Annotated in this window: 106 protein-coding genes, 6 tRNA genes and 4 rRNA genes (1 of these 116 running past the window's edge); 27 read left to right on the forward strand and 89 right to left on the reverse strand. The window is 33.7% G+C overall.

Annotated features, from left to right (window positions below; genetic code table 11):
- Positions 1-229: 229 nt before the first annotated feature.
- The 26 genes from nifJ to CIGNP85_RS03690 all read right to left on the reverse strand — a co-directional run bounded on the left by nifJ (position 230) and on the right by CIGNP85_RS03690 (position 27033).
- Positions 230-3781: a pyruvate:ferredoxin (flavodoxin) oxidoreductase gene (gene nifJ, locus CIGNP85_RS03565; RefSeq protein WP_086287029.1), complete on the reverse strand. Its 3552-nt coding sequence runs from the start codon at positions 3779-3781 to the stop codon at positions 230-232.
- A 273-nt stretch (positions 3782-4054) separates the two neighbouring features.
- Positions 4055-4720 (reverse strand): HAD family hydrolase, encoded by a 666-nt coding sequence (locus CIGNP85_RS03570; protein WP_236845590.1) that lies wholly within the window; start codon positions 4718-4720, stop codon positions 4055-4057.
- Positions 4692-5531: a mechanosensitive ion channel family protein gene (locus CIGNP85_RS03575; RefSeq protein WP_086229852.1), complete on the reverse strand. Its 840-nt coding sequence runs from the start codon at positions 5529-5531 to the stop codon at positions 4692-4694. The genes CIGNP85_RS03570 and CIGNP85_RS03575 overlap by 29 nt, the downstream gene beginning before the upstream one ends.
- Positions 5532-5533: 2 nt before the next feature.
- The gene (locus CIGNP85_RS03580) at positions 5534-6544 is read right to left on the reverse strand and encodes an OmpA family protein (protein ID WP_086287030.1); all 1011 of its coding nucleotides are present in this window, start codon (positions 6542-6544) and stop codon (positions 5534-5536) included.
- Between the two features lie 414 nt (positions 6545-6958).
- Entirely contained in the window at positions 6959-7348 is a 390-nt protein-coding gene (rpsI, locus tag CIGNP85_RS03585) for a 30S ribosomal protein S9 (RefSeq protein WP_086225465.1), read from the reverse strand.
- 2 nt (positions 7349-7350) lie between these two features.
- Entirely contained in the window at positions 7351-7776 is a 426-nt protein-coding gene (gene rplM, locus CIGNP85_RS03590) for a 50S ribosomal protein L13 (RefSeq protein ID WP_063998780.1), read from the reverse strand.
- 85 nt (positions 7777-7861) lie between these two features.
- Positions 7862-10621: a RecB-like helicase gene (locus CIGNP85_RS03595; RefSeq protein ID WP_179187363.1), complete on the reverse strand. Its 2760-nt coding sequence runs from the start codon at positions 10619-10621 to the stop codon at positions 7862-7864.
- Positions 10618-12972, reverse strand: a complete 2355-nt coding sequence (locus CIGNP85_RS03600) for a PD-(D/E)XK nuclease family protein (RefSeq protein WP_086287034.1) — start codon at positions 12970-12972, stop codon at positions 10618-10620. Before CIGNP85_RS03600 ends, CIGNP85_RS03595 begins: the two co-directional genes overlap by 4 nt.
- The gene (locus CIGNP85_RS03605) at positions 12962-13495 is read right to left on the reverse strand and encodes a hypothetical protein (RefSeq protein WP_086227306.1); all 534 of its coding nucleotides are present in this window, start codon (positions 13493-13495) and stop codon (positions 12962-12964) included. Before CIGNP85_RS03605 ends, CIGNP85_RS03600 begins: the two co-directional genes overlap by 11 nt.
- A gap of 2 nt (positions 13496-13497) precedes the next feature.
- Positions 13498-14100 (reverse strand): hypothetical protein, encoded by a 603-nt coding sequence (locus CIGNP85_RS03610; protein ID WP_179187007.1) that lies wholly within the window; start codon positions 14098-14100, stop codon positions 13498-13500.
- Positions 14097-14198: a hypothetical protein gene (locus tag CIGNP85_RS03615; RefSeq protein WP_086227307.1), complete on the reverse strand. Its 102-nt coding sequence runs from the start codon at positions 14196-14198 to the stop codon at positions 14097-14099. Before CIGNP85_RS03615 ends, CIGNP85_RS03610 begins: the two co-directional genes overlap by 4 nt.
- A gap of 2 nt (positions 14199-14200) precedes the next feature.
- Positions 14201-14419 carry a DUF4006 family protein gene (locus CIGNP85_RS03620; protein WP_086228781.1) on the reverse strand — a complete coding sequence of 73 codons (219 nt, stop codon included), beginning with the start codon at positions 14417-14419 and terminating at the stop codon, positions 14201-14203.
- 1 nt (position 14420) lies between these two features.
- Positions 14421-15293, reverse strand: a complete 873-nt coding sequence (locus CIGNP85_RS03625; RefSeq protein WP_086227308.1) for a cbb3-type cytochrome c oxidase N-terminal domain-containing protein — start codon at positions 15291-15293, stop codon at positions 14421-14423.
- Positions 15290-15520, reverse strand: coding sequence for a cytochrome c oxidase, cbb3-type, CcoQ subunit (locus CIGNP85_RS03630; RefSeq protein WP_086225472.1), 231 nt, complete (start codon positions 15518-15520; stop codon positions 15290-15292). Before CIGNP85_RS03630 ends, CIGNP85_RS03625 begins: the two co-directional genes overlap by 4 nt.
- Positions 15521-15528: 8 nt before the next feature.
- The gene (gene ccoO / locus CIGNP85_RS03635; protein WP_086235015.1) at positions 15529-16194 is read right to left on the reverse strand and encodes a cytochrome-c oxidase, cbb3-type subunit II; all 666 of its coding nucleotides are present in this window, start codon (positions 16192-16194) and stop codon (positions 15529-15531) included.
- A gap of 10 nt (positions 16195-16204) precedes the next feature.
- Positions 16205-17671, reverse strand: a complete 1467-nt coding sequence (gene ccoN / locus CIGNP85_RS03640) for a cytochrome-c oxidase, cbb3-type subunit I (RefSeq protein WP_086287037.1) — start codon at positions 17669-17671, stop codon at positions 16205-16207.
- Between the two features lie 201 nt (positions 17672-17872).
- Complete coding sequence (locus tag CIGNP85_RS03645; protein WP_086240840.1) at positions 17873-18559, reverse strand: response regulator transcription factor; 687 nt, start codon at positions 18557-18559, stop codon at positions 17873-17875.
- Complete coding sequence (locus CIGNP85_RS03650) at positions 18552-19748, reverse strand: PAS domain-containing sensor histidine kinase (RefSeq protein ID WP_236845591.1); 1197 nt, start codon at positions 19746-19748, stop codon at positions 18552-18554. Before CIGNP85_RS03650 ends, CIGNP85_RS03645 begins: the two co-directional genes overlap by 8 nt.
- On the reverse strand, positions 19745-20410 hold the full coding sequence (locus CIGNP85_RS03655; RefSeq protein ID WP_086225477.1) for a sulfite exporter TauE/SafE family protein: 666 nt from the start codon (positions 20408-20410) through the stop codon (positions 19745-19747). The genes CIGNP85_RS03650 and CIGNP85_RS03655 overlap by 4 nt, the downstream gene beginning before the upstream one ends.
- On the reverse strand, positions 20410-21528 hold the full coding sequence (carA, locus tag CIGNP85_RS03660) for a glutamine-hydrolyzing carbamoyl-phosphate synthase small subunit (protein WP_086287041.1): 1119 nt from the start codon (positions 21526-21528) through the stop codon (positions 20410-20412). The genes CIGNP85_RS03655 and carA overlap by 1 nt, the downstream gene beginning before the upstream one ends.
- On the reverse strand, positions 21528-22079 hold the full coding sequence (locus CIGNP85_RS03665; protein WP_086225479.1) for a DUF507 family protein: 552 nt from the start codon (positions 22077-22079) through the stop codon (positions 21528-21530). The genes carA and CIGNP85_RS03665 overlap by 1 nt, the downstream gene beginning before the upstream one ends.
- A gap of 81 nt (positions 22080-22160) precedes the next feature.
- A complete protein-coding gene (locus CIGNP85_RS03670) occupies positions 22161-22688 on the reverse strand; it encodes a MotE family protein (protein WP_086227314.1) in 528 nt (175 codons plus the stop codon).
- Positions 22685-23113, reverse strand: a complete 429-nt coding sequence (locus CIGNP85_RS03675) for a flagellar FliJ family protein (protein ID WP_086227315.1) — start codon at positions 23111-23113, stop codon at positions 22685-22687. The genes CIGNP85_RS03670 and CIGNP85_RS03675 overlap by 4 nt, the downstream gene beginning before the upstream one ends.
- Complete coding sequence (locus CIGNP85_RS03680) at positions 23110-24360, reverse strand: adenylosuccinate synthase (RefSeq protein ID WP_086287043.1); 1251 nt, start codon at positions 24358-24360, stop codon at positions 23110-23112. The genes CIGNP85_RS03675 and CIGNP85_RS03680 overlap by 4 nt, the downstream gene beginning before the upstream one ends.
- Before the next feature lie 9 nt (positions 24361-24369).
- A complete protein-coding gene (locus CIGNP85_RS03685) occupies positions 24370-25218 on the reverse strand; it encodes an ATP phosphoribosyltransferase regulatory subunit (RefSeq protein ID WP_434780852.1) in 849 nt (282 codons plus the stop codon).
- Positions 25219-25233: 15 nt separating this feature from the next.
- Positions 25234-27033: a PAS domain-containing protein gene (locus CIGNP85_RS03690; protein ID WP_180383729.1), complete on the reverse strand. Its 1800-nt coding sequence runs from the start codon at positions 27031-27033 to the stop codon at positions 25234-25236.
- Positions 27034-27169: 136 nt separating this feature from the next.
- Between CIGNP85_RS03690 and CIGNP85_RS03695 the strand changes: the two genes are divergently transcribed.
- Together CIGNP85_RS03695 and CIGNP85_RS03700 are read left to right on the forward strand one after the other, a co-directional pair.
- Positions 27170-27745: a BON domain-containing protein gene (locus CIGNP85_RS03695; protein WP_086228770.1), complete on the forward strand. Its 576-nt coding sequence runs from the start codon at positions 27170-27172 to the stop codon at positions 27743-27745.
- A 167-nt stretch (positions 27746-27912) separates the two neighbouring features.
- Positions 27913-28395, forward strand: a complete 483-nt coding sequence (locus CIGNP85_RS03700) for a DUF4405 domain-containing protein (RefSeq protein ID WP_086239140.1) — start codon at positions 27913-27915, stop codon at positions 28393-28395.
- Positions 28396-28416: 21 nt separating this feature from the next.
- Here CIGNP85_RS03700 and CIGNP85_RS03705 read toward each other — a convergent pair whose 3' ends face one another.
- Genes CIGNP85_RS03705 through CIGNP85_RS03715 form a run of 3 tightly spaced genes read right to left on the reverse strand, consistent with a single transcriptional unit; the run spans position 28417 to position 32162 of the window.
- Positions 28417-30831, reverse strand: coding sequence for an efflux RND transporter permease subunit (locus CIGNP85_RS03705; RefSeq protein ID WP_086287045.1), 2415 nt, complete (start codon positions 30829-30831; stop codon positions 28417-28419).
- The gene (locus CIGNP85_RS03710; protein WP_086225488.1) at positions 30828-31421 is read right to left on the reverse strand and encodes an MlaC/ttg2D family ABC transporter substrate-binding protein; all 594 of its coding nucleotides are present in this window, start codon (positions 31419-31421) and stop codon (positions 30828-30830) included. Before CIGNP85_RS03710 ends, CIGNP85_RS03705 begins: the two co-directional genes overlap by 4 nt.
- Positions 31422-31445: 24 nt before the next feature.
- Complete coding sequence (locus CIGNP85_RS03715) at positions 31446-32162, reverse strand: MlaA family lipoprotein (RefSeq protein ID WP_086287047.1); 717 nt, start codon at positions 32160-32162, stop codon at positions 31446-31448.
- Between the two features lie 177 nt (positions 32163-32339).
- Here CIGNP85_RS03715 and CIGNP85_RS03720 point away from each other — a divergent pair, with 177 nt between their 5' ends.
- The 5 genes from CIGNP85_RS03720 (at position 32340) to CIGNP85_RS03740 (ending at position 36074) form a co-directional block, all read left to right on the forward strand.
- Positions 32340-33128, forward strand: a complete 789-nt coding sequence (locus CIGNP85_RS03720) for a TOBE domain-containing protein (protein WP_086287049.1) — start codon at positions 32340-32342, stop codon at positions 33126-33128.
- A gap of 144 nt (positions 33129-33272) precedes the next feature.
- Positions 33273-34004 carry a molybdate ABC transporter substrate-binding protein gene (gene modA / locus CIGNP85_RS03725; protein WP_086287052.1) on the forward strand — a complete coding sequence of 244 codons (732 nt, stop codon included), beginning with the start codon at positions 33273-33275 and terminating at the stop codon, positions 34002-34004.
- Between the two features lie 8 nt (positions 34005-34012).
- Positions 34013-34837 carry a sulfate/molybdate ABC transporter ATP-binding protein gene (locus CIGNP85_RS03730; protein ID WP_086240850.1) on the forward strand — a complete coding sequence of 275 codons (825 nt, stop codon included), beginning with the start codon at positions 34013-34015 and terminating at the stop codon, positions 34835-34837.
- Entirely contained in the window at positions 34834-35499 is a 666-nt protein-coding gene (modB, locus tag CIGNP85_RS03735) for a molybdate ABC transporter permease subunit (protein WP_086287054.1), read from the forward strand. The genes CIGNP85_RS03730 and modB overlap by 4 nt, the downstream gene beginning before the upstream one ends.
- A gap of 32 nt (positions 35500-35531) precedes the next feature.
- Positions 35532-36074, forward strand: a complete 543-nt coding sequence (locus tag CIGNP85_RS03740; protein ID WP_086287056.1) for a hypothetical protein — start codon at positions 35532-35534, stop codon at positions 36072-36074.
- 24 nt (positions 36075-36098) lie between these two features.
- Here the strand turns inward: CIGNP85_RS03740 and CIGNP85_RS03745 are convergent, their stop codons facing one another.
- Complete coding sequence (locus tag CIGNP85_RS03745; RefSeq protein WP_236845592.1) at positions 36099-36881, reverse strand: sulfite exporter TauE/SafE family protein; 783 nt, start codon at positions 36879-36881, stop codon at positions 36099-36101.
- Positions 36882-37013: 132 nt separating this feature from the next.
- Here CIGNP85_RS03745 and CIGNP85_RS03750 point away from each other — a divergent pair, with 132 nt between their 5' ends.
- From CIGNP85_RS03750 to thiS, 13 genes are all read left to right on the forward strand, one after another.
- Positions 37014-38273 (forward strand): anthranilate synthase component I family protein, encoded by a 1260-nt coding sequence (locus CIGNP85_RS03750; protein WP_086287221.1) that lies wholly within the window; start codon positions 37014-37016, stop codon positions 38271-38273.
- Complete coding sequence (gene trpD, locus CIGNP85_RS03755; protein WP_086287059.1) at positions 38273-39874, forward strand: anthranilate phosphoribosyltransferase; 1602 nt, start codon at positions 38273-38275, stop codon at positions 39872-39874. Before CIGNP85_RS03750 ends, trpD begins: the two co-directional genes overlap by 1 nt.
- Positions 39871-40965 (forward strand): DNA adenine methylase, encoded by a 1095-nt coding sequence (locus CIGNP85_RS03760; RefSeq protein ID WP_086287062.1) that lies wholly within the window; start codon positions 39871-39873, stop codon positions 40963-40965. Before trpD ends, CIGNP85_RS03760 begins: the two co-directional genes overlap by 4 nt.
- A gap of 3 nt (positions 40966-40968) precedes the next feature.
- Positions 40969-41694, forward strand: a complete 726-nt coding sequence (locus tag CIGNP85_RS03765; RefSeq protein WP_086287064.1) for an EcoRI family type II restriction endonuclease — start codon at positions 40969-40971, stop codon at positions 41692-41694.
- 8 nt (positions 41695-41702) lie between these two features.
- The gene (locus tag CIGNP85_RS03770) at positions 41703-42314 is read left to right on the forward strand and encodes a phosphoribosylanthranilate isomerase (RefSeq protein ID WP_086287066.1); all 612 of its coding nucleotides are present in this window, start codon (positions 41703-41705) and stop codon (positions 42312-42314) included.
- On the forward strand, positions 42311-43492 hold the full coding sequence (gene trpB / locus CIGNP85_RS03775) for a tryptophan synthase subunit beta (protein WP_086240856.1): 1182 nt from the start codon (positions 42311-42313) through the stop codon (positions 43490-43492). The genes CIGNP85_RS03770 and trpB overlap by 4 nt, the downstream gene beginning before the upstream one ends.
- On the forward strand, positions 43485-44231 hold the full coding sequence (gene trpA / locus CIGNP85_RS03780; RefSeq protein WP_086234011.1) for a tryptophan synthase subunit alpha: 747 nt from the start codon (positions 43485-43487) through the stop codon (positions 44229-44231). Before trpB ends, trpA begins: the two co-directional genes overlap by 8 nt.
- Positions 44232-44339: 108 nt before the next feature.
- The gene (locus tag CIGNP85_RS03785; RefSeq protein ID WP_086225500.1) at positions 44340-44759 is read left to right on the forward strand and encodes a restriction endonuclease; all 420 of its coding nucleotides are present in this window, start codon (positions 44340-44342) and stop codon (positions 44757-44759) included.
- Positions 44756-45061, forward strand: coding sequence for a flagellar motor switch protein FliN (fliN, locus tag CIGNP85_RS03790; RefSeq protein WP_086244477.1), 306 nt, complete (start codon positions 44756-44758; stop codon positions 45059-45061). The genes CIGNP85_RS03785 and fliN overlap by 4 nt, the downstream gene beginning before the upstream one ends.
- A complete protein-coding gene (locus CIGNP85_RS03795) occupies positions 45058-46203 on the forward strand; it encodes a hypothetical protein (protein ID WP_086252720.1) in 1146 nt (381 codons plus the stop codon). The genes fliN and CIGNP85_RS03795 overlap by 4 nt, the downstream gene beginning before the upstream one ends.
- An 18-nt stretch (positions 46204-46221) precedes the next feature.
- Positions 46222-47409 (forward strand): tetrahydrodipicolinate N-succinyltransferase N-terminal domain-containing protein, encoded by a 1188-nt coding sequence (locus CIGNP85_RS03800; protein WP_086252721.1) that lies wholly within the window; start codon positions 46222-46224, stop codon positions 47407-47409.
- 9 nt (positions 47410-47418) lie between these two features.
- Entirely contained in the window at positions 47419-49011 is a 1593-nt protein-coding gene (locus CIGNP85_RS03805; RefSeq protein ID WP_086235035.1) for an ABC-F family ATP-binding cassette domain-containing protein, read from the forward strand.
- Positions 49011-49211, forward strand: coding sequence for a sulfur carrier protein ThiS (thiS, locus tag CIGNP85_RS03810; RefSeq protein ID WP_086225505.1), 201 nt, complete (start codon positions 49011-49013; stop codon positions 49209-49211). The genes CIGNP85_RS03805 and thiS overlap by 1 nt, the downstream gene beginning before the upstream one ends.
- Before the next feature lie 152 nt (positions 49212-49363).
- Here thiS and flhB read toward each other — a convergent pair whose 3' ends face one another.
- Genes flhB through lpxB form a run of 15 tightly spaced genes read right to left on the reverse strand, consistent with a single transcriptional unit; the run spans position 49364 to position 63365 of the window.
- Positions 49364-50440 carry a flagellar biosynthesis protein FlhB gene (flhB, locus tag CIGNP85_RS03815; protein ID WP_086228752.1) on the reverse strand — a complete coding sequence of 359 codons (1077 nt, stop codon included), beginning with the start codon at positions 50438-50440 and terminating at the stop codon, positions 49364-49366.
- A 9-nt stretch (positions 50441-50449) separates the two neighbouring features.
- The gene (gene nspC, locus CIGNP85_RS03820) at positions 50450-51583 is read right to left on the reverse strand and encodes a carboxynorspermidine decarboxylase (protein ID WP_086268849.1); all 1134 of its coding nucleotides are present in this window, start codon (positions 51581-51583) and stop codon (positions 50450-50452) included.
- 53 nt (positions 51584-51636) lie between these two features.
- Positions 51637-52182, reverse strand: a complete 546-nt coding sequence (gene pth / locus CIGNP85_RS03825) for an aminoacyl-tRNA hydrolase (protein WP_086268848.1) — start codon at positions 52180-52182, stop codon at positions 51637-51639.
- Positions 52182-52718: a 50S ribosomal protein L25/general stress protein Ctc gene (locus CIGNP85_RS03830; protein WP_086268847.1), complete on the reverse strand. Its 537-nt coding sequence runs from the start codon at positions 52716-52718 to the stop codon at positions 52182-52184. The genes pth and CIGNP85_RS03830 overlap by 1 nt, the downstream gene beginning before the upstream one ends.
- 57 nt (positions 52719-52775) lie before the next feature.
- Positions 52776-53756 carry a transaldolase gene (locus tag CIGNP85_RS03835; RefSeq protein WP_086268846.1) on the reverse strand — a complete coding sequence of 327 codons (981 nt, stop codon included), beginning with the start codon at positions 53754-53756 and terminating at the stop codon, positions 52776-52778.
- A gap of 10 nt (positions 53757-53766) precedes the next feature.
- On the reverse strand, positions 53767-54390 hold the full coding sequence (gene serB / locus CIGNP85_RS03840) for a phosphoserine phosphatase SerB (RefSeq protein WP_086268845.1): 624 nt from the start codon (positions 54388-54390) through the stop codon (positions 53767-53769).
- 9 nt (positions 54391-54399) lie between these two features.
- On the reverse strand, positions 54400-54900 hold the full coding sequence (locus CIGNP85_RS03845) for a chemotaxis protein CheW (RefSeq protein WP_086232868.1): 501 nt from the start codon (positions 54898-54900) through the stop codon (positions 54400-54402).
- A gap of 9 nt (positions 54901-54909) precedes the next feature.
- Entirely contained in the window at positions 54910-57270 is a 2361-nt protein-coding gene (locus CIGNP85_RS03850) for a hybrid sensor histidine kinase/response regulator (protein ID WP_086241737.1), read from the reverse strand.
- 10 nt (positions 57271-57280) lie between these two features.
- Complete coding sequence (locus tag CIGNP85_RS03855; RefSeq protein ID WP_086225514.1) at positions 57281-58237, reverse strand: chemotaxis protein; 957 nt, start codon at positions 58235-58237, stop codon at positions 57281-57283.
- Entirely contained in the window at positions 58230-58946 is a 717-nt protein-coding gene (locus tag CIGNP85_RS03860) for a UDP-2,3-diacylglucosamine diphosphatase (protein WP_086268844.1), read from the reverse strand. The genes CIGNP85_RS03855 and CIGNP85_RS03860 overlap by 8 nt, the downstream gene beginning before the upstream one ends.
- Entirely contained in the window at positions 58943-59962 is a 1020-nt protein-coding gene (gene argC, locus CIGNP85_RS03865; protein ID WP_086241739.1) for an N-acetyl-gamma-glutamyl-phosphate reductase, read from the reverse strand. Before argC ends, CIGNP85_RS03860 begins: the two co-directional genes overlap by 4 nt.
- Position 59963: 1 nt before the next feature.
- Positions 59964-60716 carry a restriction endonuclease gene (locus CIGNP85_RS03870; protein ID WP_086241740.1) on the reverse strand — a complete coding sequence of 251 codons (753 nt, stop codon included), beginning with the start codon at positions 60714-60716 and terminating at the stop codon, positions 59964-59966.
- Complete coding sequence (locus CIGNP85_RS03875) at positions 60709-61812, reverse strand: DNA cytosine methyltransferase (RefSeq protein ID WP_086287223.1); 1104 nt, start codon at positions 61810-61812, stop codon at positions 60709-60711. Before CIGNP85_RS03875 ends, CIGNP85_RS03870 begins: the two co-directional genes overlap by 8 nt.
- 1 nt (position 61813) lies before the next feature.
- Positions 61814-62299, reverse strand: coding sequence for a transcription elongation factor GreA (greA, locus tag CIGNP85_RS03880; RefSeq protein ID WP_086241741.1), 486 nt, complete (start codon positions 62297-62299; stop codon positions 61814-61816).
- A gap of 40 nt (positions 62300-62339) precedes the next feature.
- Positions 62340-63365, reverse strand: a complete 1026-nt coding sequence (gene lpxB / locus CIGNP85_RS03885; protein ID WP_086287069.1) for a lipid-A-disaccharide synthase — start codon at positions 63363-63365, stop codon at positions 62340-62342.
- A 78-nt stretch (positions 63366-63443) separates the two neighbouring features.
- Between lpxB and surE the strand changes: the two genes are divergently transcribed.
- The 3 genes from surE to CIGNP85_RS03900 are packed head-to-tail and all read left to right on the forward strand — an operon-like array spanning position 63444 to position 65732.
- Positions 63444-64214, forward strand: coding sequence for a 5'/3'-nucleotidase SurE (gene surE / locus CIGNP85_RS03890; protein WP_086287071.1), 771 nt, complete (start codon positions 63444-63446; stop codon positions 64212-64214).
- A 1-nt stretch (position 64215) separates the two neighbouring features.
- Positions 64216-64854, forward strand: a complete 639-nt coding sequence (locus CIGNP85_RS03895) for a ThiF family adenylyltransferase (protein WP_086287072.1) — start codon at positions 64216-64218, stop codon at positions 64852-64854.
- Entirely contained in the window at positions 64851-65732 is an 882-nt protein-coding gene (locus CIGNP85_RS03900) for a nuclease-related domain-containing protein (protein WP_179187365.1), read from the forward strand. The genes CIGNP85_RS03895 and CIGNP85_RS03900 overlap by 4 nt, the downstream gene beginning before the upstream one ends.
- Here the strand turns inward: CIGNP85_RS03900 and CIGNP85_RS03905 are convergent.
- The 21 genes from CIGNP85_RS03905 to CIGNP85_RS04010 all read right to left on the reverse strand — a co-directional run bounded on the left by CIGNP85_RS03905 (position 65725) and on the right by CIGNP85_RS04010 (position 88454).
- Positions 65725-66147 (reverse strand): Sua5/YciO/YrdC/YwlC family protein, encoded by a 423-nt coding sequence (locus CIGNP85_RS03905; RefSeq protein WP_086268839.1) that lies wholly within the window; start codon positions 66145-66147, stop codon positions 65725-65727. The two genes, CIGNP85_RS03900 and CIGNP85_RS03905, sit on opposite strands and share 8 nt — an antisense overlap.
- A 191-nt stretch (positions 66148-66338) precedes the next feature.
- Positions 66339-66566, reverse strand: a complete 228-nt coding sequence (locus tag CIGNP85_RS03910; protein WP_086233995.1) for an acyl carrier protein — start codon at positions 66564-66566, stop codon at positions 66339-66341.
- A gap of 3 nt (positions 66567-66569) precedes the next feature.
- Positions 66570-67670, reverse strand: coding sequence for a diaminopimelate decarboxylase family protein (locus CIGNP85_RS03915; protein WP_086287075.1), 1101 nt, complete (start codon positions 67668-67670; stop codon positions 66570-66572).
- The gene (locus tag CIGNP85_RS03920; protein WP_086287076.1) at positions 67667-69133 is read right to left on the reverse strand and encodes an AMP-binding protein; all 1467 of its coding nucleotides are present in this window, start codon (positions 69131-69133) and stop codon (positions 67667-67669) included. The genes CIGNP85_RS03915 and CIGNP85_RS03920 overlap by 4 nt, the downstream gene beginning before the upstream one ends.
- On the reverse strand, positions 69130-70017 hold the full coding sequence (locus CIGNP85_RS03925) for a hypothetical protein (RefSeq protein ID WP_086251624.1): 888 nt from the start codon (positions 70015-70017) through the stop codon (positions 69130-69132). Before CIGNP85_RS03925 ends, CIGNP85_RS03920 begins: the two co-directional genes overlap by 4 nt.
- 7 nt (positions 70018-70024) lie before the next feature.
- Positions 70025-71005 (reverse strand): hypothetical protein, encoded by a 981-nt coding sequence (locus CIGNP85_RS03930; RefSeq protein WP_086287080.1) that lies wholly within the window; start codon positions 71003-71005, stop codon positions 70025-70027.
- Between the two features lie 315 nt (positions 71006-71320).
- A complete protein-coding gene (gene carB / locus CIGNP85_RS03935; protein WP_086287082.1) occupies positions 71321-74575 on the reverse strand; it encodes a carbamoyl-phosphate synthase large subunit in 3255 nt (1084 codons plus the stop codon).
- 169 nt (positions 74576-74744) lie between these two features.
- Positions 74745-75491: a rod shape-determining protein MreC gene (gene mreC / locus CIGNP85_RS03940; RefSeq protein WP_086241748.1), complete on the reverse strand. Its 747-nt coding sequence runs from the start codon at positions 75489-75491 to the stop codon at positions 74745-74747.
- Entirely contained in the window at positions 75484-76518 is a 1035-nt protein-coding gene (locus tag CIGNP85_RS03945; protein WP_086225528.1) for a rod shape-determining protein, read from the reverse strand. The genes mreC and CIGNP85_RS03945 overlap by 8 nt, the downstream gene beginning before the upstream one ends.
- A 10-nt stretch (positions 76519-76528) precedes the next feature.
- Positions 76529-77743, reverse strand: a complete 1215-nt coding sequence (clpX, locus tag CIGNP85_RS03950; RefSeq protein ID WP_086225529.1) for an ATP-dependent Clp protease ATP-binding subunit ClpX — start codon at positions 77741-77743, stop codon at positions 76529-76531.
- The gene (lpxA, locus tag CIGNP85_RS03955) at positions 77743-78528 is read right to left on the reverse strand and encodes an acyl-ACP--UDP-N-acetylglucosamine O-acyltransferase (protein WP_086245315.1); all 786 of its coding nucleotides are present in this window, start codon (positions 78526-78528) and stop codon (positions 77743-77745) included. The genes clpX and lpxA overlap by 1 nt, the downstream gene beginning before the upstream one ends.
- 12 nt (positions 78529-78540) lie before the next feature.
- The gene (gene fabZ / locus CIGNP85_RS03960) at positions 78541-78987 is read right to left on the reverse strand and encodes a 3-hydroxyacyl-ACP dehydratase FabZ (protein WP_086228739.1); all 447 of its coding nucleotides are present in this window, start codon (positions 78985-78987) and stop codon (positions 78541-78543) included.
- A 107-nt stretch (positions 78988-79094) separates the two neighbouring features.
- A complete protein-coding gene (locus CIGNP85_RS03965) occupies positions 79095-80168 on the reverse strand; it encodes an epoxyqueuosine reductase QueH (RefSeq protein ID WP_086287084.1) in 1074 nt (357 codons plus the stop codon).
- Positions 80169-80173: 5 nt separating this feature from the next.
- A complete protein-coding gene (gene bcp / locus CIGNP85_RS03970; protein WP_086225533.1) occupies positions 80174-80692 on the reverse strand; it encodes a thioredoxin-dependent thiol peroxidase in 519 nt (172 codons plus the stop codon).
- Complete coding sequence (locus CIGNP85_RS03975; RefSeq protein WP_086225534.1) at positions 80692-80892, reverse strand: tautomerase family protein; 201 nt, start codon at positions 80890-80892, stop codon at positions 80692-80694. The genes bcp and CIGNP85_RS03975 overlap by 1 nt, the downstream gene beginning before the upstream one ends.
- A 345-nt stretch (positions 80893-81237) precedes the next feature.
- Complete coding sequence (locus CIGNP85_RS03980) at positions 81238-81399, reverse strand: DNA-processing protein DprA (RefSeq protein WP_086243637.1); 162 nt, start codon at positions 81397-81399, stop codon at positions 81238-81240.
- A 1037-nt stretch (positions 81400-82436) separates the two neighbouring features.
- Positions 82437-82556: ribosomal RNA gene (gene rrf, locus CIGNP85_RS03985) — 5S ribosomal RNA — on the reverse strand.
- Between the two features lie 448 nt (positions 82557-83004).
- A 5S ribosomal RNA gene (rrf, locus tag CIGNP85_RS03995) occupies positions 83005-83124 on the reverse strand.
- A gap of 150 nt (positions 83125-83274) precedes the next feature.
- Positions 83275-86305, reverse strand: a 23S ribosomal RNA gene (locus CIGNP85_RS04000).
- Between the two features lie 480 nt (positions 86306-86785).
- A tRNA-Ala gene (locus tag CIGNP85_RS04005) sits at positions 86786-86861 on the reverse strand.
- Positions 86862-86942: 81 nt separating this feature from the next.
- Positions 86943-88454 (reverse strand): 16S ribosomal RNA (locus CIGNP85_RS04010).
- The 16S, 23S and 5S rRNA genes sit together here with 1 tRNA gene alongside, the layout of an rRNA operon.
- A 368-nt stretch (positions 88455-88822) precedes the next feature.
- On the opposite strand from CIGNP85_RS04010, the gene CIGNP85_RS04015 reads away from it, so the two are divergent.
- The gene (locus CIGNP85_RS04015; protein WP_086234849.1) at positions 88823-89299 is read left to right on the forward strand and encodes a cysteine permease; all 477 of its coding nucleotides are present in this window, start codon (positions 88823-88825) and stop codon (positions 89297-89299) included.
- Between the two features lie 82 nt (positions 89300-89381).
- Here the strand turns inward: CIGNP85_RS04015 and CIGNP85_RS08515 are convergent, their stop codons facing one another.
- From CIGNP85_RS08515 to tig, 20 genes are all read right to left on the reverse strand, one after another.
- Positions 89382-90572, reverse strand: coding sequence for a hypothetical protein (locus tag CIGNP85_RS08515; RefSeq protein WP_086287088.1), 1191 nt, complete (start codon positions 90570-90572; stop codon positions 89382-89384).
- Between the two features lie 439 nt (positions 90573-91011).
- Positions 91012-91557: a superoxide dismutase family protein gene (locus CIGNP85_RS04025; protein ID WP_086234847.1), complete on the reverse strand. Its 546-nt coding sequence runs from the start codon at positions 91555-91557 to the stop codon at positions 91012-91014.
- A 170-nt stretch (positions 91558-91727) separates the two neighbouring features.
- The gene (locus tag CIGNP85_RS04030; protein WP_086287091.1) at positions 91728-94751 is read right to left on the reverse strand and encodes a type I restriction endonuclease subunit R; all 3024 of its coding nucleotides are present in this window, start codon (positions 94749-94751) and stop codon (positions 91728-91730) included.
- A 163-nt stretch (positions 94752-94914) separates the two neighbouring features.
- Complete coding sequence (locus tag CIGNP85_RS04035; protein ID WP_086287092.1) at positions 94915-96048, reverse strand: Fic family protein; 1134 nt, start codon at positions 96046-96048, stop codon at positions 94915-94917.
- A 16-nt stretch (positions 96049-96064) separates the two neighbouring features.
- A complete protein-coding gene (locus CIGNP85_RS04040; protein WP_086287095.1) occupies positions 96065-97306 on the reverse strand; it encodes a restriction endonuclease subunit S in 1242 nt (413 codons plus the stop codon).
- A 3-nt stretch (positions 97307-97309) separates the two neighbouring features.
- Positions 97310-98905, reverse strand: a complete 1596-nt coding sequence (locus CIGNP85_RS04045; protein WP_086287097.1) for a type I restriction-modification system subunit M — start codon at positions 98903-98905, stop codon at positions 97310-97312.
- A 359-nt stretch (positions 98906-99264) separates the two neighbouring features.
- Positions 99265-100008 (reverse strand): carbonic anhydrase, encoded by a 744-nt coding sequence (locus CIGNP85_RS04050; RefSeq protein WP_086287099.1) that lies wholly within the window; start codon positions 100006-100008, stop codon positions 99265-99267.
- Positions 100009-100632: 624 nt separating this feature from the next.
- A tRNA-Leu gene (locus CIGNP85_RS04055) sits at positions 100633-100717 on the reverse strand.
- A 38-nt stretch (positions 100718-100755) separates the two neighbouring features.
- Positions 100756-100832 (reverse strand) — tRNA-Arg (locus tag CIGNP85_RS04060).
- Between the two features lie 30 nt (positions 100833-100862).
- A tRNA-Arg gene (locus tag CIGNP85_RS04065) sits at positions 100863-100939 on the reverse strand.
- 16 nt (positions 100940-100955) lie between these two features.
- Positions 100956-101032: transfer RNA gene (locus CIGNP85_RS04070), tRNA-His, on the reverse strand.
- A 4-nt stretch (positions 101033-101036) separates the two neighbouring features.
- Positions 101037-101114: transfer RNA gene (locus tag CIGNP85_RS04075), tRNA-Pro, on the reverse strand.
- A gap of 100 nt (positions 101115-101214) precedes the next feature.
- Positions 101215-101940 (reverse strand): TerC family protein, encoded by a 726-nt coding sequence (locus CIGNP85_RS04080; RefSeq protein ID WP_086234841.1) that lies wholly within the window; start codon positions 101938-101940, stop codon positions 101215-101217.
- On the reverse strand, positions 101933-102517 hold the full coding sequence (purN, locus tag CIGNP85_RS04085) for a phosphoribosylglycinamide formyltransferase (protein ID WP_086287101.1): 585 nt from the start codon (positions 102515-102517) through the stop codon (positions 101933-101935). Before purN ends, CIGNP85_RS04080 begins: the two co-directional genes overlap by 8 nt.
- Complete coding sequence (locus CIGNP85_RS04090) at positions 102508-103920, reverse strand: NAD(P)H-hydrate dehydratase (RefSeq protein WP_086287103.1); 1413 nt, start codon at positions 103918-103920, stop codon at positions 102508-102510. Before CIGNP85_RS04090 ends, purN begins: the two co-directional genes overlap by 10 nt.
- A complete protein-coding gene (locus tag CIGNP85_RS04095; protein WP_086287105.1) occupies positions 103917-105431 on the reverse strand; it encodes a YifB family Mg chelatase-like AAA ATPase in 1515 nt (504 codons plus the stop codon). Before CIGNP85_RS04095 ends, CIGNP85_RS04090 begins: the two co-directional genes overlap by 4 nt.
- Positions 105428-105946, reverse strand: coding sequence for a peptide deformylase (gene def / locus CIGNP85_RS04100; protein ID WP_086287108.1), 519 nt, complete (start codon positions 105944-105946; stop codon positions 105428-105430). The genes CIGNP85_RS04095 and def overlap by 4 nt, the downstream gene beginning before the upstream one ends.
- A 1-nt stretch (position 105947) precedes the next feature.
- Positions 105948-106994, reverse strand: a complete 1047-nt coding sequence (locus tag CIGNP85_RS04105) for a GGDEF domain-containing protein (protein WP_086225189.1) — start codon at positions 106992-106994, stop codon at positions 105948-105950.
- 16 nt (positions 106995-107010) lie between these two features.
- Complete coding sequence (gene clpP, locus CIGNP85_RS04110; RefSeq protein WP_179186976.1) at positions 107011-107595, reverse strand: ATP-dependent Clp endopeptidase proteolytic subunit ClpP; 585 nt, start codon at positions 107593-107595, stop codon at positions 107011-107013.
- Positions 107592-108890, reverse strand: coding sequence for a trigger factor (tig, locus tag CIGNP85_RS04115; protein ID WP_086232589.1), 1299 nt, complete (start codon positions 108888-108890; stop codon positions 107592-107594). The genes clpP and tig overlap by 4 nt, the downstream gene beginning before the upstream one ends.
- Before the next feature lie 131 nt (positions 108891-109021).
- Between tig and folE the strand changes: the two genes are divergently transcribed.
- A complete protein-coding gene (gene folE, locus CIGNP85_RS04120; RefSeq protein ID WP_086225192.1) occupies positions 109022-109609 on the forward strand; it encodes a GTP cyclohydrolase I FolE in 588 nt (195 codons plus the stop codon).
- On the forward strand, positions 109606-110916 hold the full coding sequence (fliI, locus tag CIGNP85_RS04125) for a flagellar protein export ATPase FliI (RefSeq protein ID WP_086277300.1): 1311 nt from the start codon (positions 109606-109608) through the stop codon (positions 110914-110916). The genes folE and fliI overlap by 4 nt, the downstream gene beginning before the upstream one ends.
- Before the next feature lie 254 nt (positions 110917-111170).
- On the opposite strand, the gene CIGNP85_RS04130 is transcribed toward fliI, so the two are convergent.
- Genes CIGNP85_RS04130 through leuC form a run of 3 tightly spaced genes read right to left on the reverse strand, consistent with a single transcriptional unit; the run spans position 111171 to position 114020 of the window.
- Positions 111171-112235, reverse strand: coding sequence for a phospholipase A (locus CIGNP85_RS04130; RefSeq protein WP_086238434.1), 1065 nt, complete (start codon positions 112233-112235; stop codon positions 111171-111173).
- Positions 112216-112755 (reverse strand): molybdenum cofactor guanylyltransferase, encoded by a 540-nt coding sequence (locus CIGNP85_RS04135; RefSeq protein WP_086287110.1) that lies wholly within the window; start codon positions 112753-112755, stop codon positions 112216-112218. The genes CIGNP85_RS04130 and CIGNP85_RS04135 overlap by 20 nt, the downstream gene beginning before the upstream one ends.
- Positions 112755-114020 carry a 3-isopropylmalate dehydratase large subunit gene (gene leuC, locus CIGNP85_RS04140; protein ID WP_086225196.1) on the reverse strand — a complete coding sequence of 422 codons (1266 nt, stop codon included), beginning with the start codon at positions 114018-114020 and terminating at the stop codon, positions 112755-112757. The genes CIGNP85_RS04135 and leuC overlap by 1 nt, the downstream gene beginning before the upstream one ends.
- Positions 114021-114082: 62 nt before the next feature.
- Between leuC and CIGNP85_RS04145 the strand changes: the two genes are divergently transcribed.
- On the forward strand, positions 114083-115343 hold the 5' portion of the coding sequence (locus tag CIGNP85_RS04145; protein WP_086287227.1) for an NFACT RNA binding domain-containing protein. Its footprint extends 50 nt past the window's final position; only the first 1261 of its 1311 coding nucleotides appear in the window; the start codon lies at positions 114083-114085; its stop codon lies beyond the right edge, outside the window.

The following is a 115343-nucleotide window of genomic DNA, read 5'->3' on the forward strand; positions in this document are numbered from 1 at the left end:
TAAGTGATTTTATAATTTTTAGAGTGGATTTAGATTGGATTGGATGAGATATTAAAATATTATGGGGGTGTGATTAAATTTGTGGGTTTTGGGGAGGTTAATGAGTTGGCTATGGGATAAGAGTGAATTTGATAGTTTTTGGTTTATAGATAATGTTAAAAAATAATTAAAAAATAAATTTGCCTACTCATAAAAATTATGAGTAGGCCTTAGTGATTAAATTATAAATTTAATTTAACTCATCGCTATAATCAGCTGCGGCTAAGCGTTTTAATTGTCTATATCGTCGCTTAGCGTCGTTTAGGTTTTTAGCAAATAGCTCATCTGCATGACTAGGATTGATCTTTTTAAGCGAGTTATAACGAACTTCGTTTAATAAAAACTCTTCATATCTATCCCAATTAGGCTCTTTGGATGTGATTTTAAGCGGATTTTTGCCTTGAGCTAATAGACTTGGATCATAGATATATGTAGGCCAATATCCACAAGCTGTGGCTAACTCCGCTTGCTCTCCTGACATAGTAAGGCCACCTTTGATACCATGAGCTATACATGGAGAATAGGCTATTATAAGGCTTGGGCCATCATATTCTTCGGCTGCGGTGATAGCTTTTATCACATTTGCTTGACTAGCATTTAGATTAATTTGGGCTACAAAGATATTGCCATAAGTCATTGAAATTTGGCCTAGATCTTTCTTTTGGACTGCTTTACCGCTAGCGCTAAATTGTGCTACTGAGCCACTTCGGCTAGATTTTGAGCTTTGGCCGCCTGTGTTTGAATAAACCTCTGTATCAAGGACTAAAACATTGACATTTTCACCACTTGCTAATACATGATCCAAACCGCCATATCCGATATCATAAGCCCAGCCATCGCCTCCAATAATCCATTGTGATTTTTTGGCTATGTATTGTTTAAGGCTTAAAAGCTCTTTTGCCCCTTCGAAATTTGAATTTGCTTCAAGTAGTGGGACTAAGGTATCTCTAATATTTTGGGTAGCTATTCTATCATTTTTATTAGCTAACCAGTCATTATATAGCGCTGCTATAGCATTTGGGGCTTTGTCTTTGGTATTTAGCATTATGCTCTCTACTCTATTGCGGATAGTTTGCATAGCTATCTCCATACCCATACCAAATTCAGCATTATCTTCAAATAGCGAATTCGCCCATGCTACGCCGTTGCCTGTTTTATTAGATTTTCTATATGGTGATGATGGTGCTGACCCACCATAAATAGAGCTACAACCAGTCGCATTAGCTATCATTAATTGCTCGCCAAATAGCCTTGTAACTAGAGTGATATATGGTGTTTCACCGCATCCTGGACATGCGCCGTGAAATTCAAATAAAGGTTGAGCAAAGCCAGAGCCTTTGACGCTTTGTTTGTTCATTAAATCATCTTTATAGACAACTTTTTTAAATAGATAATCTGCGTTTTCTTGTTCGCCTTTTTCTATTTCGCCATTTAGTGGCACCATTACTAGGGATTTTTCTTTGCTTGGACACTCATGAGCGCATAATTCACAACCGGTGCAATCTAATGGGCTTACTTGAATTTTATATTTTAATCCTGTTAGCTCTTTGCCTTTGGCGTTGATCGCTCTATCTTTGACACCTTGTGGGGCATTTGCCATCTCATTTTCATCTATCAAAAACGGCCTAATAACAGCATGCGGGCATACAAAAGCACATTGATTACACTGGATACAATTCTCCTCTATCCATTTTGGTACCATCACGCCTACGCCACGCTTTTCAAATTCAGTAGTCCCCGACTCAAAAGAGCCATCTTCATAACCTACAAAGGCTGAAACAGGCAAATAATCCCCACGAGCAGCATTCATAGGTTTAGCGATATTTTCTACAAAATCACTACCTTTATATTTATCCTCTTTTATATCATCGCTTAAATTTACCCAGCTTGGATCAATATCTATTTTGACTAACTCACTAGCACCCTCATCGATGGCTCTGTAGTTCATCTCTACAATTTTATCGCCTTTTTTGTGATAAGTTTTGTAGGCGTATTCTTTCATATATTTTCGTGCTTCTTCATAGTCAATGATACCTGAAAGCTTGAAAAATGCCGATTGCATAATGGTATTTGTGCGATTTCCTAGACCTATTTCATAGGCTAATTTTGTAGCATTTAGTATATAGAAATTCGCATTTTTTTGCGCTAAAATGCGTTTAACTCTATTTGGGATTTTCTCTATTGTTTTTTGAGCATCCCAAATGGAATTTAACAAAAATGTCCCCCCATCTCTTAAGCCATCTACAACATCATAAATATCCAAATACGCCGCCACAGAACAGGCTATAAAATGCGGATTTGATACTAGATATGTAGAGCGGATAGGATTTTTGCCAAATCTTAGATGGCTTCTAGTATAGCCGCCTGATTTTTTGCTATCGTAAGCAAAATATGCTTGAGCATATAGATCTGTTTTATCGCCGATAATTTTGATTGAGTTTTTGTTTGCTCCAACCGTACCATCAGCTCCAAGCCCATAAAATAAACACTCTATACAATCTTCATCACTTAGTGAAATTTTATCTCCTACTGCTAGTGAAGTAAATGAGACATCATCTACTATACCAACTGTAAATCCATCTTTAGGTGTAGGTGAATTTAAATTTTCATATACTGCTAACATTTGAGCTGGATCGACATCTTTTGAGCTTAGGCCATATCTTCCACCTACTATAATCGGGGCATTCTCTTTGCCATAATATGCGGATTTGATATCTAAATATAGCGGCTCACCAAGGCTTCCTGGCTCTTTAGTGCGGTCTAAAACGGCTATTTTTTCTACCGATTTAGGCATCACATCAAACATATATTTAATACTAAATGGTCTATATAGATGGACTTTTAGCACGCCTACTTTTTCGCCTTTGGAATTTAGATAATCTACAACCTCTTCAAGCGTTTGAGTAACTGAACCCATCGCTACAATCACTCTAGTGGCATCTTTGGCGCCATAATATACAAATGGTGCGTAATTTCTGCCTGTAACCTTAGATATCTCACTCATATAATCAGCCACAATATCAGGGATAGCATCGTAGAATTTGTTGGTTAGCTCCCTAGTTTGAAAATATATATCATCATTTTGAGCCGTTCCTCTGATTTTTGGATTTTCAGGATTCATAGATGTTCGTCTAAACTCTTCAACTGCCTCTTTATCAAGTAATCTATCAAATACACTATAATCCATCACTTCGATTTTTTGAATTTCATGGCTAGTTCTAAATCCATCAAAAAAGTGTAAAAACGGCACCCTACCTTTAATCGCACTAAGGTGAGCTACCCCGGCTAGATCCATAACTTCTTGGACTGATCCAGTAGCAAGCATAGCAAATCCAGTCTGCCTACAAGCGTATATATCTTGATGATCGCCAAAAATTGATAAGGCTTGAGCCGCCAAAGATCTAGCTGCGACATGGATCACGCCTGGTAGCATTTGGCCTGCGATTTTATACATATTTGGAATTTTAAGCAATAGCCCTTGAGCTGCTGTAAATGTAGTAGTTAATGCTCCAGCTTGAAGGCTACCATGTACTGTACCGGCCGCACCGGCTTCGCTTTGCATCTCGACTACTTTAACAGGCATTCCAAAGAGATTTTTCTTGCCTTCACTTGCCCATATATCCACATAGTCTGCCATAGGTGAACTAGGCGTAATAGGATATATCCCAGCAACTTCTGTAAAAGCATAAGAGGCGTAAGCTGCTGCTTCATTGCCATCCATGGTTTTCATAATTTTACTCATTTGATTCCTTTCTAAGCTAAATTTTTATATTTAAGGAATAAAAATTTAAGACTTATATTAGTTTAATTATTTTTAACTTAAAGTTAGCAATTATATTATAAAAACTTAAAAAATAAGTTAACTATAAATTTATTTTTATATAAATTATCAGTTATATAAATAATACATAGCTCAAAATATGATTTTTCCATAAAATTAATATATAATTAATTATAAAAAATTAGCCAAATTTTTTTAGCTAATTTATAAGTTTAAACAAAAAATCAATAAATTTTATGAATTAGATATCTTGATATACTCTACAGCGCTTAAAGTATCTAAGCAGACATAATCACAGATTGACTCTAAATTCTCCCTACTCTCATATCCGCAAGTTACGCCAATACTGAAAATACCAGCACTCTTAGCTGCTTTAGCATCCATTGGGGTATCGCCTATCATATAGCTTTTTGGGCTCTTGCCAATCACTTCTAAAGCCTTTAGAATCGGCTCGGGATTTGGCTTTGGATGGGTTACATCATCTCGCCCTATAACAACGCTAAAATATTTTAAAATTCCTAAATTCTCAAGCAAATTTTTAGAATACAAAGAGGTTTTTGTGGTTACTACTCCTAAATTCGCAAATTCACTAGCCCTGCTCACTGCTTCAAATCCACCGGGTAAAAGAGTGGTTTGTGATAGGTAGTTTTGTCTATAATCATCTTTGTAAATAGCGATAAAATCAGCTATCAAATGCTCTTTAACTCCAAGTGAGCCAAACATATACTCCAAAGGATGTCCCACTAATGAGCAAATTTGAGCCTTTGTAGGCTCGGTGAGATTATGACTTCTAAAAGCCTTATAAAATCCATTTACGATAGCTTCAGTAGAGTCAATAAGCGTCCCATCAAGATCAAATAAAATAGTAGGCTTATTCATCATCTTCGCTCTCTTTCTCATATATATGATGCGTTACAAGTTGCGGATATGGGATACTAATCCCAGCTTCATCAAATGCCATTTTAACGCCTTCTAGCATAGCTGACTGCGTAGTGCTATAATTTTCATTAAGCACCCAAAATCTAGCTAATATATCAATGCTGTGAGCCCCAAGAGCGCTTACTAATACGCTAGGTGCAGGCTCTTTTAGAATTAACTCATTTTGATTTGCAATATTTAAGATTATATCCTTAGCTAATCTTAAATCATCTTTATAATCCACGCTAAAAAGTAGCTCAACTCGCCTTGTTGGTGTTAGTGAGAAATTTATAATTTTGCTATTTATGACCTGTTTATTTGGGATAATGACGCTTTTGCCATCGCCAGTTATTAGACATATACTAAACAAATTTAACTCACTCGCTACGCCGTTATATCCGCCAATATCGATATTATCCCCTATTCTAAATGGCCTAAAAAATAGAATCAAAATCCCAGCTCCGATATTGCCAAATGAATCTTTAAAGGCCATACCGATACCAAGCCCTATGGCGCCAAGCATCGCTACAAATGAGGTCGTATCGATACCAAGATTTGCTAATGCTGCTACAATGACAATTATCAAAAATATTGTTTTGGATGAATTTATAATAAAACTGGCTATTAATTTATCTATTTTGGCTTTTTGTATGACTCTTTCTATAATAAGGCAAATTCGCCAAACAATCCACTTGCCAATAAAAAATATAAGTAGTGAAAATATAACTCTAAGGCTATATTTAGCACAAAGTGCCAATATAGCCGTATAATCAAAATCGGTGATTATCTGCATAATTAATTACTAAATTTAGCATCAACACGGCGATTTTGTGCTCTACCATCTTTGGTTTTGTTTGTAGCGATTGGAGATAACTCACCATAGCCTATTGTTTGGATTCTATCTTTGCTTACACCCATATTTATAAGCACATCTGCTACTGCTTTGGCTCTTTTTTCTGATAAAATTTGGTTATATTTTTCTGAACCTGTAGAATCTGTGTGGCCTTCTAATACAACTTTATACTCACTATTCATATTTAAAACTTTAGCAACTTCTTCTATTTTAGCTACAAATTTTGGGCTTAAAGTTGCGCTATCACTTGCGAAATTAGCATGTAAATTTAATCTAATTAATTTTTGACAGCCATTTTCATCCACCACGGCACCTGCTGGGGTATTAGGGCATCTATCTTTGCTATTTAACACTCCATCATTATCATCATCGCCATCTACTACTTGTGAAGCGATAGGGGCTTCTTGGGTTATGGTAGGCTCGGATTTTTTGGTAGCACCAAAGCTACTAGCAAAACCTAAAGTATATAAAAATGTGCTATCTCCTTCTTTGAAGTTAATAGCATCTCTTGCTTCTAATTTGATAGCAAAATTATCCACTACTTTAAATTTAACCCCCAAACCAGCTTGACCAAATCCATCATCATTAGCATCATTTGCCTCTTTACTTAGATCTTGATATCCAGCACCGGCCAAGGCATAAACAGAAAATCTATCAGTTAAAGCAAAATCTTTTACTAAATTTAAATAGTATCTAGCAATTCTTGTATCATAGCCAATTTCTTTGCCATTTTTGTCTTCAAATGTAGCCTTAGGAGTGTAATCAAAGCCAAGCTCAATTTGACTAAGCCAAGATAGATCTAAATTTCTACCCAATCTTAGACCAATTAGCTTTTGGTCATCAATACCTTGAGTGCCTTCTGGGTGAGCATATCCACCAACTATAGTTAATTCATATCTATCGCTTGCAAATATCGCTGACGCCGCACATAATGCTAAAATGATTTTTTTCATTTTAATTCCTTAAAAAGTGTGATTAAATGTAATGATTAATTTAGGAATAATACATTAAATCGCTTTAAAACAATATAAATTTTGTGATTTTGAATGTTTGAGATTTATAAAGATTTGATTACTCTTTTGGGTGAAAATAACCAAAATTAAATTATCAGAAAACTTAATTTATTTTATAATGCGATTTATGGCTTTTTCGTGATTTATGAAAGTTTAAGAAAAGTAATAAAATGTGGTATCGGAGTTGGATTGCAACTCCGAAACTATTACAAAAAGGAGGTTTATCTGTTGGACATCGGAATTATATGTAATCAATCTTAACTTAATAAAAATTTATTATAAATTTTTGCTAAATAAACAAAATTAAATTTAAAAAAGCTCCAAAAGCCAAAAGGCCTTTGGAAATATGAGATATTATCTTTTTGAGAATTGCGGACTTCTTCTTGCTTTTCTGCGGCCATATTTTTTACGCTCTACAACACGGCTATCACGAGTTAGAAGGCCTTGTGGTTTAAGAGCTGCTCTAAATGTTGCATCAATAGAAGCCAAAGCTCTTGAAATTCCGTGTCTTAAAGCCTCTGCTTGAGCCGAATACCCACCACCTAAAGTCGTGGCTGTGATATCCATAGAAGTTTCTTGTTTTGTTACTAATAATGGTTGAACTACTTTAAGCTTTATAGCTTCGTGTCCGCCAAGCCAAGTATTTAAATCCATACCATTTACTGTGATTTTGCCGCTACCTGGTTTTACCCAAACTTTAGCAACTGCTGTTTTTCTCTTACCTGTTGCGTATGTTGTTGCCATTATTATTTTCCTTCTTTAGCTATTTGTGCAGTGTGCGGATGCTCACTACCAGCATAGATTTTTAATTTTTTAAGCATCTCTTTGCCTAATTTTGTCTTAGGTAACATACCACGGACTGCTAATTTATAAAGTTTTTCAGGTTTATTAGCTAGTAAATCACCAAATTTTTCGCTTTTTACGCTACCAAAATAGCCTGAATGTCTGTGATAAAGTTTCTCTTCAGCTTTATTCGCACCTGTGAATTCTGCCTTACTAGCATTGATGATGATTACATAATCTCCGCAATCAACATTTGGGCTAAATCCTGGCTTATGTTTGCCACGAAGTAGTGTAGCAGCTTCAGTTAGCAATCTACCAAATCTCTTTCCAGAAGCATCAAGAACGATCCAATCACGCTTTACTTCATTTGGCTTTGTTATCTTTGTCATAATCTTGCCTTTTATATAATTAATTTAGGAGTGAAATTATAGCGAGACTAGTTTAAAAATAGCTGAATTTAAGAAAATTTTTATATTAGAGCTTTGAAATTCGAATTTCATCATTTAATATATAAATAATACTCGCTTTTACGCTTTTTTGTGGATAAATTTGAGATAAAATATCTAGATATTCTCTGACTTGCTCTTTATGCTCATCGCTATTTTTAAGAGAGGTTTTGTAGTCTATTATCTCGATTTCATCGCTATTTACGCATAATAAATCGATGCGTTTTAACGCCCCATTAAATCCGATATCTTGCTCTTGATATAATCTTTTATCTTTTATAATTTCTAAAAATTGCGGGTTATTTAAAAGCCTATCAACTCTAGCTTTAATATCCTTTAGGCCATCTTGGTCGATAAATGCTCCAAATTTATTATACAAGCAATTTTGAGCGATTTTAAGTGAGTTAAAATCAGCAAAATCAATGCTCTCAAGATAATAATGCAGCGCCTTGCCAAAGTAAATAGAATCTAAATTTAAGCTCTCTTTTGGCTTATCACTGGTTAAAATCTCTTGTGGCGCAACCTTTTCAAATGGTTTAAGATCGGTTATTTGCAGCTTGGACTCTTGCTTTTTGTCGCTATTTGGTTTGATAATTCCTGATTTGTATTCTTTTAAATTTAGATATTCTACCGTTTTGCCATTTGATTCATACTCAGTAAAATATGAGATATTGTTGCCATTTGGATTATCTTTGGCTAAGATTATTAAGCTATGTTTAGCCCTGGTTAATGCTACATAAGTTTTATTTATAACCTCTTTTCTATCAAGCTCTTTTTGTCTATCTTGAAGCTGGATATAATTCTCATCGCCCAAATACTCAAACACCTTATTAGCTAACCTTATATCCCAGCTATCTGTCTTTAGATTATACTCCATTAAAAATTTATCTTTTTGGCTATTTTCTTTGCCTATATAATCAAGCACGATGACATGCTCAAACTGTAGCCCTTTGCTCTTATGAACGGTCATTATCGTTATGCCTTTTTGGCTATTTTTAGCGCTAGTTGTCTGGTCGTTATCGATATTGAAAGTAAAGTCATATATATCGCTATATCTGCTACTAATCTCATATAGTTTCAATAAATCAACATCGCAAGGCTCAAGCTCAAGGTATTTAGCGATGAATTTTAGAGTTTGAGCTACACTAGCATCGCTTTTTAACTCTAGTTTGGCTTTTTTGGTTTTGGTTATCTCATATTGGGCGTTTAGATATATCTCATCACCAAAAATAGAGTATTTCAAAAATGCCACCACCGCCGCTACATTGGCACTTTTGATAAGATTATTTGTAGTTTGGGTAGATACTTCTAAGCCCTTTTTTTCTAAAAAATCTTTGATATTATAAATATCGCTATTTTTCCAGCATAGTATCGCCATATCTTTATGTTCTATGCGGTTATCTTCGAGTTTTTTTATGCTATCATAAATCGCCTCTAAATACTTTTCTCTATCAAATTTAACAACCCTCACATAGCCATCATCTTTACTATTTGGAATTTGATCTATGTAGTGTGGATATTTCTTTTGAAATATCTCATTTACATATTTTACTATCTCTGTATCACTGCGATAATTTTTATCTAGGCTTTGAGCTTTTATCTGTGAAAAATCCTCTTTGAGCTTATTAAACAGCTCACTTTGACCCCCACGAAATCTATAAATACTCTGCTTTATATCACCAACATAAAAAAAGCTCCCAACGCCACTTTGACCTTCGCCAGAGAGACTTTCATCTATGAGTGGTTTTAATATCTCATATTGCTTGATATCAGTATCTTGAAACTCATCGATCAAAATATGCCTAATCTTAGCATCAAGGCGAAAATATAGCATATCGATATTTTGATTGTTTTTGTTAGTTAGAAGCTCATTAACCCAATTTGTGATATCGGCAAAACTTAGGCTATTTTCACGGCGATTTACATTAGCAATTGCCTTTTTATAGAGATCCACAAAATATGAAATTTGAGATATTTCATACTTCTCAAGAGCTAGGTAATACTCTTTTAGAGCACTTATAAACTCATCTCTAGCGGCGTTAAATTCGGCGTTGTCTCTTACTTTATCAAAATATTTTTTATCTATATCTTTTACAACCGCTTTTTCAACTATCTCGTTTAAGCTTAAATTTTTATTAAAATTCTTCACATAATTACCATCGCTACTCAATTTCAATGCCACATCACATAACTCATTATATCTATCCATTGCGTTTTTAGTGCTTGAGAGTGGGGCGTCGAATTTATCAAATTTATTTTGTGAGAGTAGAGCAAGCTTTTCAAAAAGGGCATTTTCTTTGCTATTTGTATAATATAGATATTTTGCTACTTTGCTTATCATTGAATTTGAGTTTAAGAGCCTTTTAAACTCATTTTTAACATCAATGCTATTATCATTAAGAGAGTTAAAATCTGGCATAAGACCTAAATTTAAGCTAAACTGCCTAAGAATCGTAGCAAAAAAGGAGTCAAATGTAGATATCTTTAACTCACTTGATAAAAAATCAGCCATAAATTTATCTCTAAGCGCCAAAACTTCTTCTTCTGATTTACCCAAAAGCTCGCAAATAGCATTTCGCTCGCCATCATACTTGCTTGAATCTAGATTACAAAATGTATCTGTGATCCTGTGCTTCATCTCGTTTGCGGCTTTGTTTGTGAATGTTAGGGCTAGAATTTTTCTTGGATGATTGCCTTTTAATAATAGAGCGATATAGCGAACTGATAGAGCAAATGTCTTGCCACTTCCCGCACTCGCTTCTAAGCATAAATAATTTTCAAATTTCATCTTAATCCCCTTAAACATAGAGATTTATACGGGCATATATCGCAATGTTTTGTATCTTGATAAAATTCAATTTGGGTATTATTTTCCTTTTTTAACTCATCTAAAACTTCGATTAATTTATCAATGTCGGCTTTGCTATTGGTAAATTTATTATCATCAAATGAGTAGAAATACCCCTTGGCGGTTTTATTAAATTTCGCTTGATATAAAAGCTCATAAAATGCTAGCTGTAAGGACTTTTCATCTGCTTTTCCGCTCTTATAATCAATAAGCCAAATCTTTTCGCCATTGATATCTACTCTATCAATCTTGCCTTTGATAGGAATACCATCAAACTCAGCTTCAATTTCCATCTCACATTTGCTAACGCTAAATCCATCTTTGAAATGGCTATTTTGACTAGATGCGAACTCATCAAGTTTTAGCTTAAAAATCTCGCTTTTTAGCGTGCTCTCTTTTTGATATTTGTTATATATCTGTAAAAACTCGCTTTTATCAAATTTATATTTCGATTGGGTGAAATACTCTTCTAAGGCTTCATGTATCAAATTACCAAAATCTAGCGCATCCCTATCATCAAATCTAGATTCTTCAATATTTTTGATATATTTATAATAATACCGCCTTTTACATTTAAGATAGGTATCTAAGCGAGTAAATGAGAGAGGCCAAGCAAAAAAATCGTGAGTTTCTACAATATCCCTAGGCGTCAAATCAATAGCGATTCCGCCTTGACGCAAGGCGTTTTCATATGAAATTTGCGAAATTTCAATCTTTTTAACGCCCTCAAAATCCTTAATAAATCTAGATATGATATTCTCATCATTTTCAACATAGCTGATAGATACCCTTTTGGCTCTATTTATCAAGCTTTCGTAGTAAAATCTCTGTAAATTCTCCCTATCGCTATGGCTGATTAGACCGGCATTTTTTCTCACTACTGAGCTTAGAAACATCTCTTTTTGGCTTCTTTTTGGAACAAATGAGTCATTAAAATCCACTATCACAACACCATCATAAACTCTAGAACGACTCTCTAAAACACCCATTACAGTAACTAATCCACCACCAGTCATACTCTCTTTTTTATTGGCAAAATTTAACAAAAATAGCTCAAGAAGTTCACTAAATTTAAGTTCAATCTCTCTTAAAAGATTTTTAATATTAAAAAGCTCAGTTTCTATAAACTCAGCAATTTCAGTGCTTTTTTTGATATCACTTAGTAGCAACTTCATAACGCTCTCAAAGCTTTCAAAACTCACTTTTGAATAAAATATTTCTTTAATATGATTATAAATTTGGGTTGATAAATTAAAACTATTTAGCGTAGCAAGTATTTGATTTAGACTTGGTGTCTCTTTTATATAATTTGGGTTAAATTTATAATCAAGCTCTTGAATAATAGCTTCTTTTAAAGAGTGTAAAAATATACAAATTGGATCATTGCGTAGGCTTTTACCCATAGCATAATTTAGCATATTATTTTCATCTAGATTTTGCAATACCTCTGCAAAGCTCTCATCAGGTAGTATAACAGCGATATTTTGCGGTTTTATCCCATCTCTTATCATATTTGATATCTCATCAAAAACAAAAGCCGCTTGTAAGCTACGAAGAGAAAATCCCATAATATTTATATTTGGGTTTTGGTTTAGTCTAGTCTTGCTTTCTATGGATTTATCGCTTAAATTTAGCTTATAGTTATGGCTGGTTTTGAAATTTAAATTTGTAAAATTTTTTATCTTTTCTATCGTTTTTTGGTTAAATTTACTACAATCTACACTTAAAATCAACTGAGTTTGCTTAGCGATTTTGGTTAAAATCTCCCACTCTAATGAGGTTAAAATCCCATCAAGCCTAAACTCAATCCTATCAAAATTGCTAATAAAATTTGAGTTTATTTCATAACATTCACTAAGTGTAATATCATCGTATATATTTGATGAATTTAGACTATCTTTATAAATTTTCCCTAAATTATCTAAAATTGTTAAATGTTCATCATAGCTAGCATAAGTATCAGCACTACTTAAATTAGTTACGGTACACTTTTCTCGGCTAAGCTCCTTAAAAAATGAGAATAAATAGTGCGAATTTTTAAGAAAAATTAGAAATTCATTTTTTATATTTAAAATTTTGGAGATATTCTCTACTCTAGCTACAGCATTACGCATATGCAGCAAGCACTCAGTATCACTAGCACGGCGTTTATTTGGCACATATGTAACCTCTTCAAAAAACTCAGCCGTACTAATAGCCTTTGGTAGAAGCGAATTTAAACTTAGCTTACTAGCATAAAAATCCCGCACATTCCTAGAAGTACTAAAGACAAAAAGCGATCTATTTTGCATATAACTCTACTTGATAAAATCCAGTTTTATTATCATCAACTATAATCTTGGCCTTAATCTGCCATCTACCTGCTTTGGTTAAATTTAGATCATTTATAGCCAACTTGCCATTAATATTTTGCCCATTTAGCTCTCTATCAAATTCACTGCTATCTGGACGAGTTAGCAATATCTTAGAGCTATATTTAGTAGCATTTGTATCAAATTTGATATTAAAGTTTTGATTTAATGGGACTATTGTAGCAGTTTTACCTTTGCGAAGTTTTTGAATTTCATTTGGCAATATCTTGGTGTTTAGCTCAATTTGCGGAGTTGTATCAAAGGCAAATTCACGATTAAAATTTGCTTGAGCCGCTTGAATTTCATTAAAATTATTATCAACTTTTTGATATTTATCAAAGTAATAATCATCCATATGCACAGGATAATCAAGCGAATAATATATAGTGTAAGCACATGAACATACTATGGCAAATATAGAGATTACAATTCCGTATGGCCAAAATGTTTTACGATTTTGCATTATTAACCCTTATTAAATTTACGAAAAATTAAAACAATAATCACAAGAATAATTGAACCATATATTAAGTATCTAAAGATATTTATAGTATCTCTATTTTGTGAGCCTATTGAATTTTCTAAAATAATATTTTTGCTAGCTGCTATTTGATCGGCTATATCAGCATAACCATTTAGCATAGAGGAATTATAGATATCTTTACCTTTATTTTGTGTTAATAGTGGAATTATTGAACCAGTTTGTGGAAATGGGCTTAATACTGCCTCTTTATCAAAAAGCATTAAAGCATCATTTGAAGCAAATATATCAAGCTGACCAGCCTTGCTAGAAAAATCCTTAGGAATAATAGCTAAAACAACATATGGTGCTTGAAGTGTTTTAATATGAGAACTAGCTATATCTTTTAAATTTATCCCTTTTATATTCTCCGCAGTCAATAGATCTAGACTAACTCCAGTTTTGCTCTTAAGTTCTTTACCGATTGAATTTAGCTTAATCTCCACAGCCTCACTGATAATATTAGCATTATCAATTACAGCTCCATACGCACATATATTAAGCAAAGCGGCAATAAAGCCGCTTTTAAGAATATTAAATACTCTCATCCGATGAAAAGACTATTTGGTGTAAGCACTGACCAAGCAGTTATAGCCGCAGCAATCACAAGTCCAATTACAATCAATGATTCTAATAGATTAGACATATTTACTCCTTAATTACCATAACTTCAGCAGCTTTTTCAACACTACTTTTCATCTCTACAGATGTAGGATTTACTAGTTTATATGGCTTTTGCATTACATCTTGCTGAGCCACTATACCTAGATATGTAAGCACAACTAATATAGATAGCAAAAGAGCAGTAGCAATCAGCATACCAGTAACTCCGCTTAATGAAAATACAGATCTATTTGTGTTTTCCATATTATTCTCCTTTTGAAAGCGAAATTATATATTCGCCAACAGCTTTTTCTTGAGTAGGATTAATAAGTCCTGTGCCAGTAAATTTAGGCATATGGCCAATATCCCCTGTTTTGCCACGAGCTAAAACCTCTACTACAAAATCACTTGAGCCATATTTAGTAAGATCTGGAGCCATTCCATCCATACCTTTGCCATCTTCACCATGGCAAGCCGCACAAGTAGCCCACGCTGCACGACCAGCTTCTACTAAGTCTTCATTTACTGTGGATTTAATAGCTGATATCTCTTTAGCAGTAAATGCTGCTAGTGCCTTAGCAGTAGCTTCATCAATACCATTATCAGCTGCACTTAACATATCGCCAAGCGGGTATCCTAAGCCTTTTGAACCTTTGATGATAACATCATAAATTCCTTTTTCGCTACCCCACTCTATTAGGTTAGCTGCTTTACCATTAATACCATCACCTGTGATTCCATGACATGAGGCACATTGAACCAAAAATACTTGCTCGCCAATTGCTTTTAACTCATCTTGAGTAGCATTTTGGAATTTAGCTTGGAAGCTTGCGTTATATTTTTTGACCTCTTCATTATACTCACCAATTTGTGAATATGAATTTAAAGGATATCCAGCTAGAAAATACCAAATTGCCCATACTATAGTAAGAACAAATACAACAGCCCAACCAAATGGAAGCGGATTTTTATATTCACCAATTCCATCCCAGTTATGCTCACTTAGCTCACCGCCCTCTTTTTTCACTTTCATCAGTTTAAATAGCCTACCTACGACAACTAATGTCAACAATACGATGGCTATAGCACCAAGAATAGAAAGCGAATTTACACTGTCTTCTAGATTAAACCATTTCATTTTTTAACGCTCCTATTAGTATCTTTGCTAGAAGTAGAGACACTCTCAAGAATTTCATCTTGCAAATCATCATTCAAGGCTAAATTTGAGTATTTTTCATAATCTCTTCTACCAGTTTTTTCTGATTTTTTTAGATGAAACCAATAGCTATATAGTATAACTACCATAGCTATTAACATTATATAAAAGCCATAAGCTTGAATCTCTCTCATAGTCTCTACACTCATAACAAACCTTATTTTAAGCTATTTAAATATGCAATCAATGCAACTATTTGGCGGATTTCGCCTCTAGCAAATGCATCTTTTACATCTTGATCTTTCATCTGGCTTACGATAGCCTCCGCTTCTGCTCTTACCTCTGCTTGAGCCTCTTCCCAGCTACCTAGCTTTGGCATTCCTTCTACATCATAAGGAACATTAAATACTTTTTTAACTGTAACAGCTTCAGCATAAGCAGTCTCTATGTCTGCATTTTTATTAAACATATGAGCATAAGCAGGCATAATAGATCCTGGAACTACGCTTACTGGATCTTTCATATGATTTTCATGCCAGTCAACACTTCTATAATTACCAATTCTAGCTAGATCTGGACCGGTTCTTTTTGATCCCCATAAAAATGGTCTATCATAAGCAAATTCACCACTTACTGAATACATACCATATCTATCTGTTTCAGATTTAAATGGTCGAATTAGCTGAGAGTGGCACGCATTACAGCTATCAGATATATATACATGGCGACCAGCTAATTGTAATACTGTATATGGTTTTTTGTGCTCTACAGGTCTAGCACGATCAGCAAAATCTGGCAAAATTTCAACAATACCAGCATATGCTATAAAGATAAACACAAATACCGCAAAAAAGAATGGATTTTTCTCTAACCAACTAAACATACATCCCTCCTTACGCAGCCATTGGTGAAGCACTTACTGGCTCACGATCTATAGGCTTACTTGATGAGATAGATTTCATAATATTGTAAGCAAACATAAAGAAACCGATTAGATATAATAAACCACCGATAGCTCTAATCCAATAATAAGGCACTAAAACAGTAACTGTATCTATAAATGAATAAGCAAGGTTACCATATTCATCTGTAGCTCTCCACATCATACCTTGTGTGATACCAGCGATCCACATAGATGCAAAGTATAGTACGATACCTGTAGTTTGGATCCAAAATTGTGCTTCCATTAGAGATTTGCTATATAATTCACGCTTAAAGACCCGTGGAGTCATATGGTATAGTGCAGCCATAGTCATAAATCCAACCCAGCCTAAAGTACCATCATGGACATGTCCAGGAATCCAATCTGTAAAGTGCGCTAGAGCATTTACTGATTTTATTGAAAGAATTGGTCCTTCTAAAGTAGAGAACATATAGAATGTAGAGGCTAAAACCATAAATTTAATTAGTGGATTATCTCTTAATTGTCCCCATTCGCCTTTCATTGTTAAAAGCATATTGATAGCAGAACCCCAACTAGGCAAGATAAGAACTATAGAGAATATAGATCCCATAGTCTGCATCCAATCTGGAACAGTAGAGTAAATAAGGTGGTGACCACCAGCCCAAAGATATACAAACATTAAACCCCAAAATGAGAATAGAGATAACTTATATGAAAAGATTGGCTGACCACTCTCTTTTGGTAAGAAGTAATAAATTTGAGCAATAATTGCAACTGTAAATACAAACGCAACCGCATTGTGTCCAAACCACCATTGAACTAGCGCATCATTTGTACCTGCATACATAGATACAGAGTGGATCCAACTACCCATACCAGATACTAGACGAGTAGGTACTTCCATATTATTAAATAGATATAGCATAGCCACGCCAAGGAATGTAGCTATATAGTACCATAATGAGATATATAGAGTTTTTTCACGGCGGATTCCAATTAATCCAAATATACTAACACCCCATAAAACCCACACAACAACAACTATAATATCAATTGGCCACTCAAGCTCTGCGTACTCTTTAGATGTAGAAACACCAGCAAAAAGAGTTACAACAGCTAAAGCTATAACCAATACATATAGCCAGAAGTGAAGCTTACCTATGAACATTAGAAATTTAGATTCGCTCATAGATACTTTAAGCACTCTTTGTCCAATATAATACCAGGTAGCAAAAATACCTGACAACATAAATCCGTAAATCACACCGTTTGTGTGAAGTGGTCTAAGACGGCTAAATGTTCCATATTCACCAGCTAGATAGTTAAGGTCTGGGTAAGCCATTTGAAAGGCTATCAAAGTACCAATACCCATACCAACTATACCAAAAATAATAGTGGTAAACATGAAGTACTTAGCGACTGTATAGTCGTAGTTCAATGCATTACTTGGCTGCATTAAAAGTCCTCCTGTAAAGTTTGTTATCTTTTTGAAAAAAATACTTTTAATTATATGGTAAATAAAATATAAATTAACTTAAAATAATGAAAAAATATCAAAAATTAATTTAAAAGATTTTAAAAAGAGTATAAAAGTATGGAGTTACCATACTTTAAAGCAACTCCGATAATTTGAAAATTTTAGAGTAATTTTACAAATTTACTCATCTTTGGTAGTGATTTTATAGCCAAGACCTGGGATATTCTTAATTAAATTCGCTCCAACTTTATCACGAATTCTTTTTATAAAGGTTCTAATAGCTGCATCACTTACCTTCTCTCCTGTCCAGACGCTTTGTTTAATCTCTTCATGTAAGACTAATGTATCAATCCTTTGAGCTAAAATCGCTACAAATGCTAGCTCTTTTTTAGTCAGCCCAATCTCCTCACCAGCACTATTTATTAGAACTCTTTTGGTTTTATTAAATTTAAATCCATTTCCAATCTCTATTTCAGATGCTACACCAATTTTCTCTTTAGCAAGCTTACAAATAGCATCAAATAACTCTTCGATATCAATTGGTTTAATTAAATATTTATCAATTCCTACATCAATCGCACTTAGCAATCTCTCCTTTTGGCTAAAGGCACTTAGCACCATAACAGGTGTAAATCTAGATATGCACTTAATCTCTTTAGCCATCTCTAAACCATCCATTATAGGCATTACTATATCTGTAAGTACTAAATCTGGGTTGTATTTTTTAAATTTTTTTAGCCCTTCATCGCCATTTCCAGCTACAATTACCTTTTTAAAAACATCCTCCATGATATTAGCTATTGAAGTTCTTATTTTCTCCTCATCTTCGACAAACAAAACAGTTAGGTTTTTTAGTATATCATTCATCATTATCTCCGTTTAATGGTATTTTAATTTCAAAGCAAGCGCCATTTTCAAGGTTGCTTACACTAATTTGACCTTGTAATTTGCTCACAATTCTCCTAACAATATATAACCCCAAACCTGTTCCTACATTTGGATGCTTGGTAGTAAAATATGGATCAAATAACTTATCACTCACACTATCTTCTATCCCACCAGCATTATCAAAAATCGTGATTATAGCATATTTGATCTGTTGATTTGTATCATTTTGAATATATGCTCTTACATTTACTCTCTTATCTTTTATATTATGCTGAAAAAAAGCATCTTTTGAATTTAAAAATAGATTTATAAATATCTGAGCCATCTCATTTTGACGCCCTACTATATAGATGTTATCATCTATATCTATCTCGAGTTTTATAGATGCATTTTTAAAAGTATTCTCTAGCATTAAAATCGCATCTTGAGCAGCATCTTTAAGAGAAAATCTTTCATCATCACCATTATTAGTAAAAAAATTTCTAAAGTTATCAATAATACTACTCATTCCTTTAATCACAGCCTTTGAATGCTCATAAATCTCAATAAATTGTGAGCTTGGCTCTTTAGTGCTTTGTTTGAGTTTATATAAATTTATACTTAATTCATTTAAAGGTTGACGCCACTGATGTGAAATATTAGCCAGCATTTCACCCATATTAGCTAGGCGGCTTTGCTGAAACATTAACTTACTTTGTTCTTCATTTTTAGCCACCTCAATTGCTACACGCTCTTCTAGTTCTCTATTTAGTTCAACTAATTTTTTAGTCTTACGCAAATTATTTTGCGCCCTCATAAGCCTTTCATTTAACTCAATCATCTCAGTAATATCATAACAAATCGCCACAAATTCCTCAATTTCATTATTATCATCTAAAATCGGGATAATCGTAGTATTTAGATAAACAGCTTTGCCATCTTTAGTTCTATTTTTAATCAATCCTTTGTGAATTTTTTTATTTAAAATCGTCTCCCAAAGACGTTTAAAATACTCAGCTGGCACATCTGGATGACGAACGATATTATGCGATTGTCCGATTAACTCATCTCTTAAATAGCCACTAATCTTACAAAACTCATCATTAACAAACGTTATAATCCCATTTATATCAGTTTTTGATACGATATTGCTCTCATCAATGGCTCTTTGATATTGTTGTAATCTCATTTTAACACCATGAATCCTAAATATAAAAGATAAATTCCATACCCAAGCATAATCAAAAATGAAGCTAAATTTATATAATTTTTAAATTTATTACTCAAAGTTGACAAAATCCATCCCGATCCCATCATTACCGGAATTGTACTAAGACCAAAAATAGCCATAATAATCGCCCCATTTACCAAAGACCCACTTCCAAGAGACATAGCTAAAAAATAATATACGACCCCACAAGGTAAAAGTCCATTTAAAAATCCTAAGATTAAAAATGAGATAGTACTATTTTTTTGTCTAAATTTACCAAGTAATGGTATAATCAATGAACTTAATTTTTGATTTTCAATACAAGAAAGGAGTTTACCTCTTTTAAAAATGCCAAAAGCCAAAATAATTAAAACTACTCCAGCAAAAAATATAAGTAAACCCTTGCTAACACCGCTAAAGATAACTGCTGAGCCAAAAAGTCCAAACAAAAGACCCAAAATTACATAAGCTAAAACCCTACTAAGATGATAACCTAAAGATAAAATTAGTCTAGTTGTTCTATCTTTTTGACTAAGCTTTACAGCACAAGCTACTACAAACCCGCCACACATACCAATGCAGTGCGAAAGGCTAAAACCAACCGCAAGTGTAATAGTAGCAAGGATGGTAGTAAGCTCCATTATAGAATTTCTATAAATTTCTTAAATATATATTTGCTCTCATTTGGGCCGCTGCTTGCTTCTGGGTGATGCTGAACTGAAAATACTTTTCCACTATTATAACATACCCCTTCAATAGTATTATCAAAAAGATTTCTATGGGTAATTGTGGCTACTTCGCAGATATTCTCTGGAACATTATAGTTATGATTTTGCGCTGTAATCTCTATACTTTTTGTCTCTAAATTTTGAACTGGATGATTGGCTCCATGCTGACCAAATTTAAGTTTATAAGTCTCATAACCATAAGCATTTGAAAGCAACTGATGACCAAGACAGATACCAAACATCGGAATATTAGCTGCTATTAGTTTTTTAATCTGAGCAATCTCATTAACTAGCATTCTAGGCTCACCAGGACCATTACTTAGAAATACTCCATGAATTTGACCTTTATTAAATTTGTCAATTAAAACTTCACCTTGTACATCATGCGGATATACTTCAAGTTCAAGACCAACACTACAAAGCTCATTTAATATATTTCTTTTAACACCATAATCAATAACGGCAACTCTTTTACCAATTGAATTTACACTACCATAAGCTTGGTTTTTATGCTCCCATCTTGAAACAGTGTGAATATATGGCTCTTTTGTGCTTACGATACTTACATAATTTATCTCATCGATTCTAGCACTACTTTCTAAAGCTTTTTTAAGCTCATCTTTATCACTAATCTCAGTTGAGACATATACTCTTAAATTTCCACTATCTCTTAACATCTTAGTTAAATATCTTGTATCTATATCATACACACCAAATTTGCCTTGGTCGTAAAAAAACTTTTCAATATTTTGTGTTGATCTAAAATTACTTGGATTGGCATTAAAATTACGCATAAATACGCCACTTGCGTGAATTTTGTTACTTTCTGTATCATCATCATTTATACCTACAATCCCAATTTCAGGCATAGTAAATACAATAAACTGTCCAGCATAACTAGGATCTGTAATAATCTCTTCATAGCCAGTCAAAGATGTATTAAACACAAGCTCGCCAAAAGCACTTCCACCCTTACCAAAAGCCTTAGCTTCTAAATAAACACCATTTTCTAAATAAATATATGCCTTCATTATATCATTCCTCTTTTGCTAAGCTCTTCTTCATAGAGTCTTTCAAATATCAAATCATACTCCTCAGTGCCTGGTATTAGCTTTTTCTTATAGTTTTCTAATCTATCTGCTACGCTATCTTCGATAGCTTCATACTGTTTTAAATAGCTTTCTATTGCGCCATAGATCAAATTTTTAACCCTATTTTCTGAAACGCTATAATCGATTAAATTTTCTCTCCATAATCTTTGTAAAATCTCATGCGATAGACTACTATAACGGTCATCATATGAGAGCATTACTCCAAACTCTTTGGCCAATTTTTTCTTAATCAACCAAAACATATTCTTGCGATCAATTTGCATAAAATCGATCTCATTCTCATTTTGTTCCAAAAGCTCTTTTACACGCTCTTCTAGGGCTCTTTCTTTATTTATATCAACACAAAGAATCTCTCGAGCAACGGCAGTTATAGGCTCTGTACCGCTTTTAAATTTAACAAAACCAGAGCCTAAGAGATCAGTTGTAATCTTTCTTGCTATATATGGAGCATGTGGAAGTTTAATACGCATTTAAATGACCTTTATAAATTTTTGACTAATTTTATCAAAAAAATATATAAAATCAGCTAAAAATAGCAAGATAAATTAAATTTATTTAGTTGAATTTAAATCCTTAAAAAGCTCATCATTTTTCAAAATTTGCGTAAGTTCAGCTGCTATTTGCGGATCCATCTTAGCAAATATTGTCGATATCTTCTTTGGATCTAGCGCATGCAAAACCTTTGCTGCCTCATCACGTGGAAGCTGAGCAATTATGGTGGCTGCAGCTCCGTCTTTCATCTTAGCATAAACGGCTAAAATCTTATCATTTGTAATGCTCTTGATCTCAGATAAAATTTTCTCATTTTTATCAAGCATTTTTTTAATATTTTCTTCTTTTTGAGAAATCTGCGCTAAGGTTTTATTTAGATCTCTTTCTTTAGCTAAAATCTGTTCTTCACGTTGATTAAATAGCGTATTTGTTGCAGCTCTATAAGCCTCTAGCTCTTGGCGCGAGCTATCTATTAATTCTAAATTTTTAGCAATCTTTGCCTCTCTATCGGCTAAAATCTCATCATTATTCTCACTTGTAGCATACAACAAACTAGCCAAAAATATAATAAAATATATAAATTTCAATACCTATCCTTATTTAAAAATGAGTGCCTCATAGTTCCCATATCATCTAGATTTTTAGCCTCTTTTTTTCTAAGATTTTTTAACTCTTTTTGAGTCTCTTCTTTCTCCATATATTTAAATTTTTCAAGTTCAATATAGGCCTTTTTATACTGAAATTCAAAATGCACAATCTCTTTTTGAGTAAGCAAAATCTTCTCTTTAATCTTATCTTTTTGCATTCTTAAAAGCTTTTGCTGCTCGATTGTGGCTTGAATTTTCATTGATGAGCCTCTTTTGGGAAATTTGCCCATATTAAGCTCGGCATTGATTGCATCTATAGAGCGAGTAAGCTCACGAAATGTAGCCTTGGCTCGTGCTAGGCTCATTTCAAGCTTATTTAACTCCTCTTCTTTGACTTTGACTATTTGGGTAAATTGATTACTCATCTTAGTATTGTATCACTCCTTTCAGGACTTGTTGAGATGATACTGACTCTAACTCCAGTTAACTCCTCAATACGATTAATATATCTCTTAGCATTTAGTGGCAAGTCATCATAATGCTTAATTCCACTAATGCTATCCCAACCCTCAAGCTCTTCATAAATAGGCGTAACCTCATCTAAATTTGCAGGCATATAATCAATTATCTCTCCTTGATATTCATAAGCTTTACAAATTTTAATGGTTTTAAATCCATCTAGCACATCAAGCTTCATTAGTGCATAGCTATCAACGCCATTTAGCATTGAGGCATATCTAACAGCTACAGCATCTAACCATCCACATCTGCGTCTTCTACCGGTAGTTGTGCCGTACTCTTTACCCACTTCGCACATAGTTTGTCCATCTACGCCGTGATCTTCTGTTGGGAATGCTCCATTGCCAACTCTAGTTGTATAAGCTTTTAAAATTCCAATCACATCGCCAATACTTTTTGGACTAAGTCCAAGCCCAGTACAAGCTCCAGCTGCAATAGTATTTGAGCTAGTTACATATGGATATGTTCCGTGATCGATATCTAGAAGCGTTCCTTGAGCGCCTTCAAGGAGAATTTTTTTATTCTCACTCATTGCTCTCCATAAAATTTGAGTAGTATCAGCAATATAAGGCGCTAAAGCCTCTTTAAAACCTTTAAGTTCTTGATAGATCTCATCTTTGCTAGGAATTTGCACACCAAGAGCATCTAAATAAACCCTGTTAGTTTCAAAATCATTCATTAAATTTGTACTTAATAGCTCAGGATTTAAAAGCTCGCCAACCCTATGCCCTGTGCGACTAATCTTATCAGCATATGCTGGGCCAATACCTTTACCAGTTGTACCTATAGCCTTATCGCCTTTTAATCTCTCTTTGGCTTGGTCAATTAGCGAGTGGTAGGCTAAATTTAAATGAGCTCTATCACTAATGTAAAATCTTCCTTCTAGATTCTTAAATTGTGACATTTCTTTGATTAAAACATCAGGATTTACCACTACTCCATTGCCAATTATATTTATAATATTTGGGTGTAAAATACCACTTGGAACTAAATGAAGCGCATATTTTACGCCATCTACCCATATAGTATGACCAGCATTATGTCCGCCACCACTTCTACATACTAAATCATAATTTTGCGAGAGCATATCTACGATTTTACCTTTACCTTCATCACCCCACTGAATTCCAACAATTAAATCTGCTTTTGTCATATCAATCCTTTATTTACTTCTTAAATTCTCTATCACAGCATCGCTAAATATAGCAAACCCAGCTGAGATGTTTCCATCAATTTCATAGCTTCCACCACTACTTAAAATGCTATTATCGCATAAAAACCTAAAAAATAGCTTATCATAATATCTCATTTTAGAATAATATAGCGGTGCATATATTCGTTTATCATAGTTACTAGCTAATCCTTTTATCGAGTTTAATGGCTCTTTTAGCTCACTTGGCGCAATGGCAATAACCGCATCTATATCAGCATCGCTTTTTATATTTGCTAGGCGGTTTAACCATGGTAAATTTAGTCCCAAAATTACTTCTAATCTACCATTTTCAAATACGCTAATTGGTAAATTTAGTAGCTGGCAAATAATTTTTGGAATTTGAATATTGCTAATTTGCAAATGCGCACTAATACCAAATTCTCTAAAAATCTCACTAACTATATCTATGCACGGCATAATACTGCTATCGCCTAAAATCTCAGCACCGATTTGATAAATTTCACTAGTTGGATGTTTAAATACCGGCTGAATGTAAAACCACCTTTTAGTATCACTATCTTTTAATCTTTTTGTAGTAATCCTAACTACATCTATTGTGCTATCGCTACGAAGAGCAATCTCTAAATTTTGCTTATCACCAAAACGAATTAAATTCTCAGGCTTTACGCTTTGACGCTGATGATGGCTAAAATATGGAGTGATAATCTCACTAAATTCATTCTTTTCTAAAATTTCAGCTGCTTTAGCTTCAATCTCTCTTTTAAGCTTAGCGCTAGCGCCAAAATATAGCTTTGACCCATCTGGGATATCGTGTTCATAGATCTTTTGTGTATCCAAATTCAAATTCTCTCCTTACTCCATTATTTTATAAAATTGTGCCACATATCGCTGAATTATCTCATGTTCATCTTTAATAGCTGTGATTACTAGATGCTCTTGATAAATTTCACCGGAACGATTTTTATTATAGATTCTTCCACTCCAACTACCAAAATGCTTAATATCAGACCACATTTTAGCATAAAATACATTATCATGTTTACCTGAATGCAGGATTTGCGGTTTTTTACCAATAACTTCTTTTTTGCTATATCCAGTAATTTTTGTAAAGCTTTCATTGACATCTAATATATTTCCAGTTGCATCACAAATTAATATTCCATTAATAGAACTAAGCATAATCGCCTTAGATATAGCGTTTTGAACTACAAAATTATGATGATCACTAATATCTGTAGCAGTACCAATAATCTCATCAGAGTCATTTAGTGTATCTAGGGCTTTGGCTTTAATTCGAACATAAATTCGACTTCCATCTTTTTTAATTAGCCTTATATCACACTCAATTAACCGTGAACTGCCATCTATATACCTATCTAACTCATCAATTAAAATATCAATATCATCTCTATAAACAATTTTATATATATCCTCAATAGAACTAACTCCCATATCAATACTATTTTTATATCCTAAAAACTCAACAAAATCAATACTAAATTTAAAAATACCACTTTGAGCGAAATACTCAAAGCCTAACAAATTACTGCTTAAAATTCTACTTTCATAGCGTTTTAATTTACTAGATAAAATCTCTTTTAAAATCTCTTGTTCAGTGCTATCAACTAAAAACATAGTAACTTCTGTTTTGTTATCTTTATTTTTCATACTTGAAACAAAAAGTCTAAACCACCCATACTCGCCACTATTTAACCTAAATCTATAAGCTCTATCAAGCTCTTTTTTCATATCATATATGCTATTTTCTAATTTTATCTTTCTTTCTAACTCCAAGCTTAATGGAGTGATATCATCACTATGACATAAAGTTTTTATATCAATTTGTTTAACATCATTTGGAATTAATAAATTTGCATTTGAACTAAGCTGAGTGCTCATCCAGCTCTCATCATAGATAAATTTAATAACAATTGCAGGATTATGCTCAATCATTCCAATCTCACTATTTAGACTCTCTATTTTTTCTTGTGCTTTTGAAGCATCTAAAATAATCATAAAATATGAATCATTAAAATATAAGCTTACTGGAGTGCTAATCACCTCAACAAATTTAATCTCACCACTAGCTAATTTATGCTTATGATAGTTAGTTTTTGCTCCATCATTTACACGAATATCAAATATACTCATTGTTAATAGCTCGCCCTTAGAGTAGCCATAAAATTCCACCGCACAACGGCTAGCATCCATTATAGAGCCATCTTTAGCATCGATAAATAAAATCTTTATATCACTTCTATCAAATAATAAACTATAATATTCCATATAGTATTTTAGGCTATTTTGTGAGCATACCCACGATGTAAATAAATCATAAATATTTTTATTTATATGATAAAAATCAAAATTTGAAACTGGATCGATAATCTCTTTGCGAGCCAGCTTATCAATAAACATTTTAGTATTAGCAATTGGTATAATAAGATTATTTTTAATAAATAAAAATATCTCCAAAAGTAGTACTAAAAGCATAATCGCAAGCGTTGAAAAGCCTAAATATACGACATTGCTTATATTATCATTAGTAAATATAAAATGCAAGCTAAAACCACTCATAGCAAGAAATATCGCTAAAATAATTATAGCTCTTCTCAATAGTCCAGAAGCAAGAAAAACTTTGCCGTATCGCATATACCTAACCTTTGGCATCACTAAATTTACATAATGCAAGACTAAATTTTATCGAAATTTTAATAAATTCAAGCTAAATATATATTTTTAAAAGTTTTTAAGAGATATTTTGTTGAAATTTAGATAAAATTATCCAATGAAATTTATATTTTATATGATTTTTGCTAGCATTATTCTAAGTGGCTGCACTTTTAAATCGCCACTATTTAATTTAACTTCAATATATGATGCTTATACTATCAATAAAGATGAACGAGGAATCTACACAATAATAAAAGATAATGTAATACAAAAAAAACTTCAAGCAAAAATCCTAGCTAGTGCAAATTTAAGCAATTTTCATCTAGATATAGTCTCTCAATGGGGCGAAGTATTGCTAATTGGAGAGGTTGCTACAATGGATGATAAAATAGAACTGATCAATTTAGCTCGTGATACAATGGGTATAAATCATATTAAAACATATATAAATTTCAAAACGCCAAACGCATGTCACTTCTTTGATGAATTAGCATTGCTAACTAAAATTAAAACTGATCTAATAGCTGATCCGCTCATTGATAGCACAAATATCAACATTCATATCGTACAGTGTGATGTAGTTTTTAGCGGTGCGGTCAATAGCATTGAACAAGAAAAACGAGCCTTGTGGTACGCCTTGCATACTGACGGAGTTAGTAAAGCGTACTCATTTTTACATGTTTTAAGATAAATTCACTCCTTTGTTATTATAAAATACGACAATAATAACTCTAAATTTATCTAATAAAATTGCTATAACAAATATATCTTTTTGTAAAATAACTTTATTTTGTTAATTCACATATTTTTAACATATTCTTGAAATAATTTTGCCAAATTTAACTCAAAGGATAGATAATGAAAGTCTCCAAACCAATAGCTACTACAGCGACTATCGCTACATTTGCCATTGTTGGTGTTACTGGTGTTTTTATGTTTTTTGATCTTAAAAACTATGGTATCAAGATAGCCCACGAATATATCGGCATAGTAATGGTACTTGCATGTGTGCTTCATATATTTGCTAATCTTGCGCCATTTAAGAAATATTTTACTGGCAAAAAACTTGGCTTTATAAGTGCTACCATAATAGCTGCTATAATATTTGTGGTTTTTGCTTCAAATTCAAACAAGTCAAAACTACCACAAAAAGAGCTATACTCTAGCTTTATGAGTGCAAATTTAAGTAGTGCGATGATGGCTTTAAATAGTGATAAAACTGCGGTTAAAAAATACTTAAATAGTAAAAATATTGAATTTGAAGATACCAGCATTAAAGAGTTTATCTCTAAAAATAATTTAAATGAAGTTGAATTTATAAATACTCTTTTAAATCGCTAAATTATAGAGCCATCTTAGGCTCTATAATTGCTTTTTATAAAATGAAGAGATCATCGCAGGAAGCAAAATTAACGCCCCAAGAAGCATCATAAGCATAACCAAATCAGTTAAAACCCCAAAATATATAGTCGGCCAAAAATTACTAAGACTCATCACGCTAAAGCCTAAAAATATTGCAAAAGAGGTATAATACATAGCATAACCAATACTTGCGTGTGAACGCTTTACTGCACTAGAGATAGTATGCGTACGATTTTCATTTTTAAATCTATGAATATAATGAATTATATCATCAACCCCAATTCCAAGACTAATAGCAGCAATTGTAATACTCATAATATCAAGCTGGATTCCTGCAATCCCCATTATGCCAAATACAGCACACAAAGGAACAAGATTTGCAATAATTCCAATTAGTGATAGCTTAATACTTCTAAAAATTACTACAAAAACCAAAAATAGTGCCAAAACTACAAATATAAATGTATCAGCCTGTGAACTAAAGAGAGCTTGAAGCATATTATTATATAATACCATTACGCCAGCTACTTGAATCTCTACTGGTTCATCTTTTAATAGTTTTTGCAAATCAGCCTTGAGTGATTTGACAAACTCATCACGGCGTAAATTTGGATCACTATCGATAGTTCTAATACTAAATCTTGCCTCATTATTTTCTATATTTATATATGGTGTTAAGATTAGCTGCTTATACTCATTAGGTAAATTTGTATAGATTAGCGAAAGTGCAAGCGGATCAAGCTCCTTACCATTATTTATACTTTTTCCTACTTCAAGTAAAGTAGCAAGCGAGCTAACATTTCCAACAAACTCACGCTCAGCAATAAATTTATTAACTCTTTTAATAATATCAAGCCTATAAGTATTAAACCAGTATTGCTCCTCTTGACTACCGCCAAATTCATCTTCAAATTCGCCTAGTTCATCATCACTATTTTGCTCAATTGGTTTAAATTTAATAATCACATCCAAAGGAATCGTTCCACCTAGCTCTTGATCGATCACCTTCATACCTTGGTAAATTTCAGTATTTGATTTAAAGTATCCTATAAAACTATTTTCAACCCTAAGCTGACTAATACCATAAATACCAATAACTACTATAAACAAACTAATTATATATATTATTTTTGGTTGATTTATGGCAAATTTAGCACACCACTGTGTGAATTTAAAGTGATTTTCAAAGCTCATTTTGGGCTCTTTTTTCTTAAGCATCATAAGCAAACTACCAAAAATAAAAAACGCCACCAAAAGCGATATAGAGATACTCACACTCATCATCGCCCCAAGCATAATAATTGGTTTAATATCGCTTAGACAAAGTGATAAAAATCCAATTACTGTAGTAAAAATTGCAAAAAAGCAAGGTGTAAATTTAGAACGCAAAGTAAGATAAACTAACTGCGCATTTGTATAAATTTTATGTTTTAAATATAGCTCACGATATGCTACGATTAAGTGAATTACCACTGAAATTGTAATGATTAGCTGAAGGGCTATATAATTAGAGCTAATTACTGTAATCTCATAACCTAAAAGCCCAAATAGTCCACTTGCTAAAATTACACTTAAAAAACAGACAATCACTGGTAAAACTACAAATCTAACTTGTCTAAAAAATAACCATAAACAAAACCCAAGAAGCACTAAAACACTACTTCCATAAACTGCTAAGTCATTTTTAACAAAGCTTATCATATCATCAGCAATCATACTAATGCCGCCTAAAAATAGCCGCTCATCTCCCTTATAGCGCTCTATAATCTCCCTAATTTTAGTAATATTTTCATGTTCAACAATCCTTTGAGCGTCTCTATATTTTTTAAATTCAATTTCTAAATTTGCTAATTTTTGGCCAAACTCTTTTAGATTTGCTCTTTGTTCTAAAAATCTGGCATAAGTCTCATCATCTTTTAAATTTACTACAATAGCTGTGGTTTTAAAATCACTACTAACTAATGAGTTTTTATATAATAAGCTATTCATTAACTCATCTTTGGCTCTGGCCATATCGATGCCAGTTTTACTTAAATTTGGCACATCCTCTATTAATTCACTAATGCTTAAATTGGGATTATTAGTTAAAAGTGGGGCTTTTAAGATTGAAAAAACTGAATCGACACTTTTTAAATTCTCAAGCTCTCTTGAGATTGCTGCGATTTTATCTAGACTATTTTGGTTTAAAAGTCCTAAATTTGGTGTATAAGCAATAACTAAAAAATTCTTACTATCATAGCGTTTAGTAATATCACGCCAAATAGCTAAATCCTTATCATTTTCAAGTAATAAAGTCTGAGTAGAAGCATCAATCTCAAGCTTATAAGAAAAGACTCCAATTCCAAGGCAAATAAGCAAACTAAACGCTAAAACAGCCTTAGGAAATGCGACAATTAGCTTAAATATTTTTTTCATTTAACAGTGGCATTATGATCAGCTGTTGCATTTTGAAGACGCTTTATAATCTCATCAAAGCCTGCATTTTTACTTAAATCATTAAACTGACTTCTATAGCTTTGAACTAAACTCACGCCTAAAATATCAATATCATAGATTAGATAATCACTCTTATTTGCTGGGTGAAATTTAAAAATTAATGGATAATTTTCGCTTTTATTTTTTATTACAGCATAGACATTGTATCGATTTTTGTTTCCCATTTCGCCTTTTACAAACTCAATCTCTTGATCACTATAATATCCAAGCTTTTGCGTAAAAGATGCCTTTAAATTTGCTACAAATTGTTTTTCAAACTCATCTTGCTGTGTAGGATTTAACATACTATATTGCTTAGAAAGAGAGAGTCTAGCCATCAGTGAGTAGTCAAAATATCCATCAAAAAGCTTAAAAAGCTCTAAAGGCTTTTGCTCTTTTACTATAGATTTATCATTCATTATCTCTATTGCTTTTTTAAAATCACTCTTTAGCGTATCATCAATTTTTTTAAACTCAATTCCAAAAGTTACACCACAAATTAAAAATAATAAAAATAAAACTTTTTTCACATTGCCATCCTAATTTTTTTAATTCTACTCTTGAATCAATGCATTTCTACGTTGTTCATAGCCATCTTTTATAAATGTATATAAGTCGATTGCACCACTAGTAAGCTTATTATATAGTTCTGGATCTTTAGAACCATCGTTAATTAGCTGCCATGATTTAACAGCTAAATTTAGATGAAAATATTTATGACCATCATCAGTAAATATCTCATTGGTATAACTCAATGGATTAATGAAAAAGTCCCCACTCATACCTATTAAATCACGCAAATTTGTCTGTCCTAAAACTGGCAATACTATAGGAAAACCACTACCAATTCCCCAATATCCAAGTGTTTGACCAAAATCCTCATCGTGTCTTTTAAGCCCATAAACATTAGTTGCTACATCGCTAATCCCGCCAAAACCAATTATAGTATTAGCAATAAATCTTAGCGTCTCCTCTCCTGCTGCTGCAAATTTAAATTGTAAAAGATTATTAACTAAACGAATTGGATATATAATATTATCAAAAAAATTGCTTATAGCATCTTGAGCAGAATCTGGCATTATATAATCATAGCCTTTAAATGTTGGTATCAAGATATTTTGATATACAACATGATTAAACTCGGTCATAACCCTATTATATCCACTAAGCGGATCAAAACTGCTAGTAGCATACTCATCTTCAAATGAATCAATATCATCAGCAAAACAGCTAATTAAAAATATAAAACTAGCCAAAAAAATCCTAGCCATAATATTACCTCATAAATTAAAAAGACAATATTATATCAGTTCAAACTTAAGTTAGTATGAATTATAAAATTTACTATATTTAGTATATTTTATTTTTATTGTTTTCAAATATAAACCCAATTTTAATAATAAAATATTATAATACGCTAAAGAAAAATAAATTTAAAAGAGGTTTTTATGAAAGCTAGGATAAATCTTGAGCTATTTTTAGATGATGAAGTAGCCCTTTTACCAAAGCATATCAAACTTCTAAAGGCTCTAGATGAGACCAAAAGCATCACTAGAGCAGCAAATGCAGTTAATATCTCGTATAAAAATGCTTGGGATTGCCTAGATCTACTTAACTCCAAAGCTAAAGAGCCATTAATTGCTAGGGTAAATGGCAAGAGAAAAAATAGTGGTAGCGAGCTTAGTGCATATGCAAAAGATATTATAGATGTGTATGAGGCGATTTTAAAAATTCAAAATAATTTATTAGATGAAATCTGTAGCAATCCAGATATTCATGCCATAAATAATCTAAAAAGGAACAATATGAAGTTAAGCGCTAAAAATCAACTTCAAGCTACAATCACAGATATAAATATCGGCGCAGTAAATGCGCAAATCACAGCTAAATTGAGCGATGGAACATTGCTAAAATCCATAATCACAATAGATAGCCAAAAAGAGTTAAACTTAGAAGTTGGCAAAGAGGTTTTATTTATCTTTAAAGCATCAAGCGTAATTTTAGCTAAAAGCGATGATAATGAGCTTAAAATTTCTGCATCAAATAAGCTAAAAGGCAAAGTAACTAAAGCTACAATAGGTGCAGTAAATGCCAAAATCGCCGTAAATATAGGCAATAATCAGACAATACACGCTATCATCACTAACGAATCAGCCCAAGATATGAGAATCAATGTCGGTGATGAAGTTGAGCTATTTATCAAAGCTAGTCAAATTATCATAGCGACACAGGCTTAGTTTATTACTTGCTTGGTATTAGTCAAGCAAGAGTAATTGCTAACTTTTTAAAATATAAATATATAATTTATATTTATAAATATCCATTTATTTACTATTTTTTCATATAATTATAAGTATAAATTTATAATATTAGGAATAAATATGAGATCAATTTTTCTACTTTTAGCCTTGATGGTTTGCTCTTTTGCCTCAACACTCAATGTAGCCGCAGCGGCAAATACAGCCTATGTCTTAGAAGAGATAAAAAGCGAATTTATCAAACTTCACCCAGATGCTAAAATCAACATAACATTAGGCTCAAGCGGTAAATTAGTAGCCCAAATCAAAAATGGTGCCCCTTTTGATCTATTTTTAAGCGCAAATATAGATTTCGCTGATGTATTATATAAAGATGGTTTTGCTCTTAATAAACCTGTTATTTACACTAGCGGAAGCGTGGCTATTTTGAGCGTTAGAGGCTATGAACCAAGCCTAAACTCATTAAAAAACAAAGATATAAAAACAATAATAATAGCCAACCCAAAAACCGCCCCATACGGCGCTGCCACGATAGAAGCATTTAAAAATGCTGGAATTTATGATGAGATTAAAGATAAAATCATTGAAGCAAATAGCATAGGCGATGCTCTAAATCAAACTATAAAAGCTGGTGATATCGGTTTTGTCGCAGCTAGTGCTTTAAAGGCCAAACAGATGCTACAATATACCAATTATGCTATTTTAGATGGCTCACTTCATACTAGTATAGACCAAGCAATGGTAATCCTAAATCATGGTAAAGAAAATAAATTAGCTAAAGATTTTTATGATTACTTGCTTAGCAAGCCGGCTCAAGATATATTTGTTAAATTTGGATATAAAGCGATTAATTAGGCGAATTTATGATCCATTTTCACTGCCAAAAGTCCTTTGATGGATTTAAGCTTGATCTTGAATTTAAGATAAATAATGGCGAATTTGTCGCATTATATGGCAAAAGTGGTAGTGGTAAAAGCACGATATTAAGGCTACTTGCTGGATTTGATAAGCCTGATAGCGGAGTTATTAGCAGTGATGGGGTGATATATTATAACAAAGATATATTTTTGCCCCCACAAAAGCGAAATATCGGATATCTTTTTCAAGATTATGCTCTATTTCCTAATATGAGTGTGATACAAAATCTACTATTTGCCAAAAATGATATTAAATTTGCTACTGAATTACTAGAATTAGCCGAGCTTTTAGAGTTTCAAAACGCCTATCCGCACACACTCTCTGGCGGTCAAAAGCAACGCACGGCCCTAGCAAGGGCTTTGATGAGGCGACCTAAAATCTTGCTTTTAGATGAGCCTTTATCTGCTTTAGATGCGAAATTACGCATTAAACTCCAAGACTACTTAAGCCAAATTCACAAAAAATATAATATGAGTATAATCTTAGTTAGCCACGATAAACACGAAATTTACAGACTAGCTAACCATATTTATGAGATTGACAATGGCAAAATCATCCAAAGTGGCACCCCAAAAGAGCTATTTTTAAGCTCAAATTTGGATCAAAATATCAATCTATTAGCTACAATTTTAGAGATAAATAGCCAAAGCATAACCTGCGAATACGCAAATCAAATTTACAAAATTCCAGCTACAAATATCAATAAATTTAAAATCGGAGATACCATCACTCTAAGCACACAAATATCAAATTTAAAGGTGGATATATGATAGATTGGACGCCACTATTATTATCATTTAAATTAGCTATTATATCTACGATTATACTCTTTATCATATCTATATTTTTCGCTTATATCGTTGCTAGATGTGAGTTTAGATTTAAGCCTGTTTTAGAAAGCGTGATATCCTTGCCACTTGTATTGCCGCCTTCGGTGCTTGGATTTTATATCTTGATACTCTTATCGCCATACTCATTTTTGGGCGAATTTATGGAAAAATATTTTGATATTAGGCTTGTATTTAACTTTACTGGCCTTGTGATTGCTAGCTGTATCTACTCATTGCCTTTTATGTTTTCGCCGATTTTATCAGGGTTTAAATCCCTGCCAAATTCGCTTATAGAAGCTAGTTATAGCCTTGGCAAAGGCAAGCTTACTACCTTGTTTCGTGTCGCTATGCCAAATATCAAGCCATCACTTTTGAGCGCTATTATCATTAGTTTTGCTCACACTTTGGGCGAATTTGGAGTGATTTTGATGATAGGCGGAAGCATAGAAGGCAAGACTAAGGTAGCTAGTATCGCTATTTATGACGCTGTTGAGATATTAGATTATAAACTTGCGCATATATATTCAGCGATTATGCTTATAATTAGCTTTAGTGTTTTGTTTTTAGTCTATTTCATAAACCAAAAAATAGAGAAAAAATAGTATAATACCTAAATTTATTTTAGGGGATTTTGATGAAAAATATATTTTTTTGCCTTATAATTAGCTTGGTATTTTTAGGTTGTAGTGGGCCTGCTTTTACTAGTTATCTCTCAACTTCTAATCCGATTTTTATCACTGAAAATATAAAAGGCAAGAGCTTTAGTATATCTTCACAAAATTTCAGCGAAAATTTTGAAAATAATCTAAGCTCTGCCCTAATCCAAAATGGCTATAAAAAAGCTACTCAAAATCCAGATATCGAAATCAAAATTACGCTAAATTACCTACGCCAAAATAGCGATATTAAGAATAATAATTTTATGGAATTTGGCTTTGGTAGTGGCGGATTTAGGCATGTTGGCTTTGGTAGCAGCTTTGGGAATGGATACGAAAATGAGTATTTTTACGATGCTCAAGCCTCGCTTTTAATCGCTCTTAAAGATAGCAATAATTATCAAACAAATTTAAATCTACAAAGCCAAAAATCTAGCTTTGAGTACCCTCAAACTCAAGCTATAGATAGCTTTGAGCTTAAAATAATATCTAAAATTATTGAAATTTTAAATGGATTTTAACCCGAATTTAGCCACAAAAGTTGATTAAAATAGTATATTTTTAACCATCAAAATAAACATAATTATATATAGGCCAAGCGCCAATTTTTTTTGAGTATTTTTATCAACTTTATGGCCAAATTTAACACCAAAATATACCCCAATTATAGACCCAATCCCAATTGTAAATCCGCTTTTATAATCCACAAGTCCCGCATTTGCTAAGCTTATAAGCCCAGAAAATGAGCTAAATATAACAAAAAATAGCCCAATTGATATAGCTTTTTTGATATCCATTTTCAAAAATCCCACAAATATCGGTGTTAAAAATAGCGCCCCGCCAATCCCAGCCGATATCGCCACAGCACCTACTAAAACCCCCACACCAAACATTATAAATTTAGATATCTCTTTAGGATTATCATTTTTCACATCTGCTTGAAAAAATTTAATTATCGCCACCATCAACATAAATAACACCACAAATTTCAAAGCGATACTAGGCATAATAGATACTATAAATCCGCTAAAACTCGCCCCCACAAGTCCGCCGATACCAACCACAATCCCATCATTTAAAACCAATTTTTTATTTTTATAATTCACATAGCTACCAAATAGCGCCCCCATAAACATCTGAAGCACACTAATACCAATCGCACTTTTAATATCAAAACCCAAATTTAAAAGTATCGGCACCAAAATTGTCCCACCACCAATACCAAAAAACCCACTAATACACCCTATACCAACACCGATAGCAACAAAAACAGCAATCGCCCATAAAAGGCTCATATCACCTAAAATCACACTAAATCCATCAACCATTTTTCTACCTTAAATTTGATTTGGAATTATATTAATCCTAAGATAAAATCTAGCTTTGAAATACTAAATTTTAAGATTGATAAAGAAAATTTTTTGTATAATATTTTTTTAAAAAAACTTTTTGGAGATAAGATGCTTTTACTCTATGATCCAACCATATATTTTAAAGAAATTTTACGCCAATATCCAAAATCATATCTAGCTGAAGATGAGACTCAAGCAATCATCGGAATTGATTGTGAGTATATCAGCGGAGATGACTTTGGCAAATTAAACGATAGAATAAAAAACGGCAAAAAAATCTCAAATTTCGCCGGGCTTTTTGGCGTTTTAAGCTATGAAGCAGTATATAAATTCGAAAAAATCGGCGAGCTTAAGCCCGCATTATATGAGTTTCCATTATATCATTATAGCGACGCTAAAGCCTATCTTCACTATGACAAACAAAGTAAAATTTATAGCTTTTATGGCGATAGCAACTACTTTAATAATCTTAAAGATATTAAGCCACTTAAATCAGATAAAAGCTATTTTTACACCATCAAAAGCGACTTAAATAGCCAAAAAGCCGACTATTTAAAGATGATTGAAACGGCTAAAAATTATATAAAAAATGGTGATATTTTCCAAGTAGTCTTATCCAAAACTTTAGAGCTACAAAGCGATTTTGATCCACTTGAATTTTATGAAATTTTAAAATCACAAAATCCTAGCCCATATATGTTTTACTACCCAAGCGAATTTGGCACCATCGTAGGTAGTAGCCCAGAGCTAGTAGTAGAGATCAAAAAGGGCATTATCCACACAAGCCCGATTGCCGGGACCAAAAAGCGTGGAAGAGATGCTAATGAAGATGAAATTATAAAAAATGAGCTTTTAAATGATGAAAAAGAGCTTAGTGAGCATAGAATGTTAATTGATTTAGCTAGAAATGATATAGGCAAATTCGCACTTCCAAGTAGCGTAAAAGTGATAAATCCTATACATATTAAGCTTTATGAAAGTGTAATGCATATCGTAAGTGATATATACGCAGAGCTTAAAGACTCGTCATCAGCGATGGATGCGATAGCTACGATATTTCCTGCTGGCACACTTAGCGGTAGCCCAAAGATAAGAGCGATGCAAATTATAAATGAGCTTGAAGAGCATAGCCGTGGAATTTATGGTGGCGGGATTGGATTTTGGCATTTTAATGGTGATATGCAAATGGCGATTTTGATTCGTTCAGCTATATTTGTGCCAAATTCAGATTCCAATCGTGTATTTATCGGTGCTGGTGCTGGAATCGTATGGGATAGCATAGCACAAAATGAGTATGAAGAGATCTGTAACAAACGCAAAAGCTGTCTAAAAATCTTCGAGCAATACGCAACCAAAAGGGATAAATAATGATTTTAATGATTGATAATTATGATAGTTTTGTCTATAATATCTATCAATATATCTTAGATACAACTAATGAGTCTATAAAATGCGTTAGAAATGATGAGATCACAATTGATGAGATCAAAGCCTTAAATCCATCTAAAATTATCCTAAGCCCGGGTCCAAAACACCCTAAAGATAGTGGCGTTTGCTTAGATATTTTAAGGGCGAATTTAGGCATTCCTATACTTGGAATTTGCCTTGGGCATCAAGCTATCGGGCTAGTTTATGGTGCTGATATCAAGGTGCTTGACACCCCGGTACATGGCAAAATATCCCAAATTCATATCCAACAAAATAGCCTTATATTTAATGGCTTACCAACTGAATTTAGTGTAATGAGATACCACTCTTTATATGTAGATAATCTACCACCAAACTTACAAGCCACAGCTTATAGCAGCGATGGGGTTTTGATGGCGTTAGAAGATAGTAAAAATCAAATTTTTGGGATACAATTTCACCCTGAAAGTTTCTTTAGCCAATATGGCAAACAGATAATAGCGAACTTCGTCTCACTAAATAAAAAAGATAATGAAGAGCCTAAAAAAGCCAATTTCGCACCATTTCTTACCAAGCTCCAAAAGGGCTTTGCCCTTGATAGTAAGGATTATGAGATAATATGTAAAGAGATTTATAAGAAAAATTATGATGAAGTCCAGCTTGGGGCTTTACTAGTTTTAATAAGCGAAAAATCCCTATATCCAGATAGCTTAGCAGCACTTGTGAAAAATATACTAAAATACTCAACTACATATAGTGATAACTCCAAAATGATGGATATAGTAGGCACAGGTGGTGATGGTTTAAAAACGATAAATATCTCCACAACAACAGCCTTCATACTAGCATCTTTGGGTATCAAAGTAGCCAAACACGGCAACAAAGCCATAACCTCCAAAAGCGGTAGTAGCGATGTTTTAGGTCAAATAGGCATAAATCCTGGTAGCGATATCGAGCATTTGAAATTTAAACTCAATAACCAAAATTTAGCCTTTTTTCATGCTCCATATTTTCACCCTATTACAGCTAGCGTGCGTGATGTGAGATTAAGGCTTGGAGTGGGAACTGTGTTTAATATCCTTGGGCCACTTCTTAATCCAAATTTAAGCCTTAGCAATCAAGTAGTAGGAAACTATCTTGAAGAAGTTAATGGGCTAATTGCGGCTACTTTATTAAATTTAGGTCGCAAACACGCTCTTGTCGTGCATGGCATGGATGGAATGGACGAGATAAGCCTTTGTGATGAGACGCTAATTCATGAAGTAAAAGATGGCAAAATACTAGAATATAAGATCACGCCAGAGCAATTTGGCTTTAAAAGGGCATTTCATGCTGATATTGCCGGTGGCGATGCTAGTTACAATGCCGAAATTTTAAAAGCCACACTAAAAGGCGAGCTTAGTGGGCCAAAATTTGATATAGTACTTTTAAATGCGATGTTTGCTCTATATACAGCAGATGGCGCCAACTCTCCACTAGAAGCTAAGAATATAATCCTAAATGCGATTAAATCCGGCAAGGTTTGGGAGTTTTATCAAAGCTATATTAAAGGCAGTAAATGAGCGAAAATAAAGAGTATCTAAGTGAGCAATTAATCAGCTATCTAGGCAATAAACGCTCACTCCTATCAAATATCATCAAAGTGATAACTGATATCAAAAATAATCTTGCCAAAAGCAAGATATCATTTGCTGATGTTTTTAGTGGTAGCGGCATAGTCGCAAGAGCTGCAAAAACCCATTCTAGCATAATCTTTGCCAATGATTTAGAGAGATACTCATACATTATAAACTCATGTTATCTATCAAATTCCAATCCAAATTTGATAGATAATCTATCTAAATATTTTACTCAAATTCAAAATAATTTCACCCCAAAAGAGAGCTTTATAAGCGAACTTTATGCCCCAAAAAATGATGAAAATATCCAAAAAAATGAAAGAGTTTTTTACTCTAGGCAAAATGCGTTAATTTTAGGCGGTTTAAGAGATGAAATATCTAAAATTCCAACTGAATTTCAAAAATATTTTATCGCTCCACTGCTTAGCCAAGCCTCCATCCACTCCAATACCGGTGGGATTTTCAAAGGATTTTATAAAGACAAAGATGGTGTTGGTAAATTTGGCGGACAGGGCGAAAATGCATTGAGGCGAATTTTAGGCAAAATAGAGCTAAAAATGCCGATTTTTTCAAATTTTCAAAGTGAATTTGAGGTTTTCCAAAATGACGCTTTGGAATTCGCCAAATCCATATCAAAAGTCGATATAGCCTATTTTGACCCACCTTATAATCAACATCCTTATGGGTCAAACTACTTTATGTTAAATTTAATTAGCGATTTTAAAGCTCCAAATATAGGGCAAATTAGCAAAGTTAGTGGCATACCAAACGACTGGAACCGCTCAAAATATAATAAAAAAGCTAAAGCGAGCGATGAATTTTTCAACCTTTTAAGCGAATTTAAAGCCAAATATCTAATCATCTCATTTAACTCAGATGGCTTTATCAGTATGAATGATTTTTTGATAAATTTAGCAAAAATTGGCGAGGTTAATAAGGTCGAGATCAAATACCCAACTTACAGAGCTAGTAGAAATTTAAACTCAAGAGATTTATATGTCACAGAGTATCTTTATATCGTTAAAAAAGGATAAAAAATGGCAAGTAGCGATGATTTGAGAAAAAATAAAAATCAACATAAGGCAAAAAATGTAAATTCTAAATCTGATGATAGAAATATTGGAATAGCTATGGATAGAACGATTGAATATTTAATGAATCGTTTTAAAAATATACAAAATTTCGATGGATATTATTTTGAATTTGGAAAATCTTTATCGCTAAAAATAATGATGGATAATATCAGAAATGGCGGTATTAGAAAACAATTTGATACAAATTGGGAAGAAAATACTATCATGCCAGACGGTGGATTTTTGATTTTAAAAAAGAAAGATGATGAAAATTATCAAAAGTTGCTTCTAGCAGCAGAAGTTAAACGACAAGGCACAAATGATAAAAGACTAGCAGAAGGGCTAAAACAACAGGCTCGTGGTAATGCGATAGAAAGGCTTGGAAAAAATTTAATCGGAATAAAAGCGATGATGAACCATGAAGATATAACACCATTTGTATGCTTCGGACACGGAGATGATTTTAATCAAGATGATATAACGACAAAAAATGTTTTTTCAAAACTTAGTACAATGAACGAATTTTACTATCTAAATAAAACTTATATTTTCAAACTTGACGGCAATAGCGAACATAACAAATTTGCACCAGTGAGTATGTATTTTAGAAAAGACGAGTGGAGTATTGATGAAATGTTTGAGATTATGAAAGAAATTGCCGAGACTTCTTTGAGATATTACATTTTTTAGGTTTTAAGATGAAGCCATTAATCAAAATTTGCGGTATCAAAAATTTAAACGAAGCCAAAAGCGTATGCGAGTGCGAATTTGACGCTCAAAGGGTTGATTTCATCGGTGTGATTTTCGCTCAGAGTAAAAGGCAAGTTAGCTTAGAAATGGCTAAAAATATTGCTGATTTGGCTCATAAATTTGGTATAAAAGTTGTTGGAGTATTTGCTGGAATTGAGTTTGATAAGATAGCCAAGATAGTGAATTTAGCGAATTTAGACGCCGTTCAAATCTATGAAAAAGTAGATGATAAGGCCAAATTTGGTTGTGAAGTTTGGCAAGTTTTTAGCGTGGGTGAATCGTTGCCAGAGCTTAATGGGAGTTATGATAAAATATTATTTGATACAAAAGGCGAAAAAAGGGGTGGAAATGGGGTTAAATTTAATTGGGATTTATTAAAAAATTTAGATATCAAATTTGGTTTAGCCGGTGGAATCGGTGTAGAAAATTTAAAAGAAGCTATGAAGCTTAAACCAAATTTAATTGATATAAATAGCAAAATAGAAGATGAGTTTGGGTTTAAAGATAGCAAAAAGATATATGAAATTTTAAAAATAGTTAATTTAGGAGATTTAAGATGAATGCAAAAGCCTATTTTGGTAAATATGGTGGCCAATTTGTCCCTGAAACCGTGATGAGCGCATTAAATGAGTTAGAAGTTGCTTATGAAAAGATAGCTAGTAGCGATGAGTTTAAGGCTGAGTTAAATGAGCTTTTAAGAGATTATGTAGGCAGACCAAGCCCATTGTATCACGCCAAAAGGCTAAGTGAGCATTATGGGCATGATATCTATCTAAAAAGAGAAGATCTCAATCACACAGGAGCTCACAAGATCAATAACGCCCTAGCCCAAGCTTTGCTTGCCAAAAAAATGGGTAAAAAGAAGGTCTTAGCCGAAACAGGTGCTGGTCAGCACGGCGTGGCTACTGCGACTGCGGCGGCGCTTTTAGGCTTGGAGTGTGATGTTTATATGGGTGAATGCGATACCAAAAGACAGGCTCTAAATGTCTATAAAATGCAGCTTTTAGGGGCTAATGTAGTGCCTATTAGCGATGGACTTGGCACGCTTAAAGAGGCTACCACGGCAGCTATTCAAGCGTGGGTAAATGAGATAGAAACAAGATTTTATGTGATTGGTTCAGCTGTTGGGCCTCATCCATACCCAAAAATCGTTAGAGATTTCCAAAGTATAATTGGCACTGAAGCCAAAGCACAATTAGATGAAAAAGGCGTAAAAGCTGATTATATCATCGCTTGCGTGGGCGGTGGAAGTAATGCTATAGGTATATTTTCAGCTTTTTTAGATGATCCAAGTGTAAATATAATAGGCGTAGAAGCCGCTGGGCTTGGTATAGAGACTAAATACCACGCAGCAACTCTAACTAAGGGCGCTGATGGCATAATCCATGGAATGAAAACCATCGTTTTACAAGATGAATTTGGAATGATTTTGCCCGTTCATAGCATAAGTGCGGGGCTTGATTATCCAGGTGTTGGACCCGAGCATGCGCATTTACAAGATATAGGTAGAGTGAGCTACTACGCTGTTAGTGATGATGAGTGCATAAATGCCCTAAGACTTCTATCAAAATTAGAAGGGATAATACCAGCTATTGAGAGCTCTCACGCCCTAGCTTATTTAGATAAGCTATGTCCTACACTACAAAAACGCTCAAATATTGTAGTAAATGTAAGTGGTAGAGGCGATAAAGATATGCATACTATAATGGATTATAAAAAAGGAACAATATATGGATAAGATAGCAAATGCTTTTAAAGGCAAAAAAGCAAATATCGGCTACATTGTAGCTGGATATCCTAGCTTAGAATACAGCAAAGAGTTTTTAAATTTACTTGATGATAGCGTGCTTGATATAATTGAGATTGGAATACCTTATTCTGATCCTTTAGCAGATGGCAAACTTATAGCCAATGCAGCATTTCAAGCATGCCATAACGGAGTAAATACAACAAAAGTTTTTGATATGCTAAAAGGTGTTAAAACCTCTAAAGCATTGGTATTTTTAGTATATTACAATATTATTTTAGCTTATGGCGAAGATAAATTTTTACGCCAAAGTTTAGAGTGTGGAATTAGTGGAATTTTAGTCCCTGATATGCCTTATGAGGAGAGCTGCGAGTTTGCTCTTAAATGTCAGCAATATGGCATTAGCTTAATTCGCCTTATTGCCCCTACAAGCACTAAACGCTCAAAAGAGATTCTAAGCGGCTCTAGTGGATTTATATATGCTGTTGGCTCTCTTGGCGTAACAGGTGGCGAACAAAGCTCACTAGATAGACTCAAAGATATGATTGAGTTTATAAAAGACAATACCAATTTACCTGTCGCCATAGGCTTTGGGGTCAAGAATGCTAGCGATGTCAAAAAGGTAAAAGAGTATGCAGATGGCGCAATTATAGGCACAAAAATTGTAGAGATTACAAGCAAATTTGACCCACAAACCGCACATCAAAAGATAAAAGAGTTATTTGAATAGTTACACAATTTGGCTAAATTTCAAACTAAAATCAGTCAGAATTTAGTCAAATAAACTCTTTTAAAGCTAAATTTTGTATAATATTAGCCAAAACTTAAGGAGATTATAATGCTAAATGCTATCAATTATGCTACTAGACACTTTTGCACTGATGTATTTGGTTACGAGATAAAAGAGGGAAAAAGTCTAGGAAAAGACCTATATGGTGCTAGTATTCCCTTATATAAAGATGATATAGAGTTTCAATTTTATCTATATTTTAAAAAAGAGACTTTAGAGCTTTTTGTAGATAAACTATTTAACACTGAAGAGGCTAAAAAGACTGATTTAGGCGATTTAAGCAGAGAGGTAGCTAATCAAATCGTAGGTTATGCCAAGCATCTCTTAAGTGATAATAATGATGGAATTTATAGGCTTGGTACACCTGAATTTCTAGGCAAAGTCGAGAGATTTCCAGTTAGACTTGAAAAATCTCATATCTTTAAAATAAAAAATAAAACTTTCAAAATAGGTTATAAAAAAGTATGAACGGGACAAATACAAGCCAAAATGGATTATTTCGTGACTACGATGAGTTGCTAGATATTGGCGTAGAGTTTATTAGCGATCTTGGTATGACTACTATTAGTGTACGTGAGCTTTTACGACTTGATGTTGGTTCAGTTATAGATTTAGATAAACCAGCTGGTGAAAGCGTAGAACTATACATCAATAATAGAATATTTGGCAAGGGCGAGGTAATGGTATATGAAAAAAACTTGGCAATCCGTATAAATGAGATATTAGATTCTAAATCTGTAATCCAATATTTTAGAAGAGAGCTAATATGAAAATTTGGCTTTTAATATTTATAGCTTTGCCAATTTGGGCAGCAAATTTACTTACTCACAATATATATGAACGTGATGAGCGTATCGATATTATGCTTAGTTTTGATGCTCCATATGATGGCACTATAAAACAACAAAATAACGCTGATTTAACCTATATCATCCTAAGCGATCTATCTTTAAAAGGTCAAGTAAGCAAGCAGATAAAATCAAATATTATCCAAAATATTTTAATTACCTCAGCTAATAATAGTGCTACACTGCAGCTAAAATCATCTAAGCCAATCTCTATAGTTGCCTCTAAAACTAGTGATAAATTTGGTCTTAGAATTCGTGTAACACCACAAATCCCAATGAAATCTACCAATCAGTTAGCTATAGAAAAAACTGCCCAATCAGCACAAAATATCAAACCAACACAAGTTGCAAACACTCAACCAAAAGAACAAAATCCACTAGCTAATATCCCGACCAAAAAAGATAGTGGTGATGATATGTATACAAACTACATTATAGTAATTTTAGTTCTATTTACACTCTTTGTTTTTTTAATGTTTATCAAAGCTAAATATACAAAAAAAAATCAACAAGCCAAAAGCATACAAACTACTAAAACTACTATAAATACACCAAAAGTTACGCCAAATCCAAAACCATTTGATATTGCTACACCAAATCCACAAGTATCGCAAAATTATCAAGCCGCTGATTTTCAAATAGAACAAAATCATCAAAGTACTACAAATTCACAATCGGCACAAAGTTATCAAACAGCTCAAGATTTTCAATCTTCACCAAATTTGCAAGCAAACTCAAACTATCAAACCGCTTCAAATTTTCAAGCTACTACAGCTTCTATAAGTAACTTTGATTGGAGCAATGAGAGTGTAGATGTCCTTTATGAAAAGTCATTAGATGCCCAAAATAAAGTAGTTTTACTAAACTACGAAAACCAAAAATATTTAGCCTTAGTAGGCAATTCAAATGTACTTTTGGATAAATTTGGCGAAGATGGAATAAAAAGTCAAGATGATTTTGAACTAATTATACAACAAAGCAAGCCAAAACTAAATAGCTATCTACAAGAGCGTAAAAATGCTCTAAGTAGCTACAAAGATATGATGGATAAAGAGTCAATTTAATTAAATAAAAGGAAAGATATGAATATTAAAAATTTAAATGATTTAAAAAAATTTACCGATGAGATTCGTTCTCAAGCTGGCTATAAAGATCCAATTGCATTTGCAATCGGTAGAAGCATAAAAGGTAAATCAGCCAAAACAATCAGCGTAAATTACGCAGTAGTAAATATGAATGAAAATTATGGAAGTGCAGCTGTATTAAGCTGGGCAATTGAAAAAAATGGTATAAAAATCGATAATAGTGGGAGTGAATTTGTAGCACCGATTAACTCGGCTATTACAGCTGATGCGCTTAATATATTTGATTTTTTACTAGATGAATGCGAAGGCGATAAACATAAAAATGTTCAAAATCTATTAATAGTAGATGAGATTTTAAATGATGGCGAGATGGAAAACGATGTTGAGTTTGTAGTAACATTTTTATATAGCGATGATGCGCCAAAAAGCGTTGAAGCTGTCTATCTAAAACTATATCTACTATCACTAAATAAAGCCGAAATTCGATCACTAAATCTTAATGGCGCTTTTGGTTTATTACCAAATCTAGCCTGGGATAGTGATGGCAATCCACACGAATTAGACAATTTAAGAGAGAATGAAATTTGGCTAAAGATGAAAGGCTGGTATCCAAATATTGTAAGCGTAGATAAATTCCCACGCTACTTAAATCACATAATACCAAGCGATAATACTAGAATCTTAGATAGTGCAAAAGTAAGAATGGGTGCGGTCCTAGCACCAGGCACAACAGTAATGCCAGGCGCTTCATATATCAACTTCAACTCTGGAACAACTGGATCAGTAATGGTAGAAGGTAGAATCTCAAGCTCTGTAAGCGTAGGAGATGGAAGCGATGTAGGCGGTGGTGCGAGTATTTTAGGCGTACTAAGTGGCACAAATGGCAATCCAATTAGCGTAGGTAAAAGATGCCTTTTAGGTGCTAATTCAGTAACTGGTGTACCTCTTGGCGATGATTGTATCATAGATGCTGGTATAGCAATTCTTGAAGGTACAAAAATATATATAAGCGATAAAGAGGCTCTTGAAAAAGTAAATCCAGGGTTTAAATTTGATAAAGAGATATATAAAGCACTTGAACTAGCCAATCTAAATGGAATTCACTATCGCCAAAATAGCCAAACAGGTCAAATCACAGCTAGCATTAGTAAAAGAGCTATTAAGCTAAATGCTGACTTGCATTAAGGAATAGTAATGGTTGAAATCAAAGGCCTAACTCATCGTTTTGGCTCGCAACTACTCTTTGAAGATGTGAATTTAAAGCTAAATTCGCACAATCGCTATGGCCTAATCGGCGCAAATGGTGCTGGAAAATCTACATTTTTAAAGATTTTAAGCGGCCAAATAGAACACACTAGCGGCGATATCATCATAGAATCAGGCAAGAAAATTGGCGTCTTAGGACAAGATCAATTTGCATTTGAAAATTTTACCTTAAAAGATGCTGTTTTATGGGGAAACAAAAGACTATATGATGCAATCAAGGAGAAAGAAAAGCTCTATTTAAGCGAGGAATTTACTGATGAGATTAATGAACGCCTTAGCGAACTTGAGATCATCACTGCTGAAGAGGACCCAACATATGAGTATGAAACAAGGATAGAAAAAATCCTAAGCTCACTTGGCTTACATGAGTATGATAAATTAATGAGCCAAATCGAAAGCAGCGATAAGGTAAAAGTCTTGCTCGCTCAAGTGCTATTTCCTAAGCCTGATATATTATTCCTCGATGAGCCGACAAACAACCTTGATATCGATGCTATCGCTTGGCTAGAAAGAGAGTTAATCAACCACGAAGGCACGCTAGTTGTCATCAGCCATGATAGACACTTTTTAAACCGAGTTTGCACTCATATATTAGATGTTGATTTTAAGCAAATTAGAGAATTTAGCGGTAACTATGATGATTGGTATATCGCAGCAAATTTAGTCGCTAAACAAGCTGAAATGGAGCGTGATAAGAAGTTAAAAGAGCGTGAAGAGCTTGAGAAATTTATAGCTAGATTTAGCGCTAATGCCAGCAAAGCAAAGCAAGCTACAAGTAGAGCCAAACAGCTTGAAAAACTCCAAATCAATGAGATTAAAATATCTAGCCGTCGTGATCCTAGTATACTGTTTAGGATTAATCGTGAGATCGGAAATGAGTTAATCGAGCTAAAATCAGTAAGCAAAAAATTTGATAATAATGTGATTTTAGATAATTTTAATTTTAAGATGAATAAAGGTGATAAAATCGCAATCATCGGCACAAACGGCGTTGGCAAAACCACTTTGTGTAAAATTCTAATGAGTGAATTGTCAGCAGATAGCGGAGATATCCATATCGGCGCTACAATCGAGCTGGGCTACTTCGCTCAAGATAGCTCAAATAAAATTACTGGAACATTGAAACTATATGAGTGGCTACAAGATAGCAAAAATAAAGACCTAGATGAGATCCGTAAATGCTTAGGTAGAATGCTATTTAGTGGAGCTGAACAAGAAAAAGAAGTTGGCAGTCTAAGCGGTGGAGAAAAGCATAGATTAATGCTATCTAAGCTTATGCTACAAAGGGCGAATTTGCTTATCTTGGATGAGCCAAATAACCATCTAGACCTAGAAGCTATCATTGCCTTAGGTGAAGCGTTATATAACTTTAGTGGTAGCTGTATCTGTGTTAGCCACGATAGGGAGTTAATTGATGCCTTTGCCAATAGAATATTACACCTAAAAGGTAATGGTGAAATTATAGATTTTAAAGGTAGCTACGAAGAGTATCGTACAACCTATGCAATGGATGAGAAGTAATGCAAATTTGGCTAAACTCGAATCTAATTAATATCGCTGATGATACCAATCTAGCCCAGCTCATAGAATCTCAAAACTATGATAGCAATAGAGTTGCTGCCGAAGTTGATATGCAGATAGTCCCACGGACTATCTGGAGTGAATTCAAACTAAAAGATCAGATGAAAATCGAAATTGTTGAATTTGTCGGTGGTGGCTAAGTAGTTAATTTAATTACTATATCATTATATACATTAAGAAAACCATTAAGGCAATACTCTACTAAAGCCTTTTTGTATTTCATACAAATTACTATTTTTTAAATAAAACCATTATATGTGTCATAAGTAATGCATATAATAAAAATAAACACTTATCCATTTAATCTTTTAGCAAATTTAGTCTTATTGCCTAAATATACAAATGTAAGTACTTCAGCCACAGCCTTAAATAGCGTAGCTGGAATCTGATCATCAACATCGCACAATCGGTATAACTCACGAGCCAATGGTGGATTTTCTACTATTTGCACTCCATGCTCAATGCCAATCTGTCTAATTCTTAGCGCTAAATGATCCACGCCTTTAGCTAGCACTACAGGCGCTGATTCTTTATCTTTATCATAACGGATAGCTACAGCATAGTGAGTTGGGTTAGTTATAATAGCATCAGCTGCTGGAATATTTTGCATCATACGCTTCTTGGCTGCTTGCATCTGAAGCTGACGAATTCGCCCTTTGACACGAGGATCTCCATCCATTTGCTTGTATTCATCTTTTACCTCTTGTTTAGACATCCTAAGCCCTTTAAAATATTGATACCTTACGATAAAAATATCTGCAATTGCAATCAGCATAAAGAGCAAGAGCATAATCCCAGCTAGAATAAACATTTTATTTCTAAGCCAAACTAACTGGTCAAACATCGTGTAAAACATTGTATAAGGCAACTCGGTAATAAATTGTAAAAATACGTAAAACGCACAGCCAAAAATTGCCGAAACTTTAACTACAATCTTAACCGTCTCCACGGCTTTTTTGAGTGAAAAAAGATTAGCAAGACCTTTAATTGGGTCAAGTTTAGAGAAATTTGGCGTAAGCGGCTCGGTAGTAAAAATAAAACCAAACTGCATAACATTAGCAATAATACCTGCGATCATCACGCAAATTAATAGCGGTAAAAGTATAAGCAAACACTGTAAAACCGAATGAATTACAATTTTAAAAAACAGCTCCCTAGTAAGCGGAGTACCAATTATATCTTGATAATATAGATACAAATTCATCACCCTATCGCCCATAAATCCCATCAAAGCAATGAGTGCTACACATCCTACAAGCAATGTTACAAAGCCACTCATATCTTGAGATTTAGGGACATTACCTTTATTTCTAGCATCCTCAATCTTCTTGGCGGTAGCCTCTTCGGTTTTTTCTTGTTCGTCTGCCATTTAATCTACTTAGTTTCGTTTTGCATAATCATCATAACCAAATTCACGCCAAATAGCGACATTGCCACTCTCATCCATCATTGCCAAACTTGGAAGCTTAACGCCATTAAATGTGGTATTTTTAACTATTGTATAGTGAATTTGATCCTCAAAAATTACCCTATCGCCAATATCTATTGGCTTATCAAAGCTGTAAATTGGCTCACCAGCCTCAGCTCCTACTATATCACCAGCTAAGCAAGTCGCTCCACCAAATCTGTAACAAAATTTACCATCAACTCTCTCGCCTCTAATTTTTGGACGATATGGCATTAAAATCGTATCAGGCATATGACATTCAGCAGAGGCATCAATTATACAAGTTTTTTGCTCATTATCTACAATATCAAGCACACTTGCAATCAAAAACCCGCACTCCCAACCTACAGCTTCACCTGGTTCAATATAGACTTGTACACCATATTTTTGGGAAAAGTTTTTAATTAAATTTATTAATAGCTCTATATCGTATCCTGCTTTTGTAATGTGATGGCCTCCACCAAAGTTAATCCATTTCATATGTGGAATAATCTGACCAAATTGCTCTTCAAATGCTTTTAAAACAATCTCTAAGCTTTGAGCACTCTCCTCGCAAAGTGCGTGAAAATGCAATCCCTCAATTCCATCAAGCTCGCTAAATTCAAAGTTTGTTTTAGTAATGCCTAAACGAGAATATTTTCCACATGGATTATACATATCAGTTGGACTAGCTGAGACATTTGGATTGACACGTAAGCCTATGCTAGCTTTACTATTTTTAGCCTTAGCAGCAAATCTTCTCCACTGTGCAAAACTATTAAAAACAACATGATGGCTAATTGATAAAACTTCATCTATATCATCATCGCTAAAAGCTGGAGAATAGGTATGAATTTCTCTAAAACCATGCTCTTTAGCATATTTAGCTTCTATTAAACCACTACATGTAGCACCATTTAACATTTTAGAGACAAGTGGCATACCAGGGGAAAAAGCAAAGCCTTTAAGCGCACAAAGCACTTTACCTCCACTCTCCTTAGCAACATGACTAAGTATATTCAAATTTGACTTAAGTTTCGCCTCTTCACAAACATAGGCTGGAGTTTTAATATCTTCTAATTTCATGTTAATCCTAAATTTAATTTTGGTATTATATCAAATTTAGAATTAAGATAATTTTATGCTTTAAGTGTAAATTTAGATGAAATAGCTGCAATATCACCAGAATTTACTAAGGCTAAAACAGCTTCTTTAGCATGAGATAAAATTTTATTAAGTTGCGTCATCTCACTATTATCAAATTTACCCAAAACATAATCAATAACACTCTTATCACCACGCCCTATACCTATGCGAACCCTATCATAATTATTACCTATTAAAGAATCAATAGATTTGATTCCATTATGGCCACCACTACTTCCGCCATTTTTAAATCTCATCGCACCAAAAGCGATATCAAGATCATCATGGATAACAATAATTCGATTAGGTTTATAAAAATCATTTACAGCTTTTAAGGATTTGCCACTTGAATTCATATATGTGGATGGTTTAAGAAGGAGAAGTGAGCCATTTTTGTATAGCTCACCTTGAAATTTAGCCGAACTTACATCGCTATATCCACCATCTTTTAAGATTAGATCGATAAGCATAAATCCAACATTATGGCGAGTATTTTCATACTCTTTGCCAATGTTGCCAAGTCCGGCTATTAGAGTCATTACTTAGCTTTTACCACACCTAAGACAGCTACACGACCTGCATCGATGATGCGGACATTTTGTGGAGCCTCGATATCACGAACTAAGATAGTATCATCAATATCAAGTGGCGATACATCTACTTTAAAGCTATCTGGAAGGTCTTTGCCTTTACATTTAACTTTTAAGCGTTTTTTAGATTGTAGTAAAACACCTTTATTTTTGATACCTGCTGGAGTACCTACAGGGACAACTGGGACAAGGTATTTAGACTCAACTTCTGGTAAAACAACTTTTAAATCAACATGTTTTAAAATGCTTGTTACTGGGTGTTTTTGGTAATCTACAACCACAACATTATAGGTTTTACCACCTACGCTGACATCAAATTTCAAACCGCTTTTAGCCTTAACAGCTTTGATAAAATCATTTACTTTAAAAGCAGCATTGATATTTTCAATACCTTTTGCGTAAATGTTAGCGATTAGATAACCATCTCTCCTAAGAGCTTTCGTGCTTCTTTTGTCAATACTCTCTCTAACAATGCCTTCTAACATTATCTTTCCTTAAAATAAAATAAGCGGCAATTATAGCTAAAAAATCTAAATTTAAGCTTATGATAATGATGTCAAAATTTCATCAAAAGCCGCTACAAATGCTTCCAAGCCATCATCTAAAAGCTTAGCACAAACCTTATTATAATCCACTCCAGCTTCTTTAGCTTTAGTCATAAATGTATCTATCTCCTCGCTACTTGGTATAGGTTTTGGAGTAAATTCGCCACTTGCGATAAATGATTTAATAGTATCAAGTGGGGCTGTATTAATTGAATTTGGATACAAAAGTTCTTTAATATAATAATCTGCTGGAAGTTGATTGCTCTTTACTCCAGTACTTGCAAATAGTGTTCTTACATTTCTTTGGCCAGCATTTTGAATTTTGTTATAGATATTTGTAGCATTATAAATTCCAAATTTACCAGTCTCTTCAAGCTTTTCATCAAGTAGTCTATCAAACCTGCTTACAAACACGCTAATCACTCCTTGAGGAAGTGGAGTCTGCGTAAATTTTTTACTATATTTTTTAGTACCTTCTTTAAATGCGTCTAAACAATTTTGTGCTTGGTCTTTAGAGAAAATCAGTGTTGCATTTACATTAATTCCCTTTTTCATCAATTCACACATTGCATCAAATCCAGATGAAATAGCTGGAATTTTAATCATCACATTTGGCATCTTAATCGCATTATATAATCTTTTTCCCTCATCGATGATATCACTAGCTAAGATCAAATTTGGATCTACTTCAATACTTACAAAGCCATCGTTTCCAGCTGCATAATTAGCAAGCATTTTATGTGCTGCCATTTTAATATCGTTTGTAGCTAAAATTTCATATATCTTTTTTGCGCTTCTTTTGCTAAATTTGGCTTTTTGTTCACTATAGGCTTGTGAATTACAAATCGCCTCTTTAAATATACTTGGATTACTTGTAGCTCCATTGATTGTGTCATTTTGAATTAATTCTATAAATTCTGAATTTATAAAATCACGCTCTAAAAAATCACACCAAAGAGAAAAGTTAATATCTCTCATTTTCTACCTTTTATATAATTTTTTTAATCTCATTTAAATCTTTAATATCTATGATGTGAGTTGCTGCCTCTTTTAATATCTTATTTGCACAAAATGCAATACCAGTGCCAGCCTCTTTAAACATAGATAAATCGTTTGCTCCATCGCCTACGCAGGCAACCTCATCACTACTTAAACCTAGAAATTCTTTAAGCCTTTTAAGCATCTTGCCCTTAGAGTCACCAAACATCATCTCGCCACCGACATTACCAGTTAAAATACCATTTTTATGATGAAGCTCATTTGCAAAATTTAGATCAAAGCCAAGCTTTTTTTGTGCTGAATCAGTAGCAATATGAAACCCGCCACTAAATACAACTGTTTTGATATTTTTGGATTTTAAATATGAAATAATATCACTAGCACCGGTGATAAATGGCAAATTCGAAGCAATTTCTAAAACTTTATTAAGCTCTAATCCCTCAATTAGCCTAACTCTTTGTACTAAACTCTCATAAAAATCAAGCTCACCCGCCATAGCCCTAGCAGTAATTTCGCCAACTTCCTTATCTTTACCCATTGCGCTTGAGAGAATGGTGATAGTCTCACCATCCATTAGCGTAGAATCAAAATCAAAAACACAAAATTTTATCATGTAAAAACCTTAAAAATCACGCTTTAATAAAGATTCAACCTTTAATATCGTTAAGATATTATTATCTCTTTTGCCAATACCTTGTATCATTCCTTTATCTTTTGCCAAAGTTTCAGGTGGCTGGTCAATTTGATTAGTCTTTATTCTAATCGCTTCAGTTAGCCTATCTATAACAAACCCTGCGATATTCTCGTTATCTTGCATAACGATATATCTAGTATTTGGGGTCATTTTGCTAGGTTCTAGATTAAATCTAATTCTTAAATCTATTAAAGGAATTACACTACCTCTAAGATTAAACACACCAAGTACATATGGTGGAACGCTAGGTACTCTTGTATACTCGATTGGCTTAATAATCTCTTTGATATATAAAATTGGAATAGCAAATTCCTCTTCCCCAACGATAAAGCCTACAAGCTGTTCTATCTCTTCTCTATCTTTAGTATTTTCTGGTTCATTTATTTGCTGTTTTTGTCTTTGTAAAACCTCACCTAATCTATCGCTCATTTTACTTCCTTACACTAGCTTTATATTTTTTCTTACGACATTTTCTAGGTATTCTGGTGAGTATGGTTTGGTGATATACTCAGTCATACCTACTTCTACGCCTCTTAAGCGGTCGCTCTTGCTTGTTCTACTGGTAACGGCAATTAATGGCAGATTGCGATATTTAGAGTATTTTCTAATCTCGCCTGCTAGGGTATATCCATCCATTCTAGGCATTTCAATATCTATTAGCATCGCATCTATGCTGTGATCGCCTGATTTTACTATATTTAGTGCTTCTATACCATTTGTTGCCTCAATCACAGTTACGCCGATTGGTTCAAGCGATTTTTGCATAATTGTTCTATCCATCTTAGAGTCATCTACGATTAAGACTTTATAGTCACTTGGTTTTTCTTTTTTAGACATTTGTGCGCTTGATTCCATACTGGCTCTGATATCTACTTTAATCTCTTTAGCCATATCCATAATCATACCTACATCTACAATTAGAGTTACCTTACCATCGCCTCTAATTGTACCACCAGCAATTCCACGGATATTTTGCAAGTAGTTACCAAGTGATTTAATAACAATCTCCTCCTGGCCAATCAAGCTATCTACAATAATACCAAGCTTACTATCAGCTACATTGATTACAACTACATAGGTTTGATCGCCGCTTTCAAATACCTGCTTAACTCCAAACAGATCACCAAGTCTAACAAGACTAAGAACTTCATCACGAAGTCTAAGGACATTTTTACCTTCAATAGTGTAAATATTATCTACTGGAACTCTAACAGTCTCTTTAACACTTGCTAATGGTATAGCGTAGAATTCCTCTTGAGAGCCTACTAACAATGATTGGATAATAGCTAAAGTTAGTGGAATTTTGAGTTTCATTATCGTGCCTCTACCTACTTCGCTATCTATATCTATGATACCGTTTAGCTTTTCGATATTTGTCTTGACAACATCCATTCCCACGCCACGACCGCTGACATTTGTAACTTGCTTAGCCATAGAAAATCCAGGCTTAAATATAAGCGAAAATGCCTCTTTATCAGTCATGCTATCAACTTCTCTTTCTGTGATTAAGCCCCTTTCTAATGCTTTCATCTTAACAGCTAAAGCGTCAATTCCCTTACCATCATCTACTATTTCAACTACGATATGATTGCCTTCATTATAAGCTTTTAGTTGAATAATACCTTTTTCAGGTTTGCCAGCTGCTAATCTCTCTTTAGGACTTTCAATACCATGGTCACATGAATTTCTAATGATATGAACTAGCGGATCGCCAATCTCTTCTACGATTGATTTATCTAGCTCTGTCTCTTCGCCGCTTATTTCTAGATCAATTTGCTTACCTAATTCACGACTTAAATCACGCACCATTCTTGGGAATTTGTTAAATACTTTAGCAATTGGTAGCATTCTAGTCTTCATAACAGCTAACTGGATATCAGTTGTTACTAAACTTAATGCACTTACTACTTGATTTAACTCCTCAAGGAATTTTTCACCCTCATATCTCTCTTCTACATCATCATAAATTTTAAGAAGTCTATTTTTACCAAGAACTAGCTCACCGATTAAATTCATCAAGTTATCAAGTCGCTTCACCTCGACCCTAATAGTTTGTTCTACAGCTGAGGCGCTAGAATGAGCTGGAGCATTTGATTCTTTTGACTCTTTTTTAGGCGCTGGTTTAGCGGCTGGAGTTGGTACTGGTTCTGGTGCTGGGGTTGATTCAGGAGTTTGCACAGCTGATTGTTCGCTATTTTGTTTTTGCTTATCACGTCTAGCTTGATCTTCAGCTTTACGAACTTTAAGCAATCTCTCAATTTCAGCTTCTACTTCAGCTTCGCTTAAACTATTTACATCCACCTCTGGCTCTTGATCCATTGCTGATTGTGGCTCTAAATGACTATCTTGCTTAGATTGCGCCTCTTCTTGTGGCTGTGTAGATATATTATGATCAGCATTTGGATCTCTGCCTTCATTAATAGCAGTTAATCTATCGCATATATCAGATATATTCACACCCGCATCAACATCATTTCCACGCTCTCTAATGCTTCTTAAAAGCGCTTTCATCATATCTACTGATTCTAAAACAACATCCATAATATCTGGAGTTATCTTTAACTCTCCGTGGCGAGCTTTATTTAATACATCTTCCATATGGTGAGTAAGCTTTGTTAAAACATCAAAATTTAAAAATGACGAGCTACCTTTGACTGTATGAGCTACACGAAATATCCTATTTAATAATTCTAGATCCTCAGGATTAGCCTCTAACTCGACTAAATCATGGTCAATTTGCTCAATAAGCTCAAATGCCTCGACTAAAAAGTCTTCTAGTATCTCTTGCATATCATCCATAAATCACCTCTTAACTGATATATTTTTTGCGTGATTCAATCACTTTTGAAACAGCGGCATAAAATTCTGTAGCATTAAATTTAGTTAAGAACACATCACCGCCTGCATCCTTGCCATGAAGCTCACTAAATTCATTACTCAATGATGAGTTAAAGATAATAGGAATATTAGCAAATCTCTTATCATCTTTTACATTAGCTGCAAAGTGAAAACCATCCATCTGAGGCATCTCAACATCGCTGATAATAACACGTAGATTTTGTTCTAAGTCATTTTTATACATTGAGTAAAGATCTTCTAGCTTCTCAAGTCCTTCAACGCCATCTTTTGCCTCTACTACTCTTAAACCCATTTTTGTTAATGCATCACTAACTAAACGTCTAGCTGTAAGGCTATCATCTAAAATTAGTGCTACACCACTAAATTTATGTATCTCATTTACCTCAACTTCCATTTTTGGCTGATATATTCCTAGTTCTTCAACAATACTTTCTAAATCCAAAATAAGTAAAACATCATCATTTTCAATTCTTGTTACGCCTGTGATTTTAGATCTGTCTAAAGTTCCAGTTCCAGCACTTCCAGCAAAATTTGCTGGTTCAATATCTTTCCAGTTTATACGTCTAATTCTTTTAGCTTCATGAACAATAAAACCAATAAATATATTACTAAACTCAGCAATAATAACTCTAGGTTTTACAAAGGCCTCTTTAGGCTCTTCAATTTGCATCCATTTAGCAAGACTAATAACTGGAATAACTACGCCACGAAGGTCAAAAATCCCCTCAATATAATCGGGCGTGCCTGGTAGTTCGGTGAGATTTGGCATTTTGATTATCTCTTTTACTTTAGCAACATTGACACCGTAAATACCCTCGTATACAGTATCTTTGCCCTTTTTTAAGATGCGAAAATCAACAAGCTCCATCTCATTCGAACCCGTTTTTAAGATATTATCATCAAACATTTGGGCTCCTTATAAGTCGAAATTTAATTTCATCGGCGTATTCTACAATAAAATAACTACGCTCAGACGCAAAACAAGGTAAATTTATATAATCTTTTGAATTTATTTCAAATCTAACCCCTTGATGATAGTGTCCTTCAATTACAATATCACCTTGGTAATTAGCGATTTTTTGACTTATTAGCTCTTTGAAATTTGGTATTTTATAGGATAAATTCTTATCTTTTTGAGTAGATAAAATCCACTTAGATATCTTGTGATTTAAACTCTTATCTATAAAATCCATCAATTTTAAAAACCTATTATTTCTAAGAAATTTAAGTATATTTTGTGTAAAAAATCCCAAAAATATATCTCCATGAGCTATTGCTACACACTTATCATCAAGGGTAAAAATAGCTGGTTGAGACGAGATAGGATAGATTGTGATACCCTTAAAAACAGAGCTAAGATTAAAATCATGATTGCCTTCAAAATAGTGAATTTCACTCTTTTTAGCAAGCAAATTTAGCTCTTCGATCCACTCTTTATAAAATATTTGAGTATAGCGTGTGGAGCTTAGAAAATCAAATATATCACCAACCAAAAATATCTGTGGTGGCAGCGGCAAAGCGCCGCTATTAAAATTTTTAATAAGTTTTAAGAATTGAGATCTTTTAGCGTTTTCATGTGCATCAGCTATAAAAATCGCCCCATCTAAAATTCTCATATAGAATTCCCAATAATCGGCAAAGCCACCGCCTCATCTATCCCGAGCATTAAATTCGCATTTGCTAAAGCTTGAGATGAAGCGCCACGAAGAAGATTATCTATACTAGAATTTATCCAAATCTTGCCACCATTATTTATCGCAAAAATATCACAAAAATGCGTCCCAGCGACATCTTTGATGCTAACTGGCTCACGCCTAATGCGTATAAATTTCTCATCTTTATAAAAATTTTCTAAAACGCTTATTGGGTCAATATCCTTAAATTCAGGCTTTAAAACCCCATAGCTACTAACTAGCATTCCACGACTAAGCGGGATTAAATGTGGCACAAACATTACATCAATATTGGTATTATGAGCTAAATTCAGATGCTCTTTAATCTCATCGCTATGCCTGTGAGTAAGTGGCGAATAGGCATTCATATTCTCATTTACGCTTATGAAGTGGCTACTAGATTTTAGGCTCTTTCCAGCTCCGCTTAATCCACTTTTAGCATCGATCATAACGCCAAATTTAGGATCTAACATATTGGCAAAAGGCAACAAACCCAAAAGCGAACAAGTAGGATAACACCCCGGATTAGCTACTAAATTTGCCTTTTTAATCCTATCTCTATTTATCTCCACTAGCCCATAAACGGCATCTTTTAATCCATCTTTATCCAAATGAGCGCAATAATTCTTCTCATAATTTTCTAAGCTCACACGATAATCAGCCGATAAATCTACGATTTTTATATCGCTTTTTCTTAGCTCTTTAGTGATTTTCATTCCTTCGCTATGTGGCAAAGCCAAAAATACTAAATCGCATCTAGCCTTGATTTCATCGGTATTTGCCGCTTCGATTGGCATATCGATAACGCCTTTTAAACTAGTAAAGCTTTGAGCTAAATTCCCACTACTACTAGCCCCCGCATAACTAAGCTTAAAATTTGGATGAGCCACTATCATTTTAACTAATTCAAGCCCCGTATAACCACTAATTCCAACTATCCCTACTCTGATCTTATCCATATCAACCTTCCATTATTTCATTAAATTTTGGTGGATTTTGGGTTAAAAGCCACTTAAAATAATTTTGTTCTATATTAAATACACTTTGCCCCTCCATCTGCTGCCTTGTGATCCAATTTAAATCATCATCGTAAATGCTAGAAATATCCACAAATGCTACCTGACCATTAAACAGATCAAAATGTAATAATATTGTTTTTTTATTATTTTCATAAAATAATCTTTTGGCTTCTCTTACTTTATGCTCTTTAATATCATTAATACCAACAAATCCACTTTGTATCTCGATGTGAAAGTCATTGATTCGCAAATCTGCGCTTGGCGTTCTTTTAAATGTATCTAAACTGCTAAAATCATCTCCTCCAATACAACTAATTTTTTCCATTTCAACCGAAAATATATCGCATAGAGAATTTTTAAAATATTCTACAACCAAATATCCACGAATCCAACTAAAATAGACTTCTTCTTTGCGTCTTCCTTGGTTATTTAATCTATCTATGATATTATTTTGTTTTAAGAGATTATAAACACCAAACAGATGTTTATCTAAAAATTTATCTATATCAATTTTATTAAAATAGATATTGTTTAACTTAATAAATATCTCGCACAAACGATGATTCAACAATTCTATATATCCAAAATCTATCTTTGGTTTTATATCTTTGGCCGATAAAAAATCCTTAAATAAAGCTTGATTATTAAAACCTAAAATCTTGCGATATTCCTTAAAATCAACCGAATTAAACATTAATATTATCCTTAAAATAATTTTCCACCGCCGTAGCAAGCGCAATGCTTAATAATGGCGGAACGGCATTTCCAATCTGCAATCTTTTATCTGTATTACTACCAAAAAATAAATAATCATCTGGAAAACTCTGCAATCTAGCCCCTTCTCTAATACTCATTGCTCTACTATCCCTAGGGTGAATACAGCGGGAGCTGCTCGGTGTAGAAAAATTCCTCGTGATGGTCGGTGCAGGTTTATTCCAAAACATCTTAGCATAGGTATTGCTGTATCCACTTTTAGGGCGAATCTCCGCTGGTAAATCATCTTTTGACTGACCATCTTTCAAAAATTGCATGATCTTGATTAAATTATTATTATTATTTGGACTTTCATGTTCGCTTAATTTTTTGCTAGTTCTTACAAATTGCAAAAATCTATTATTAGGATTAAATTTATATCCTAAATTATTGCCATTTTCTCCACTTTTTATACTTGGTAAATCATCTAACGCATCTTTTATACTGACAAAAGGCGATAGATTATCGCAATCAAAAAGAGTGGCATTTACCGGGTCATAATGCGTTGGAATAGGGAATTTAAATTCAGATTTATAACTATTTTTAATGCCTACTATAATAACCCTTTCTCTTATCTGCGGAACACCAAATTCCGCAGCATTTAAAATTTTAAAATTAATTCTATATCCTAAACTTTCAAATAACTTACAGATATCTTTAAACAAATTCCCTTTTTGCATAGATATTAAGCCAACTACATTTTCAAAAATAAACATACTTGGCTTGACAATTTCAATAATACGAAGATATTCTTTAAATAATTTTGCTCTATCATCCATCTTGCGTTTTCCAAGAGTTGAATAGCTTTGACAAGGAGGCCCTCCTAAAACTATATCAATAACACCAAATTCTGTTATATCCTCATAACTTAAATTTGCTATATCTTTACAAATTATATTCGTTGTGCTGTGATTTAATTTATATGCTTTAATTGCATTTTGGTCAATATCATTTGCCACCACAAGTTCGAAAAAACTATTATTTGCAAATCCAAAGCTCAGCCCACCAGCACCACAAAAAATATCCAAAATACGCAATCTATTCAAATTTAATTTCCCTATACTCTACGCTAACCACCTCTATCTCGCTTTTGCCATTTGGCAAGGTCAAAATCACCTCATCGCCTGCTTTTTTGCCGATTAATTGCTTGGCAATTGGTGTTGAAATAGAGATTAGCCCACGGCTAAGATCGCTCTCGGTTATCCCTACGATAGTGTATGTCGTCTCAACTTCGCTATCGATATCCATTATAGTTACAGTTGAGCCAAATTTAACCTTATCATGCTCATACTCACTAGGGTCAATTACCTTGGCTCTGCTTACTATATCGCTAAGTTCGGCTATGCGATTTTCTATAAAGGCTTGTTTCTCTCTAGCAGCGTGATACTCGGCATTTTCTTTTAGATCGCCGTGGCTTCTTGCTATATCTATCTCTTTTACTATCGCTGGTCTTTGGATTGTCTTTAGATCTTTTAATTCAGCTGTAATCTTCTCATAACCATAGATTGTCATTGGTTCTGTCATAGCTTTTCCTTTTAAATTTGATTTGTGATTTTATCCTATTTTATCTTAAAATCATATCAGCAATGCTCTTAGCACTTCCGTGTTTTAGATACTCTCTTAGCTCCTTAGCGGCCTTTATAAATTTATTTTCGTTATAATTATTATAAGATTTGATTAAATTTTGGGTGTTGGCATCTTCTTGGATTAGCTCATCATGTAAAGGCTCTTTACCCATAAAATCAAATATTATATTTGCCAGACCTGCATATTTTAACTTCACAAGTTTTCTAGCAAGCCATATATCAATCGCTTTTGCCTTATAGCAAAGCACAAAAGGCACTCCTATCAAGGCCGCCTCCAAAGTCGCTGTCCCAGAGCAGATAAAAGCAAAATCGCTTTTTATCAATGCTTCTTTAGTATCATAAACAATCTCAAATTCACTCACATCCCCATAATACTCAGCAATATTATTAGCCAAAAATGGTGGAATTACCAAAAGTTTTTTGCCATTAATGTTTTTAGCTACCTCTTTGTATAGCGGCATTAAGCGACTTATCTCGCTTCTTCTAGATCCTGGCATAAATGATATTATAGAGTTTTTCTTATAAGAATTTTTTTGAATATCTATCTCATCTAAGAGTGGATGGCCTACATATTGGCTTTTATGATAAAATTTACTATCAAAAGGCAAAATAGATGCCAAAGTATCGCAATATCTCTCTACCTTAGCTACTCGCTTTGGCTTCCACGCCCAAACCTGTGGCAAGATATAGTATATTATCTCACATTTTAAATTCGCCTCTTTTATCGCTTTTGCCAAAGGCAGGTTAAAAGCTGGGCTATCTATTAGCAAAACCTTATCGCAAGTTTTAGCTAGCTCCACCATCTGTTTTAACGCTCTTTTGGCCTTAAATATCAGTGGCAAAATCTCCACAAATCCCATAGCGCTAAACTCCTTACTATCATAAAGAGCAGCACCAAATCTCTTATCAAAAATCCCGCAAATCTCCACCCCATCAAGATGAGTTAAAATCTCTTTAAGGTGTAAATTTGCCGATGCTTCTAGGCAAGAAACTAAAATTTTCATAATTTCCCTTTTAAATTTAGCTCAAATTATAGCCAACAATTTAAAAATTATAGGTAAAATTAATCAAAAAGGATATAAGTGAAAGAGATTTTAATAACAAACGATGATGGTTTTGAAGCAGCTGGGATACTGGCTTTGCGTGATGCGCTTAGCCAAATAGCTAATGTAGTAGTAGTCGCCCCAAGTAGCGAAAAATCAGCTTGTTCGCACTCTATTACTCTTACTCGCCCACTTAGATTTATTCAACTTGATGATGGATTTTTCAAACTTGATGATGCTACGCCTAGTGATTGTATATATCTTGCGCTTGAGACAATGTATAAAAATAAAAAGCCTGATCTTATAATAAGTGGGATAAATCACGGCGCAAATGTAGGCGAAGATATCACCTATTCAGGCACTTGCGGTGGCGCTATGGAGGGCACACTTCAAGGAGTTTGCTCTATTGCGGTTTCGCAACTATATAAAAATGATAGTTTGGATAAATTTGGATTTAGCTTAGCTTGTGAAATTACTTTGGATTTAGTCAAAAATATATTTGAAAATGGCTATCCATTAAGCGGTAGAGAGTTTTTAAATTTAAATATCCCAGCTGTGCCAAAAAGCGAATATAAAGGGCTAAAAATCGTCCCCACAGGTCAGCAAAGCTACAATACAAACGCCCAAATCCATCGCAATCCAAGAGGGCTAGAGTACTACTGGCTAGGGACACCGGGGATTAGATATGCTGCTAATTTAGGCTATGAGTGTGATATATCAGCACTTGATGAAAACTACGCTAGTCTAACGCCAATTAAGCTCGATATGACCGCTCACAAAAGCATAGAAACTATAAAAAATTGGATTTAAAATGGTTGATAGATTTACTAGAAGTCGCTGGATTTTTGGCGATAAATTTCAAAAACTCCAAGACTTCAAAGTCTTAGTATGTGGCTGTGGCGGTGTGGGTGGCGTGTGTATCGATGCGCTTTATCGTAGTGGCGTTGGACATATCACGGCGATTGATTGCGATAAATTCGATATTACAAACCAAAATCGCCAAATAGGTAGCGAAAATATCGGTGAGTATAAAACAGATGTATTTGCTAGATTATATCCTGGCTTAAAGACACTAAATTTAAAGCTAACCCCTAGCGTGATAAGCGAATTTGATTTTAGTGAGTTTGATCTTATAATAGATTGTATCGATGATATCCCTGCCAAAGTAGCAATAGCCAAAATTTGCTCCAAAAGACTACTTAGCTCAATGGGTGGCGCTAAAAGGTTAGATCCAACAAAAATAAAAGTCGCAAGTATCTGGAAAACTACAAATGATCCATTTGCTAGAAAAATAAGATATGAGCTTAAAAAAGCTGGATTTAAAGGTGATTATAAGGTGGTATTTTCTACCGAAGCACCAAATTGTGTGAATTTAGGAAGTTTTATAGGTGTAACTGCTAGTTTTGGACTAAATTTAGCTAGTTTAGCTGTAAATAGGCTGATTAAATGATAAAAAACTTTTGGCAAAATTATAAGCTTGTCTCAAGCCCAAGCATAACTTTGCCAAATATGGCTAGTCGAGCTGGGAGTATAGCTGAGAGTGAATTTTTCGATACAATTAGCCAAATTAAAGGGCTAAATATCTACAAAAATAAGCGTGTCAAAGATAGCCAATCTGGATTACATGAGATTGATTTTATCATTGTAGATGGGCTTAATATCTATCTTATAGAGTTTAAGCACTGGGTTGGAAATATCGATATCAAGGGCGATGAGTGGATACAAACTACCAAAAATCGCACCACGCTTCATCAAGATCCATTTGCTAAACTGATTAAAAATACTCAAATTTTTAAAGATTATCTCCAAAATAAAGAGGTTGATTTGAGTAAATTTAATATTTTAAGCTTTGTTGTTTTTGACAAAACTAGAATCAATCTATCAAGGCAAATTCTCAAAAATAAGCAGATTATTACCAAACATAATTTTTTGAAATTCATAGATAAAAATCGTAGCAAAACTCGCCCCGATATAATCGAAGAAGATAAGCTTAAGCAGATATTAAGCTCTATGACGATCTGGTCAAGGCTGCATCTATATGGTGGTGAGATCTTAACAGGCTCGATTAGGTATTTTTTGATTGGTAGTAAAAAGAAAAAATTGCCAAAGCATTTTAGAGTAAATTTAGATCTAAACTGGCAAAGAAACAACACAATAAGCTTTATCAACGCACTATTTGGAAGACGAAAAAAGCTCAAAATCAAATCCAAAATTTACAAAATCCGCCCAAATGATAGCATAGGGTTTATAAAAGCTGGGGAATTTGAGATTAAGCATATTCAATTTGGCCTTATAGAAAAGATCGTAAAAGATGATGAGATCATCTAATCTTTTTAATATTGGTTTTTGAAATTTTATATATTTTTGAGGCTGGGGCTGGGGTGAATTTCGTATCTATGATTATATCCGCATTAGCCACCGCAAATTCGATATCAAATCCCTTTTTATGAGGGTTTGCGCTAGTAGAATATGCCCATCCTAACTTATCTAATAACTTAGCGTGTGGATGATCTTTTACCACTCTTATAGCTTGTGAGTTTGGGTAGATAAATGTTATTTTTTTGGTGCGGCGGATTAAATTTTTATATTTTTTAGGCGCTCTTGAAAGCTCTTTTAATGCGCTAAATTTACTTACACAGATCAAGCAAGGCTGATTTAAAGGGCGATTTTTAAGCCTGTTTAACTCTTCTAAGTTTTGGCTTAAAAATCCAGCCGTGGTATCAGTCTGAGCTAAATAGATCATAAAAGCCCTATCCTAGCCCCAAAATCAGCCACGCCATTATAATCAGTAGCAATAGCGATAAAATCAATATCCCTACTCATAACCTCATCTAACTTGATACTAAATTTAACCATCCAAACGCCTATAAAGTTTGATTTATTAGCGTAATTTTATTTAAAAATTTTAAATTTCTAATTTTTGATTAGATAAATTTAGCTATTTTGTATGCTTTTTATCATCTCCATTATGCTTTGTGCTGATTTGAAATTCTCATTTTTAATCTCAGATGGCGGAATCTCTATACCAAAAGTCTCTTCGATCTCAGAGATAGCATCAACAATATCAAATGAGCTAAATAGACCATCATCGACCAAATTTTTCTCATTTTCGTAGTCAATTTGGTCATTAACCCTTTTTAACGCCTCAATTAGTTTTGTCATTTTTTATCCTTTCATATTAAGATTGTATGTATTTTTTGGTTCTCTAATTAATTCAAATTTACCATTTTCATACATATAAATGCTAGGTAAATCCCTACTTAAAAATAGATAACTCGCCTCTGTACTACTATAAGCACCTGTATTCAAAAAGCATAAAATATCGCCAATTTTTAGCTCATTAAGCTCCGCACTTCTAGTTATAACATCATTTGTACTACAAATAGGACCACATAGAGTGTAGGCTTTAACTAGATTTTGATCGCTGGAATTTAAAATTATAGGATTTTTCATCCCCATCATTTGACCATAATAATTTAAATGATTCATTCCACCATCTAAAATAGCATAATTTACATTTTGACTAGTTTTGACATCCCCTACCTTACTAGCGTAAAATCCGCATTTAGCGACCAAATACCGCCCAAGTTCTACGCAAACTGGAATTTTAAAACTCTCAAGATCATTTTTTAAAGTTTCTAAATTTACACTATCTTTTTCTCCATCAAAATACGCCACACCAAGCCCAGCGCCATACTCAAGCTCTTTAAATTTATATTTACTTAAAAACTTACTCAATCTATCAATATCAAAATGCCGTTTTTTATCTCTGAAAGTTCCCGCAAAATAGTGAAGTCCCAAAATATCTAAACTATCATCTTTTAAAATCTCAAAAATCAAATTCTCATCGATACCAAATTGATTATCACTACTTAATCTTAAGAAAATACCAACACTTTTATCTAAATTTTTTATCATCTCTAATTGCGATTGACTCTCTATATTAAATAGCCTTACTCCGTATTCTAGTGCTGATTTTACGCCATCTAGGCTTTTTAAAACTCCTGTATAAAAAATCTTTTTAGCTGGAATTTTATAAGCTTTACAAATTTCAAATTCCCCCTCGCTACACACTTCAATGCGCTCCACAAAAGGCTCTACAATGCCTACTAAAAGAGGATTTGCCTTCATCGCATAGCAGAGTTTAAAAGGCCAAAGAGCATTTTTGACCATATTTAAATGCTCTTTTAAAATATCTATATCAAAGACAAAAGCTGGGCTATTTAGACTAGAATTTATATAGTTATGAGCCGTTTTTTCTATCATTTCATCTCCTTTAATGCATTTCTATCAATTTTCCCATTTTTATTTATTGGCATATTTTTTAGATAAATTAGCTTATTTGGTATCATATAAAATGGCAAATTCTCTCTTAAAAACTCGCTTAACTCGCTCGTCTTATCACTCCCACTATAATAGACATTAAGTTTATCATTTTCATAAATCGCACACACCATCTCTACGCCATTTAATTTGTGTGCCATTTTTTCTATCTCGCCTAGTTCTATCCTATGTCCCATTCGTTTGATTTGGTGGTCTTTTCTGCCTTTAAAATGTAAAAGATTATTCTCATCCAGATAGCCTAAATCACCAGTTTTGTAGTATCTCTGTCCTAACTCATTGGTGCAAAATACACTATTATCACCACCCAAATATCCAAGCCCTACGCAAATTCCACTTACACAAATTTGCCCAACTATATTAGTTTCTATGATAAGCTTATCATTTTCATCTATTAAAAATACAAGACGATTAGCAAAAGCCTTACCTATAATATCAAGCCCATTTTCAAATTCATCCCCACTAAGAGTATGATAAGTAGCATTACAAGTAATCTCACTTGGCCCATAAACATTGATAAATTCAGTATTGTCCAAATAAGAACTAAGTCTAGCTATATGCTTTGCTGGCATAATCTCGCCACTATAAATTATCTTTCTTAAATTTGGTTTTTTGTAGCTAAGGGCTTTCATTACACTTAAAAACACAAGCGCAGAAACAGCCCAAATCAGCACAGTGCTATCCTCTATAAAATCCATTAAATTATTAGCATTTGTAAAATACTCTCTTGGGATTAATAAGCATGAAGCACCTAAAAATAGAGTGCTATAAATATCTTTTACACTCACATCAAAGTCAAATGGCGCTTGATTTGCAAAAATATCGCTAGATTTTAACCCCAAAGTATCACAAAATATAGGGATAAAGTCAATCACACTAGCATGGCTGATTAATACTCCTTTTGGAATGCCGGTGCTACCACTAGTAAAATTACAATACAAAGGATTTGTGCTAATATGCCTATCTCTTATGATTTTTAAGATATTCTCATTTATGCTTGAATTTAGAATTTCGCTTATCTTAAAGACTTTTATATTTCTAAACAGCTCTTTTGTCTCATTATATATTTCATTATCACAAATAATAACACTTGGATTTAAAATTTCACGCATTGCGTTTTTTCTTACATTTGGCAAACTAGGCTCAATCACGCTATAAAAGCACCCCGCTTGAACAGCCCCAAGCATAGCGCACAAGCTAAGGCAAGATTTTTTAGCATGTATTGCTACTGCGCCATTTGCTTTAAAACTAGCAAGTGATGAGCCGATTTTTTTAGAATTTTCTAAAAGCTCTTTAAAGCTAAGCAAGTTATTATAGCCATCTTTAAAAGCTATTTTATCAGGATTATTTTCGGCTTGATTTTCTAAAAATTCTAAGATATTAGTCATTTATTATCCTTTGTAAAAGATATCTCTTTTTCTTGTGCTAAAAGCTCAAATATCTCATTTAATGAGCGTAAATTTCCATTTTTTACCACGCTAGATATTTCATTAGCTATTTTGTTTAATTCGATTTCATCATCTCTCAAACCAAAGTAATCAGGTATAGTCAGAATAAGCCGTTTTTTAAATTTATTCATATTTTCTATATCTATATTTGACAAAGTAAAAGGTATTAAAGAAAAATGCGAACTAATATCTAAAAAATTCACCTTTACATTTGAAAATTCTACCAATCTTAATGCTTCTTTGCTATCTACTATTTCATTTTTGCCAGCGATAATATATATTTTTAAATTTTCATTTTTTTCTTTTAATATCTCTTTTAGATTTCCATATTTTTTGAGATTTTTCAAAATTTCGTTATTTTCTTCGGCAAATTTTAAAAGTGATAAGTAATCATAACTAATTTTAGAATTTTCTAAAACAAAATTATTTTTTGGATATAAAAGTGTTTGTGCTGAAAAAACAAGAGCATTAAAATTAACACTTCTTAGTTGTTTAGAGAGTAAAATACCATACAAGCAACTAGCAAATCCACCCTTAGAAGTGCCAATTAAAATGATATTTGTATAGTTATGCTCTTTGATTATCATATATATAAATGAATTTATTGCTTCAACATTGGATAGATAATATACATTAGACTCACAAGCCAAATAGAGCACATCAAAATTATCTATATATTTATATAATGAAAAAGCCTCCTTTATAAATGAAAAACTTATAATCAAACTATTTTTGTAATCTGAATTTAAGCACTTTTTGTGTAATTCTGCTTTATAAAACTTTGGCATATCATAAATGATTTTTTCTATATCTTTTTTTAACATTTTATCTCTACTTATAAAGTGAAGTTATTTTACCGGTGGTGATGAGCTCGTCTATAAGTATATTTAAATTTTGAAAGCTTTTACCATCTTGATAAAATATTTCATTTACGATTTCTACTGCTTTGTCACTATCTTCATCGATTTTATCAGCTCCTTGAAGCTTGCCTACTAGATTAAATAATTTTTTTCTATCTTCTACATACTTATGATTTAAAAACATTATAGCAGTAACGTTATGGATGTGTGTTCTTATATCATCAAAAATTTTAAGATATTTACAATCACTAAATGATTGTGCGTTTTTATAATCTAGTTCATTAAATTTACCTATAATTACATAAATAAAAAGATTTTGCCTAGGAAGTTGAAGTTTGTGTTTAAGCACATCTACTGGGCCATATTTTCTTATATTTACGATATGATCTTTGATATGGACATCTGAAATATTATAGATCTTTTCTGAATGATCAGAGGCTGGAGCACAAGCTATAGTATAAAATTGAGTAAAAGCACATTTACCTGACAAAATTTGCGAATAAAGCAAAGCCGCTCGCCCAGTAGAAGAGCCACCAAATATGATAACCCTAGTATATCCAAATTCTCTAATTCTCTCAGTTAAAAAATTTACTAACTCATCAGTATGATGAAGAAAGTTAAAATTTCCATAACCACATTTAGATTTTAAAAATGTGTTCATATATTCAGAAGTATATTTGATATTAATAAAATTAGATTTAAAATAACTACTACCACCCCAAAAGACACCTTGTGAAAAAACAATAACAAGCGTATCTTTATAAAATGGATCGGCTGATTTTTTATAAATCATCTCATATTCTGGCGGTAATTTAGTATTTATGATATTAAGCTTTCTTTTGCTTGTCATGTATTTTAAATACCACTGCGTTGGCACTCTACGCCATGCCCAGCGAGATTTAAACGCATCAAAGAGTATAATTCTTAAAAATCTTATTATTTTTTCTTTCATCCATTCCCCCCCCCCAATTTTAAATTTATTAAATAATTTACAAATAAAGTGGTAATTCTACCCCCCCCCATAAACAAAAAGTAAATATCAGAGTAAAAATCATGATAAAAATTTAATGTTTAATTGCAATCAAAATGAAATTTTTATATTAATATTAATAAAATTCAAGAAATTTAAATTTAATTTATAGTTATCAATAAAATAGTAATTTTAAATTTGATTTATTGGATAAATTTGAGATATTTAGTTTCAGCTCTATAGCTACACTTTTTAAAATCATCTTAAAATGTAGCTATAAAATCTGTAATATTTATATTATTTTTTCAAATACTCTTGCAAGCTCTTAACTTCTAGAGCCTCTTCATTTGAGCTAATTGATTCAGCTGCTTTTAAAGCTGCATTCATATTTGTAAAATATGGAATTTTAAACCTTAATACCGCTTGGCGAATCTTAACTGCATCGCTTGTACTACTTTTAGAATCGCTAGTATTTACTGCTAGTGCAATTTGTGAGTTTTTGAGCTTATCTTCGATATTTGGACGGCCTTCACTAATTTTATAAACCATCTCGCATTTTACTCCAGCTTGAGCTAGAGTTTTATATGTACCACCAGTTGCTACAATCTCAAAACCTAAATTTTCAAATTTCTTAGCCAGTTCAATACCGCGGTTCTTATCTGCATCAGCTAAACTGATAAAGACAGTACCACCACTTGGCAAGATATTTTTAGCTGCAATTTGCGATTTAACAAAGCTCTTTTCAAAACTATCACTAATACCCATAACCTCACCAGTACTTTTCATCTCTGGCCCTAAGATTAGATCAGCTCCACTTAATTTATTAAATGGGAACACGCTCTCTTTCACGCATACCACGCCATTTAAACTAGGCTTATAAATTTCGCCATCAAATTTAACTACTTTAAATTGATCATAAAACTCAAGCGCCTCTTTTAAATTACCTTGCCACATTACGCGTGTTGCCACCTTGGCCATTGGCAAGCCTGTAGCTTTACTGACAAAAGGCACCGTGCGACTAGCCCTTGGATTAACCTCAATGATATAAAGTTTATTATCATACACAGCAAATTGAATATTCATAAGCCCTATAACACCAAGCTTCAAAGCGATATCTTTGGTGCATTTTTCTACTTGATCTATGATATCTTGGCTTAAGTTTTGCGGTGGAAGTATGCTAGCACTATCACCACTATGAATTCCAGCCTCTTCTATATGCTCCATAATTGCACCGATATATACATCTTTGCCATCGCTAATAGCATCTACATCAAGCTCAGTTGCATCTTGCAAAAATTTATCAAGTAAAACTGGAGAGTTATTACTAACTCTAACTGCTTCACTCATATACTCTTTAAGCTCAATCTCGCTATGGACTCTTCTCATTGCTCTACCGCCTAAGACATAGCTAGGACGAACTAAAACTGGATAGCCGATTTTATTTGCCTTTTCTAGTGCTTCAGATTCGCTAATAGCAGTATCATTATCGGGCTGAGCTACATTAACTAAGCGAATAAACTCACTAAATTTTTTTCTATCTTCAGCAATATCAATTACCCTAGCTGTAGTTCCAATGATCTTAGCACCGATCATTGATAAGCGTTTAGAAAATTTAAGTGGAGTCTGTCCACCAAAATGAACGATAACGCCATCTGGACTTTCACGCTCAATTACCGCTCTTAAATGTTCAAAATCAATTGGTTCAAAATATAAAATATCGCTAGTATCATAGTCAGTTGATACAGTTTCAGGATTACAATTATACATAATAGTTGTAACACCTAAATCTCTTAAAGCATAACTAGCATGAACACAACAATAATCAAACTCAATACCTTGACCTATACGATTAGGGCCTCCGCCAATTATTAAAACTTTTTTATTATTACTATTTGTAGGTAGATTTGGTAGATTTGGAGTGATATTTGTGCTACTATATAGATATGGAGTTAGTGCTGGAAACTCGCCACCACAAGTATCAACCTCGCTATATTCTAAGCCGATTTGGTGACGCATTCTAGCATAATATATATCGTTTTGACTTAGTTCTAGATTATCTTTAGAATTGATTAAATGCGCTATCATCTTATCGCTAAAGCCCCAAGTTTTAGCCTTTCTTAATAGCTCTTTATCATTTAAAATATCCATATCTATACGGTCTTCAAATTCAATTATCTCATAAATTTGAGTTAAGAACCATCTATCAATTTTGGTTAATTCATAAACATCTTCTACGCTTTTGCCATTTCTAAAAGCTTGTGCAATATATAAAATTCTATTTTCATGGCCATTTCTTAATCCAAAAACCAAATCTTCGTCACTTAAATTTAGATAATTAAATCCACTATAATCTTTTTCTAAGCTACAAAGAGCCTTTTGGACGCTCTCTTTAAAACTTCTACCAATTGCCATAACCTCGCCAACACTTTTCATCGCAGTGCCTAGATATGGATTAGAACCCGGGAATTTTTCAAAGGTAAATCTAGGAATTTTAGTTACTATATAATCAATTACTGGCTCAAAACTTGCTGGTGTTCCTGTAATATCGTTTTTAATCTCATCAAGAGTAAAGCCCACAGCAAGCATTGTAGCGACCTTAGCAATTGGGTAACCTGTAGCCTTACTAGCTAGGGCTGAGCTTCTGCTAACTCGTGGATTCATCTCAATTACAGTCATTCGGCCATTTTTTGGATTTACAGCAAATTGCACATTGCTGCCTCCAGTATCTACGCCAATTTCACGCAAGATTTTAAAGCTTGCATCACGCATATATTGATACTCTTTATCAGTTAGCGTAAGAGCTGGAGCTACAGTTATAGAGTCTCCTGTATGCACGCCCATAGGATCAAAGTTTTCAATAGAGCAGACGATAATGCAGTTATCAGCTCTATCTCTAATAACCTCCATCTCATACTCTTTCCATCCCAACAAACTCTCTTCGATTAAAATCTCATTTATTGGACTAGCCTCAATCCCACTCTCAGCAATATCTCTAAACTCATCAAGGTTATATGCCACACCGCTACCAGCACCGCCAAGAGTATAACTAGCTCTAATAATAAGCGGAAATCCAATCTCATTAGCAGCTTTTAGTGCTTCTTCCATATTATATGCATACATAGATTTTGGTAGATCCATACCGATTTTTAGCATCGCTTCTTTAAAAGCAACCCTATCTTCTCCTTTTTTAATTGCTTCTGGATTAGCACCTAGGAATTTAACATCGCCAAGCATATTATTTTCATAAAGCTCCATAGCTACATTTAAAGCAACTTGACCACCCATCGTAGGCAAGAGCGCATCTACATTTTCTTTTTTAATAATTCTACTAATGCTCTCTTTAGTAATTGGCTCAATATATGTTGCATCGGCAAAATCTGGGTCTGTCATAATCGTAGCTGGATTTGAGTTAATTAGCACTACTCTATATCCTAGCTCTTTTAAAGTCTTAGCAGCCTGAGTACCACTATAATCAAATTCACAAGCTTGGCCAATGATAATAGGACCACTACCTATTAATAAAATTGTCTTGATATCTTCTCTTTTTGGCATAGTTCTACCTCTCTTAATTTATATGCATTTTAAGATTATCAATTTATTTTGATTTCAAATAAAAACTAAGCGTAATTATATTGAATTGTAGATAAAAATCAGCATAAAAAGGAGGAAAATTTACTGTTAAATTTAGCAATTTATATTAAATTTAATCAAAATAGTAAAGCTATTGATTTGTTACAACATAAAGATAGCTTGGGACTTGAATTTTCAAATCAGTTTCTACAATTGCGCTTTTATATAGTTCTTCTTCATAAACTTTGGTAATTTTACCTACTGGAACACCGCTAAAAAATATCCCATCAAGCCCACTAGTATAAACCTCATCGCCGACTTTTGGGCTTAGCCATTGAGCAATAAATTTAACTACAATATTCTTACCATTTCCTGTAGCAATTCCTGCTATGCGCTGCTCTCCTATACTAACTGAAAATGTCGACTTTGGATCGGTTTGTAGTAGAGCAAGCGGACTGCCATCTTTATTTATCACGATTCCAGCAGTTTTACCTTGCGAGATTAAGCCATAGATTTTATTTTCATCAAATTCATCAAAATCAATCCAAACCTTATCATGATCGCCAATATTCATATATGATAGTGCTCGAACCAACTGGATATTTGGTGTAAATTTAGTAGAGTTTTGTTCATTTAATAAAGCATCAAGCTTATAAGCAAAAGCTGAAAGTAGCGTAACAGAGCGCTCTAATTCAATATTTTGTTCTCTAAGCGCTCTTATCTCGCTGGCTTGATTAAAATGTTCATTGATAGTATATATGATAAAATCCCTGCTATCTTGGTATAAAGATAGTGTAAGCTTAACCCCACTCATCACTATACTTCTAGCATAATCGCTTAAGTAAAATGATATAAAACCTAAGCAGATAACTATCAATAAGAATTTAAGTTTATTCATTGATTAATTGGTGTAAAAGCCCTATCTCTTCTAAAGCCTTACCAGTACCTCTAGCCACTGCAAGAAGTGGTTCATCAGCTACATATACAGGCAACTTAACAATATCAGATAGATACTTATCTAGCCCCCTAATAAGCGCTCCACCACCAGTTAAAACGACACCACGCTCAACTATATCACCAGCTAAATCAGGCGGCATATTTTCTAAAACTGTTTTTAACGCATCAGCAATCTCTTTTAAAGACTCTCTCATTGCCTCTCTAATATCTTCACTAGTAATTTCGATACGACTTAATAGGCCACTTACTTGATCTCGTCCTTTTATAACCATAGATAGCTCTTTAGGTAACTGGATCGCTGAGCCAATTTTGATTTTTATCTCTTCACCGTTTCTCTCACCAATTAATAGATTAAATTTCTCTTTTACATAGTTTACAATGCTTGCATCAAGCTTATCTCCTGCAGTCCTAATACTTTTAGAAATTACCAAACCTCCTAAAGATACCACGCCAATCTCAGTTGTACCACCTCCGATATCAACTACTAAACTACCTTGAGGTTCACGAACCGGCAAATTTGCTCCAATTGCTGCAGCCATAGGTTCTTCAATTAAAAAAACCTCTCTAGCTCCAGCTGATAACGCACTTTCTCTTACAGCTTTTCTCTCTACTTGAGTTAAGCCATATGGTACAGAGATAATAATTCTAGGACGTAAAAATGTCTTTCTTCTATGAGTTTTTTCTATAAAGTGTCTAATCATCTTTTCAGTCATATCAAAATCAGCTATAACTCCATCTCTCATCGGTCTAATAGCTTCTATATCACCTGGAGTCTTACCTACCATCTCCTTAGCATCCTGTCCAACTGCTAGTATCTTTTGCTTACCATACTTCTCTCTTTGAACTGCTACGACGCTTGGTTCGTTAATTACAATACCTTTATCTTTTATTAAAACCAATGTATTTGCCGTGCCTAAATCAATACCCATATCACTTGAAAAAAGTCCTACTAGTTGGTCTAAAATCATATATCCCCTTTTATTTTACTTTCATTAATAACGGCTTTGCTTCGCCATCGATTACACTTTTTGATATTATTACATCATAGCCATTTAGTTCTGGAAGATCATACATAATATCTATCATAACATCTTCCATTATACTTCTTAGGCCTCTTGCTCCGGTTTTGCGTTTAATGGCTTGATTTGCCACCTCTTTAATCGCCTCATCTTCAAATTTAAGCCTAGCCCCATCAATAGCAAAAAGCTTTTCATACTGCCTTAAAAGTGCATTTTTTGGCTGAGTTAATATTCTTATCATATCCTCGGTCGTAATTTCATTTAAAGTAGTAATAGCATGCAATCTACCAATAAGCTCAGGAATAAGTCCAAAATGCACTAAATCATCAGGCTCTACAAGACTAAGCAAATTTGTCTTCTCGCTTTTACCTCGTTTTTCTTGGCCAAAACCTAAAACATTCTTACCTAATCTTCGCTCGATTATATCTTTTAGCCCATCAAATGCGCCACCGCACACAAATAAAATATTAGTAGTATCTATTTGAATAAATTCTTGATTTGGATGTTTTCTGCCACCTTTTGGCGGAATATTTACTACACTACCTTCAATAATTTTTAACAAGGCTTGTTGAACACCCTCGCCGCTTACATCACGAGTAATTGAACGATTCTCGCCCATTCTAGCAATCTTATCAATCTCATCTACAAAAACAATTCCTTGTTGCGCTCTAGCTACATCTCCGCCAGCTGCATTTAAAAGCTTAGTTAAGATATTTTCCACATCTTCGCCTACATATCCAGCCTCGGTTAAACTTGTAGCATCACAAATGGCAATTGGTACATCTAAAAATCTAGCCAAAGTCTGTGCCATCAAAGTCTTACCACTTCCAGTTGGGCCAATTAGCAAAATATTTGATTTTGAAATTTCGGTATCATCTTCGATACTATGTTGCTTAAATATTCTTTTATAATGATTATAAACTCCTACGCTAAAGACTTTTTTGGCTCTTTCTTGACCAATTACATAATCATCTAAAACTCCCTTTAAGATCTTTGGCGTAATATCTTTATAATCCATTGCCGGTTGGCTATTTAATCCTATTTCATCACCATGAACTGCATTATATGCTGCATCTACGCAAAATTCGCATATAAATGAGCTATCACTCTCATTAGCTAAAAGTTTTCTATCATTTGCTTCGCTCTCACCGCAAAAACTACACTTTCTAGCCATTAATCTCTCCCTTTATCAAGCGGTATTCCTCGTTTTGTATTTATGATAAATTCGCACATTTTTTTAGCTTCTATAGTAGGATTTTGTCCTAAAAGTTCCAAGGCTCTATCTTTTAATCCTCCACCACTTCTAAATAGAAATTTATAAGCCCTATTAATATCCTCAACCGTATCTTTATCAAATCTTCTACGAATTCCGACTAAATTTAAACTTCTAATATAGGCTCTATTGCCCTCAGCTAAGCAAAACGGTACAACATCTTGACTAAGTGCTGAGGCGCCAGCTATCATACAACTCTCACCAATATGAACGAACTGATGAACTGGGGTAAGCCCACCAATTACAGCATAATCATCAACTATCACATGCCCAGCAAGAGTTACACCATTAGCCAAAATAATCCCATCACCAAGATAACAATCATGAGCTATGTGCGTATAAGCCATTATAAAATTATTATTGCCGATTATGGTATATCCATCACCTTTTTTGGTGCCTGAATTTATTGTAGCAAACTCCCTAATTGTAGCATTAGTACCAATTCTCACCCCACCTGTATCTTCTAAAGAGTGGCTGATATCTTGAGGTATATCACCTACTATAGCATAACTATAAATTTTACTACCACTACCAATATGGGTATCACCAATGATTCTAGCACCTTGTTTAATAGTTACATTATCACCTAAAATTGCTTTTGAACTAACAAAAGCATATGGTTCAATCACGCACCCATCGCCTAAAATTGCACCATCTTCAACAACTGCTGTACTATGAATTTGCATATTTTCTACTTATTATTTATCTACGATCATTGCCTTTAGCTCAGCTTCAGCTACTAGTTTATCATCTACATAAGCCTTACCAACTAAAACCCAAATATTTCCCTTATGTTTTAAGACCTCTAAATGGTACTCTAGTTTATCGCCTGGGCGAACCGGAGATCTAAATTTTGCCCCATCGATACTCATAAAATAAACTACCTTATCTTCTGCGTTAGCTTGTTCAGCCTCACCCATGCTTTTAAAAGCCAAAATACCGCCAGCTTGCGCCATTCCTTCGATTATCATAACGCCTGGATATATAGGATGACCTGGAAAGTGACCTTGGAAAACTTGCTCAGCAATTGTTATATTTTTATAACCTTTAATAAATTTGCTAGGTTCTAGCTTAGACACTCTATCAATAAGCAAAAATGGATATCTGTGTGGTAATATTTTTTGGATTTCAACTACATCTATCATTAAATACCTCGGAATAAAAAGTGCTAAATTGTATCTAAATTTAGCAAAATATTAGTTGAATTTTATTAATAATATTAAAAATTTTCGCTAAATTCAGATATATTTTTTTAAATTTTTACTGCTAACTCTATGCTAGAGTGGTAAATTTGGCTATTTGCTTCAATTATATATCTACCAGTTTTTATCTCATCTAGCACAATGATTGGACTAAGATTAAATTCTAAACCTGTTAGCATTTTACGCAATTTTAACTCTTTTTTTATCTTTGGGGGATTAATTAATAATTCCATTATATTTTTATATTTAAAACCGCCGATGGAGTTAAACTTAGCTAAGCTTATTAGTTTAATATCATCTTTATTTACATTAACTTGCTCGCTTAAAACCTCAATATTAAACTTAGAACTCTTAAGCTTAAAATGTGAGTAAAAGATAAAATAACTAGGTACAACATTAGTATCAATTTTTACCCTTCCAAAATGTAATCTATAGTTTAGAATCTTTTGTCTAATTAGATCAAATTCTATCCCTTTTTGTTCTAGTTTTCTTACCTTTTTATATAATTTTAAACGATAACTGATAGAACCTGGCTGAATTTGAGCGCCAAGTGGTTCACAAAGCTCGTCTATCACCTCTTCATTTTGACGTTGTTTAATTAATCCGTATATACAACCGCAGTAATTTTGATGATAGAGCTTATCCCTTTTAGCTAGTTCAAACTGTCTTTGGGTGCCGCCATTTTTTCTTAAATCCACAGCAATAGCCTCTAGATTAGTCCCTTTTATAGCGTTATTTAGTGCATTTTCTAACTGTGTAAAATCTTTTTTAGGACTCATTAACAATGTTGTAGTAAGCTTTTTACACCCTAATTCTATGGCAGCTTTTACGCTATTTCCTACACGAAATTCAAAGCAATATTCACAACGTTTACCTTTTTCTGGCTCATTTTCTAAACCCTTAGTGCCTCTTAGCCACTCTTCATACTCATACTCGCCGCAAATAACCTTTATGCCAAACTGCTTACAACTACGCTTGACATCTTTAAATCTTAGCAAAAATTCACTATATGGATGAATATTTGGATCATAAAAGTAGCCAATAATTCGCTCATTTGGATATAGTTTTTGCAACTCAGCAATAAAGTAATGACTATCGACGCTGCAACATATATGAACTAACAAATTACCTACTTTATTAAATCAGCTAAGACTTTAGCAGCATGACCAGCTGCTTTTACACTTTTATAAACTTTTGCTATTTTACCCTCTTTATCTATGATAAATGTAGTTCTTACTATGCCTAGATACTCTTTGCCATAATTTTTACGAACCTGCCACACACCATACGCTTTTGCTACATCTTTATTAATATCACTTAGTAGGATATGTTTTAAATTTTGCTTTGCGATAAATCCACTATGGCTCTTAGTACTATCTGGGCTAACTCCTACAATCACAGTATCATTAGCTACAAATTCATCATAATTTGCGCTAAATTCACACGCCTCAGTTGTGCATCCTGGAGTATTATCTTTAGGGTAGAAGTATAATACTACATTTTTACCTCTAAAATCTCTTAAACTAATACTTACTCCATCGCTATTTTCTAGACTAAATTCTGGAGCCATGTCACCAGCTGCTAAAATTACTTTACGATCAATATCTTCTTGATTAAATACTGTAGCTTCTTTTATTTTTTCAGCCATTATTTACCCTCTTTCATAGCTTGAACAGATTTACCGCCAAAATATGTTGCATCACTTCTAATCTCATCAAAATTTATAACAACTCTTTGAGGATTTTTGCCTAGATCATTTACCATTATATCAGTAATTTTAGTTGCGATTTCATCTAGTTTTTGACGACTTGGCATTGGGTCTGAAAGCTTAATATTTATAATTGGCATATTTTTCCTTTAGATTTGATTTTGAAATTTAATTTAGAAAATTATATCTAATATTAAAAAACAAAAGATAAAGATAAATTTGGATAATTACCACATATCAATGTTTTTATAATTATTAATAAACATTTTAATATCTAGTGTAAAAATATGTCTTGCAAATTCAATTCTTAATATATTTAATACGCTTTTATTTTAATATTTTAGCAATCCTAAATAAAACTCAGCGATATAAATAGTATAAAAGAATAATATTTATAATCACTATATAGTAAATTTTAAATCTCTTTACACATCCACTCATTTGTTCTTTAAAATTTAAAGCATCTTTATAATATCTACTAATAATCAATCCACCATTAATAGATATTGGTTTGCCAAATCAGTATTTTGTTTAGGGATAATCTCTTTTATACTACTTGGTAAAATCGTAATTGTTAGCATATTAAATTTAAAAGCAGCCCTATGAGCAATACCATCACATATAAATGCTAATCCACTTGCAATCACGACTCCATTTTTTTACAAATTTAGAAGCAATATATACAAACACTCATCATCCTAACATTTTTAACTCTAAAAAAAATCAATACCATCTTTTAAATTATTCACGCAAACCTAGCTATCTCTAAAGCGCATTTTTTCATTATTAGCATATAGTTCAGAAACCAAACAAACATAATATGAATGCTTAAAAGACCATTTAAGCAAATCAATATTTGATAAAAAAGTATAGATATATCTAAAACATATATTTGAAGTATTATTTGATTTGCAAAAATCCTCTTTAATAGTATAAATAAATCTAGCAGGATTCTTTTTTAAATTTTCACAATCAACACGTAAATTACCAATATAATCTAAGCTATAAAAGGCTTTTATATTTTTAGATAAAAATCATTTCTACTAATTGTAAAATCAAATATATTATATTTTTGCATATTTTATCCTATATAAAAATTTGATAATATAATTTTACTTCACGCATTCTTGCATTTTAAATTTCAATTGTTTCATCATCATAAACAATAAGATTATTAGGAACCAAATTTAAATTATTGCTCAAATTATAATACTTATTTCTGCTAGAGTTATAATAGATATAAGAAAAATAATTTTGTAAATCATAAAATTTTATAAGCTCATCAGCTCTATTTTTATTAGTATTAGTCAATAAAATAATTCTATTTGTTTTATGCAATTCTAATATTAGATAATATAGTAAATAATTTACTTTTGTTAAATTAAATATTTAGAATAAATTTGTTCTTTATACTCTTTTATTTTAAGTAATTCTACTGCAGATAATTGATTTTCCAAACAGTTGTTTAAAGTTTTTATAGTAACTCTATTAAGTGAGACATTCCAAACTTATTGCTTAAAACATCTTTATATAATATAAGATTAGTATAATTAGTATCTAATAAAGTTCCATCCAAATCAATAACAAGAATACCTAAAGGATTAATAATATAAGCCATAAAAACACTAAAACATCTAAGCTTAACAACAGATTAATAAATATAAGATATAAAGAATAAAAACAAAGCTCACAGCAACCTACTTTTCCAGCATCCCAGTAAGGGAGAGTATCATCGGCCATGAAAAGCTTAGCTTCTTGGTTCGAGATGGAGCAAGGCGTTTCCTAATCATGTATAGCCACGAGCAGTGTTAAATAAAAAATTACTTCATCTTTTATTTTTTTCTTATAGAAATTCTAGAATTCCCTAGATAAATTGTAATTTCTTAATTAACAATGCTACTTCACTTGCTTTCATCAAGCCATACTCAAATGTCGCCATAATTTATCCTTTTCAAAAATGTCAAGCCCTACTAAATCGGGCTTGGTCATTGGTATAGCATAAATCTGTCTAATGTTAGATAAATTTATGCCTTTTATGCGGACTGCGAGAACAAGACCCCCCCCACTTGGATTTATAGTCTTGTAGCCACAATAGCAACAAATATAACTTGCCATTTTGATCTCCTTTTAAAATGAAATAAAAACTATACTCTACCTTTTTTAAACTCAATTTAAAAAGATTAATCTATAAATAATTCTATAAAACATGATTAAAAGATAAAAAGAAAGAGTATTAAAAAAGATTTTAACAAAGCTCGCAGCAACCTACTTTTCCAGCATCCCAGTAAGGGAGAGTATCATCGGCCATGAAAAGCTTAGCTTCTTGGTTCGAGATGGAGCAAGGCGTTTCCTAATCATGTATAGCCACGAGCAGTGTTAAATAAAATATCATATAGTAAAGATAATACCTTATTTAACACTGCTTAGAGTATTAAAGCTAAAAATCACTAAGCTTAATATCTAAAAATATTTTAAAAACCTAAAAGGATTATATTTTATCCTTAACAAGGAAGTGATGCTTATAAGATAAGCAAACGAGCTATTAGTACTGGTCAGCTAAAGGACTCTCATCCATTACACACCCAGCCTATCAAACTAGTAGTCTACTAGAGCTCTTAAAAGAAGATTCATCTTGGAGTTGGCTTCGAGCTTAGATGCTTTCAGCTCTTATCACATCCCAGCTTAGCTACTCAGCGATGCTCTTGGCAGAACAACTGATACACCAGTGGCTGGTTCAACCCGGTCCTCTCGTACTAGGGTCAACTCTCCTCAATCTTCTTACGCCCACGGCAGATAGGGACCGAACTGTCTCACGACGTTCTGAACCCAGCTCGCGTACCGCTTTAAATGGCGAACAGCCATACCCTTGGGACCTGCTCCAGCCCCAGGATGCGATGAGCCGACATCGAGGTGCCAAACCTCCCCGTCGATGTGAGCTCTTGGGGGAGATCAGCCTGTTATCCCCGGGGTACCTTTTATCCTTTGAGCGATGGCCCTTCCACACAGAACCACCGGATCACTAAGACCGACTTTCGTCTCTGCTTGACATGTACGTCTCGCAGTTAAGCTGGCTTATGCCTTTATACTCTACGAACGATTTCCAACCGTTCTGAGCCAACCTTTGTAAGCCTCCGTTACACTTTGGGAGGCGACCGCCCCAGTCAAACTACCCACCAGACATTGTCCTACCTAAGGATAACTTAGGCTAGTTAGCTACCCAAATAAAGAAGAGTGGTATCTCAACAATGGCTCACCATAAACCAGAGTCTATGGATCAAAGCCTCCCACCTATCCTGCGCATCTTTATCCAAATAGCAGTGTCAAGCTGTAGTAAAGGTCCACGGGGTCTTTCCGTCTTGCCGCGGGTAGGAGGAATTTTCACCTCCACTACAATTTCACTGGATCCCTCTTTGAGACAGCTCCCATCTCGTTACGCCATTCATGCAGGTCGGTATTTAACCGACAAGGAATTTCGCTACCTTAGGACCGTTATAGTTACGGCCGCCGTTTACTCGGGCTTCGATCAAGAGCTTCGCTAATGCTAACCCCATCAATTAACCTTCGAGCACCGGGCAGGCGTCACACCCTATACATCCTCTTACGAGTTAGCAGAGTGCTGTGTTTATGGTAAACAGTCGGGAGGGACTCTTTGTTGTAACCTTCTTTGCTTTGGGAGTAAATCTTAATACAAAGTTAGGCACACCTTATACCGAAGATACGGTGCTATTTTGCAGAGTTCCTTAAAGAGAGTTCTTCCACGCGCCTTAGAATACTCATCCCACCCACCTGTGTCGGTTTACGGTACGGGCAATTATTACTAAACTTAGAAACTTTTCTTGGCTCGATAGTATCATGGATTCTCCATCTACTCCGAAGAGCGTCAAGAGCCTTTGAGGTCTCGGATAGAGAGTTACGGATTTGCCTATAACTCAACCTACGCCCTTAGACTAGCACTTCCATCCGCTAGCTCCATTAACTTTAAGCGTCCTTCCATCGCACATAATAATTGGTATTGGAATATTAACCAATTTTCCATCGCATACCCCTTTCGGACTTTGCTTAGGACCCGACTAACCCTACGATGACGAGCATCGCGTAGGAAACCTTGGGTTTACGGCGAAGGGGATTCTCACCCCTTTTATCGCTACTCATGCCTGCATGCTCACTTCTATCCGCTCCAGCACTCCTTACCGGTATACCTTCAACGCTGAATAGAACGCTCTCCTACCACTTGCACTTAATTCTAACTACTTCTAATTACTTTAGCTAAACTATTTTCTCATAATTTAATTTATATGAGTGCAATTAAATTATGAGAAATATAACTTAAAAGCTCATAGCCAAATTTATAATTAGAATTAAGTGCAAGTCTAAAGCTTCGGTACTCATTTTAGCCCCGTTATATTTTCCGCGCAGAATCACTAGACCAGTGAGCTATTACGCTTTCTTTAAAGGATGGCTGCTTCTAAGCCAACCTCCTGGTTGTTTCAGTAACTCCACATCGTTTTCCACTTAAATGAGATTTAGGGACCTTAGCTGTTAGTCTGGGTTGTTCCCCTCTCGACGACGGATTTTATCACTCGCCGCCTGACTGCTGTGATTACACTTTGCGCATTCGGAGTTTGATAGGGTTTGGTACATTGGTGTATGCCCTAGCCCATTCAGTGCTCTACCTCACAAAGTTACTACACAACGCTATACCTAAATATATTTCGGAGAGAACCAGCTATCACGATGTTTGATTGGCCTTTCACCCCTATCCACAAGTCATCAGGAGCCTTTTCAACGGCCGTCTGTTCGGTCCTCCACTGGCTCTTACACCAGTTTCAACCTGCTCATGGATAGATCACATCGTTTCGGGTCTGCAGCATCTGACTATACGCCCTATTAAGACTCGCTTTCGCTACGGCTCCGGGTTTCCTTAACCTCGCCAGACACCACAACTCGCAGGCTCATTATGCAAAAGGCAGTCCATCACCCTGATAAATCATAGGGCTCTGAATGATTGTAAGCAAATGGTTTCAGGTTCTATTTCACTCTGATCACCTCAGTTCTTTTCACCTTTCCCTCACGGTACTTGTGCACTATCGGTCTAGTAGTAGTATTTAGGGTTGGATAGTGGTCTACCCAGCTTCAGACAGGATTACACGTGTCCCGCCCTACTCAGGATACTGCTAAGTATAAACGCACTTTCATATACGGGAGTATCACCCTCTATGCTTAAGCTTTCCAACTTATTCTATTAGATTGTTTAAGTCTATATTGCAGTCCTACAACCCCACTAGCAAGCTAGTGGTTTGCCCTCTTACGCTTTCGCTCGCCGCTACTAGCGTAATCTCGTTTGATTTCTTTTCCTGTTGGTACTAAGATGTTTCAATTCCCAACGTTCGCTCCGCATTGCGGTAGTATATATCACTATATACTGGGTTGCCCCATTCAGAAATTCCCGGATCAAAGCCCCTTGACGGCTCCCCGAGACTTATCGCAGCCTGGCACGTCTTTCATCGCCTCTACTAGCCAAGGCATCCACCATTTGCTCTTAGTAGCTTACCTTTTTTAATTAGATTATTGATATTCTAATTCGCATCACTTCCTTGTTAAAGATAAAAATAGATAGCTAATCTTAAAATATAAAGAAGATTTTTACTAGATTTTTTTACTACTCTTTTCTTTTATTAAAGATATGGCTATTAGATTTATAATATTTGAATTTAAATTTAATAAGACGGAAAGTATTAACTACTATTAAGTAAGTTTTAAAGCTTAATAGCTTGTGAAGTTAATATTTATAAACTATATCTTTTATATTATTGGGATAACAGTGTTTGATATAGAATATTTGAAATTAAACTAAATTCAAAGCTCTAACAAGTCCTGTAAAATTGTTTTAAATATTAAAACTTGATTGTGACTTTTAACAATGGTAATTTAAGTAACTTTAGACTAAAGTCTAATCAGAAAGTTTAATATAAACTCTCTGATTAGACTTTGATTAATAAATTTCTATTATTCCTATCTTTTAAATTTAAACTATGGTGGAGAATAGCGGGATCGAACCGCTGACCTCCTGCGTGCAAAGCAGGCGCTCTCCCAGCTGAGCTAATTCCCCTTGTCAATCTCTCAAACCTAAACAAGTGTGATTGAGACTCCTCTTAAGCGATAATTGTGAGATTATCACTTTGTACTCTAGAAAGGAGGTGATCCAACCGCAGGTTCTCCTACGGTTACCTTGTTACGACTTCACCCCAGTCGCTGATTCCACTGTGGGCGGTAGCTAGTTTAGCATTCCGACTTCGAGTGAAATCAACTCCCATGGTGTGACGGGCGGTGAGTACAAGACCCGGGAACGTATTCACCGTAGCATGGCTGATCTACGATTACTAGCGATTCCGGCTTCATGCTCTCGAGTTGCAGAGAACAATCCGAACTGGGACATATTTTATAGATTTGCTCCATCTCACGATATTGCGTCTCATTGTATATGCCATTGTAGCACGTGTGTCGCCCTGGGCATAAGGGCCATGATGACTTGACGTCGTCCACACCTTCCTCCTCCTTACGAAGGCAGTATATTTAGAGTGCTCAGCCAAACTGTTAGCAACTAAATACATGGGTTGCGCTCGTTGCCGGACTTAACCGAACATCTCACGACACGAGCTGACGACAGCCGTGCAGCACCTGTCACTAAGTTCTAGCAAGCTAGCACCCTCGTATCTCTACAAGGTTCTTAGGATATCAAGCCCAGGTAAGGTTCTTCGCGTATCTTCGAATTAAACCACATGCTCCACCGCTTGTGCGGGTCCCCGTCTATTCCTTTGAGTTTTAATCTTGCGACCGTACTCCCCAGGCGGTATACTTAATCCGTTAGGTGCATTACTGCCATGACTAGCATAGCAACAACTAGTATACATCGTTTAGGGCGTGGACTACCAGGGTATCTAATCCTGTTTGCTCCCCACGCTTTCACGCATTAGCGTCAGTTGAGTTCTAGCAGATCGCCTTCGCAATGGGTATTCCTGGTGATCTCTACGGATTTTACCCCTACACCACCAATTCCATCTGCCTCTCCCTCACTCTAGATTATCAGTTTCTCAAGCAGTTTAATGGTTGAGCCATTAGATTTCACAAAAGACTTGATAATCCGCCTACGCGTCCTTTACGCCCAGTGATTCCGAGTAACGCTTGCACCCTCCGTATTACCGCGGCTGCTGGCACGGAGTTAGCCGGTGCTTATTCCTTAGGTACCGTCAAATTTCTTCCCTAAGAAAAGGAGTTTACGCTCCGAAAAGTGTCATCCTCCACGCGGCGTTGCTGCTTCAGGGTTTCCCCCATTGAGCAATATTCCCTACTGCTGCCTCCCGTAGGAGTCTGGACCGTGTCTCAGTTCCAGTGTGACTGATCATCCTCTCAGACCAGTTATGCGTCATAGCCTTGGTGAGCTATTACCTCACCAACTAGCTGATACAATATAGTCTCATCCTATGCCGAAAAAACTTTCCCAACTTAACTTGTGTTAAGAAGGAGTATGGAGTATTAGCAGTCATTTCTAACTGTTGTCCTCCAGCATAGGGCAGATTAACTATACATTACTCACCCGTGCGCCACTAACTCATAAGAGCAAGCTCTTACTTGTCCGTTCGACTTGCATGTATTAGGCACGCCGCCAGCGTTCACTCTGAGCCAGGATCAAACTCTCCATAAAAATACTTTACAAAATAGTAAAGTAACTATTTATTATGAAGTTTTAATCTAAAAACTTTATATCTGTTATATAAGTATTGAATCTATTATAATATAATAAGATTCTGGCTCAATCGATCACTTGTTTAGATTTCAAAGATTGACTATAAAAGATAGTTTAACATTATAAAAATTAAAAAACAAAAACGATAGAGAAATGATTTAACCAAGCTTTTCAGAAGGTTAAGGTGTTTCTCAATTCGTGAGCTGGAATTATATAAGAGATATGCTTAAAATAAGATTAAATATTAGGGAAAATTCTAAAAAATTTAAAAAAATTTGCAAATTTGGTTAAAAATTTAGTAAAATTAATAAAATTTTGGAGAAAATATGATTAAATTTACCTTGCCATCAAATACTTTTTTAGATAATTATGTATTAAATTGCGAATTTGCAAACGCATGTAAACTTTCAAATGGTGCGTATAAATTCTGGAAAGGTATTGTTGCAGCAAGTTATCAAGACTCTAGAACGCTCTTTTTACATAAAAAATCGATCCCGCAGAAATATCAATATGCAATAAATTATTGCTCTAATTTAGATGGGTTTGTGTTAGCAAGTGCATTTTGCTCATTTACAGGTATATCTAACTCGCATTTAGTAGCTTCTAATAACTCAGCTCTTCATAGTATGCTCGAGATCAAAATGGTTGATAAATTTAAATTCGTTAATCTAAAAAAACTCTATGATGATCTTGATCTTCCATATTCAGCCCATATTTATATCGAAAAATGTAAATATTTTTCACCTACACCATTTGAAAAGAGAATTAAAATCACTGAGACTCTTTGCTTGGGATACTACTAGTACTTACTATAATCATATAGTAAAATTTTGTCTCTTGAATTTAATAAATTTACATTATATTTTAAGAATTATAAACTATTTTCTAAATTTGCCCTCTATTTCTATGCTCCTTTTTAATCCTCATAACTTCAAATATAAATTTAACATAACCACCTTTATACCAGTTTTTATGAGCTTTTATAAGGGCATTTCCTAGTTTGTAGCTTAGATGGTTTTTCGTGTTTAGGGCTTTTTGGTATTTATTCTCTAAAATAGATATATTTGTATTTTGTTTATCAAATTTATCTTGCATATTTATGAGTTCTTGCTCTTTTTGTGCTAGTTGTTCTTTTAATGCTTTTATCTCTAGTTCTTGTGAGGTTGGCTGTGGTGTAGGTTTTGGAGCTTGTGAGGTTGGCTGTGGTTTAGTTTCATCTATCTCTTCAAATTTTAAAGATTTAAATTTATTTTCATATTTAGGTAAAGGGATATCATAAGGCATATCTTTAAAATATGCAAAGCGATTTTTATTTTTATTGCAATATATTGCATTATATACAAATTCTAATTTTTCTTGTGCTGTGTTTAGAGAGTCTAGCTTTTCTTCAATTGCTTTAGGAGATAAGAATTCGTTTTGGTTGTAGGTGTATTTGAAATCATTGTTTGGAATATAGTTATATTTATTTGTTTCTTCTAAATCCCAATTATGCACACACTCTCCTCTCCAAGAGATATTTTCTTTTACCTGTTTAATTGGATTGCCAGCATTAATAGTATTAGAATAACAAAGTTTTGTAACTACACTTTTTGTGCCAATAATGCTTCCAGAAGCAACGAATGATTTTTTGAGAAATGCTACTTCTTGTCCAACCCATACATGATCTCCTATATAAATGCTTTGAGTAGGATTGATACGTTTATTGGTAATATTGTCGTATATTAAATGTGGATCCGCATTTCTAAACCAAATCGTATGCGAGAAAAGACATTGATCTCCTATTATAATGTTTTTTCTTTCAGATAGCAGCAAAGATCTTTGTCCACTTGGATTGCAATAATTATTGTTACCCATATAACATACAGAATGAGAATGAATAATGATATTTATCATTTTTAAGCCATCTCCTAAAAATACTAAGCTATTATCTTTAAGAGTTATACATGTATTTTTTAGAGTACATTTTGGAGATAAAAATAATATACTATTTTTGCCTTTAAAATCTAGTTTTAGATTTACTTGCTTAGATAAATCTCCATAAATTATATTCCCATTTTCTCTTATATGTTTTTGCATCTATATCCTCCACGCAATCTTCGGCGGTAGATTATCAAAAAAAAAAAAAATGAAATTATAAAAATAGATTAGTTAATTTATTTAAGATTAAATTTATAATTAAAAAAAGTTGTTTTGTTAACAAATTAATGATTTTAAATTTTATTTACCCCCCCACCTATAAATATCTACAATGACATGTACTTATTTATTTAAAATAGCCATAAAAAAGTATATATTCATTGTAAACTATTATATATGGTAACAACCCTCACCTACTCCACTGGCAACAACACCATCGCAGCTCTAAGCTCAGGCATTATAGCCCATAATCCAACCGGTGGATTGAGTTAAAATAGATAGATTAACGAGCGGATTGAGTGTTAATAAAATAAATTTAATTCAAGAATAAATCAATAATAAAAAGTAGAGTTTTAAGCCCTAAAAAGGGCTTAAAGGTTTATTTAATAACGCCACACGCCATTCTAGCGCCGCCGCCGCCAAGTGCTTTTGGATGGTCGCTGTGATTGTCACCACCGATATGAACCATCAAAGAGTGGCCTTTTAACTCGCTTAAATCTTTTATTTTAGGTGATAAAACAGGATTTGTCGCAGTGCCATCAGCTGCTACATATAGCGCTGGTAAGTCGCCTTTGTGGCCTTTGTCATCCCAAGGTAAAGAGTGATTACCGCTATTTGTTGGATCCCAGTGGCCGCCGGCTTTCATACCTAAGCCCTTGTCGGTTGCGCCACAATCAGGATTTGCATGGACATGAAATCCGTGTAAGCCTGGCTCTAAGCCTTTAAGATCAGGGAAAAACGCCACGCCGTAATTTGTTTTAACCGCTATTACGCTACCTACTGGAGTGTTTTTGTCTTGTCCTAGTAGATCGACTTTTATCTCGACATGATCTACGCTTTTAGGATCAAAAATTGTCATATTAGCCGCTAATAAACTAGAGCTAGCAAGCATCAAAGCAGATGCTACAAAACCAAATTTTTTCATAATTTTCCTTTAAAATTGAAGTATAATTCATTATAACCAAAAATTATTAATAAATTAAGATTTTTAATACAAAATCCAAATTTTACCTATAAAATAGCCAAACCACGCCAAAAAGTATAAATTTTAACGATTTTTAGAATTTAGCCTAATACCCCTTTAAAAGCCACTTTTTATACACCCAATCCAAAATATTTATCAAAGAATTTCAATAATTTTTCGATTATGGCTTGTTTTCTTTCATTTCTATTGCCGCCGTTAAATCTACCCATAGGTGGTAGTATTTTTTCTATATCTGTTCCTATTGTTTTGACCTGACCATCTCTAAAAGAGCTATCTATAAACTTTCTCGTCTCGCTCTCTTTTAAATTTTCTTCTTTTATTAAATTTTTTAGATCACTCTCCTTTTGTTCTTTGACAAATTTCGCCCAATCTGTCATTACATCTGTATCGGCGTTAATTTTATTGATAAATCCATCTATTAGATCTTTTTTGGATCTTAGTGACATGCTTGCTCTAATCGCTTTATCGATTGAGCTTCGTATCTCTTGGTCTTTGCAATTTGATTTATGATATTTTGTAACTAGCATCAAAATATAATCTATATTTACCTCCAATTGCCTTACAAGCTCCATCTCAAATACCAAATCATCTTTTATACTTTCGCTATCTTCTGATTTTGATTTGAACTCCTCATTGAGATCTTCATATTTGCCAAGGTAATTTTGAAAATCCCCTTCGCTTAGTATCTCCATGCCTTTGAATTTGTCAAATGATGATAGGATATTTCTTAGTCTTAGAATGCTACCAAAGGAGATTATAAAATCCCTTTTGGCTGATTCTCCTATGATCTGCTCTTCTGGTGGATACTTTTGGATAAGCTGGGATATTTTTTCTTCATAGCCCATAATATGCTTTTTGTCATCATCATACCCATAATAGTAATCTTCAAAAGATCTTAGCAGCACTATCCCGCTCGCATTTTTATCGCCAAATAGGGCTATAGCGTCATTTGTCTCTTGCTGTAAATCTCTAAAACATACGATATTTCCATAGGATTTTACAGAATTTAATATCCGATTTGTTCTTGAAAATGCTTGTATCAATCCATGTTGTTTTAGGTTTTTATCCACCCATAATGTATTTAGCGTAGTAGCGTCAAATCCTGTCAAAAACATATTAACAACGATCAATAAATCAACTTCTCTTTTCTTGACCTTATCAGAGAGATCCTTATAATAGTCTTGAAATCCATTGCCTTCAGATGAGAAATTTGTTTTAAATTTTTTATTATATTCACTTATAGCAAAATCCAAAAACTCTCTTGAGCTTTTATCTAGTAGCTCCGTCTCAAATCCCTCATCATCTATTATCCCATCGGCCCTGTCTTCTTCATTAGCCGCAAAAGAGAATATCGTAGCGATGGTTAAATCTTTTTGCTTTTCTTCTAATTGCTTTTTAAATTCCAAATAATATTTTTTAGCCATATCAATCGAAGCGACCGCAAACATCGAGTTAAATCCATTTATTCTTTGACCTTTTAAATCATAATATGAGCTTCTTTTTGTCTTTTGGTTAAAATGCTCGATTATGTATTCAACTATTTTTTTAACCCTCTTGTCATCTGCCAATGCTCCTGCCTCATCGATCCTTGCAACTTCTTTGTCTTTTATACCATCTTTTTTCTTAATTGTATTTACATAATCAATTCTAAATGGCAAGACATTCCCATCATTTATAGCATCAACAATGGTATAAGTATGGAGCTTATCCCCAAAGGCTTGCTCAGTGGTACAAAAATTAGGATTTGATTTATTAGTAGCATTTTTAGCAAAAATTGGCGTCCCAGTAAATCCAAATAGATGATAATTCTTAAAGCTCTTAGCTATCGATATATGCATACCACCAAACTGCGATCTATGGCACTCATCAAATATCAAAACCAAATGCTTTTGAAATGCCGAATGCTTGGGGTTCCTTTTGACAAATTCGCTTAACTTTTGGATAGTTGTAACTATGATTTTAGCGCTATCATCTTCAATCTGTTTTTGTAGTATTTTGGTATTTCTATTGCCATTTGCCGCACCCTTTTCAAACCTATCATACTCTCGCATCGTCTGATAATCCAAATCTTTTCTATCAACGACAAATAGCACCTTATCTATATAGTCTAATTTACTTGCGAGTTGAGCGGTCTTAAATGATGTTAAGGTCTTGCCAGAGCCTGTAGTATGCCATATGTAACCACCAGCTTCTATCGTTCCCATTTTTTTGTAATTTGTGCTTATTTGAATTTTATTTAGTATCCTTTCAGTTGCGGCTATTTGATATGGACGCATCACTAGCAATAACTCTTCAGCTGTAAATACGCAATATTTGGTTAATATATTTAGTATCGTATGTTTTGAAAAAAATGTCTTAGTAAAATCCACTAAATCGGGTATTGTTTTATTACTCGCATCAGCCCAGTATGAAGTAAATTCAAAGCTATTGCTTGTTTTCTTGCTTCTATTTTGTGTTTGGGTGTTTTCTTTTATATGGCTCTCTCTTGTGGTGTTAGAATAGTATTTTGTATTTGTGCCATTTGAGATTACAAATATTTGTATATACTCATATAGCCCACTACCAGCCCAGAAGCTATCTCTTTGATATCTATTTATCTGATTAAATGCTTCTTTTAAGGCTACTCCCCGTCTTTTTAACTCTATATGAATCAAAGGCAATCCATTAACCAAAATCGAAACATCATAGCGATTTTCATAGTTTCCGCCCTTTTCTACATATTGATTGATAACTTGTAATATATTATTATGGATATTTTTCTTATCAATTAGATAGATATTTCTACTCGTTCCATCATCTTTTTTTAATACTTGGATATGGTCTTCTTGGATTTTTTTGGTTTTTTGGACTATTCCATCATTGTTATTAGCGATACTATTTTTATAAAATCTATCCCATTCATTATCACTAAATTTATAATCATTCAATATCTCTAATTGAGCTCTAAGGTTACTAATAAGCCCCTTTGAATCATTGATTTTTAGATATTCATAGCCTTGCTCGCTAAGCATTTTTATAAATTCATTTTCTAAGGCTGCTTCGCTTTGATAACTATCAGATTTTTTCTTTAATGGTTCATACTCAGCCACCACAGTAGAATTGCTCATTTCCATAACTATATTATATTTATTCATATTATTTTCCCATTTTTAATTTTATATCACAAATTTTTTGATTTTTTCGTGATATAGATTTTTATATCACAAATTTTTTGATTTTTTCGTGATATAGATTAATAATCTTTATTAACCTAGTTTAGACCCCAGTTAAATCATGATTAAGTCACTTTAAAATCTATCATCGAAATAAATTAATATATTTTTCAAAAACAAAAATTTGATTTCTGGTATATCCTGTAACTTCTTTTATTATACCCTCACTTAATAATACTTTAACTATACCATTTATAGTAGTTAATTTAATTCCAGTTCCTTCTACAAGTTTATTTCTAGTAACTTGCGGTTCATTATATAAAAAATCTACCACTTTTTTTACATTTTCAGTTTTAACTGGAAATTTTACTATTTCATTATCAATTTCTTGTGTAAATTCAACAACTTTTTTAAATTTATTTTTTGCCGTTTTTGATGTTTCTATAACAGCTTCTAAGAAAAATTTAATCCAACCTATAATATCATTATTAGTTCTAGCTCTAGTTAAACAGTCGTAATACTCATCTTTATTTCTTTCAATGTAATCTGAAATATATAAACATGATTTTTCTAGCATTCCCTTACTTTGGATATATAAAAGTATCAATAATCTTCCTATTCTACCATTACCATCCAAAAATGGATGAATTGATTCAAATTGATAATGTAATATTGCGATTTTAATTAAGTCAGGAGTATCTACTTCTTCATTATTTATAAACATTTCAAAATCAGTTAACAAATCTGCAATTTCTGTATGTGGTGGTGGGACATACACCGCTTTACTAGGCATACTGCCACCTATCCAATTTTGAGAAATTCTAAATTCTCCTGGAGTTTTATGCTCTCCACGAACTCCTGTCATTAAAACCTTATGTATATCTCTGATCAATCTTGTACAAACCGGAAAACCGTCTTTTACTCTTTCAATTCCATAGTTAATAGCTTTTACATAATTTTGAACTTCTTCCCAATCATCTCTTTTCTCTGGATTAATATCTGCTATGTCCATCAAGTCTTCTTCTATAGTTGTTCTAGTTCCCTCAATTTTACTTGATTTATTTGCTTCAATCTTTACATGCATTTTAATGTATAAATCCACATTTGGAATTAAAATTGAATATGCGTTTAGCTCGCCAATTTGCCTATTCGCTTCAGCTAGTAAATTATCCAATTTTGTATCATCCCAACCCCAATTATAATTAATCTTACTGGGAATAAAAGCTTTATATGTACCCATATTTATATGATTTCCTGATTTATAATCTTCTAATTTCATTGCAACACTCCTTTAACTATTTTTTTAATTCCTTAAAGGTTAGTAATTTATCTCTATAATACTCATATTGCTTTTTTCTTGCTTCTATTTCAGCTGGTAATCCATCAGAAATATCATTGCATATTTTTTCTAACTTTTCTAATATTACCACCACATTTTTTTGTTCTTCTATTGACGGAAGTGGAATTTCAAATTTATTTAAATATCCAAAATTTATTGCAGGCATTGTTGATTTTCCAGATGAACCATTAAGTTTTTCATAAATTGATTTTTGTGATAAATAAAATTTTAAGTAATTGATATCTATTTCTTTATTATCTTTTATATTGATTTTAAACATATTATTTGCTATAGCACCAAACTTATTTGTAAAAACTTTTCCGCAAGCACTTGCACCATAACGGATCATAATCATTTCATTTTCTTTTTTTATATATTTATCATCCGGTTTTTCAATATATCTCGGTGATTCATTTGAGTTTACAAAATCAACTATTCTTAAGAATGGAACACTGTTATCAAAAGGCTCAAAAAATTGTTTATCAACATCAACTTGTATTCCTTGAGAAAATCTGGCTATTTCTTCAAATTTTATTGTTTTATACTCAATTCCTCTTTTTTCAAAATTAAATAATTCGTTTGAATAATACTCATATTGCTTTTGCCTTGCTGAAAGCTCTGCTGAAAGCTCTGCTGAAAGCAATGTGAAATTATCCAATATACGGACAATTTCACATTGCACTTCCAACGGAGGCACAGGAATAGAAATTGACAATAACGCCTTTTGTGTTATATGTTTCATAGTAGAACCAGTAAGCATTCTTGAATAATCAGCATAAGCTAAATTACTATCTAAATAATAATATAAAAATTTTGAATTTATAATTTCATGTTTTGGTTTTATGATATAAATTCCTTCATTTACACCCCAATTTAATGTTTCATAATCGACCAAAGCCATTTTTCCGACTGTTCCAGTATTTGAAAAAAGAATATCACCATTTTCAATATTGGCTCTAGCTTGAATTATTTTAATAGCTTCATCATTAATTAAATCTGTTTTTTCTGTTTGATTTACACCTTTTAATCCATTTAATTCCCTAACAGTAACATAAAAACCTGTTGCATCATCGGGATTTAATTTAAAAAATCTTCTAGGATTTATACCTATATTCACGCTTTTAGTAATGCCTTCAATTTTTTTAAATTCCACCCCATTTGGGCATAATTTGTTGATTAATTCATCTAATTTACTCATAGATTACGCCTCGATTTCTAAAATGATTTTATCTATTTCGTTGCGAAGCTCATTCTCTCTAGCTACTATTTGGGCTATTTCATTATTTAGCTTTACTATATCTATTTTTTCTCTTGTGTCTTCTTGTTCTACATAGGTTGATACTGATAGATTGTAGTTATTCTGGGCTATCTCTTTGTTTGGGATTAATTTGGCAATGTGGCTAATATCTTTTCTATCTTTAAATATTTTAACTATATTATCTATATTTTTATCGGTTAATCTATTGTTATTAGTTACTTTGACACACTCTTTAGAAGCGTTTATAAAGAGTGTGCTATTATCTTTTTTACCCTTTTTTAATACCATTATACAAGTTGCTATACTTGTCCCAAAAAAGAGATTATCAGGTAGTTGGATAATCGAGTCAATAAAATTATTATCGATTAGATATCTTCTAATCTTTTGTTCTGCTCCGCCTCGGTATAAAATACCAGGAAAGCATACTATAGAAGCTGTGCCATTAGGTGCTAGCCACGATAATGAGTGCATTATAAAGGCAAAATCCGCTTTTGATTTGGGTGCTAAAACTCCAGCCGGAGAGTAGCGCTCATCATTTATCAAAATGGCATTATCATCTCCAGCCCATTTGATAGAGTATGGTGGATTAGATACTATCACCTCAAATGGCTCATCATCCCAGTGTTTAGGCATGGTCAAAGTATCTTCGCAAGCTATGTTAAATTTATCATAACCAATATCATGTAAAAACATATTAATCCTACAAAGGTTATAGGTAGTTAAATTTATCTCTTGACCATAAAAGCCGTTTCTTACATTATCTTTGCCTAAAATGTTCGCAGATTTCAAAAGCAATGACCCACTTCCGCAAGCCGGATCATAAACCTTATTAACCTCTTTTTTATCCAAAATAGCGAGTTTGGTAAGTAGCTCGCTAACCTCTTGTGGTGTGTAGAACTCTCCACCTGATTTACCAGCATTTGAAGCATACATAGACATTAAAAACTCATAAGCATCCCCAAATGCGTCTATATCATTATCCTTATAATCTAAATTTATCCCAGCTATTCCATCTAATATTTTTAGAAGTTTTTCATTTCTTTTAGCAACTGTGGCACCTAGCTTATTGCTATTGACATCTATATCATCAAATAACCCAGAAAAGTCATCTTCACTCTGCGTGCCTTTGGCGGAGTTTTCGATATTGTTAAATATCATTTCTAAATATTCATTTAAATTATCTTTTATATTTTTCGTTTTGCCCTCGTTATCTGTGAATGTAGCGCTATGGCTTTTAGCTGATTTAATCACATTACAAAACAACTCTGAAGGACGAATGAAAAATCCCTTTTCTGTAACAAGATTATCCCTTTCAAACTCGGCCTCACAATCTTTTAAATTCGCATAATCAAAAGTGGTATCGCCTGCTGCTCTCTCCCCTTCATTTATATAATTAGCTATATTTTCTGATATATATCTATAAAACATAATACCTAGCACATACTGCTTAAAATCCCATCCATCCACTGAACCTCTCAAATCATCAGCGATGGACCATATCGCTTTATGTAATTCTTCTCTTTGGTGGTTGCTTGCCATTTTGATTGCCTTTAAATTTGATTTTGATAGCGTTTTTTAGCTTGTATTATATATTTTCATTAGTTAAATTACAATATTTTAATCTGATTTTGTGTATATAGATATGAAATTTGGCTTTTTGTGGGGTTAAATTTGGCTTTTTGTGTAGCGTTTTTAGGGTTGGGTGGCGAATTTTTGTGGGTGGCATTTTTGGGTGGCGGAATTGGCTCTTTGTGGGTGGCATTTAGATACTATGGCGGAATTTAGCGGTGAAATTTGGCAATGGCAAAAAATTCGCCGGTGTTAGCGGCTAATAGTAATAGGAGACCGCCCGAATTGGGCGGTTGTTGAGTGGTGGTGATTTAAGAATGGATATAAATTTATTTAGATACTTCTAGGATTTTTCGGCCATTGATATCTTGGATTGGGCGATTGTTTTGACCTATTATATTAGTAAAAAATTTAATCTGTTCATCTGAAGCAAAGGCGTTATCTTTATTTATTAGCCAAATCACACCCTCAGAGCATGGTGGCGTAGTGAGTGAGCCAACTAGCTCAATATAATTTTGAAGATTTTTGACTAGGTCGCTTAAGGCTAAATTCGCTATTTTTCTACTCTCCCCAACCTTAGTAGGTGCGTCCGCCCAAATCTCTTTAATCACAGGATTTTCGCCGCCTTTATCAAACATAATCGCCAATACCAAAAGCTCCCCATCACTAGCCTTATGAACTAAATGAGCCACCATAGGATAGTGCTTTTTATCAAAAGTATATTCTGATGGCGTGTGAAAATGCATCTGTAAAAGCTCGAATTTTTTCTCTTGGAATGTTAGGGTGCTGCCTGGATTGAAGTTCACTTGTAAAGTGTGTCCGTTATTGATAAGCTCTTTTGGGCTATTTTTATAATCAAATATAGGCTTTTGTAGCGTGGATTTCGCAGTTTGAGCTATATCAATTGGCGATTGATTTTTGCCATATTTACAGGTGCGAAATTCATCCATCAAATCTCCCCAATGCTCTGGCGATCCATCACCACTATAACCCCAATGTGGCGTATCATGATGAGTATTAGAACCACTCACACCAATCAAAAAACCAAAAAGCAAAATAACTAAAAATCTCATAATTTCTCCTTAGAGTGAATTTAAAATAATTTAATCAATATAATTTAATCAATATAATTTAATCAATATAATTTAATCAATATAATTTAATCAATATAATTTAATTTAATTATATGAATTAAATTTATTTTATAATAAAAATTAGTTATTATACTCGCCATAAACATAAATTTTTCTTAATATTTATATTTTTATGCGTGGCAAATTTCATTAATTTAAATTTGATATTTGATTTGAAGTTTGATTTAGCTTAATCTAGTATAAATTTGCTATTTTACCTATTGTGATTTCATCGCTATTAAATGATATAAAAGGGATTTTAAACTAAATTTAAAATGAATTTTAAAAATCATTTTAGAAATTTGAAAAATTTATATCTAGATATTGGCTTTTTGGTCTTGCGGTGGTGGCGTAATGGCTTTTAGTTGGCTGTCTGTTGTAAAGTTTTTCATTTTCATTTGTGTATCCTTTTTGGGATTTGGTTATTTGCGTGGGTATCCCTTTGGGTGAAAATAACTGAAATGAAATGATAACAAATAAAAGCTTAAATTAGTTTCAAAATCCTATTTTTAGGGCTTTTTTAATAATTTGTGAAAGTTTAAGAAAAGTATTGAAATGGAGTGATGGTGCGGACGAGAGGACTTGAACCTCCACACCGTAAGGCACCAGATCCTAAGTCTGGCGTGTCTGCCAATTTCACCACGTCCGCAACAATAATAAGATTTGTCAAGCAAAAACTTAACAAGGTGGTACGCCCAAGAGGATTCGAACCTCTGGCCTACGGCTTAGAAGGCCGTTGCTCTATCCAGCTGAGCTATGAGCGCATATGAAAACTCAGCTCTTATATTTGAAAGTGGTGCGCCAGGTAGGACTCGAACCCACAACCTACAGATCCGAAGTCTGTCGCTCTATCCAATTGAGCTACAAGCGCAGTCTCCTCATATAAATGGGGTGAGTGATGGGAATCGAACCCACGACCCTCAGGACCACAATCTGATGCTCTAACCGACTGAGCTACACTCACCACATGGTCGGGGTGAAAGGATTCGAACCTTCGGCCCCTTGGTCCCAAACCAAGTGCGCTAACCAGACTGCGCTACACCCCGAAGTATAGTCTCGCTATTTCAAATAAAGAGCTGAAATTATATACAAAAAAAAATCATTTGTCAATTAAATTTAGCTTAAATTTGAAAAATTATTCCAAATTTAAGCAATATTATTTCTCTTTTTTCTTGAATAAAGATTTATCATCTCTACTACCAAAGAGAATGCCATAGCAAAATATATATAACCTTTTGGTATATGAAACTCCAACCCTTCGCCCACTAGCGCCACGCCTATTAAAATCAAAAACGCAAGAGCTAAAACTTTAATAGTCGGATTGGACTCCACAAATCTACTAATAGCACCGCTAGCAAGCAACATCACACCAACTGCTAATATAACGGCTAATATCATAATCTCTATATGATCGGCCATACCTACGGCTGTAATCACGCTATCAAGCGAAAAGACAATATCAAGTACAGCAATTTGAATAATAATCATCATAAAGCCAGCTCCAGCCTTGCTAGCCATACTTTGTTCTTCATTTTCACCTACTGCGTGTGAGTGTAATTCAAGAGTGGATTTAGCTATCAAAAACAACCCACCAGCAATCAATACGATATCACGCCCTGAAATTTCTTGCCCTATCACGCTAAATAGCGGCGTAGTAAGCTTCATAATCCAAAATAGGCTAAGTAGTAACAATATTCTAGTTATCATCGCAAGCCCAAGACCAACTACCCTGGCACGATCTCTTTGTTCATTTGGCAATTTGCCACATAAAATTGCTATAAATATAATATTATCAATACCCAAAACTATCTCAAGTGCAGTTAGCGTCATTAAGCTAATCCACGCCTCAGGCATATAGATCCACTCAAGCATTTTTATCCTTTGTTAGAATTTTTATAATTGTTTTTGGTAGTAGTTTATGCTCAATTTTATGAATTTTTTTCTCCCACTCTTGCAGGGTTTTTGTTTTCCGAGCGAAGCTCTTTTGTGCTATTATCTCTCCAGCATCTAGCTCAGAACTTACCCAATGTACACTTACTCCACCTATTTGCATATTGCTATGATAACTATCTGTTATAGCATGCGCTCCTTTAAATAGTGGCAATATGCTTGGATGTAAATTAATAGCTTTAATATTATCAGTAAATATAGGCGTAAGAATTCTCATAAATCCAGCTAAAATAGTCAAATCAATACTATATTTATTAATCTCATCAACTACTGCTTTATCAAACTCCTCTCTACTGGCATAATCTTTATGATTAATAACCACAGTATCAAGACCAAATTTCTTAGCACGCTCAATCCCTTTAGCATTAGGATTATTACAAATTAGTAAAGCAACATTAATCTTAATGCCTTTAAAAATCTTACCATGAACTTTTTCTAATATGGCTTGCAAATTCGAGCCACTTCCACTGAATAAAACCGCAATATTTTTTACAACCATTTTAATCCTTCTATAATATCATTTGGGGTAAAACTATAGCTATTACCCTTATAAATTTGAGCTGATTTTTGATGAGCTAGGACGCCATTTATAGCCGAATTTAATGGGCTAAATCCACCTGCTAAATAGGCTAAAATTATTCCGGCCAATGCATCGCCACTACCGCCAACTGCTAACTTTGCATTGCCCTGTGGCGCTATATATAGCACGCCATTTTGAGCAATTATTGGATTTGCCCCTTTTAGTATAAGTGTAGCAAGAAATTTAGAGCTAAATTTGCGAGCTAGCTCAAAACGGTTATTTTGGATCTGCTCTACATCAAATTCGCCTATTTCACAAATCTTAAGCAATGAGCTAAACTCCTTTGGGTGCGGAGTTAAAATAGCTTTATTACTTCTAGCAAATTCACAAATCCAAGGCTTATAAAATGCATCCGCATCCACTACACACGGCTTTTTGAGTAAATTCATAAAATCAAACTCAACTTCACCAAGCCCCATTCCAAAAGCCACAGCATCTGCACCATCAAAACTGCTTTTAAGCATAATCTGTGGATCTAAATTTAAACTACTAAGCCCTTGAATACTTTTAGTCAAATTTACTATACTTACTCTACCAGCCCCCATTCTAAGTGCCGAATTTGCCGCAATCTGCGCTGCTCCGCTCATCTGTCCACAAGCAATAAATGCATGACCAAAGTCGCCTTTATTTACATTTTCTATATCTCTACTAGGCAAAATTAAATCATCTAAAAGTACTAAAAAATCGCTATCATCAAAACTAAATTTGCTCTCATTTAAACCCAAATTTGCCTGCACGATCTGCCCTACTAAATCTTTAGCAGCATCTGCATATAACCCAAGCTTTAACGCCCCCATACAAACGGTAAAATCTGCCCTAAACGCTCCATTTATTGCTACGGCTCCATTTTCACTTATTCCGCTTGGTATATCTACAGCAATTTTAAGAGCGCTACAGCTATTTGCTATTTTTATAATTTTAGCAATTTTTTCACCAATCTCTCCGCAAAACCCACTACCAAAAATCCCATCTATTATACAATCAAACTCACTAAAATTACTTAAACTATCTAAATCTAAAACATTTACACCGACATTTTTAGCGATATTTAGCTGAATTTGAGCATTGTGATTAAGTTCTTTTTGAAGTAAAATCAATCCGCATTCATATTCACCACTAAGCATTCTAAGTGCGGCAATTGCATCGCTTGCGTTATTTCCTTTACCACAAAGCGCTAAGATTTTAGTACCAATTTTTAGCTCTTTACGAACCAAATCTGCTACCGCACGAGCAGCATTTTCTTGCAAAACTAACTCGCTAAATCCTAATACATCAACAGCATTTTTATCAAATTTAGCCGTATTAGTATAAAGTCTTTTCATCTCTTCATCCTATAGCTTAAACTCTCGATTATATCTGCTTTTGAGATAGATTTAGCATCACGCAAATCAGCAATCGTACGAGCTACTTTTAGTATTTTATTTATTCCACGCTGACTTAGATGATAGTTTGTAATTGCTTTACTTAAAATCTCTGTTGCTGCATTCTCAAGAGTACAAAACTTAGCAATATCAAAGTCGCATAATTTGCCATTTAGCTCACTTTGACCACGCTCAATCTGATTTTTAAAAGCATTTAAAACCATTGCGCTCATCTGTTTTGAGCTATAACTTGGCACATCTCCATCATTAATCTCACCCATAGCACAATATATATCAATACGGTCTAATATAGGGCCAGATATAACATTTTTATACTTTGCAATCTCTTTATCGCTACAAGTACAAACATTATTTTTACTAAATGCATTTCCACACGGACAAGGATTCATCGCTGCAACAAATAGAAATTTCGTATCATAGCTAACCTTTGAATTTACTCTAGAAATGTTAATTTTATAATCTTCTAATGGCTCTCTAAGGCTTTCTAAAATCTGCTTACCAAAATAAGGAAATTCATCAAAAAATAGTACGCCACCATTGGCTAATGCGACTTCGCCAATCTTTGCTGCACTGCTTCCGCCTCCAAAAATTGAGCTTCTTGTGCTTGTGTGATGTGGACTCCTAAAAGCTCTAATGGCGCTAAAATCACTACTATTTGAATTCAATGACTCATAAGCACTTGCTAGTAAAATCTCTTCTAGGCTTTGTGGCGGCATAATATATGGTAGTCGTTTTGCACTCATACTCTTTCCACATCCTGGACTTCCCTCAAATAAAATATTATGCATTCCGGCTGCTGCAATTATGCTAGCGCGCTTAGCACGCTCTTGCCCTTTGATATCGATAAAATCGAGCTTAAAATGTAAATTTGGAACAAATTTACGACCTGCAATTTCGATGACATTATCAAAAATTGGATGAGTTGCATCGACTTTGCAACTAATTTTAAATTCATCATTTAAGAAAAAATCCCTTGCTTGTGCTAAATTCTCCACAGCATAAACTTCAAAATTTGGTATCATTGCAGCTCTAAGCGCAATATCCTTTGGAAGTAATATTTTAGCACTTTTGACATGCGTACTAAGAAAAAGCAAAACTGAAAAAAGCTCAGCTGAACTACGCAGTCTACCATCAAGACCTAACTCGCCAAATACGAAATAATCACTATCGAAACGCTCTTTTTGCAGCAATACCAAAAGTGCAATAGCCAAATCAAAATGCGAGCCGTCTTTTTTAACATCACTTGGACTAAGATTTATGATGATTTTCATCGCTGGAAGAGTAAAATCATGCAAAGCTACAAGAGCTGATTTGACACGGGTTACTGACTCTTTGATAGTTACACTAGCAAGTCCAACGATCTCAAATCCAGGCAAAGCTCTAAGCAAAGTAGATTCTATATCAATTATATGTAGCTTTGAGTTCAAACAGGCGCATTTTAGGGCTTTCATAATGGTTTTTGTTTTGACTTTTTCTTATACTCTTTATCAAATTTTTTACGCTTATTAAAGCCAATTCGCTCTATAAATAGATGTCCATCTAAGTGATCATTTTCATGCTGCAAGGCAACAGCTAGTAAACCATCTGCCTCAAGTGTGTGACTAGCTCCAAATCTATCTTGATACTCTAGTGTTACATTTGCAGCTCTTTTTACATCTTCGTAGTATCCAGGCACGCTCAGACAGCCTTCTTGATAGAGTTGCTCCCCATCTTTTTTTATAAATTTAGGATTAATGATTTCGAGCAAATCACCTTTGTCTTGAATTTCATTCTCATTTATTAGATTGATAATTAAGGCACGAATTGGTCTGCCTACTTGAATAGCAGCTAAACCAATTCCGCCTTTAAAAATCATCGTATCATACATATTATCTAAAAACTCGCCTAGTTCAGTGTCAAATTTATCCACCTCTACGCTACGCTCAAAAAGCCTCTTATCAGGATATTCTAAAATTTCTAAAACCATATTAGCTCTCTACAGTCTCAAATAACTTTAACCCTTTGCCGCTACGAGGCAATGCATCTAAAAGTGCTGATAGAATCTCCTCTATACTACTCTCAGGATCAATCGAACCAACAGATAGCTCCATATCCATATCTAGTTCATCTTCGCCCATAAAAAATGTAGTTTGATAAAGCAGCTCTGCAATCCTTTGGGCTGCCTTTTTGGCACTTTCAAGATCTGTGTGCTTCATCACCATCGCAAAACAACCATCACCATAGTGAGCCACAATATCGCTTCGGCGTGATGTTTTAAGTAGAATTTTGGCAATATTTCGTAAAATTCCGTTTTTGTCTTTTAGACTTGGGATTTTGTTTAAAACACTATCTTTAACATGAATTAGCATGATGCTTACATTGTATTTATAGCGTTTAACATCATTAAACTCATCGTATAAAACTTTTAGTAAATATTTTTTATTATAAACTTCAAATTTGGAGTCATAAATAGAGTTATCTTCAACATTTTTAAAGATTTTATCAACCTCTTCATAGCTAGTTTTAATAGCTCCGATGTGGCGCTCCATTAAAATATTTAGCTTACTCAACTCCTCACCAAAAGCCTTGATATTGCCTTGAATTTCAAGCGGATTAGCACTAGCACTCATCTCATTTAGGCGCTTTTTAGCTATGCCTTTCATAATGCCTAAATTCTTATAAATAAGCGATATAATCTGCATCATAGAACGAATCTGGGCAAAGCCAGTTTTAATATCTTTTTCTATTAAGGCTTGACGGTCAAGCTTGTCTTCTTTGCTAAAATCTAGTAGCTCTAAGACCTTTTTTTGAAAATTTGCAGGCTTACTTTCTAAAAGTTTTCTAAAATATATATCAAAATTTTCAGGTGTTGGCTGGATATTCTCAGCTAGCAACTGCTTTAAAACCGCAGAAGAGAATTTATTTAAATCAACATTCTCATCATCGCTACCCATAGCAGTTGGGCGAATTCCAGTTCTAACTACAGCCGGTCTAGGAGCTGGCCTTGCTTTTTTATCTTCATCTAATTTAACCATCTCAACACCTTAAAATTTATTTAAAACTCTTTGTCAAAATCGTATCAACAATACCATACTCCACAGCTTCTTGGGCACTCATAAAGTAATCCCTGTCTGTATCTTTTACAACTTTTGCTAGTTTTTGGCCTGTATTTTTAGCTAAAATACTATTTAAATTCTCTTTGATTCTTAGAATTTCTTTAGTTCTAATCTCTAAATCAGTAGCCTGACCTTGCGCTCCGCCTAGAGGCTGATGAATCATAACCCTAGCATTTGGCAAAATATATCTCTTGCCTTTTGCCCCACTACTTAGCAAAAATGAGCCCATACTAGCAGCTTGACCTATACAGATGGTACAGACATCAGGCTTGATATAATTCATAGTATCATAGATGCTCATACCGCTAGTTACTACACCGCCTGGGCTATTTATGTATAGATAGATATCTTTATCTGGATCTTGTGCTTCTAAAAATAGTAGCTGAGCTACAATTGCACTAGCCATACGATCTTCTATCTCATCAGTGAGCATTACTATACGGTCTTTAAGCAATCGAGAGTAGATATCATAGCTTCTCTCTCCCTTGCCATCATTTTCAATTACATAAGGTATCATTATTTGCTCTCATCTTTTTTGCCAAATAGATCTGTAAATAATTTTTCCTCTACCAATGCCATCTTAATTGCTGGAATCATACCTTGTTTTTTGTAGTTTTCTAGATGCTCTTTTGGATCTACTCCATATCTATAAGCCTCAAAATAGATTGTTTGTAAAATTTCATTATCGGCTACAGCAATATTGCGAACTTTAGCTAGCTCATCAATAATAAATGTAAGTTTAACACTTTTTAGCGCATCATCTTTATATTTTGCTCTTTGTTCTTCTAATGCTTTTGGGTCTTCTTGGAATTTTTTGCGTTCTTCATCGCTAAAACTCATCCAGTTATTTCTAAACTGCATATCAATCTCTTGTTCTACTATGTTATTTGGTAGATCAAAGCTAAATTTTTCTACAGCAGCTTGGGCGAATTTAGGTTTTAGCTCCTCAGCAACTAATTTAGCCATTTTTTCAGCTTTGATTTGACTGCTAATACGCTCTTCTAGTATCTCTTTAGTTGGATTTTCTTCATTTGGAAGAACTTTTTTTAGAGCCTCAGCATCTAATTGGCCAATTTTTTTACCTTGGATTTCATGTAGTTTTACCTTAAATACTGCGGCTTTGCCTGCTAAATGTGCTGCGCCATACTCAGCTGGGAATGTTACATTTATATCTTTTTCTTCACCAACTTTTAATCCAACCATTCCATCTTCAAATCCTGGAATAAACTGACCGCTACCAATCTCAAGCACATATCCCTCAGCCTTGCCGCCATCAAATGCAACACCATCTACAAAGCCTTCAAAATCAAATTTAGCAAAGTCGCCTTTTTCTAAACTATCTTTTTCTACTTTTTCAAGTGGAGCCATCATATTTAAAAATTCATTGATTTTAGCGTCTATCTCACTTTTTTCTGCTTTTGGCTCATCAAAGCTTGGGATAAGTGCTTCATATCCTGATACATCTACAGTTGGACGGAATGAAATTTCAACTTCAATGTCTATATTACCATCTTTTTCATCAAATTTAAGAACTCTTGGTTCAGAAATTATATCTGAGTTTGATCTCTCTACTGATTTTACAGATTCGCTTATAAATTCTCTATAAAGTTCGCCACGAGCGTCATTTTCTAAGTCTTTACCATATCTTTTGATAACTTCAGCTACTGGCACTTTACCAGGGCGAAATCCATCAATTTTTACATTTTTAGCTGCTTTTTGTGCTAATTTTTCTACTTTTTGTTTTATCTCATCTGCTGTTAGAGTTGTTGTCGCAGTAACATTTACTGAATTTGTAAGTTTAGCATTAACTTCCATTATTTTCCTTTTGACAAAAATTTGGCGCATAATATAGCAAAATTTTGCTTTATTTAAGTATAAATTGCTAAATTTATTTGCTCTCAAGTCAAATTATTGTAAAATTATGCAAAATTTTTTTAAGGTGAATTATGTTTGATAAAAACAGAATGACTGAATTTCAAGACTGCGTAAAAAAGATGCTTGAAATCATGGGTGAAGACCCAAATAGAGATGGATTACTAAACACTCCAAAAAGAGTCGCAAAAGCCTATGAATTCATCACTCAAGGCTATAGCCAAAGCCCTTTAGATATCTTAGGCGATGCGATGTTTGAAAGTAGCAATAATGAGATGGTTTTAATCAAAGATATTGAGTTTTATAGTATTTGTGAGCATCATCTTTTGCCTATAATCGGTAGAGCACATGTAGCCTACATTCCAGATGGAAAGGTCGTAGGGCTAAGCAAAATCCCAAGAATGGTAAATATATACGCTAGAAGATTACAAATTCAAGAACAGATGACTGAACAAATAGCACAGGCCTTGCAAGAAGCGATTAATCCAAAAGGTGTTGGAGTTGTACTAGAGGCTAGACATATGTGCATGGAGATGCGAGGCGTTGAAAAAATCAATTCAGTCACTACAACTTCGGCACTTCGTGGTTCATTTATAAAAAACCCAGAGACTCGCAAAGAGTTCTTTGATCTAATAAATTCACCAAAATCGGTTAAATTTTGAGCCTGAACAATATCAAAAATCGCCTCGCTAAAAAAGTAAATCTCTCTAGCGTCTTTGGCATAATAACTCGCATTAATGCCAATAATATCGAGATATCTGGTCTGCGTCCAAGCATTGGCGATATAGTAAAAATAACTAGTATCGACAGCGATAAAACTGAACTAGGAATGGTAACAGAACTCCATCAAAATGGTGCTTGCGTTAGCCCATTTGGCTTTGTTGAAGGATTTAAGGTTGGCGATAGAGTCTATGCAAGCGATCAAGGGATGAGCATTCCAGTAGGAGAGGCTTTACTAGGACGTGTAGTTGATCCATTTATGAATCCAAAAGACGATAAAGGGCCAATTAACTGTATGGAACTAATCTCTATAATGCGTCCGCCAATCCCAGCTATGAAACGTGGATTAATCAATGAATGTTTTAGTGTTGGTGTTAAGAGCATTGATGGATTGCTAACTTGTGGAAAGGGTCAAAAACTTGGAATATTTGCTGGTTCAGGAGTTGGGAAATCCACTCTAATGGGAATGATAGTAAAAAATACTACAGCTCCAATCAAAGTCATTGCGCTCATTGGTGAGCGTGGGCGTGAGGTACCTGAATTTATCCAAAAAAATCTAGGCGGAGACCTGACCAACACAGTAATAGTAGTAGCCACTAGCGATGATAGTTCACTAATGCGAAAATATGGCGCATTTTGCGCAATGAGTGTTGCAGAGTATTTTAAAGATAGAGGGCAAGATGTGCTATTTATGATGGATAGCGTAACTAGATTTGCTATGGCTCAGCGTGAAATCGGACTAGCCTTAGGCGAGCCACCAACCTCAAAAGGCTATCCACCAAGCGCTCTAACCTTATTGCCGCAACTCATGGAAAGAGCTGGAAAAGAAGAAGGCAAAGGCTCTATCACGGCATTTTTCACCGTTTTAGTAGAAGGCGATGATATGAGCGATCCGATAGCTGATCAAAGCCGTTCTATACTAGATGGTCACATCGTACTAAGTAGAGAGCTAACAGACTTTGGGATATATCCTCCAATTAATATTTTAAACTCAGCTAGCCGTGTTATGAACGATGTAATTACTAAAGAGCATAGACAAAATGCTAATAAATTCAAAAGGCTATTTTCTATGCTTAAAGAAAATGAGGTATTAATCCGCATTGGCGCCTACCAAAAAGGTGTAGATAACGAGTTAGATTATGCTATAAGCAAAAAAGCTGCTATGGAGGATTTTATGAAACAAAATCCCGATGAGAATGTCCAATTTACTCAAACTATCCAAACACTTGCTAAAATCGCAGGAGTGTAAGAACTTGATTTTGTTTGAATTATAAATTTAGCAAGTAATATCTATTTAAGTAACACTCCCAACCGCTAAAGTAGTTGGGAGTGTTATTAATTTAATGCCATCTATCTTTTATAGATATTAATGAAGACTTCAATCTCTTTTTTATCGCTCTTTATATTGTGCTTTTTTATTTTTAGCTATTTTTCTTGCAAAGATAATTTACGACTAACTATTAATTTAATTTTAAACCATTTTAATATATTGCAAATCAAAACTTATCTAAACGCAATACCTATTCCAATGCGATTTTGATACTTATTATAATACACCAACTCATATCCATAACCGCTAAATCCGCTTAAATAAATATAAAATCCATCCCCAATATAATGCAGATATCGTAACTCAAATGAGCTTTTATTTTCCTTATCAAAGCGTAGATTATTACTAAAAATGCTTTGGATAAATGAGCCGCTAGGCAGCTTATAATATGCAGTTAAATCAATAATTCCATTGTATTTAACAATAGCTGGATTATCATCTTCATTATCGGGTAGCCTAAGCCAAAGCCGTGGAGTTAAACTTAACTTGCCAAAATCCAACTCAAACGAGCTATAGATACGATTCCACGAGCGAGATTCTAGCTCACTTTTGCCATTTGAATCATGTAAAAATCCAAGGCGAATATGATTAAAATTATAAAAATCAACTGGTATTTGAGTATAAATTTCTGGTTGATAATTATTTTCATAAAATGGCGAAGAATCAGCATAAATATCCCACCATGAAAGCTGAGTGTAAGCAAAATAGTAATCCTCATTAAGTCCAATTATATCACTAGCTATGAGTTTTTTAAGACTGATAGAAAACTCACTGGTAATATCTTTATGAGTGCCTTTGTAGCTTGAATATGAAATAGGTAAAAAGTAGTTATTTTGGTATGCCGTAATTCCCCAAAATAGTTCATTTTCTTGTGAATTTTGATTATTTTTATTGATTTTAGATTTTGAATTTGATTGCTTATTAGTTTGAGTGGGTAAATTTATCTTAGGGCTTAAAATTAGCTCAGATTTTAAACTCTGCTCTAAATTAGATACTGATTGTAAAGATAAATCACTAGATTTTTTAAGCGACTTTTGAGCTGAGAGTTTGTAATATTTTAAAGCCTGTTTAAAATTGCTAGATTTTTCAAATTCTACTGCTTTTTGATAAAGCTCTATAGCGCTAAAATTAGCTACTAACTCATCACTACACTCATCAATTTTGCCTCTAAATTCATCAGCAAAACCACTAATAAATCCGCCATAAAATAAAAAAATGCTAAATATTAGCTTCTTCATAATCGGCTTTAGTGTTTATATTAAAAAACTGCTTCAAATTCCCAAATTTAATACTCTTGCACTCACAAATTTTTGCTAAATTTGCTAGGCGTAAATCGCCATTTTTTATCATTTGTCTTGCTAACTTAGCCACACTTGGAGAGTAAAATCCACATAGATAATGCATAAACTCATCATCGCTTGCTATGGCTATTTGAGACTTTTGTTTTGATAGTTCTTTAATAGTATCAATCTCAACAAATGGAGTATCTGCTGCTATTATAAAGACTGGATTATTATAATATTTATCTAAATTTGCAATGACATAAATTGGAGCAAATTCGCTAAATTCATCTATTAAAAGTGGTAATTTTGGATTAAATTTTTCCTGTTTGCTTGCAACCTTTACATTATCAAAATGCTTGCTTAAACGCTCAAATAAAAAATGCGTGATACTAGGCGCCCCGCAAAACTCTAGCAAAGTCTTATCAGTACCCATTCTAGAGCTTTTTCCACCAGCTAGTATCAACGCATTTTGCATTAGATATCTCTTGGATCTACGATTTTACCAGCAATTGCACTTGCTGCAGCGACAGCTGAATTTGCTAGATAAACTTCACTTGTACGATCGCCCATTCTGCCTACAAAGTTTCTATTTGTCGTGCTGATACATCTCTCCCCGGCGCCTAAAATTCCCATATATCCACCAAGACATGCACCACAAGTTGGATTGCTTACTACTGCACCAGCTTCTACAAATATATCCATTAAGCCCTCTTTTTGTGCTTGTAAGGCTATTTTTTGAGTAGCTGGAGTGATGATAAGCCTTGTATGTTTAGCTACTCTTTTGCCTTTTAAAATTTGAGCTGCTATTCTTAAATCGCTTAATCTACCATTGGTACAACTTCCAATAAATGCTTGATCAATCTTAATATCATCTTTTACAGCTTGACTTACGCTTTTACCATTGCTTGGAAGATATGGATATGCAATTACTGGTTCAAGTTTGCTAACATCGATTGTGATTATTTGGTCATAGTTTGCACCTTCATCGCTATAATGAAGTTTTGGCTCGCTTCTTAAATTTACTTTGCTCAAAAATTCTTTTGTGATATCGTCAACTGCGATTATGCCGCTTTTACCGCCTGCTTCAATAGCCATATTGCAAAGGCTAAATCTACTATCCATATCTAGATACGCCATAGCATCACCAGTAAATTCAAGCGCCTTATAAAGCGCACCATCAACGCCAATCATTCTAATAACTTCTAAGATTAGATCTTTACCATAGATGTGATCACCTGGTTTGCCTACAAACTCAACTTTTATCGTTGGTGGCACTTTAAACCAGTTTTTACCTGTTATCATTGCATATGCTAAATCAGTACTTCCCATACCAGTACTAAATGCACCAATAGCGCCATGCGTACAGGTATGAGAGTCAGCTCCAATGATAACATCACCTGGAACTACTAGACCTTTTTCAGGCATTAGCGCATGCTCAATACCCATATCTTTTTCATCAAAGAAATTTGGTAAATCATGCTCATAAGCAAAATCTCTGCTTATTTTAGCTTGATTGGCACTCATTATATCTTTTGCTGGGATATAGTGATCCATAACAATAGCAAAACCATTTGGATTGGCTAGTTTTTTAGCTCCACTTTCTTTAAAAGCTTTGATAGAAATTGGTGTAGTAATATCATTTCCAATTACCATATCAATGTTGCTCTCTACGATTTGACCAGCGCTTACTTTTTTGCCTACATGCTCGCTAAAAATTTTCTCAGTTATTGTCTGCTTCATACACTTCCTTTTTTAACCAAATTTGGGCTACATTGTAGCAAATTTTTGGTATAATCGTGCTTATGAAATACAAAATTTTAATCCAAATCTCAGAATTTTTGTCTAAATTTCGTAAAATTTCATCTATCAAAAGAATTGGTGATTTGATGGTTGCTATTAGATTTGATGGTGATTATGAGCTGATATTTGATCTAAATAAAACATCTTCAGCTATATATAAAAGCGATCAAATTCAAATTAAAGAGTATAAGGCTCCATTTGATATTTTGCTTAAAAAGCGTCTAAACTCGGCTAAAATTTTAAGTATAAAAACTTTACCTAATAATAGAATTTTAGCTATTAAAGCATCTTTTTTAGGTTCATATAAAGAGCTTGTTAGTACGCTATATTTGGAGTTTACTGGGCGATTTACTAATGCGATTATCTGCGATGAAAATGGAGTAATCTTAGAGGCTTTACATCATTTTGATAATTCTACAAGAAGTATAAAAGTTGGTAAGGTTTTAACCTTGCTTGAAGGGATAGAGATAAAAGAAAAACCAAGCCAAATTATAGAGAATTTTGATGAGTATTTTCAAGATGAATTTGCCAAAATTTCTTTAAAAAATTTAGAGCAGATCAAAGCAAACAAGATAGCAAATATCAATAAAAAAATTGAGATTTTAAACTCAAATTTAAATACACTCCAAACAAGCTATGAGCTTAATAATAGGGCAAATGAACTAAACCAAAAAGCAAATTTAATAATTGCAAATTTGCATAATTTAAATGATTATGATAGAGATTTAAAGCTTATGGATTATAGTGGCAATATTATTCAAATTACTATTGATTCTTCGCCAAAAATTGCAGCAAATGAGATGTTTAAATCTAGTAAAAAATTAAGACAAAAAGCACAAAATATAGAGATTCAAAAAGAAAATTTGCTAACAAAATTAGAATTTCTAAACTCTCTTAAAAATGCTATAAACACAAGCTGTGATGCAAATGAAATTGAGATTTTATCTCCTAAAAAGCAAGGACAAAAAAGCGAAGCTAAATTTAACGATCTGGTAGAAAATTTCTATATCAATGGATATAAAATCAGCCTTGGTAAAAGTCAAAAAGGAAATGAGTTTTTGCTAAAAAATGCCAAAAAAGATGATTTTTGGTTTCATTTAAAAGATAGGGCTAGCGCACATGTTATTGTTAAATCTAATAAGCTAAATTTAAACGAGGAAATTACGCTATTTGCGGCCAAGCTTTGTGTTCAATTTAGCACTAAATCTAGCGGTAGCTATGAGGTTGATTATACTAAAAGACAAAATGTAAAAATCCAAAATG

The sequence above is a fragment of the Campylobacter sp. P0085 genome (assembly GCF_002139495.1).
Lineage (GTDB): Bacteria > Campylobacterota > Campylobacteria > Campylobacterales > Campylobacteraceae > Campylobacter > Campylobacter devanensis.

Bases quoted from the DNA above. Each gene is read 5' to 3' on its own strand.
- CIGNP85_RS03615 (WP_086227307.1), bottom strand. From the start codon at position 14,198: ATGTCTAATCTATTAGAATCATTGATTGTAATTGGACTTGTGATTGCT.
- CIGNP85_RS03855 (WP_086225514.1), bottom strand. From the start codon at position 58,237: ATGTTTGATGATAATATCTTAAAAACGGGTTCGAATGAGATGGAGCTT.
- CIGNP85_RS03800 (WP_086252721.1), top strand. From the start codon at position 46,222: ATGAATATTAAAAATTTAAATGATTTAAAAAAATTTACCGATGAGATT.
- CIGNP85_RS08515 (WP_086287088.1), bottom strand. From the start codon at position 90,572: ATGCAAAAACATATAAGAGAAAATGGGAATATAATTTATGGAGATTTA.
- thiS (WP_086225505.1), top strand. From the start codon at position 49,011: ATGCAAATTTGGCTAAACTCGAATCTAATTAATATCGCTGATGATACC.
- CIGNP85_RS03975 (WP_086225534.1), bottom strand. From the start codon at position 80,892: ATGCCAATTATAAATATTAAGCTTTCAGACCCAATGCCAAGTCGTCAA.
- modB (WP_086287054.1), top strand. From the start codon at position 34,834: ATGATAGATTGGACGCCACTATTATTATCATTTAAATTAGCTATTATA.
- CIGNP85_RS03695 (WP_086228770.1), top strand. From the start codon at position 27,170: ATGAAATTTATATTTTATATGATTTTTGCTAGCATTATTCTAAGTGGC.
- CIGNP85_RS03665 (WP_086225479.1), bottom strand. From the start codon at position 22,079: ATGCGTATTAAACTTCCACATGCTCCATATATAGCAAGAAAGATTACA.
- CIGNP85_RS03700 (WP_086239140.1), top strand. From the start codon at position 27,913: ATGAAAGTCTCCAAACCAATAGCTACTACAGCGACTATCGCTACATTT.
- carA (WP_086287041.1), bottom strand. From the start codon at position 21,528: ATGAAGGCATATATTTATTTAGAAAATGGTGTTTATTTAGAAGCTAAG.
- CIGNP85_RS03795 (WP_086252720.1), top strand. From the start codon at position 45,058: ATGAAAATTTGGCTTTTAATATTTATAGCTTTGCCAATTTGGGCAGCA.
- CIGNP85_RS04135 (WP_086287110.1), bottom strand. From the start codon at position 112,755: ATGCAAAATGCGTTGATACTAGCTGGTGGAAAAAGCTCTAGAATGGGT.
- CIGNP85_RS03580 (WP_086287030.1), bottom strand. From the start codon at position 6,544: ATGAAAAAAATCATTTTAGCATTATGTGCGGCGTCAGCGATATTTGCA.
- CIGNP85_RS04025 (WP_086234847.1), bottom strand. From the start codon at position 91,557: ATGAAAAAATTTGGTTTTGTAGCATCTGCTTTGATGCTTGCTAGCTCT.
- CIGNP85_RS03930 (WP_086287080.1), bottom strand. From the start codon at position 71,005: ATGAAAGAAAAAATAATAAGATTTTTAAGAATTATACTCTTTGATGCG.
- trpA (WP_086234011.1), top strand. From the start codon at position 43,485: ATGGATAAGATAGCAAATGCTTTTAAAGGCAAAAAAGCAAATATCGGC.
- CIGNP85_RS03715 (WP_086287047.1), bottom strand. From the start codon at position 32,162: ATGGCTAGGATTTTTTTGGCTAGTTTTATATTTTTAATTAGCTGTTTT.
- CIGNP85_RS03575 (WP_086229852.1), bottom strand. From the start codon at position 5,531: ATGCAGATAATCACCGATTTTGATTATACGGCTATATTGGCACTTTGT.
- ccoN (WP_086287037.1), bottom strand. From the start codon at position 17,671: ATGCAGCCAAGTAATGCATTGAACTACGACTATACAGTCGCTAAGTAC.
- CIGNP85_RS03805 (WP_086235035.1), top strand. From the start codon at position 47,419: ATGGTTGAAATCAAAGGCCTAACTCATCGTTTTGGCTCGCAACTACTC.
- flhB (WP_086228752.1), bottom strand. From the start codon at position 50,440: ATGGCAGACGAACAAGAAAAAACCGAAGAGGCTACCGCCAAGAAGATT.
- CIGNP85_RS03705 (WP_086287045.1), bottom strand. From the start codon at position 30,831: ATGAAAAAAATATTTAAGCTAATTGTCGCATTTCCTAAGGCTGTTTTA.
- CIGNP85_RS03675 (WP_086227315.1), bottom strand. From the start codon at position 23,113: ATGAGTAATCAATTTACCCAAATAGTCAAAGTCAAAGAAGAGGAGTTA.
- CIGNP85_RS04035 (WP_086287092.1), bottom strand. From the start codon at position 96,048: ATGAAATTAGAAGATTATAAATCAGGAAATCATATAAATATGGGTACA.
- rplM (WP_063998780.1), bottom strand. From the start codon at position 7,776: ATGACAAAGATAACAAAGCCAAATGAAGTAAAGCGTGATTGGATCGTT.
- CIGNP85_RS03595 (WP_179187363.1), bottom strand. From the start codon at position 10,621: ATGAAATTTGAAAATTATTTATGCTTAGAAGCGAGTGCGGGAAGTGGC.
- CIGNP85_RS03625 (WP_086227308.1), bottom strand. From the start codon at position 15,293: ATGAAATGGTTTAATCTAGAAGACAGTGTAAATTCGCTTTCTATTCTT.
- CIGNP85_RS03845 (WP_086232868.1), bottom strand. From the start codon at position 54,900: ATGAGCGATAGATTAGGTGAGGTTTTACAAAGACAAAAACAGCAAATA.
- CIGNP85_RS03920 (WP_086287076.1), bottom strand. From the start codon at position 69,133: ATGACTAATATCTTAGAATTTTTAGAAAATCAAGCCGAAAATAATCCT.
- CIGNP85_RS04050 (WP_086287099.1), bottom strand. From the start codon at position 100,008: ATGAGATTTTTAGTTATTTTGCTTTTTGGTTTTTTGATTGGTGTGAGT.
- purN (WP_086287101.1), bottom strand. From the start codon at position 102,517: ATGGTTGTAAAAAATATTGCGGTTTTATTCAGTGGAAGTGGCTCGAAT.
- CIGNP85_RS03720 (WP_086287049.1), top strand. From the start codon at position 32,340: ATGAAAGCTAGGATAAATCTTGAGCTATTTTTAGATGATGAAGTAGCC.
- CIGNP85_RS04015 (WP_086234849.1), top strand. From the start codon at position 88,823: ATGATTAAATTTACCTTGCCATCAAATACTTTTTTAGATAATTATGTA.
- CIGNP85_RS04095 (WP_086287105.1), bottom strand. From the start codon at position 105,431: ATGAAAGCCCTAAAATGCGCCTGTTTGAACTCAAAGCTACATATAATT.
- CIGNP85_RS03915 (WP_086287075.1), bottom strand. From the start codon at position 67,670: ATGATAGAAAAAACGGCTCATAACTATATAAATTCTAGTCTAAATAGC.
- CIGNP85_RS03650 (WP_236845591.1), bottom strand. From the start codon at position 19,748: ATGAGATTACAACAATATCAAAGAGCCATTGATGAGAGCAATATCGTA.
- CIGNP85_RS03945 (WP_086225528.1), bottom strand. From the start codon at position 76,518: ATGATTTTAGACCAACTAGTAGGACTTTTTTCAAGTGATATGGGTATT.
- CIGNP85_RS03745 (WP_236845592.1), bottom strand. From the start codon at position 36,881: ATGGTTGATGGATTTAGTGTGATTTTAGGTGATATGAGCCTTTTATGG.
- CIGNP85_RS03900 (WP_179187365.1), top strand. From the start codon at position 64,851: ATGATAAAAAACTTTTGGCAAAATTATAAGCTTGTCTCAAGCCCAAGC.
- trpB (WP_086240856.1), top strand. From the start codon at position 42,311: ATGAATGCAAAAGCCTATTTTGGTAAATATGGTGGCCAATTTGTCCCT.
- argC (WP_086241739.1), bottom strand. From the start codon at position 59,962: ATGGATAAGATCAGAGTAGGGATAGTTGGAATTAGTGGTTATACGGGG.
- nspC (WP_086268849.1), bottom strand. From the start codon at position 51,583: ATGAAATTAGAAGATATTAAAACTCCAGCCTATGTTTGTGAAGAGGCG.
- CIGNP85_RS03785 (WP_086225500.1), top strand. From the start codon at position 44,340: ATGCTAAATGCTATCAATTATGCTACTAGACACTTTTGCACTGATGTA.
- tig (WP_086232589.1), bottom strand. From the start codon at position 108,890: ATGGAAGTTAATGCTAAACTTACAAATTCAGTAAATGTTACTGCGACA.
- pth (WP_086268848.1), bottom strand. From the start codon at position 52,182: ATGACTCTAATAGCCGGACTTGGCAACATTGGCAAAGAGTATGAAAAT.
- CIGNP85_RS04045 (WP_086287097.1), bottom strand. From the start codon at position 98,905: ATGGCAAGCAACCACCAAAGAGAAGAATTACATAAAGCGATATGGTCC.
- CIGNP85_RS03830 (WP_086268847.1), bottom strand. From the start codon at position 52,718: ATGTTAGAAGGCATTGTTAGAGAGAGTATTGACAAAAGAAGCACGAAA.
- mreC (WP_086241748.1), bottom strand. From the start codon at position 75,491: ATGAATAAACTTAAATTCTTATTGATAGTTATCTGCTTAGGTTTTATA.
- nifJ (WP_086287029.1), bottom strand. From the start codon at position 3,781: ATGAGTAAAATTATGAAAACCATGGATGGCAATGAAGCAGCAGCTTAC.
- CIGNP85_RS03605 (WP_086227306.1), bottom strand. From the start codon at position 13,495: ATGCAAAATCGTAAAACATTTTGGCCATACGGAATTGTAATCTCTATA.
- CIGNP85_RS04130 (WP_086238434.1), bottom strand. From the start codon at position 112,235: ATGAAGAAGCTAATATTTAGCATTTTTTTATTTTATGGCGGATTTATT.
- CIGNP85_RS04090 (WP_086287103.1), bottom strand. From the start codon at position 103,920: ATGAAAAGACTTTATACTAATACGGCTAAATTTGATAAAAATGCTGTT.
- fabZ (WP_086228739.1), bottom strand. From the start codon at position 78,987: ATGATAGATGTAGTTGAAATCCAAAAAATATTACCACACAGATATCCA.
- CIGNP85_RS03750 (WP_086287221.1), top strand. From the start codon at position 37,014: ATGCTTTTACTCTATGATCCAACCATATATTTTAAAGAAATTTTACGC.
- trpD (WP_086287059.1), top strand. From the start codon at position 38,273: ATGATTTTAATGATTGATAATTATGATAGTTTTGTCTATAATATCTAT.
- rpsI (WP_086225465.1), bottom strand. From the start codon at position 7,348: ATGGCAACAACATACGCAACAGGTAAGAGAAAAACAGCAGTTGCTAAA.
- CIGNP85_RS03770 (WP_086287066.1), top strand. From the start codon at position 41,703: ATGAAGCCATTAATCAAAATTTGCGGTATCAAAAATTTAAACGAAGCC.
- CIGNP85_RS03850 (WP_086241737.1), bottom strand. From the start codon at position 57,270: ATGGATGATATGCAAGAGATACTAGAAGACTTTTTAGTCGAGGCATTT.
- carB (WP_086287082.1), bottom strand. From the start codon at position 74,575: ATGCCAAAAAGAGAAGATATCAAGACAATTTTATTAATAGGTAGTGGT.
- CIGNP85_RS03600 (WP_086287034.1), bottom strand. From the start codon at position 12,972: ATGCAAAATAGATCGCTTTTTGTCTTTAGTACTTCTAGGAATGTGCGG.
- CIGNP85_RS03730 (WP_086240850.1), top strand. From the start codon at position 34,013: ATGATCCATTTTCACTGCCAAAAGTCCTTTGATGGATTTAAGCTTGAT.
- greA (WP_086241741.1), bottom strand. From the start codon at position 62,299: ATGACAGAACCAATGACAATCTATGGTTATGAGAAGATTACAGCTGAA.
- ccoO (WP_086235015.1), bottom strand. From the start codon at position 16,194: ATGTTTAGTTGGTTAGAGAAAAATCCATTCTTTTTTGCGGTATTTGTG.
- CIGNP85_RS03895 (WP_086287072.1), top strand. From the start codon at position 64,216: ATGGTTGATAGATTTACTAGAAGTCGCTGGATTTTTGGCGATAAATTT.
- def (WP_086287108.1), bottom strand. From the start codon at position 105,946: ATGGTTTTAGAAATTTTAGAATATCCTGATAAGAGGCTTTTTGAGCGT.
- CIGNP85_RS03910 (WP_086233995.1), bottom strand. From the start codon at position 66,566: ATGACAAAACTAATTGAGGCGTTAAAAAGGGTTAATGACCAAATTGAC.
- clpX (WP_086225529.1), bottom strand. From the start codon at position 77,743: ATGGCTAGAAAGTGTAGTTTTTGCGGTGAGAGCGAAGCAAATGATAGA.
- CIGNP85_RS03905 (WP_086268839.1), bottom strand. From the start codon at position 66,147: ATGATCTATTTAGCTCAGACTGATACCACGGCTGGATTTTTAAGCCAA.
- CIGNP85_RS03610 (WP_179187007.1), bottom strand. From the start codon at position 14,100: ATGAGAGTATTTAATATTCTTAAAAGCGGCTTTATTGCCGCTTTGCTT.
- CIGNP85_RS03655 (WP_086225477.1), bottom strand. From the start codon at position 20,410: ATGGAGCTTACTACCATCCTTGCTACTATTACACTTGCGGTTGGTTTT.
- fliN (WP_086244477.1), top strand. From the start codon at position 44,756: ATGAACGGGACAAATACAAGCCAAAATGGATTATTTCGTGACTACGAT.
- CIGNP85_RS03870 (WP_086241740.1), bottom strand. From the start codon at position 60,716: ATGTTTAATTCGGTTGATTTTAAGGAATATCGCAAGATTTTAGGTTTT.
- CIGNP85_RS04080 (WP_086234841.1), bottom strand. From the start codon at position 101,940: ATGCTTGAGTGGATCTATATGCCTGAGGCGTGGATTAGCTTAATGACG.
- CIGNP85_RS03690 (WP_180383729.1), bottom strand. From the start codon at position 27,033: ATGCGATACGGCAAAGTTTTTCTTGCTTCTGGACTATTGAGAAGAGCT.
- CIGNP85_RS03570 (WP_236845590.1), bottom strand. From the start codon at position 4,720: ATGAGAAAGAGAGCGAAGATGATGAATAAGCCTACTATTTTATTTGAT.
- CIGNP85_RS03835 (WP_086268846.1), bottom strand. From the start codon at position 53,756: ATGAGAGATATTAACTTTTCTCTTTGGTGTGATTTTTTAGAGCGTGAT.
- CIGNP85_RS04030 (WP_086287091.1), bottom strand. From the start codon at position 94,751: ATGAATAAATATAATATAGTTATGGAAATGAGCAATTCTACTGTGGTG.
- CIGNP85_RS03645 (WP_086240840.1), bottom strand. From the start codon at position 18,559: ATGAATGATATACTAAAAAACCTAACTGTTTTGTTTGTCGAAGATGAG.
- CIGNP85_RS04105 (WP_086225189.1), bottom strand. From the start codon at position 106,994: ATGGTTAAATTAGATGAAGATAAAAAAGCAAGGCCAGCTCCTAGACCG.
- leuC (WP_086225196.1), bottom strand. From the start codon at position 114,020: ATGAAGCAGACAATAACTGAGAAAATTTTTAGCGAGCATGTAGGCAAA.
- serB (WP_086268845.1), bottom strand. From the start codon at position 54,390: ATGATAAAATTTTGTGTTTTTGATTTTGATTCTACGCTAATGGATGGT.
- modA (WP_086287052.1), top strand. From the start codon at position 33,273: ATGAGATCAATTTTTCTACTTTTAGCCTTGATGGTTTGCTCTTTTGCC.
- folE (WP_086225192.1), top strand. From the start codon at position 109,022: ATGTTTGATAAAAACAGAATGACTGAATTTCAAGACTGCGTAAAAAAG.
- CIGNP85_RS03925 (WP_086251624.1), bottom strand. From the start codon at position 70,017: ATGTTAAAAAAAGATATAGAAAAAATCATTTATGATATGCCAAAGTTT.
- CIGNP85_RS03765 (WP_086287064.1), top strand. From the start codon at position 40,969: ATGGCAAGTAGCGATGATTTGAGAAAAAATAAAAATCAACATAAGGCA.
- CIGNP85_RS03740 (WP_086287056.1), top strand. From the start codon at position 35,532: ATGAAAAATATATTTTTTTGCCTTATAATTAGCTTGGTATTTTTAGGT.
- CIGNP85_RS03760 (WP_086287062.1), top strand. From the start codon at position 39,871: ATGAGCGAAAATAAAGAGTATCTAAGTGAGCAATTAATCAGCTATCTA.
- bcp (WP_086225533.1), bottom strand. From the start codon at position 80,692: ATGGCTGAAAAAATAAAAGAAGCTACAGTATTTAATCAAGAAGATATT.
- CIGNP85_RS04040 (WP_086287095.1), bottom strand. From the start codon at position 97,306: ATGAGTAAATTAGATGAATTAATCAACAAATTATGCCCAAATGGGGTG.
- CIGNP85_RS03630 (WP_086225472.1), bottom strand. From the start codon at position 15,520: ATGAGTGTAGAGACTATGAGAGAGATTCAAGCTTATGGCTTTTATATA.
- CIGNP85_RS03620 (WP_086228781.1), bottom strand. From the start codon at position 14,419: ATGGAAAACACAAATAGATCTGTATTTTCATTAAGCGGAGTTACTGGT.
- CIGNP85_RS03680 (WP_086287043.1), bottom strand. From the start codon at position 24,360: ATGACAAAAGCAGATTTAATTGTTGGAATTCAGTGGGGTGATGAAGGT.
- lpxA (WP_086245315.1), bottom strand. From the start codon at position 78,528: ATGCAAATTCATAGTACAGCAGTTGTTGAAGATGGTGCAATTTTAGGC.
- lpxB (WP_086287069.1), bottom strand. From the start codon at position 63,365: ATGAAAATTTTAGTTTCTTGCCTAGAAGCATCGGCAAATTTACACCTT.
- CIGNP85_RS03860 (WP_086268844.1), bottom strand. From the start codon at position 58,946: ATGAGAATTTTAGATGGGGCGATTTTTATAGCTGATGCACATGAAAAC.